The sequence below is a fragment of the Umezawaea sp. NPDC059074 genome, assembly GCF_042738955.1.
Taxonomy (GTDB): Bacteria; Actinomycetota; Actinomycetes; order Mycobacteriales; family Pseudonocardiaceae; genus Umezawaea.
The window spans coordinates 1-82,752 of sequence record NZ_JBHYHC010000030.1 but is presented as its reverse complement, the minus strand read 5'-3'; the positions used below and the strand labels follow the sequence as shown (position 1 = coordinate 82,752).

The following is an 82,752-nucleotide window of genomic DNA, read 5'->3' as shown; positions in this document are numbered from 1 at the left end:
GCGAAAAAGGGTGGGGGCGCAAAAACAATCGGGGGTCGGCCGGGGTGGGGGTTAAAAGAAGCCTCCGGATCGGCTGGAGAGAGGTGCGGTGCGAGTGCCGGCCGGGGGCCGGAGGATTAGGAGTGCGGTTGAGATTTGTGCAGCTCAGTGGTGGTCTTGTGGGGGAGTAGGAGGGCTGCGCTTGCGATGGTGAGTAGTGAGAGGGTGATTGCGTTTAGTGCTTGGTCTGTGGGTTGGTACATGGTGAGGTGCTGTAGGTGGTAGATGAGGTGGAGGGTGTTGAAGATTGTCCATGCTGTGCCGGTGATGCGTGTGGCGAAGGTGTCTTGTGGCCTTGTTGCTGTTGCGAGGCTTAGTGCTGTTAGGGCTAGGTACATCGCGCCCACGTCTTTGGTGAGGTGCTGGTTGTAGGGCCCTAGTGCTGGTAGCCAGTGGTGGCCTGGGCCGGGGAAGGTCGTGTACCAGGACTCTGGGGCGAAGTAGGCCCAGGTGCCTACGTAGGCGGCGGTAACGCCGAGCAGGAGTAGTACGACACGGCGGTAGGCGGGGGTCATGTCTCTGGGACGAGGTGGGGTCCCTCGGTGTGACGGGTGGGGTGGTCCACACCATTTGTGCTGGTCGGCGGGGATGTCTTGTGGTGGTAACAGGGTGGACACCGGTTCTTGACACTGGTGTGTGGCGCTGCGCACACTCCCAGGCCTGGGAGCGCTCCCAGTTCCCGTGGGTCCAGGTAGAGGAGTCGTGTTGTGTCGTATCGCCTGCGCGCCAGAGCGTTGGGTTGTGTTGTTCTGCTCGTCGTCGCGGGTGGGGCCTGTGGGGCGGGGGAGGAGAGCAAGGGGGCTGTCGCGGATGTGGAGTTGTCCATCGCGACGTTCAACGAGTTCGGGTACGAGGATCTGTTGAAGCAGTACCAGGACACGCATCCGCACGTGCGGATCACGCACCGGAAGACCGGCAAGGCCGACGACCACCACCAGACGATGTTCACGCAGATGGCGTCCGGGACCGGGTTGGCCGATGTCGAGGCGGTCGAGGAGGGGTGGATCGCGCAGGTCATGGCGAAGTCCGACCAGTTCAACGACCTGAACAAGATCGGGCCCTCCGACGTGACGGCCGAGCGGTGGTTGCAGTGGAAGTCGGATGCCGCGAGCAACCGCGACGGTGAGTTGATCGGGTACGGGACGGACATCGGGCCGATGGCGATGTGCTACCGGCGGGACCTGTTCGAGGCGGCTGGGTTGCCGTCGGATCCGGAGGCCGTCGGGGCGTTGTTCGGGACGTGGGAGAGCTACTTCGCGACCGGTGACCGGTTCGTGGCGAACTCGGACAAAGCCTGGTTCGACAGTGCGTCGCAGGTGTTCAACGCGATGGTCAACCAGAACAAGGTCGGGTACTACGACCTGGACGACAAACTGGTGCTGGAGTCCAACACCGCCGTGAAGGCGGATTGGGACCAGGTGACGGCCGCTGTGGAGAACGGGCAGTCGGCGAACCTCGTGGCGTTCAGCAACGAGTGGAACACCGCGTTCAAGAACGCCGCCTTCGCGACCAAGACCTGCCCCTCGTGGATGCTCGGCGTGATCGAGGCGCAGTCCGGGCCGGAGAACGAGGACAAGTGGGCCGTCACGGCCGCGTTCCCCGGTGGTGCGGGCAACTGGGGCGGGTCGTTCCTGACCGTGCCGAAGCAGAGCAGGCACCCGAAGGAAGCCGCCGAACTGGCCGCGTGGCTGACCGCGCCGGAGCAGCAGATCAAGGCGTTCACCGCGAAGGGCACGTTCCCGAGCCAGAACGAGGCGCTGCTGTCGCCCGCGCTGCTCAACCAGACGAACCCGTACTTCGGCAACGCCAAGGTCGGCGCGCTGTTCGCGGAGCAGGCCAACAAGGTCCCGGCCGCGCAGCACAAGGGGCCCGCTGCCGGGCAGATCCAGGACAAGGTGTTCGGCGACGCGCTCCAGGCCGTGGAGCACGGCACGAAGGTCGAGTCGGCGTGGAAGCAGGCTCTTGCGGAGGCGGAGAAGCTCGCGAAGTAGAGCGGGTCAGGTGAAGACCTTCGCCAGTTCGACGCGGGAGCGGATGCCGAGCTTCGTGAAGATGTTGCGCAGGTGGTGCTCGACGGTGCGCTGGCTGAGGAACAGGCGCGCGGCGGCTTCGCGGTTGGTCGCGCCCTCGGCGACGAGCCGGGCGATCTGCGACTGCTGCGGTGTCAGTTCGGCGGCCCGTCCGGCTTTGGGGGCGGTGGTGGGTTCGCCCGCGAGGCGCAGTTCGGCGCGGGCGCGGTCGGCCCAGTAGTCGGCCTCGTGGTGCTCGAAGTGGCGGACGGCGTCGCGCAACAGTTCCCTGGCCCGCTTGGGTTTGCGGGTGCGGCGCAAGCGGGTGGCGTGGAACAGCTCCGTCTTCGCCAGCTCCATCGTGGTGCCGCTGGCCTGGTGCAGGCGGATCGCCTCGTCGAAGTGCTCCTCGCCCTCCTGGCCGCCGGAGACCAGCGCGTGGCAGCGGTGGGCGAGCGCCAAGCGTCCTGGGCTGCCGGTGCTGCGCGCCCAGCTGTCGTAGCGGCGCAGGGCCCGGTCGGCGCTGCCCGGCCGTCCGCACGCCACCGCGGCCTCCACGAGGTGCGGCGCGGCCATGGCCTTGACGCCCGCGTGCACGCCGCCCGCCGCGATCGGCGGGATGCGGCGCAGCGCGTCGGTCGGCCGGTCGCGGGCGAGGTCGACGCAGACGAACGCCCACGCGCCGATCGTGCCGCACCGGCCGAGGCCGCGGTGGTCGATCTGCTCCCCGGCCGTGCCGATCCGGTGCACGGCGGTGTCGGCGTCGCCGCGCAGCGCGGCGAGCAGCGCCAGGACGACCAGGTGGTCGACGACGGCGTTGTGCTGCCCGGCGGCGGTCGCGGCGTGGACGCCCTCGAACGCCGAGGTGTGGGCCGCCGCGTGCTGGTCCGCCATCAACGCCGTCAGCGCGCGGCACGCCAGCGCCCACGGCACCAGCGTGGTCAGGCCGCTCTCGCGAGCCGCCGCGACGCCGCGTCCGGCCAGTTCGTGGGCCTTGGCGGCGTCGCCGAGGATGTAGGCCGCGTGCCCGCCCCAGATCTTGGACTGCGGGGTGGGGTCGAGATCGGCCAGTGCGACCACCGAGCGCAACGCGGGCAGCGCCTCCTCGTGCCTGCCCGCGTAGCTCGCGGCGGTGCCGACCAGGTGGTCGAGGGTCAACGCCGGTCCCGGTGGGTCGTCGGTGGAGCGGAGACCTGCGGCGATCTCGGCCACCTGGCCGTGCAAGTGGTGGTCGCCCGCGATGGCGGCGGCCTCACCGGCGAAGCCGAGTGCGGTGATCGCCAGGCCGCGGCGGGTGCTCAGGAGGTCTGCCGAGGCTCGCATGAGCCTGCGTGCGGCGGTGTCCGGCAAGCCCGCGCCGACGTCGAGGCCGCCCCGCACCACGTCGGCCAAGGCGCGCAACTCGGTGTGGTCGGACAGCGGTGTCGCCTCGCGCAGCAACGCCCGTGCGCGGACCGGGACCCCGCGTTTCCAGTGGTCGGCGGCTGATGCCACGAGCAGGCGTGCTCGTTCGTCCGAGCCGGTGGTCAACGTGGCCGCTCGTCCGTGGTCGCGTGCCGCGGCCGCGTAGTCGCCGCGACTTCGTGCCGCTCCGGCCGCTCGGGCCAGGGCATCGGCCTGCGCGTCTCGTGGTCCCGGTGTCAGTGCGGCCTCGTGCCAGGTGCGCCGTGGGCCGTCGGGCAGCACGTCCGCCAAGGCGGCGTGAGCGGCGTAGCGGAGTGACAGCGGCAGTTCGGTGCGGAGCGTCTCGCGCACCAGTGGCCGCGGGTCCATCAGGGCCACGGCCTCCTCGACGGCGTCGACGCCCACGTCCGGTAAGCGCACGAGCGTGTCGACGTCGACGTCGCCGTCCACCACGACCATCGCCAGCGCCCGTCGGGCGGCGGGGGAGAGGGCGTCCAACCGGGTTCGCAGCCGCCGTCGCAGCGAGCTGTCGGCGGGCAGGCTGGTCGGTGCGGGTGATGCCCCGCCGAGCTGCGAACTGCTCAACGAGCGGGACAACTCCACCAGCGCCAAGGGGTTGCCGCACGCCGTGTGCGCCAGGTCGTCGGCCAGTTCGGCGGACAGGCCCGGCCGCAGGTCCCGCAGCACCCGGACGCTCGTGGTGTGGTCCAGCGGCTCCAGTTCGACGCACGGGAGCCCGTGCGCGGAGCCCTCGGTCGCGATGAGCACCACGACCGGCTCGTCCTCGACCTCCCGCAGCAGGTCGAGCACCTGTGCCAGGTCCAGCAGGTGGGCGTCGTCCACGCACAGCAGGACCCGGCGGCTGTCACCGGTGAAGTCACCGGCCGCTTGCCGGGCCGCCCGCAGCAGCGACGTCTTGCCCGCCCCGGCCTCGCCGCGCAGCACCAACGCCCCGCCGCGCCCGGCCCGCGCGCGGTCCAGCACCGCGTCCACGGCGACGCGCTGCCTGTCCCGCCCGAGCAGCATTCCTCAGTTGTGCCACATCCCACCCACGACGGGAACCGCCACGAGTCGGGTGTTCCACCGATACCCGACACCGGGGAGGTTGCGGTCGGGCTTGCGGTGGACCGGCACATCCGCCGATGCGCGCACCGCGCCCGCTGCCGTTAGGTCAGCCGTGCTGACTCCCTGCGTCAGCTCCAAGGCACGAACGAGGAGCGATTCCCTGTGCGACTCCGTCACCTGATCCCCGCGCTGGCCGTCCTGCTGGCCGGTGTCACAGCGGTACCCGCCACGGCCGCCGCCAACCCCTACGAACGCGGCCCGGCCCCCACCACCGCCAGCGTCGAAGCCACCCGAGGCTCTTACGCCATCGCCACCACGACCGTCGCGCGCTCGGCGGTCTCGGGCTTCGGCGGCGGCACCATCTACTACCCGACGAGCACGGCGGACGGCACCTTCGGCGGCGTCGCCATCTCGCCGGGCTTCACCGCCTCCCAGTCCAGCGTCGCCTGGCTGGGCCCGCGCCTGGCCTCCCAGGGCTTCGTGGTGTTCACGATCGACACGACCTCGACCCTGGACCAGCCGGACAGCCGGGGCACGCAGCTGCTGGCGGCCCTGGACTACCTCACCGGCACCAGTTCGGTCCGCTCACGGGTGGACGCCACGCGGCTCGGCGTCATGGGCCACTCGATGGGCGGGGGCGGTTCCCTGGCCGCCGCGCGCACCAGGCCGGCGCTCCAGGCGGCCATCCCGATGACCCCGTGGCACACCACCAAGAGCTGGACGACGGTCCGCGTGCCCACCCTGATCATCGGGGCGGAGAACGACACCACGGCCCCGGTCTCGCAGCACGCGGAGCCGTTCTACACCAGCCTCACCACGGCGAGCGACAAGGCGTACCTGGAGCTGAACAACGCCAGTCACTCGGCCCCGACCAGCGCGAACACCACCGTGGCCAAGCACAGCATCTCCTGGCTCAAGCGGTTCGTGGACAACGACACCCGCTACGACCAGTTCCTCTGCCCCGGCCCGACGCCGGGGACCCTGGTGGAGGAGTACCGCAACACCTGCCCGCTCACCTGACCGCCGCTCCCTGCCTGACGCCGCGACGATCCCTCAGTCGTCGCGGCGTCGGCGTGCGACCACTACCTCAGTCGTCCTCGTCCGCCAGGTCGTCGACCTCGGTCACCTCGCGACCCTCGAACACCACCAGGACGCCCAGTTCGGACACACCGGGAGCCGCGCACTCCGCGAACCGGAGCACCCAGTCCCGTCCGGTGTGGAACGTGAACTCCGGATCGGACACCGCGGCGGCCACCTCGGCCCCGAGCGCCGAGGTCACCGCCTCGCGGGCGATCTCCAGCAGCGCCGCGCGATCGTCCAGCACGGACTCGATGAACCCGGTGTCCAGGTCGTCCACAGTGGAGGGCTCCTCCACGAGCACGGCCACCGCCGAACCACCGCTGGTGGTGGTCCAGCACCGGACCCCGTCCGGAGCACCCTCGATCGGCGCGAGTTCGCCCAGTCCGGGCAGCGACAACGTCATGCCCGCCAGCCTACGACCGCGCCGAACCACCTCTCCCGCCGGCCGCCGTCCAAACCTCGACGGGCCGAGAAAACCTTTGCACGTCAACAAAATCACCCCGGCACATTCCACTTCGGATGGACATCGCGCGCAGTCGGCCGAAGTTGCGCCGCCGAACGGCCCCAACCCCGTTTCGCCCCCACCCCCTCGGGTATCGCTGGGTCGGCCACCACCACCGCCGAACGGGGCCATCCGGCACACGACGAACCAGCCGGACCGTCGGCGGACAACCCATTCCCAGGAGGTTCCACCAGTGACGTCTGCACTGACCACCGCTCGTACGGCCCTGCTCGGCTCCCTGGCCGTCGGCGCTCTCGCGCTGGCCACGGCGGGTCCGGCTGCCGCGCAGCAGGACGACGCGGCGGGCACCCTCGCCGCGCCGTGCGTGCAGAAGGTCGCCGTCGTGAACAACGGCGGCTTCACGATGTCGTTCCAGCTCACCACCCGCGAGGGGTCGCTGACCCCGGCCACCGACGTCTACCCGATCAACCAGTGGCGCACGATCGACCTGGCCGCGACCGAGGTGCCCGAGGGCACCGACGTCCGGCCGCTGGTCCACGCGACGGCCGGTGACACCGTCGCGGGCAACACGTTCGTGTCCTACTGCCAGAACGGGCAGACGGCGACGTACTCGGCCAGCGGCACCACGCTGGACTACACCGTCACGCTGCTCAGCTGATTTACCGGGGAACCGGGGCGCCGCACGCCCCGGTTCCCCACCCCCTGGAAAGGGGCGGGAAAAAGGCGCGGAAATCCTGTTGATCCACCGTGGTTTGAAGTGAACGGCGGCCGGGCATTCCCCCACCAAGCAAGACGAGAGCGGCCACGGGAACACCGAGGCCGCGCGAAGAAGGAGAACTTCCGTGGGTGTGTTGGGTTGGATCGTCCTGGGTCTCATCGCCGGTGCCATCGCCAAGGCGATCATGCCGGGCAAAGACCCCGGCGGCATCATCGTCACGATGCTGATCGGCATCGTCGGAGCGGTCATCGGCGGCTTCGTCGGCAAGGCGCTGTTCGGCACCGACATCAGCACCTTCTTCAGCCTCAGCACGTGGCTCCTGGCCATCCTCGGCTCGCTCATCCTGCTCGGCATCTACCGGTTGGTGACGGGTAGGCGCGCGCACGCCTAGACCTCACAGGCGTGCACCCGGACCCCGGCGACTCCCCCCTGTCGCCGGGGTTCGTCATGTCCGGGGGAGCGGTTGGGCGGGAAGTCATGGTCAGGGCAAGAACTCCGTTGTCGCACGAGGTGGACGACGTCCAGAGCGCGGTGCCACGTCTGCTGCGCGTCACCGCCGCGCTGTCCTGGCGCTTCCTGGTGGTGGTGGCCGCGCTGTACGTCGTGGGCACCGTCACGGGCTACCTCGCGGGCATCGTCGTCCCCGTCGCGATCGCCCTCCTGCTGGCCGCGCTGCTGGTCCCCGGCGTGGACCACCTCTCCGGCCTGGGCGTTCCCCGTGGCATCGCCACGGCGCTCGTGCTCATCGGCGGCCTGGTCATCCTCGGCGGCGTGCTCACGTTCGTCGTGGTCACCTTCGTCAACGGCGTCCCCGGCCTGGTGTCCCAGCTCTCGCAGAGCGTGGACCAGGTCTCGAAGTGGCTAACGGACGGCCCGCTGCACCTCAGCGACACGCAGATCAACGACGCGGTCACGAAGTTCCTGGCCACGCTGACGGACAACCAGGCCGGCATCACCTCGGGCGCGCTGACGACGGCCGCCACCGTGGGCGAACTCCTGACCCAAGCGCTGCTGGTCCTGTTCGTCCTGATCTTCTTCCTCTACGACGGCTCCCGCATCTGGCACTTCCTCATCCGCGCCGCCCCGGACCGCGTCCGCACCAGGGTCGACGTGGCGGGCAGGCGCGGGCTCGCGGCCCTGGTCAGCTACGTCCGGGCGACCTCGGCGGTGGCGGTGGTCGACGCGGTCGGCATCGGCATCGGCCTGGCCGTGCTCGGCGTCCCGCTGGCGATCCCGTTGGCGGCCCTGGTGTTCCTCGGCGCGTTCATCCCGATCATCGGCGCGGTGGTCGCGGGCAGCGTCGCGATCTTCATCGCCCTCGTGGCGAACGGCGTGGTCGCGGGCCTGGTGGTGGCCGGGATCGTCATCGCCGTCATGCAGTTGGAGAGCCACGTGCTCCAGCCGCTGCTCCTGGGCCGCGCGGTGAAGCTCCACCCGCTCTCGGTGGTCCTGGCGATCGCGGGTGGTCTCCTGGTGGCGGGCATCGCGGGTGCGCTGCTGTCGGTCCCGTTGCTGGCGGTCCTGAACTCCGGCATCCGCTCCCTGCTCAGCGAAGCGGACGAGCACGTGGACCCGGCGGACGTCCACGCGAGCTCGCCGGAGGAATCGGCTCCGGAAGGCGAGGACGTCGACACCGAGACCCCGCCCAAAATCGGCTGATCGGCGTTCGTCGAATCAGGTCAGCCGATAGCCGTGCGCGGGCCGGTTGGACACGCCGTACCGGGGTTGCACTTCCGCTTTCCCTATCGCCACCAAATGCTCCAGGTACCGCCGCGCGGAAACTCGGGAAACGCCTGCGGTGTCCCCGACCTCTTGGGCCGACATATCCCCGTCGGTGGCCCGCAACGTTTCCGTGACCAACCGCAGGGTCACGGCCGACAACCCCTTGGGCAATCCGGCGGACCGGGGCTTCCGTTGGCCAGCGGCCAGCAACTGGTCCACGGCGTCCTGGTCCAGCACGGAATCCCGGCCCACCCGCAACACCTCGGCCCGTTGCGCGAGATAGGCGTTCATCCGTTCGAGAAAAGCCGATCGGGTGAACGGCTTGACCAGGTAGTGATCAACCCCGCGGGACATCGCCTGTCGAACGGTCTCGACCTCACGGGCGGCCGTAATGGCTATCACGTCCACCGGGGCCCCGGCCCGAGCCCGCAACCGGGCCAGCACCTCCAGCCCGGAGATGTCCGGCAGGTGGATGTCCAGCAGCACCAGGTCCGGGTGCAGTTCCTCGACGGCCCGCAACGCGTCCATCCCGCGATGGGCCTCGCCCACGACGGTGAACTCCGGCAGCGTGTCCAGGAACGCCCGGTGCACGGCGGCGACGGCGAAGTCGTCGTCCACTACCAACGTCCGAACGGGATTCACGACGTCACCCCCGCCAACGCGGGCAGCCACACGTCGAACGACGCCCCGCCCAGCTCCGAACCCCCGACGTCGACCCGTCCGTCGCGCCGGGTCACCACCCGCGACACCAACGCCAGCCCGATACCCCGCCCGTGGGTCCGGCGCGGTTCCTTTGTCGTGACGCCCAACGTGAAGATCCTCCCGCGTTCCGCTTCCTCGATCCCCGGCCCGTCGTCCTCGACCAGGATGCGCACCCCGTCGCGGTCGGACCGGACGAGCACGTGCACCGTGCCCCCCGCTCCCGCCGCGTCGACCGCGTTGTCGATCAGATTGCCCAACACCGTCAGCGCGTCGTCACCCGCCTCCCGCGTGACCACCGACTCGGGCGAGAACCGGAACGAGACGCCGTGCTCGTGGGCTGTTCCCGCCTTCGCCAGCAGTAGCGCTGCCAGCGCCGGGTCGCCCATCGCCCGGTCGACGGTCGCCGAGGTCAGCGACCCCGCCCCGCCGACGCGTTCGATGTAGCGCACCGCGTCCGCGGGCCGGTCCAGCTCCAGCAGCCCGCCGATGACGTGCAGGTGGTTGGAGAACTCGTGCGCCTGGGTGCGCAGCACCTCGGTGACGGTCCGCTGCCCGTCGAGTTCCCGCAGGGCCTCGTGCAGCTCGGTCCGGTCGCGCAGCGTCAGCACGACGCCGACCGACCTCCCCTGCGTCTTGGCCGTCATGCGGTTCGCGACCAGCACCCGCTCGCCCGCGAGCACCAGCCGGTCCGCCATGTCCTCGGCCCCGCGGGCGAGGTCCAGCAGCCCTCCGCGTTCCAGCACCTGCGCCGCGGGCAGCCCGGTGGGGTCCTCGCGCAGGTCCAGCAGCCGCATCGCCTCGTCGTTCACCAGCACCAGGTTCTCGTTGTCGTCCACCGCGACGACCCCCTCGCGGATGCCGTGCAGCATCGCGTCGCGGGTCTCCAGCAGTTGGGCGATCTCGGCGGGTTCCAGGCGGAACGTCCGCCGCCGGATCCACTTGGTCACCATCGCCGCCCCCAGCGCCCCGATCAGCGCCGCCGCCGCGAGCCAGCCGATCAGCTCGGGCAGGTCGTCGGCGAAGTCGGCCGACAGCTGGGTCTCCAGGATGCCGACCGACGCGATGCCGATGATCGTCCCGTCCGCCGCCCTGATCGGCACCTTCGCCCGCAGCGACGTGCCGAGGGTCCCGGTCTCGGTCCCCACGAACACCTGCCCGGACAGCGGCGTCGACGGGTCGGTCGACACCCTCTGCCCGATCCGGGTGGGGTCGGGGTGGGCGTACCGGTACCCCTCGCGGTCGGTCACCACGACGTAGGTCACGCCGGACGCCTTGCGCAGCACCTCGGCGAGCGGCTGGATGATCTCGGCCGGGTGGGGCGTGCCGAACGCGTCGATCACGGACGGCAACCGCGCGACGCTCTCGGCCGTGGACAGCATCCGGTCCTTGTAGGCCTCGCGGATCCGGTCGTTCTGGAGCTTCGCGGCGAGCAGGCCCGCCGTGCAGGTCGTGACCAGAACGATTACCACCTGCAGGACCAGCAGGTAGACACCGAGTGAGAACGACCGTCGCATGGTGCGCATTCTGGCCTAGCCCTCCTGTGAGCTGCTTCACGACCGTAACGACCAATACGACCCTTACTACCAGTGGTGTATTCGTCACCCGCCGAATGCCTAGCCTCAGCCGCCATCGGGGCACTGGAGCTTCGGATACCGGAAGGCGTTGAACAATGTCGAGAATTCACACCCGTGGAGCGCGCACGGTGGCGGCCGCGACGATCGCGGTGGGTCTCGCGCTCGCGGGCTGTGGTGGCGGCGCGAGCTCGTCGAGCTCGCTCGCGAAGCTGGAGATCATGGCGCCCGCCGACCCCGGCGGCGGCTGGGACCAGACCGCGCGGGCCATGCAGGCCAGCATCACCAGCGCCGACCTGGTCAAGTCGGTGCAGGTCAGCAACGTCGGCGGCGCGGGCGGCACGGTGGGCCTGCAGAAGCTGGCCAACGAGAAGTCCGAGAGCTACCTGATGATCACCGGCCTGGTCATGGTCGGCGCGGTCGAGACCAACGGCGTGGACAAGCGCCTGGAGGACGCGACCCCGATCGCCCGGCTCACCGCCGAGGACGAGGTCGTCGTCGTGCCCGCCGACTCCCCGTACCAGAAGATCGACGACCTGCTCGCCGACATCGCGGCGAAGGGCCAGGGCGTCTCGATCGCGGGCGGTTCCGCGGGCGGCACCGACCACATCCTCGCGGCGATGATGCTCAAGGCGAAGAACATCACCCCCGACAAGCTCAACTACGTCCCGTTCTCCGGCGGTGGCGAGTCGCTCGCCGCGCTGCTGGGCGGCAAGGTCAACGCGGGCATCTCCGGCATCGGCGAGTACGCCGAGCAGATCAAGGGCGGCAAGCTGCGCGCGCTCGCGACCTCGGGCCCGAACCCGCACGAGGACCTCAAGGCCCCCACGCTCAAGGGCTCGAACATGGACGTGGAACTGATCAACTGGCGTGGCGTCGTCGCCCCCGGCGGCATCTCCGTCGGGGCGAAGGACAACCTGGTCAAGCTGGTCACCGAGATGCACGCCAGCGAGTCCTGGAAGGCCGAGCTGACCAAGAAGGGCTGGACGGACACGTTCCTGACCGGCCACGACTTCTCGAAGTTCCTCACCACGGAGATCGGTCGCATCCAGCCCGTGCTCAAGGAAATCGGTCTGGTGAAGTGACCGCTGTCGACTCTCCGACACCGGGCGCGGACCCGGTGCGCGGTCGCCAGATCGAGGAGTACGTCTTCGGTGGGCTGATCGTCGCGCTGGGGATCTTCACGCTGGTCGAGGCGGGCACCATCCGCGTGCCCTCCTCGGCCAGTTCGGTCGGGCCGCGCGCGTTCCCCTACGCCGTCGGCTTCCTGCTCGTCGTGACCGGCGTGGCGGCCATCGTGGCCACCGCGCGCGGCAAGCTCGGCGAGCTGGAGGACGCGGAGGACGTGGACGCGAACGCGCGCACCGACTGGATGACCGTGGCCAAGCTCATGGTCTTCCTGGTCGCGCACCTCGTGCTGATCGACCTCGTCGGGTGGCCGGTGGCCGCGGCGGTGCTGTTCGCGGGCGCCGCCTGGACGCTGGGCGCGCGGCCGTGGTGGAAGGTCCTGCTGATCGCGGTCGTGCTCTCCCTGGCGATCCAGATCGCCTTCGCGTCCGGACTGGGGCTCTCCCTGCCCGCCGGGATCTTTGAGGGAGTGCCACTCCTCGATGGATAACATCACGCTGCTGCTCGACGGTTTCGCGACCGCGATGCAGCCGGAGTACCTGCTCTACGCGCTGCTCGGCGTCACGCTGGGCACCGCCGTGGGCGTGCTGCCCGGCATCGGCCCGGCCATGACGGTCGCGCTGCTGCTGCCGCTGACGTACACGCTGGAGCCGACGGCCGCGATCATCATCTTCGCGGGCATCTACTACGGCGGCATGTACGGCGGGTCGACGACGTCGATCCTGCTGAACACGCCGGGCGAGTCGTCGTCGATCGTGACCGCGCTCGAGGGCAACAAGATGGCGAAAGCCGGGCGCGGCGCGGCCGCGCTGGCCACGGCCGCCATCGGCTCCTTCGTCGCGGGCACGATCGCCACGGTCCTGCTGACCGTCCTCGCGCCGACCATCGCGGACCTCGCGGTGACCCTCGGGCCACCCGACTACTTCGCGCTCATGGTCGTCGCGTTCATCACGGTCGCCGCGCTGCTGGGCTCGTCGATCAGCCGCGGCCTGGCGTCGTTGGCGCTGGGCCTGTTCCTCGGACTGGTCGGCACGGACACGCTCACCGGCCAGCCGCGGCTCACGCTCGGCCTGTCGACGCTGTCCGACGGGATCGACGTGGTCATCGTCGCGGTCGGCGTCTTCGCCGTCGGCGAGGCGCTGTACGTGGCGTCGCGCCTGCGGCACGGGCCGGTCGAGGTCGTGCCGGTCGGCGGCAAGTGGATGACGAAGGACTTCTGGGCCAGGTCGTGGAAGCCGTGGCTGCGCGGCACCGCCATCGGGTTCCCGATCGGCACCATCCCGGCCGGTGGGGCGGACGTCTCGACGTTCCTGTCCTACGCGGCCGAGAAGAAGCTCGCGAAGCGCCCCGAGGAGTTCGGCAAGGGCGCCATCGAGGGTGTCGCGGGACCGGAGGCGGCGAACAACGCGGCCGCCGCCGGTGTCCTGGTGCCGCTGCTGACGCTCGGCCTGCCGACCACGGCGACCGCGGCGGTCATCGTGGCGGCGTTCCAGAGCTACGGCATCCAGCCGGGCCCGCTGCTGTTCACGAACAACTCGGCACTGGTGTGGGCGCTGATCGCGAGCCTCTACATCGGCAACGTGATGCTGCTCGTGCTCAACCTCCCCCTGATCAAGATCTGGGTGAAGGTCCTCCAGATCCCGCGGCCTTACCTGTACGCGGGCATCCTGCTGTTCGCCGCGCTCGGCACCTACGCGGTGAACTTCATCGTGGAGGACCTGATCGTGCTGCTGGTCATCGGCGTGGTCGGCTTCTTCATGCGCCGCCACGGCTACCCGATCGCGCCCGCCGTGGTGGGCATGATCCTGGGGCCGATGGCGGAGGAGCAGCTGCGCCGGACGCTGACGATCAGCCAGGGCGACCCGGTCGCGCTGGTGAACAGCCCGTTCGCGATGGTCGCCTACGGGATCCTCGCCGTCATCCTGCTTTCGGCCGCTGTCCTGCGATTCCGGCGTAGCCGGGAGAAGGTCCCGGCATGATGGCGTGATGAGATCAAGTCGGTGGACTTGGCCGGTGGTCACCCTCGTGGTGGCCACCGGCCTTTTCCTGTTCCTGTTCCGCGACGGGTGGGAGCTGGCCGACCAGAAGTCCAGCGTGCTCGGCATGGCGTTCGGCGCGGCGGGCCTGCTGCTGGCCCTGTCGCAGTGGTGGCGCGGCCGGTCCGCACCACCCGTGCCGGACCTCGCGGAGGTCGTGCGCGCCCAGTGGCGGCAGGAGGAACGGCTCCGCGGCGTCCACGACCCGTACCCGCTGCCGGTGCGCTGGACCAACGCCCCGGCGGCCCTGGTGGACCACTGGCCGACGATCCACCGCGACCCGGACCGCGACGAACCCGTTGACCTGGAAGGAACTCTGGACCACGTCGCCGAGGTCTACGCGGCCGTCCCCTCCGGACGGTTGGTGGTGCTCGGGCGGCCCGGATCGGGCAAGTCGGTGTTCACCACGCGGTTCGTGCTCGGCGTCTCCTCGGACCGCGTGCCGGTGATCTTCTCGTTGGCGTCGTGGGATCCCGCTGTCGACCTGCGGGCGTGGATGGCCGACCGGCTGGAACGGGAGCACGGCCCGGAAGCGGGCGCGCTGGTCGACGAAGGACGGATCCTGCCCGTGTTGGACGGGTTCGACGAGATCGCGGCCCCGCTGCGTGACGCGGCCCTGCGGGGGATCAACGCGGCGCTGGGGGAGGGCGATCCGCTGGTGCTGACCAGCCGGGTGGACGAGTACGCCGCGGCGGCGGACGTGGTCACCGGGGCGGCGGCAATCGTGTTGATGGACCTGGACGCGGCCGACGTGGAGAAGTACCTGCGACTGTCGACGCGCGGCGACAAGTGGGCCCCGGTACTGCACCGCCTGCTGCCGGTGCTGGGCACGCCGCTGATGCTCACCCTGGCCCGCACGGTCTACGACACCGCCGACCCGGCCGAACTGCTGGACGTGCCGGACCCGGAGGCGCACCTGCTCGGCAAGTTCGTCCCCGCGCTGTACGGCGAGCGCGATCAGCGGTACTTCCGCTTCCTGGCGGGCACGCTGGCCCGCCGCGACACCTACGACCTGGCCTGGTGGGAGCTGCCCGCCGCGGTGCCCCGGTTCACGGCGCTGTTCGTCGCCGCGGCCTGCGTGCCGATCGTCGCTGCCGGATTGGTCCTGGGACAGTGGGCGACGCCCGTGGTGCTGGCACTCTTCGTGGGGATGCAGGCGGGGAACGCGGACGTCAACCGGGCCCCGGTGCGGCCGCGACCCACCCGGTGGAGAGGCGCGCCACTGGGCGTGGCGGTCGGCGCGTGCGCCGGTTTCCTCGTCGGCCTCGTGTTCGACCTCACCCCGATCCGCTTCGCGCTGGTGGTGGTCGCCTTCGGCGCGCTCGGCGCGGTCTTCACCCTGAACGACACCCCGGTCGGCCACCTGGTCAGCGATCCGGGGCGGGTGCTGCGCCTCGACCGGGCCGCGTCGGTGGCCACCGCGGTGAAGTGGACCGCGCCCGTCACCGTCCTGTACGGACTGCTGGACACCGCGTTGGTGGCGCAGGGGCTCGCCCTCGCCCTGGGCGTCTGCCTGACCCAGACGCTCGTCTACCAGGCGTGGGGCCGGTTCGGCTTGGCGCGGGTCCACCTCGCGGCCACCGGGAAGCTGCCGTGGCGGCTGATGGCGTTCCTCCGCGAAGCCCACCGCAAGGGGGTGCTCCGGCAGGCCGGGCCGGTCTACCAGTTCCGCCACGCCCGGCTCCGCGACCGGCTCGCGCAGGAGGCAGACTGAGCGGTCGTGACGACAACTCTTCTCGTGGGCGGGCGCATCTACTCCTCGCAGGCGGCGACCGCGATGGCCATCACCGACGGCACGATCGTGTTCGTCGGTCAGGACTCGGTCGGTCTGGCGCTGCACCCCGACGCCGAGGTCGTCCAGCTCGACGGGGCGTTCGTCGCCCCCGCGTTCGTCGACGCCCACGTGCACGCCACGTCCGCGGGCCTGCTGCTGACCGGGCTGGACCTGACCGCGTGCGCGTCGCTGGCCGAGTGCCTGGACGCGGTCCGGAACGCCGACGGTCCGCTCATCTGGGGTCACGGCTGGGACGAGACCAAGTGGCCGGAAGGCCGTCCGCCGACCCGCGCCGAGCTGGACGAGGCCGCCGGGGGAGCGCGGGTGTACCTGTCGCGGATCGACGTGCACTCGGCGCTGGCGTCGTCGGCGCTGGTGGACGCCGCGCCCGGCGCGCGGGACGCCGACGGATGGTCCGAGGACGGGCCGCTGTCGCGGGCCGCGCACCACCACATCCGGGCGGTGGCGAAGGACGCCATCCCGGTCGAGCAGCGCCGGGCGGCGCAGCGGGCGTTCCTCGCGCACGCCGCGAGCAAGGGCGTGGCCGCGGTGCACGAGTGCGCCGGGCCGGACATCTCCAGCGTCGAGGACCTCGCCGACCTGCTGATGATGATCGAGGGCCCCCAGGTCGTCGGGTACTGGGGCGCGTTCGAGCCGATCGAGGGCCTGCCCGTCCAGGGCCTCGCGGGCGACCTGTTCGTCGACGGCGCGATCGGCTCGCGGACCGCCGCGCTGCACCAGCCCTACGCCGACGCGCCGGACACCTCCGGGGCGCTGTACCACTCCGCCGAAGCCATCGCGGCACACCTCGTGACCTGCACGGAAGCCGGGATCCAGGCCGGGTTCCACGTCATCGGCGACGCGGCCATGAGCGCGATCGTCGAGGGCTTCGACCTGGCCGCCGAACGGGTCGGGGCACCCGCGCTGTCGGCGCGGCGGCACCGCCTCGAACACGTCGAGATGATCACCGCGGACCAGGCGAAGGCGCTCGGCGCGTACGGGGTCGTGGCGTCCGTGCAGCCGCTGTTCGACGCCGAGTGGGGCGGGCCGCACGGCATGTACGCGCAGCGCCTCGGCGTGGAGCGCGGCACGGCCCTCAACCCGTTCGCCCAGCTCGCCTCGGCCGGGATGCTGCTCGCCCTCGGCTCGGACACCCCCGTGACGCCGGTCGACCCGTGGGCGGCCGTCCAGGCGGCCGTGCACCACCGCACGCCGGGGGCGGGGCTCTCGCCGCGGGCGGCGTTCACCGCGCACACCAAGGGCGGCTGGCGGGCCGCGGGCGTGGACGACGGCATCACCGGCACCCTCCAGCCCGGCGCGCCCGCGACCTACGCCGTGTGGGACGCCGCCGAACTCGTCGTCGCCGGGTCGGACTCGCGGGTCCAGCGGTGGTCGCTCGACCCGCGTTCCGGCGTGCCCGGCCTGCCGCCGTTGGAGCCGGGAACGGTTCTGCCGACGTGTTTGCGGACTGTCCTGAACGGACGAGTCATTTACGAAGCCCCCGCGAAACCCCAGGCGTGAAACACGTCCGAACGGCCCTAAACACTGGGCCGTTCGGACCAATATCACCTGTGGAACGGCTGAGCGTTGAACGCCACTGGCCATTCCTGCGAATCCCTCCCTGAAGCCCGCGTACGCGGGCTAGTGGGAAAGGAGCGGGCATGGCAGAAGCACCACCACTGACGCGGCGGCGACGCACGAGGGGCGTGCTAGCGGCCGCCGGCGCCACCTTGTTGATCGCCGCGGTCGACGTCCTGGTGCCGGGTTCCTCGGTGGCCTCCAGCCACCGCGAGGCGCCGCTGATCTCCGCTGACCCGGCGGTGGACAACACCGACCTGTACGCGTTCGTCGCGGGCGACCAACCGGACTTCGTGACGATCATCGCGAACTACTACGGGTTCCAGGAACCCAACGGCGGCCCCAACTTCTACCCGTGGGCGACCGACGCGCACTACGACATCAACATCGACAACGACGGCGACGCGGTGCCGGACCTGACGTACCGCCTCACCTTCAAGACCGATGACAAGCGCGGCACGGACACGTTCCTGTACAACAACGGGGTCGTGTCCTCTTTGGACGACGAGAACCTGTTGTTCCGCCAGACGTACAACCTGGAGCAGCTGGACGACGGCGGCGGCAAGAAGATGCTGATCAAGGACGGGAAGGTCGCGCCGTCGATCGTCGGCCCGGCCTCGATGCCGTACTTCCAGCCGTTGCGCGACCAGGCGATCACCAAGCTCCAGGGTGGCGGCCAGGTCTACGCGGGACCGGCGGACGACCCGTTCTTCGCCGACCTGCGGGTGTTCGACCTGCTCTACGGCGCGAACCTGTCCGAGGTCGGCCAGGACACGCTCAAGGGCTACAACGTCAACACCATCGCGTTGCAGATCCCGAAGCACATGCTCGCGCTCAAGGGCGACGCGAAGCGCAACCCGGTGATCGGCATCTGGGCCGACACCGAGCGCCAGACCCTCCGGCTCTCGCCGGGCGCGGCGAAGGCCGAGGGCCCGTTCGTGCAGGTGTCCCGACTGGGCAACCCGCTCGTCAACGAGGTCGTCTCCTCCGCCGGGATCAAGGACGCGTTCAACGGCCTGGAGCCGGTCAACGACGGCAAGGTGCAGGCGCTGCTCGACCGGGTCAACCAGCCCGAGCTGCCGAAGCTGATCGAGGCGATCTACGGCATCAAGGCCCCCGCGGAGCCCCGCGCGGACCTGGCGGAGATCTTCCTGACCGGCGTCACCACCAAGGCGAACGGCCCCATCAAGGCCGATCTCAACTCGCAGCTCAACAACGCCGACGTGGACCCGAAGAAGTTCGCGCCGTCGGAGCAGCTGCGGCTCAACATGTCCATCGCGCCGAACCCGCAGCCCAACCGGCTCGGCGTGCTGGCCGGTGACAACCAGGGCTTCCCGAACGGGCGCCGCCTGTTCGACGACGTCGTGGACATCGAGATCCAGGCGCTGGAAGGCGCGGCGGCCAGTGGCCACCTGGTCAAGGCACTCGCGGCGGGCGACAAGGTCCACCACAACGACGTGACCTTCGCGCCGAACTTCCCGTACGTCGGACTACCGCGCAACAAGGCCGTCAACACCCCCTGACCGTTTCGGATCGGACGCGGCCGCCCGCGTCCGGTCCGGAGTGACCGAGGAAAGAGCCATGAAGCGCCAGTACCTGATGTGGTCCGCCGCGGTCGTCGCGGTCGCGGTGTTCGCCGTGTCCTACGCCGCCCGCTCGGACGGCACCCCCGACGCCGCCGCCCCCGAGGTCACCCGCGCGAACGCGCTCCAGACCAGGACGGTCGCGCTCCAGGACAAGCTGCACGCCCGGCCGGACGACGCGGGCACGTGGGCCGAGCTCGGCGCGACCTACACCGAACTCGCCCGCGCCGGTGCGGACCCCTCGTACTACGTGAAAGCCCAAGGCGCACTGGAGGAATCGCTGAAGATCAAGCCCGCCGACAACGGCGAGGCGATGCTCGGCCAGGGCGCGCTCGCCAACGCCCGCCACGACTTCGCCGCCGCCCGCGACTGGGGCCTGAAGGCGCGCGACGCCCGTCCCGACTCGGCCGAGGTGCAGGGCGTCCTGGTCGACGCCTACACCCAGCTCGGCGACGACGCGGGCGCCACGGAGTCGTTGCAGCGCATGCTGGACCTGCGTCCCGGCGTCGCCTCCTTCACCCGCGCCTCCTACCACTTCGAGACGCACGGCCGCGTGGACGAGGCGAAGGACGCGCTCGACCGAGCGCTGACCGCCGCGTCCTCTTCGGACGAACGCGTCTTCTGCCACTACTACCTCGGCGAGCTGGCCTTCAACCGCGGCGACCTGGACGAGGCCGCCCGCCAGTACGACCAGGGCCTCGCGCTCAGCCCGCACGACGTGACCTCGGTGCAGGGCAAGGCGAAGGTCGCCGCCGCGCGGGGGAAGTACGACGAGGCGATCGACGGCTACCGGCAGGTCGTGAACCGCGTGCCCGTGCCGCAGTACCTGCTGGAGTACGCCGAGGTGCTCGACCTCGCGGGCCGCAAGCCCGACGCCGCCGCCCAGTACACGATCCTCGCCGAGCAGAAGAAGCTGCTCGCCGCGCAGGGCGCGAACGACGACCTGACGCTCACCACCGTCGCCGCCGACCACGGCGACCCCGCCGAGTCGCTCGCGCTGGCGCAGGCCGAGTGGGGCCGCAGGCAGAGCGTGCTGGCCGCCGACGCGATGGCGTGGGCGCTGCACGTGAACGGCCGCGACGCCGAGGCGCTGGAGTTCTCCGACAAGGCGGGCGTGCTGGGCTGGCGCAACGCCACCTTCTCGTTCCACCGCGGCATGATCCTCGCGGCGCTCGGCCGCGGCCCGGAGGCGCACGCGGCCCTCACCGAGGCGCTGTCGATCAACCCGTACTTCTCGCCGCTGCACGCGCCCGCCGCGCGCGCCAAGATGGCGGAGCTGGAGAGCGCCCGATGAGGCGCGCGGCGATCGTCCTGGCGCTGTGCGGCCTCGCCCTGTTCGTCGGCAGCGGCGTGTCCGCGGCCCACCCGCTGGGCAACTTCAGCGTCAACCACTCCGACGTGCTCCAACTGCACCCGGACCGGCTCGACGTGCGGTCCGTCGTGGACAGCGCGGAGATCCCGACCCTCCAGGAGCCCAAGCCGGTCGACGCGGCGGCCAAGTGCGCCGACGTGCTGGCCGCGCTGGACGCCAGCGCCGACGGCGACCGGCTGGCCCTCACGACGAAGTCGTCCACCGTCACCCACCCGCCGGGGCAGGCCGACCTGCCGACCACGCGACTGGTGTGCGAGTTCACCGCCCCGCTTCGGGTCGGTGGCGACGTCGAGGTGACGTTCGGCGACACCTACCTCGGCGACCGGATGGGCTGGCGGGAGATCATCGCCACCGGGACCGGCGTCGCGGTGAGCGGTGACGCCCCGAGCGCGAGCGTCACCGACGAGCTGCGCAAGTACCCCGAGGACCTGCTGGCCACGCCGATGGACGTCCGCTCGGTGAGCCTGACCGCCCGGCCCGGCGAGGGCACCGCGGCGGCGGGCGGCACAACGCCCGTGCAGACCGGCATCGGGTTCATCGACGCCACCACCGCCGCGTTCAACAGCATGATCGGCTCGCGCGACCTGACCCCGATGGTCGGGTTCCTCGCGGTGCTGCTCGCGCTGGTGCTCGGCGCGTCCCACGCGGCCCTGCCCGGCCACGGCAAGACGCTGATGGCGGCCTACCTGGCGGGTCGTCGCGGCACCAGCCGCGACGCCGTGCTGGTCGGCGCGACCGTGACGTTCACCCACACCGCGGGTGTGCTGGTGCTGGGGCTGCTGCTCAGCGTGTCCAGCGCGCTGGCGGGTGATGTCGTGCTGCGCTGGCTGGGGCTGGCGAGCGGCCTGCTGGTCGTCGTCATCGGCGGGACCCTGCTGTTCTCCGCGCTGCGCCGTCGTCGGGAACCCGCCCTCGCCGAGACGGGCCACGGACATGGGCACGGCCACGGACACGGTCATGGGCACGGCCACGGGCATTCGCACGGCCCGCGCTACGGCCGGGCCAGCCTGATCGGGATGGGCGTGGCGGGCGGTCTCGTGCCCAGCCCGTCCGCGCTGATCGTGCTGCTCGGCGCGGTCGCGCTGGGCCGCACCTGGTTCGGCGTCGTCCTCGTCTTCGCCTACGGCGCGGGCATGGCCGCCATGCTCACGGCCGCGGGCCTGCTGCTCATCAAGGTCCGCGACCGCCTGGAGAACCTCGCGGTCACCACGAGGCTCCGAAAACTGGCCGACTTCACGCCGTTCAGCACCGCAGCACTGGTGCTGGTCGTCGGACTCGGTCTCACCACCCGCGCACTGATCGGTTAAATCGGTTAAGGAGACAACCACCGTGAAGCTGTTCTTGATCGCCACGGCCCTCTTCGTGCTCGCAGGCTGCACCTCGGGCGCGACCGCCGCGGGCGTCAAGTTCGACGACGAGGGCCTGGCCGACGTGGCGTGCATGAAGCACCAGCCCGCCCCTCCGAGTGAGAACTACACCAACGAGGACGGCGGCCCGACCGACGAGGTCCTCCCCGTGCTGCGCTACTACACCGCGCACGGCAAGAAGAACTACTGCGACGGCGCGGGCCCGAGCGACGCGGACAAGAAGTGGGCCGCCGTCTACGTGGACCTCGGCGCGGACAAGGCCAACGTGGCGAAGCTGCTGGGGTAGCGTCACCGGGTGATCAGCATCGACCCGGACTCGCCGATCCCGCCCTTCGAGCAGGTGAGGGCGGGATTCGCGCTGCGCATCGCGAACCGCGAACTGGCCGTGGGCGCCCGCCTGCCCACGGTTCGCGCCCTGGCCGCGGACCTGGGCCTGGCGGTGAACACGGTCGCCCGCGCCTACCGCGAGCTGGAGGAAGCGGGCCTGATCGAGACCCGAGGCCGCGCGGGCACGGTCGTGTCCGCGGCGGGGGAGAGGTCCCGTGAACGGGCCCTGCGCGCGGCCCGGTCGTACGCCCTGACCGCCCGCGAGGTCGGGTTGTCGGTGGAGGAGGCCGGGGAGATCGTCCGAGCAGCCCTGGCCGACGAGTACCACGGGGGCACGCCGTGACCGTTCGCGCCGCACGTCCGGACGACCTCGACGCGGTCGTCACCTCGGCCACCCGCCTGTTCGCCGAGGACGCCGGAACCCGCGACCCGTTGATGGACGTCTCGTGGCCCGCGCGGGAGGGCCACGAGTACTACGGGGCGGCCATCACCGACCCCGACGTGCTGTGCCTGGTGGCCGTGTCGGGGGAACAGGTGATCGGCCACCTGATCGGCAGGCTCAAGGGCCCGAACCCCACCCGCCCCACGGTCGTGGGGGCCGAACTGGAGAGCGTCCGCGTCGACCCGGCCCACCGGGGTTCGGGCGTCGGCGCGGAGCTGAACGAGGCCTTCGTCGAGTGGGCCAGAGGCCGAGGCGTGACCGAGGTGTCCGTGCACGCGTTCGCGTCCAACACGGCCGCGATCCGCTTCTACGAGACCCACGGGTACGCGCCGTCGTCGTTGCAGTTGAGCAGGGACATCACCTGAGCGGGTGTGGTCGGTCCGGCGGAACCGACCACACCGGTGTCACACGGCTCGGGCGATCGCGATCGCGCCTTCCAGGCGGGCCCCGGCCTCGTAGAACATGTACTCCACCCCGTTCTCCGTGCCGAACGACGGCGCGGCCGAGCGGCCCCGGTCCGGCGCGCCCGACAGCGGCGTGTGGAACACCCCGAGGTGGACCTTCTTGGTGAAGTCGTTGCCCACCTCGGTCAGGTGCATGGTCCCGAGGTTCGTGTGGAACACGACGTACGTGGTCCCGTTGCGGTAGGCCAACGACGGGGCCGCGGCGTCCGTCGCGCCGACCTCCGACGCGCGGATCAGCGGGGTCTGGGAGAACGTCCACGTCCTGCCGTCGGCGGACCAGCCCCAGCCGATGTTGCGCTTGTTCGCCGTCGTGTTCGTCATGAACACCATCACGTAGTTCGCGCCGCGGGACGCGATCTTGTGCTCGAACACCCTGGCGTACGAGGTCTCCGTGGTCCCGGCGGGCAGCATCGAGGTCGAGAGCACGACCTTGTCGTAGGTGAAGTGGATGCCGTCCTTGGACCGCGCCAGGCGCGTGGTGGTGTTCTCGCCGTGGAAGTACAGCCACATCTCCTTGGCCGCGGTGTTCCACAGGACGTGGGCCGACGACACGTGCGACACCGAGTAGTGCGGGGCCCAGTCGCGCGAGACGATCGGGTTCGCCGGGTACTCGGTGAACGGGCCCTCCAGGGAGTCGCCGTAGGCCAGGCAGATGCCGCCGGGCGCGTCGTGGGGCGCGTAGTACAGGTAGAACCGGCCCAGCGCGCCGCTCACCCGGCCGACCGTGCCGCGGATCGTGGGGAAGATCAGCTCGTTCGTCGGGTTGTAGCGCAGGGCGCCCTTGTCGAACGCCGTGCGCAGGTACCGGTAGGTCGGGAAGCCCGCCAGGCCCGCGGCGGCGATGCCGGGGGCGAGCGCCGTCACCGCCGCGCCGAGGCCAAGGCCCGCTCCCGCGCGGAACAACGTCCTTCGGTCGATGGTCATCGTGGTTCTCCCTCTCGCCGTTGGGGGGTGGCCGAGTGTGATAGCCCCCGAGCGAGCCGGTCAAGGTGCTAATACGTATTAGTGCTGCGGAAACCGGAAATCGGACAAACTCTTGACTTGTCCCCCGAACATGGCCACTCTCCCTGCTAATCCGCATTAGCACCGGGAGGGTCCATGACGCGCCGCGCACCACGACAGGCGGACATCGCCGCGTTGGCGGGGGTCTCGCAGGCGACGGTGTCCGTCGTGCTGGGCGGCAACCAGGGCGGGGTGCGGATGGCCGAGGACACCCGGCTGCGGGTGCTGGCCGCCGCCGAGCAGCTCGGGTACGTGCCCGACCCGGTGGCGACCCGGCTGGCGTCCAAGCGCAACCACATGCTGGGGCTCTACACGTTCAAGGCGACCTTCCCGACCGACGTCGCCGACTCCTACTACCCGATCCTGGTCGGCGTCGAGGAGCAGGCCGCGGCGCTGGGGCAGGACCTGATCCTGTTCACCGGCGCCGACGGGCGGGGCGAGCGGACGCACGACGAGGTCGCCATCCGGCGCACCCGCATCGCCGACGGCTGCCTGTTCTTCGGGCGGCACGTGCCGGTGGCGTCGATCGAGAAGCTGGTCGAGAGCGACTTCCCGTTGGTCTACATAGGACGAAGGGACGAGCTGGAAGGCCGGATTCCCTTCGTGGGCGCGGACTACGTCTCCGCCTCGGCCGCCGTGGTCGATCACCTCGTGGCCAAAGGTCACCGCACCGTCCGGTACGTGCGCGAGAACGACGACGCGCCCTCGTCCACGGACCGCGAGCGCGGGGTGCTCGAGGCGGCCGCGAAAGCGGGCATCGAGTGCCGGGTCGTCCGAGACGACGTCCCGGTGGACGAGTGGCTGCGGGACGGGGTCACGGCGGTGGTGGTCGAGGAGACCGACACCGGGGCCGCGTACGCCGCCGTGCGGGCCGCCATCGCGGGCACCGACCTGTCCTACGCGGTGCTCGGCCGTCCGCCGGAGGGCGGCGACGAGGTGACCGGCTTCGAGGTGCCGCGCCGCGAGATGGGGCGTCGCGCGGTGGAACTGCTGGTCGAGCTGATCACCGGCGACCCGCGGAACCTGCACCAGCTCCTGCCCTGCACCCCCGTGCCCGGCACCACCGTGAAGGACGTGCGATGACCGAACTGGACACCGAGATCCTCGTCGTCGGGGGCGGCCTCGGGGGAGTGGCGGCGGCGTTGGCGGCCGCGCGCGCCGGGCACCGGGTGGTGCTCACCGAGGAGACGGACTGGATCGGCGGCCAGCTCACGGCGCAGGGCGTGCCGCCGGACGAGAACCCGTGGATCGAGAGGTTCGGCGCGACCGCGTCCTACCGGCGGGTCCGCGAGGGGATCCGCGACTACTACCGCAGGCACTACCCGTTGCGCGCCGAGGCGTTGCGGCTGGCGGAGCTCAACCCCGGCGCGGGCCGGGTGTCGAAGCTCTGCCACGAACCCCGCGTGGCGCTCGCCGTGCTGGAGGCGGAACTGGCTCCGCACCGCAGCGCGGGCCGCATCACCGTGCTGCTCCGGCACCGCCCGACCGGCGTCCACACCACCGGCGACTCGGTGACCGCCGTGGACCTGGTCGACGACGACGGAACGCCTGTCACGGTCCGGGCGGACTACGTGCTGGACGCCACGGAGAACGGCGACCTCCTCCCGATGGCCGGGGTCGAGCACGTCGTGGGCGCGGAGGCGCGGAGCGAGCACGACGAGCCGCACGCGCCCGACGTCGCGGACCCGGCGAACCTCCAGGGCATCACCTACTGCTTCGCCCTCTCCCACCACGCGGGCGAGGACCACACGATCGACCGCCCCCGGATGTACGACTTCTGGCGCGCCTACACCCCGGAGTTCTGGCCCGGCCCGCTGCTCGGCTTCACCGCCCCCGACCCGCGCACGCTGGAGCCGGTGGCGCGGACGTTCGAGCCGAACCCGGACGCCGACCCGCTGGCCGTCACCGCCGACCAGAGCGCGGACGCGGGGGACAAGGAGCTGTGGGCGTTCCGCCGGATCCTGGCGCGGGGCGTGCACCAGCCGGGCGCGTTCGACTCGGACATCACCCTGGTCAACTGGCCCCTCAACGACTACTGGCTGTCCCCGGCGCTGGAGATCCCCGGCCACACCGACGCGGCGGCCGTGGCGAGGGCCCACGACGAGGCCAAGCAGCTGTCCCTGTCGGTCCTGCACTGGTTGCAGACCGAGGCCCCACGGGTCGACGGCGGCACGGGCTTCCCCGGCCTGAGGCTGCGCCACGACGTGATGGGCACCGCCGACGGCTTGGCGAAGTCCGCGTACGTCCGGGAATCCCGCCGGATCAAGGCCGTCACCACGATCACCGAGCACGCCGTGTCCCTCGACCTGCTCGGCCCCGGCGAGCGCACCCGCTACCCGGACTCCGTCGGCGTCGGCAGCTACCGGATCGACCTGCACCCCTCCACCGCCGGCGACGGCTACGTCGACATCGCCAGCGTCCCCTTCGAGATCCCGCTCGGCGCGCTCCTGCCCGTCCGGGTCGACAACCTGCTGCCCGCGGGCAAGAACATCGGCACCACCCACATCACCAACGGGTGCTACCGCCTGCACCCGGTCGAGTGGAACGTCGGCGAGGTCGCGGGCCACCTCGCGGGCTTCGCCCTGCGCCGGGGCAAGTCCCCCCGGCAGATCCGCACCGACGCGAAGCTGCACGACGAGTTCGCCCAGCTGCTGGACCAGGCGGGCGTCGAACGCCACTGGCCCGACGTGCGCGGCTACTGAGAATCCCCAGAACCCGGAGGTGTTCGCGATGAGGCCACACCCCGTCCGGATCGGCGTCGACGTCGGTGGCACGTTCACCGACGCCGTGGCCGTGGACGCGACGACGTTCGCCCTTCTCGGCCAGGTCAAGGTCCCCACCAGCCACGACCACCCCGACGGGGTCGCGCACGGCATCCTGGCCGCCCTGCGCGAACTCCAGGAGCGGACCGGGATCGACGCCTCCGCGGTGTCGTTCCTCGCGCACGGCACCACCCAGGCCACGAACGCGCTGCTGGAGGGCGATGTCGCGACCGTCGGTGTGGTCGGTATCGGGCGCGGGTTCGAGTCGTGGGTGACGGGCAGGCTGCGGAGCCTGGCGAAGCTCCAGCTCACGCCGGGCAAGGGCCTGCCGATCCGGTACGCGGGGGTGCGCGACGCGGAGGACCTGGTCGAGGTCAAGGCCGCGGTGGCGAAGGTCGTGGACGAGGGCGCGGACGTGGTCGTGGCGGTGCAGCCGTTCAGCGTCGACGACCCGCTCGGGGAGCGGGCGGTCGTGGCGCAGGCGCGGTCGCAGGGGCTGCTCGCGACGGCGACGCACGAGATCACCGGGCTGTACGGGCTGGCGAAGCGGGCGCGCACGGCGGTGCTGAACGCCGGGATCATGCCGCGCATGGTCGAGACCGCCGACCTCGTGGAGCGCAGCGTGGCCGCGGCGGGCATCACCGCGCCGCTGATGGTCATGCGCGGCGACGGCGGCGTGATGTCGTTGCCGGAGATGCGGAAACGGCCGCTGCTCACGGCGTTGTCAGGTCCGGCGGCGGGCGTGGCGGGCGCGTTGATGGGGGAGCGGCTCAGCGAGGGCGTGTTCCTGGAGACCGGCGGCACGTCCACGGACATCAGCGTCGTGCGGCGCGGCCGGGTGCAGGTGCGGCACGCGCGCCTCGGCGGCCGGGAAACGTACCTGCCCGCGCTGGACGTCCGCACGGTCGGCGTCGGCGGCGGGTCGCTCATCCGGCTGGAGGGCACGTCCGTGACGGCGGTCGGCCCTCGCAGCGCGCACATCGCCGGGCTCGCCTACGCCTGCTTCGCGTCCCCGGAAGCCTTGCGGGGCGCGGAACTCGTGACCATCGCCCCGCGTGAAGGCGACCCGGCGGACTACGTGGCGCTGGAAACGCCGGACGGCAAGCGGTACGCGGTCACCCTGACCTGCGCGGCCAACGCGCTCGGCGTGGTGCCGGAGGACGGCTACGCGCACTGCGACCCCGAAACCGCACGCCTGGCACTGGAACCGTTGGCACGGCGGCTTGGACAGTCCACAGAGGACGCGGCGCGGGCCGTGCTGCGACAGGCGGTCAAACCCGTGCGGGCCGTCGTGGACGAGCTGGTGTCGGGGTACGGACTGGACCCGAAGACCCTGAGCCTGGTCGGCGGAGGTGGTGGAGCCGCCGCCGTGACGCCGTTCCTCGGCGCGGAGGCCGGGCTGGACTGGCGGATCGCCGCGCACAGCGAGGTCATCAGCCCGCTCGGGGCCGCGCTGGCGCTGGTCCGCGAGTCGGTGGAGAAGATCGTGCCCAACCCGTCGCACACCGACGTGCTCGCCGTGCGGGCGCGCGCCGAGCAGGCGGTGATCGCCCAGGGCGCGGACCCGGCCGGGGTGGAGGTCGACGTGACGGTCGACCCGCAGCGCAACCTGATCCTCGCCGTGGCCACGGGCGCGACCGAGCTGCGCGCCAAGGACCGCGCCGCGGTGGCCGACGACGACCAGGTGCTCGCGGACGTGGCCCGCACGCTCGGCGTCCCCGGCGGCGAGGTCAGCGAGCTGGCCCGCACCGGCCACCACCGGGCGCTCGGGGCGCGGACCAGGCCCAAGGGGTTCCTCGGCCGGTTCCGGCCGGTCACGCAGCACGTGCGGGTGGTCGACGGCGACGGCGTGGTCCGGCTGCACAGCGCGAACGCCCACGTGGAGCGCACGAGCGTCGGCGAGGCGTCCGGCACGCTCGCCCGGCTCGTCGACGAGCACACCCGCGTCGGCGACGGCGGCAGCCGCGCGCCCGCCGTGTGGCTGCTGGTCGGGCCGAAGATCGCCGACCTGTCCGGGGTGCTGGACCGGGACCAGCTCGTGGCCCTGATCGGCGCGGAGCTGACGTCCCGCACACCGGACGAGCCGCTGGTCGCGATCCTGGAGGACCGGAGATGACCGACGAGGACCTCGCCGTGGCCCTGCTGCGCGCCACGCCCACGCACGAGAACCGCACCGAGGAGCAGCTCCGGTCGTGGGCCGTCACCGCGCTCGCCTTCGGCGACGAACTGCCGCTGGAGGACCCGGACGTGCGGGTGGTCGAGGAGGCGAACGGCGTCACCTCGGGCCTGGTGACGCTCGCCGAGTACGACACCCGCAGGCACACCGTGACCGTCCACACCGACAGCCTCGCGCTGCTCGCCGACGTGGCCGCCCGCAAGGGCTGGACCGACGTCACCCCGGCCGCGCTCCGGAAGGCCGCCGTCGCGCACGAGGTCGTGCACCACCGGCTGCACGGCGGACTGGGCCGGGAGTTGCGCCGCCGCCTGGACCACGTCGTGTGCCGCGTCGGCGCGTTCACGGTCCGCGGTCACGTCGTGGGCGCGGACGAGGTCGTCGCCCACCGCTACGCCCACCGCGCCAGCGGCCTGCGGCGCAGCCCGCTGCGGCTGTCCGCCGCCCTAGCCGAACTCGGAGGTTGACCCGTGGGATACGCGATCCTGGCCGTGATGGCCGTCGGTGTCGTCCTGATGCTCACCCGCGTCCTGCCCACGGCGTTCGCGCTGGGGCTCATGGCGGTCGTCATCGCCCTGCTGGCGGGCGCGTCCGTGCTGGGGGACAAGAACAGCGTCGGCACGACCGTCCTGCAAACCGGTTCGACCCTGCTGGCCGCGACGATGATCGCGGTGCTGCTCGGCTCGTGGCTGGGCACGCTCATGGAGGACACCGGTATCGCCTCCACGCTGGTGCGCAAGATCGTGGAGTTCGGCGGCGAGCGGCCCGCCGTGGTCGCGCTCGGCGTGTACTTCGTGGCGGTGCTGTGCGGCAGCATCACCGGGTCCGCGCCCGCCGCGATGCTCGCGGGTGTCGTCGGCATCCCGGCGATGATCGCCGTGGGCGTCCGGCCGGTGGTGGCGGGCGGCACGGTGCTGATGGGCATCGCCACCGGCCTCCCGCTGGACCTGATCGGCTGGCAGTTCCTGTCCGACGCGATCAAGATCCCGCTCGACCAGGTCCGGTCGTTCCAGCTCACGCTGTTCCCGATCGTTCTGGTCGGCAGCCTGCTCTACATCCTGGTCGAGACCCGCCGCCGCGGCGCGCGGCACGCGTGGGCGGTCAAGCTGGACTCCGCGCCGTCCACCAGAGTGCGTCGCGGGGACGCCCCTTGGTACGCGCTGGTCGCCCCGGCGGTGCCGATCGTGCTGGCGCTGGGCTTCCACGTGCCGATCGTGCCGTCGCTGCTCGCGGGCGTCGTCTACGCGCTGCTGACCACGACCAGGCCCGGCAAGCTCGGCGAACGGGCGCTGCGGTCGCTCTACCGGGCGTTCGACGTGGCCGCGCCGCCGATCGTGCTGTTCGTGGCGATCGGGATGCTGCTCTCGGCCGTGCGGCTGCCGGGCGCGGTGAGCGCGCTGACGCCGATCGTGTCCGCGTTGAGCCCGTCCGGGACGCTGCTGTTCGTGCTGGTGTTCGCCGCGCTGGTGCCGCTGTGCCTGTACCGGGGGCCGTTCAACGTCTACGGCCTCGGGGCGGGTGTGGCGGGCGTGCTGGTGTCCGGCGGGATCTACCCGGCCACGGCGGTGCTCGGCCTGATGGCGTCCTACGGGCAGGTGCTCGGCGTCTCCGACCCGACGAGCACCCAGACCGTGTGGAGCGCGCAGTACGCGGGGGTGCGGCCGGAGAAGGTGATGGCCTCGACCCTGCCGTACACGTGGCTCATCGCGATCGGCGGCCTGGTGCTGACCGCCGCCCTGCACCTCACGTAGACCAGCGGTCCAGCAAGGTCCGCACGTGCTCGCGCAACTGGTCGTCCGGGAACCCGGTGCCGGTGGTGAGCGCCTGGTAGACCACCGGGCCGACGAACTGCGCGGTGCCGAGGTCCGCGGACGGCATGGCGGGCGCGACCGGCCGGACCCGGTCCAGCACGGCCCGTGCGCTCGTGCCCAGCAGGTCGGCGGTGTGCACGAGGTCGCGGACCGCCGGGTCGTGCTGGGCCTCGCCGACCAGGGCGCGGTAGGCGTGCCCGGCCGGTGAGGTGAGCAGGAAGTCGCGCAGTTCCCGCAGGTAGGCGGCCAGGTCGTCGGCGGCGTCGGGGAGGGCGGGCGTGGTCAGCTCCTCCTCGACGTCGTCGACGATGGCCTCGAGGAGGATCTCGGCCTTCGTCGTCCACCACCGGTAGAGGGTCTGGCGGCCGACGCCCGCCCGTTCGGCGATGCCCTTCATCGTGAGGGCGGCGTAGCCGACGTCCACGAGCAGGTCGTCCACCGCGTGCAGCACCGCGCGCCGGGACCGCTCGCTGCGGGGGCGGCCCATCCTGGTGGTCTCGTCGGCGGTCACGGCCGGAACTGTACCGAGACACGGTGTCCCGCATGTGTTAGCGTCAGTTACGAGTCACGCTGACTCGTAACTAGTGCCGCTGGTGTCTCGAGTCGAGCGCCCTCCACCTCGCGGCACGCGCTCCCCGGAAGGCCTTCCCATGCGCTCGGAGAACGAGCTGATCCTCGACGTGCTGCGGCGGCGCGCCCGCCCGGCCCTGGCCGGTTGCTCGGCCTCGATCGTCCACCAGACCTGCGAGGCGCTGGTGCCGCTGGCCATCGGCCTCGCCGTCGACCACGCGATCGACGGCGCTCCGCCGATCGCGATCCTCGTCGCCGTCGGCGCCGTGCTCGCCCTGTTCACGGTCCTCGCGACCGGCGGCGGCGTCGCCTCGTGGGTGCTGAGCGCCACCAGCCTGCGCGAGGCCCACGACCTGCGGGTCCGCGCCATGGGCCAGGTGCTGGCCGACCCGCTCGTGGGCCGCGACCGGCGGCCCGGCGAGCTGATGAGCATCCTCACGTCCGACACCAAGGCCACCGCCGACATCGTCCGCGTCCTCGCCTACCTCGCCTCCGGCGTCGTCGGGCTGGCGGTCGCGGTCGTCGTGCTGCTGCGCGTGGACCTGTGGCTGGGCCTGGGCATCGTCGTGGTACTGCCCTTGCTGGTGCTGGGCATCGACCGGCTGGGCCCGTGGGTCGAGCGGAAGGTCCGCGCCCGCCAGCAGGCCGGTGGCCTCGCCGCCGCGCTGGCCGCCGAACTCGTCCACGCCCTGCGCCCGCTGCGCAGCTTCGGCGGCGTGCCCGAGGCGGTCCGGCGCTACCGCCTCACGAGCAGGCGGTCGCTCGACACCGTCCTGGACACGGCGTCGGCGTCGGCCGTCGTGGCGGTCACCGGCCTGCTGGCGACCGGCGCGGTGCTGGTCGGCACGGCGGCCGCCGCGGGCGCGATGGCGCTGTCCGGCCGCGTCTCGGTCGGCGAGTTCGTGACCGTGGTCGTGATGGCGTCGTTCGTCGCCGAGCCGGTGCGGCGGATCTCGGCCAGCGTGGAGCAGATCGCCGGCTCCCGCGCCGGTGCCGCCCGCGTCGCAGCCCTGCTCACCGCGTCCCCGCGCATCTTTACCGAGGTGGCGGCGGAGACGCTCGGACCGTTGCGCGTGCGGGACGTGGCGGTCGGGCCGATCACCGGCCTCGACTTCACCCTCGCGCCGGGCGAGGTGCTCGGCATCGCCACCACCGACCCGGCCGCCGCCGACGCCGTGGCGGACCTGCTCGCCCGGCGGGTGCGCCCGTCGTCGGGAACGTTGTCGTTCGGCGACGTCGACGCGGCGGATGTGGACGCGCGGCGGCACGTGCTGGTCGAGCCGCACGCCGCCTATTTGCTCGGCGGCACGCTCGACGCGGCGCTGGACACCGGTCGGGCCGCGGGCTCGGACGCGGTGGACCGCGCGGTGACCGCCGCCGGGGCCGCCGAGGTCGTGGAATCCCTGGCACGGCAGCGGTCCGTGCTGCTGGAAGGCGGCGCGAACCTGTCCGGCGGACAGCGGCAGCGCGTCGCGCTCGCCCGCGCGCTGGCCGCGGAACCGCCGGTGCTCGTGCTGCGCGACCCGCTCACGGCGGTCGACGCCGTGACCGAGGACGCGGTCGCCGCGGGCCTGCACGCCCTGCGCCGCGACGGCTCGGCGGGCACGGTCGTGATCACCACCTCGCCGCCGCTGCTGTCCCGCTGCGACCGGGTCGTCTTCCTCGACGGAGGACCGCCGGTCGTGTCCACCCACGCCGAACTCGCCACCGTGCGGGCCTACGCCGAGGCGGTGCTGCGGTGAGCGCCACCCTGACCGACCGTCCACTTCGGACCGATCGGGAACCGGCCGTGCTGCCGATCGCGACCAGCCGCCAGAGCCTCGCGGGGCTGTGGCGGGCGCTGAAGAGCCATCCCGCCGAGTGCGTGGCGACGCTGGCGCTGACCGTGGTCGCGGGCCTCGGCGTCGTGGCCGTGCCGCTGTTCCTCGGCGAGCTTGTCGACGCCGTGCGCGCGGGGGCGCGGGCCGACCTCGTGCCGCTGCTCGCGCTCACCGCCGCGGGCGTGGTGTTCGGAGCCGTGTTCACCGCGCTGGCGCAGCGCGCCACGGAACGGCTGGGCGCGCGGGTCGCGGCCGACCTGCGCGAGGAGGTGCTGGTCCGGGCGTTGGGCATCGAGTCCCGCGTCCTGGAGCGGGTCGGCAGCGGCGACATCGCGTCCCGCGTCACGGAGGACGTGGAGAACTTCGTCGCGGCGGTCCCGCTGGCCGCCACGGTGTTCAGCGCCGGGACGACGATCGTGGTGTCGGCGGCGGGCTTCGCGTCGGTGGACTGGCGGTTGGCGCTCGCGTTCACCGTCGTGTTCCCGGTGTACTGGCTGAGCCTGCGCGCCTACCTGCCCAAGGCCGGTCCGCTCTACGCCGCCGAGCGCCGGGCGGCCGCCGAACGCGGCCAGGTGATGCTGGAATCGTTGCACGGCCTGACCACCGTGCACGCCTACGACATGGCCGGGACGCAGTCGCGGCGGGTGGCGGACGCCTCCGAGCGGACGCTGACCGCGGCCGTGCGGGCGTTGCGGCTGTTCATCTTCTTCATGAAGTCGATGAACGCCGCCGAGGCGCTGGGCCTGTCGGCGATCCTGCTGACCGGGTACTGGCTGGTCGACGGCGGAGCGGTGACGGTCGGCGAGGTGACCGCGGCGGCCCTGCTGTTCCACCGGCTGTTCGAGCCGCTCGGGACCGTGCTGCTGTCGTTCGACGACGTGCAGCGGGCGGGTGCGGCGCTGGCGCGGATCGTCGGCGTGACACTCGTCCCGCCGCCCCCGAGCAGGCCCGACCGGCCGCACGTCGGCGCGGTCGCGGTGGTGGCGAAGGGGATCCGGCACTCCTACGAGGAGGGGCACGAGGTCGTGCGCGGCATCGACGTCGAGGTGCCCGCCGGGACCTCGCTCGCCGTGGTCGGGGCCAGCGGCGCGGGCAAGACGACGCTCGCGGGCGTGCTCGCCGGGGTGTTCCCGCCGTCGGCCGGCCGGACGGAGCTGCGGGACGAGCGGGGGAGCGTCGACGTCGGCGACCTCGACCCGAGCCAGGTCCGCGACTGGATCGGCATGGTGTCGCAGGAGACGCACGTGTTCGCCGGGACGCTGCGCGAGGACGTGGTGTTCGCCGCGCCCGGCAGCACCGACGAGCAAGTCCGCGCCGCGGTGGCCGCCGTCGGGGCGGGCGCGTGGGTCGCCGCGCTGCCCGACGGCCTGGACACCGTCGTCGGACCGCACACCCTGACGGCGGCCCGCGTTCAGCAGCTCGCGCTGGCCAGGCTGCTGCTGCGCGACCCGCCCGTGGTCGTGCTGGACGAGGCCACCGCCGAGGCGGGCAGCTCCGGCGCGCGCGACCTCGAGGAGGCCGCGGCGGCGGTGGTGTCCGGTCGGACCGCGATCGTGGTCGCGCACCGGCTCACCCAGGCGCGGGCGTGCGACCGGATCGCGGTCGTGGCGGACGGTCTCGTCGTGGAGCTCGGCACGCACGACGAGCTCGTCGCGCTGGGTGGCCGGTACGCCGAGCTGTGGCGGGCGTGGTCGAGGCGGTGAGTCAGAGGGTGGTCGCCCGCGGGTCCCAGTTCTCCGGGAGCGCGGGCGGCGCCTCCACCGTGCTGGCGACGTCGACGGTCCGGCCCTTGGCGGCCGACTCGTCGATCGCCAGCATGGCGTCGAGCACGTGGTGCGCCAGCGCGCCGGACGCCCGTTCCGCGGCGCCGGAGCGGATCGCGCGGGCCAGCTCCAGCACGCCGGTGCCGCGTTCGGCGTCATGTCCTTGCGCGGTCAGGGTTTCCGGCTCCGACCGGTTCGGCAGGTGCAGCGTGGTCGACCCGTCGAACCGGTTCGGGTCCGGCAGCACGGCCGTGCCGCGCGTGCCGGTGACCTCCACGAAACCGGTGCGCTGCAAGGCCGAGTCGAAGCTCAGCACCAGCTGGGCCGACCCGCCGCGGTCGAACTCGACCAGCGCCGTGACCGACGTCGGCACGGTGACCGGGAACTCCGTGCCCGCGCGTGGACCGGAGCCGATGACCCTGGTGTCGCGCGCCCGGTTCGCGGTGGCCGTGACCCGGCGGATCGCCCCGAACACCTGCACCAGCACGGTCAGGTAGTACGGGCCCATGTCCAGCAGCGGCCCGCCGCCCTGCTGGAACAGGAACTCCGGCGCCGGGTGCCACCGTTCCGGCCCCGGCGTCTGGAAGATCGCCAACGCCGTGCGCGGCTCGCCGATCCGGCCCGCCTCGATCGCCCGCCGCGCCGTCTGGAGCCCCGCGCCGAGCACGGTGTCCGGCGCGCTCGCCACCCGCAACCCCTTCTCCTGGGCCCGGTCCAGCAGCTTGCGGGCCGCTTCCCGGTCCAGCGCCAGCGGTTTCTCGGTCCACACGTGCTTGCCCGCGTCCAGCGCGGCCAGCCCGACCTCGACGTGCGCCGCCGGGATCGTCAGGTTGACCACGATCTCGATCTCCGGGTCGTCGAGCACCGCGTCGACCCCGCCCGACCGCGCGACGCCGTGCCGCACCGCCTGCGCCGCCGCCCGCTCCACGTCCAGGTCGGCCACGGCCAGCACCCGCACGTCCGGGAACGACGTCAGGTTGGTCAGGTAGGCGTCGCTGATGACCCCGGCGCCGATGACCCCCACACCGACGGGCCCGCTCACCGTTCGGCCCCCGCGAGGTAGGCGAGGCTCGTCGCGATCCCGGCGAACACGTCCCCGTCGAAGTAGTCGAACTCCACCACGCGCAGCGCGTTCGGCGCCGCCGCCAGCACGTCAGCCACCGGAACCTGCCCCTGACCAGCGGGAACCTGCCCGGTCCCGTCGGTGGCCAGCCCGCCGTCCTTGACGTGGATCGCGACCACCCGGTCCCCGAGTCGCTTCAGCAGCGCCGCGGCGTCCTCACCGCCGGCCGTGGCCCAGTACGTGTCGACCTCCAGCACCACCCGCGGGTCCAGTTGGTCCGCCAGCACCTCGAACGCGCTGCGCCCGTCGATCCGCGACTCCAGCTCCCACCAGTGGTTGTGGTAGCCGACCCGCACGCCGTGCTCCGCCGCCACGGCCGCGGCATCGTTCAACGCCTTGGCCGTGGCCGCGATGTCGTCGGCCGCCTGCCACTTCTCGGCGCCGATGTAGGGATCGATCACGACCCCGATCCCGACCTCCGCGGCCACCTCGAACACCGGCCGCTGCTCCACCCCCACGAGCCGCGCGTGGGCCGTGGGCGCACTGAGCCCGTTCTCCGCCAAAGCGGTCCGCAGGACCTCGGCGTTCTCCAGCACGCCGTACGGCTCGACCTGGGTGAACCCGATGGCGGCGACCCGCCGCAGGGTGTCGATCGGATCGGCCGCGAACGCGTCGCGGACCGAGTAAAGCTGCACGGACGGATCCGTCATTTCCAACTCCTGACTTCGCCGGTGGAGACAGTTGTGGAAGCGCTCCCACAATATCTACCACGTGGTAGATATTGTGGCTAGGGGGTCCACCAGAAACCGGTTTTCCACTGCTGCGACAAGGAAAACCGGTCGAACCGGTCATCGAGTCCGGTCTGGACGGTCCTTCGCCGCCACGACGGCCACAGCGGAGGCGTGCTCCTCACGAACACTCGCGAGGTAGCCTTCGAACCGGGGGCGCGCGGCCGCGAGGTCCTCGGCCATGACGACGCTCCTCGAACTCAGGTCCAGCGCCGCGGCGAGATCCCGACCCGCCGAGACCCTCGCGTACGCCGCCGAGCGCAGAGCGGTGGAGACCAACCCCGGCAGATCCGATCCGCTCGCCTCGGCGAGGGCCAAGGCCTTGTCGGCGAGCGCGATCCCCTTGTCGTGCTCGCCCAGCTCCGCCAGCGTGCGGGCCTGGTAGGTGAGCAGCATCAGGTGGTTCCCCAGGTCGTTCTCGGGTGGGATGAGCGCCAGCCACTCCTCGGCTCGACCGGCTGCCTGGTCGGCGCGGCCGTAGAGCAGGTAGGCGTTCCACAGCGCCCGGATGACCAGTGCGAGGCCGGGAAGGTCACCCAGCGGCCGGAGGAGCGCCAACGCCTGTTCCAGCGGCTGGAGTGCCGATTCGGAGTTCCCGAACCGGATGTGGCAGATCGCCAGGAGCCGCAGCGCCAAGGCCGTCGCTCGGTCCGCGCCGGGGTTTCCCGTGGGCAGGTCGCCGCGAATGGCCACGGATTCTGTCGCGAGCGGCAGGGCGTCGGCGACGTTGTCGACCTTGACCAGGACCCCGGCGCACGCGTCCAGCGCGTCGGCCAACCGGGACTCGTCCGCCGCGCCGTTCTTGAGGAGGTGCCTGGACACCTCCACGTTCCGGAGCGCCACCACCACCGATTCGGGGATCCGTTCGGCCTCGTCGAGCCACCTCGCCAGACCGGCCAAGAGATCGACGACGTCCTCGCCGAACCCCCGCAGCACCGCTCCCCGGAACTGCCCCAACGAGGTCGAGGCCTCGTCGAGGAGAGGCCACACCCGGTCCCACTGCCTCGCTTGGCTGAGGACTCGGGCGAGGCACGCGAGCGAGTTCGTGAGCACAGGGATGGTGGGCTGGGACTCGGACACCTGGTTTCGGACGAAGTCCAGGCACTCCTCGGCCAAGGCCGTCGCCTCGGTGGAACGACCGGTGTTCGCCAGGTCGATAGCGCGGTTGGTCAGGGTGAACGCGAGAAGTTCCCTGCTTCCGGTCGGGTTGATCCGCGCGGCCGTCCGGGCGAGGTCGAGCGCCTCGTCGGTGAGGGCGTCCGCCTCGGCCGTCCGTCCGAGTTCCAGGTAGCAGCTCGACAGCATTCCGATGGCCGCCGCCTGTTCGCTGCCGACGTAGTCGGTGAGGTCCCGGTACAGGGCAACGGACCGTTCGAGCGGCGGCAGGGCCTCGGACGGCCTGTTCTCCAGGTACAGCTGGAAACCCAGGCCGCGCAGGCCGTCCGCGAGCATCATCAGGTGCCCCGGATCGCCGTGGTCGTCGGAGATGGCGTCCACCTCGCGGTAGAGCGCGGCCGCTCGGCCGCGGTCGCCGGACAGCATCGCGAGGCTCGCCATGATCAGCAAGGGCATGCCGGCGAGCGGGCCGTACTCCTTCCGATCCAGGCGGACGAGATCGGCCACGATCGCTTGCGCCTCCACGATGAGGTGGGTGTCGTCCGCGGTTCCCTCCAGCACGCGCATGGTGGTCAGACCGAGCAGGGCGAACACCAGGGCGGCGCGGTCGGCGGGTTCGGTGGCGGACATCCGGAACACCGGGATCGCCTCCGAGTACGCCTGGATCGCCTGCGGCACCAGTCCCGCCACCATCGCGCGGTCGCCGACGTCGGCCCGTGCGCGCGCTAGGGCCAGGGGGTCGACGTCCGTGAGGGATCGCGCCAGGGTGTCGGCGATCGCGTGGGCGCCGATCTCCACACCCGAGTTGCGGGAGTCCGGCAGCAGGACCGCGATCGACGTCAAGACCTCGGTGTCCAGGTGGACGAGCGCCACCATGGTCGGGCTGCCCGCGTCGATCGCCAGTTGGGGATCCCTCCGCAGGAGGTCTTCCAGGTGCTTCGCGACGTGCGGGTGGCGGTCGGACGCCGCCGCGAGGTACGTCAGCGCGTGAGCGGTGTGCCGTGGGGCGGATTTGCGGCGTTTCAGCAGCCTGCGCAGGGTCGGGACGGCCCAGCGCGCCTCGTCGTCGCCTCCGGGGAGCAGGCGGGCCAGGTAGTCCTCGGCCAAGCGGTCCGGCAGCAACGGCTGGAGGTTCTGCTCGGGGGTCGCGGTCGGGTAGCAGACCGCGTGGTCGTCCACCACCTGGTCCGGGTCCGGGGTGAACTTGGCGAGGGCGGTCCTCGCCACGTCGTACGGCACCGCGCCGGTCAGGCACGCCACGAACGTGGCCCGGCGCATCAACCGTGGCGTGGTGAAGCTCGACGACGTCTCGTGCAGCTTGTGCCACAGGCTTTCCTCGCGGTCGAGGAGGTAGCCGGACAGGTCCGTCGACGGGGTGACGTCGCGGGCGTGCGCGTCGACCGCCACCAGCGCCGCCATGTGCAGCGACAGGACCGATCCGCTGTCGAGCGGTCCGGGCGGCCGGATGGCGGACGGGTCGTCCACGCCGAAGAGCGGGGCGAAGCTGGTCTTCGCGTGGTCGAACGCGCGTTCGCGGTCGTCGGGGGCCTCGGCCAGCGGGGGGAGTTCCAGGGCCGTGGCGTGGACGTCGAGGGCGGGGCGGGCGCGCAGGTCGCCGCGCACCCCGCTCCACAGCCCCGTCGACCTGGCCACCAGCAGCACGCGCACGGGGCCGGAGGCGCTCAGCGCGATCTCCTCGACCACGGACCCCAGCGCGCTCAGCCGCCAGCGGTCGGCGTAGTCCACCACCAGCAGGACGCCCGCCGCGCCGGACAGGGCGTGGTCCGTGCCGGTGGGCGCGGCGGTCAGGACGTGCCACCCGCCGGTGAGGGTGTCGGCGGCGAACCGGAACGCCAACCTGGTCTTGCCCTGGCCGCCCGGCCCGTGCAGCCACAGCACCGAGAGGCCGTGCGGGGAGTCGCGCCACGCGGTCAGCTCGGCCCGTTCCGCCTCCCGGCCGGTGAACTCGACCACCTGGTGCGCGGCGTTCAGGAGCGCGGACGGCTGGTCGACCAGCGCTGCCAGGTCGGAGCGCCGGGCGGGCGGCGACCAGGACGACACCGAGTGGTCGCTCGTCCGCACGACGATGTCGCCACCCGCCTGGAAGAGCGTCGAACCCACCGCCGCCACGCCGAACTGGTTCACCGGGCCACCTCTCCGAAGCGTCGAAACCCGTTGTACGCCAAGCCGAAGACGCTCCGACTGGTCAGAAGACGGACAGTTGCAGGACGGTTTGCTCCCCGCCCCCGTCGAGGGCTAACCCGGTGGGCCGGTCTTCGGATCTGATGGCTGTCCGCACGACAGGAGGTTGGGGTTTGTCCGAGATCAGCGGTCGGATCGAGGCGGTGCTGGAGCGCAGGCGGTTGCGGTTGCCCGTCGTGGACGTGGAGATCGCGCGGTGGCGGCGGTTGGGGGAGACGATCGCGCGGTTGGGCGCGGCGGTCGCCGAGGCGAAGGTCGAGGACGGGGACGCGGTGCCGCAGTTGGCGGGCGTCGACGTGTCCGACATGGCGGTGCGGGCCGCGGCGTCGTTGGCGGCCTTGCAGGTCGTGCGGTCGCGGGTGAGCCGGAGCACGGTGAACATCGGCGTCAGCGGGCAGGCGCGCAACGGGAAGAGCACGCTGCTCCAGTCGTTGTCGGGGTTGAGCGACCAGCAGATCCCGTCCGGGCGCGGGCGGCCGGTGACGGCGGTGCGCAGCCGGATCTTCCACTCGGCGGACACGCGGGCCGCGCGGCTCACGATGCACACCGAGCACTCGTTCCACGAGGAGGTGCTGCGCCCCTACTACGAGGAGTTCCAGCCGCTCCCGGCTCCGGCCACGTTCGCGGAGTTCGCCGCCCAGTCCGACGCCCTGCCCGCCGGCACGCCCACGGGTGACCTGGAGCGCGACCCCCGCCTCGGGCCGCTGCTGGCGCGGCTGCGGGAGATGCACGCGGCCACGGCGACCTACCGGCAGCACCTGACCGGCGGGGTCGAGACGGTCGACCTGGAGAAGCTGCGCGATTGGGTCGCCTACCCGGCCGACGACGACCCGCGCCAGGACCGGCGGTACCTCGCCGTGCGAGAGGCCGTGATCCACTGCGACTTCCTCGACGACGACGTGGTCGCGCTCGGCCTGATCGACCTGCCCGGCCTGGGCGAGCTGACGCCGAAGGCCGAGGAACGGCACCTCGCAGGCCTGCACAACGACGTCGACTTCGTTCTCGTGGTGAAGTGGCCGACCGACACCAACTCGCTCTGGACGTCGAGCGACGCCGCCGGACTGGAGCTGATCAACCGGGCGCGGTCCGCCGCGGCCATGCGCGACTTCGCCGCGATCCTGGTCAACACCGGCGAGTGCCTGCCGTCCAACGTCGAGGCCCTCCACGCCGACCTCACCGAACGGGTGAACAACAAGATCCCCAACGGCCACTACCGGGTGCTCGAAGCCGACGTCGCCGACCGCGGGCAGGTGCGCGAACGGGTGCTCGGCGACGTGCTCGCTCACCTGGCGGAAGCGTTGCCGCGCATGGACAGCGCGGTGGTCGACGGGGCGATGGCGACCTGCGCGGCCAACCTGGAGGCCTTGCGCGGCAGCGTGTCCGCCGCGTTGACCGCGCTGCGCTCGGTGCTCACGCCGACGCCGTACGAGGAGCTGTTCGCGCGGGCCGAGGCGTTGCGCGCGGAACTGGCGCTGTCGTTGCAGTCGTGGGTGTCCGAGCTGTACGCGCAGGCCTCCGACGGCACGGCGGACCAGGACTTCCACCAGCGCACCGAGGAGGTGCAGACGCAGATCCGGGCGTGGGTGGTCGACGGCTTCGGCCAGGGCGTCGAGCGGTGGCAGCGCGAGGCGGTGGACCGGTTCCGCACGGAGCGGGCCTCGCGGCCCCACGCGTCGCTGGTGCTGAACGCGGCGCGGGTCGAGATCGCCCGCCGGTTCGGCGCGGTCGACGACGTGCTGCTCGCCCGGCGCGACGCGTTCTGGGCCGGGCTCGTGCGGGCGCTCGGACCGCGGTTCGGGGCGCTGCTGGGCGACGACCCGACGGCCGATCCGCGGCGGGCGCTGCTGACGCTGCTCGACCGGCTGCGGGACGCGCCGGAACCGTGCCCGAACCTGGTGGAGGTGTTCGAGTTCGTGCTGGACGTGCGCCTGGACTTCCGCACGCTCGTGCTGCCGCGGCTGCGGGAGACGTTGATGCTGCTCTACCCCGAGCCGCCGGGCGACCGGGGCGTGCGGATGGCGTCGCTGACCGGCGTGTCCCACGACGAGGCGGGCGCGGCGCTGCTGTTCGACCGGCTCAGCCAGCTCGCGCGGCAGGGCGTGCACGACGCGGGCAGCGTGCTCGGCGGCATCCCCGGCATCGCCGCGCGGGTGCTGCTGGCGTTCGCCGAGCAGTTCGAGGACGTGGTGGTGCGCGGGGCCCAGTCCAGGGCGGAACTGGCCAGGGTCGCCGACGCGTTCCGCGACCAGATGTGGCCGGAGGCCGACACCGGGCCCGCGCGGGTCACGGCGCAGGTGCAGCGGGTCCGCAGCGTGCTGGCCGAACTGCACCACGAGCTGGCCGACGCGCGGCGGGAGGCGGCGTGACCGGGGCGTTCAAGGCCGCGATGGTCGGCCCGACGGGCGTGGGCAAGACGACGCTGCTCACCGCGGTGCTCACCGAGACGGAGAGCATCCTCGACGGCCTGCCGATGAAGGTGGCGACCGACGAGGAGACCGAGTTCCGGGTCAACGACCACCTGAAGCAGCTCAGGAAGGCGTTGGCCGCCAAGGAGTTCCACCCCGGCGCGCTGACCAACACCCAGGTCATGTCGGTGTACGACGTCTCGTTGCGGGTCCTCGACGCGGAGTCGCTGGACATCCCGTTCAGCCTGCTGGACTTCCCCGGCGGCTGGATGGACCCCGCCGTGCGCAAGGGCGCGATGGGCGCGGCGGACGGCTGGCCCCGGTGCGTCGCGCACATCCAGGAGAGCGTGATGCTGCTGGTGCCGATCGACGCCGCCGTCCTGATGGAGGCCCGCACGCCCGCGTACCGGGCCGCCCGCACCGAGCGGCTGGGCTTGGTGGACGTGGAGCGGACGGCCCGCGAGTGGGCCCGCGTGCGCAACGAGCGGCCGGACGAGCCCGCCGTCCTCGTGCTCGCCCCGCTCAAGTGCGAGAAGTACTTCGACGACAACGGCGGCGACAACGGGTTCGACGGCGGCCAGCTCCGCCGCGAGGTGAGGTCGTTGTACGACAAGGTGATCACCGAGGTCCGCAAGCAGGCGACCAACTCGCCGATCCGGGTCCTCTACGCGCCGATCGACACGTACGGCTGCGTCGAGCTGGCGGAGGCCTTCTGGCGGCCGGACGCGAAGGGGGAGTTGGAGCTGGACGCCTTCTACCGGTTCCGGGGCAACCCGCCGGAGGTGCGGGTGAAGGCGGCGGCGACGATCATGCAGGAGCTGTGCCGGATGATCGTCCACGCCCAGGACGCCGCCGAACGGGAGCGGGCCGTGCCGCTGCACGAGCGCGCGGACCTGTTGCAGCAGCGGAAGAACGAGCACAAGGGGATCCTCGGCACCCTCGTCTACCACCTCAGCGGCGAGGGCCGTGCGGTCGACCGGAAGCTCGACGAGGCCCGGTTGGGGATCGAGGGCGTTGCCAGGCGCCGCGCGCAGTTGCAGGACGCCGTCGCCCGGTTGGCGGGCAAGCCGAACGACCCCCGCGTGGAGGAGTGGTGAACACCGTGGCGATCACCGTCATCACCCGAGGTCGGACTCGGGACTACGGCTACCTCGGCGCGGCCGTCGAGGAGTGGTGGGCGGGGCCGACGGCCCGGCTGAACCTCAACGAGTCCGAGGTGCTGGTGGTGCGCGACGGCGACGCCGTGCGCGCGCTGCTGAGCGGCATCCCGGCGAACCGGCGCGACAGCAAGACCCGCGACATCCGCGTGACGCTGGCCATCGACGGTCTGGAGGGGGAACCGGAGTTGGCCCGCAGGCTGGTCTCCGCGTGCCTGGCCGAGGAGTCGCGGGCCGAACTCGGCGCGGTCGTGGACCGGGTGGTCACCGAGGAGGTCGTGGACGAGCTGCTGGGCGCGGAGGACGGGGACGTCGGGGCGTCGCTGCTCGCGGAACTCCTCGAGTGGCGGCACGATCCCGTGGCTCCGGCCGGGGCGCGGGACGACTCGTGGGTCGGGCCGGTGGCCGAGGGCGCGGGGCCGTTCATGGCGCGGCTCGACGAGGTGCTCGACGGGCGGCCGGGGGTCCTGGTCGCCACGCACGCCTTCGCCAGCCTGGAGCGGTCCCGGACGGTCGCGGAGGAGTTGGCCGCGGACACCGCGCTGCTCCTGCACCGGACCGCCCTGCGGGAGGTGGTGCCGCTGGGAAAAGCCGAGGCGCCGGAACGCACCCCGACGTCGCCCAAGCTCCTGGTGGCGTTGGCGGCGGCGATCGTTCTGGCGCTGGTCTGGCTCGTCGTGCAGTGGCTGGGCCGGTTCGGGTCGACCTGACGGCGGAGGGACGGTCCACCGCCCCTCGTCGGGGCTGGTCGGCCGGGCTGGTCGGCCGGGCAGACGCCCGGAGCGCCGAGGTCGAACTCCGGCTGCCCGCGCTGTTCGACGCGCTCCGGCTGGCCCTCCGGCTCGCTGTCACCGCTCCGGAGACCTCCGAGGTGCACCGCCTGGCCCGGACCGTGGTCGAGCTGCTGGGCCCGGCGGGGGAGTGGACCGAACCGGACTGGCGACTGCGGCTGGTGAGCGCGGACGTCACCGCCTTCTGCCGGGCCACGGGCGAACCGGTCGCCCGCGCGGTCCGCGAGCTGCTGGCGGCCCTGCCGCGGGAGGAGGGGCGCCGCTGACCAGGCGCACCACGGGGACGATCCAGAGCCGGAACACTTAGCCCTTGCGCTAAGTGTTCCGGCGGTTGATACTTAGCCACATGGCACAGTATTTGGCGGAGCTGGACGGTGTGTTCGCCGCCCTCGCCGACCCGACCCGGCGCGGCGTCATCCGACGCCTCGGGCGCAGCCCGACCACCGTGGGCGACCTCGCCCGCGAGTTCCCGATGACGCTGCCGTCCTTCATGAAGCACGTCCGCACGCTGGAGGCCAGCGGCCTGATCCGCACGGTCAAGCACGGCCGCGTGCGGACCTGCGTGCTCAACCGCGACCGCCTCGCCGTCGTCGACGGCTGGCTCGCGGAGGAGCGGCGGATCTGGGAAGAGCGCACCGACCGCCTCGAACGCCTCGTCACCGAACCGGAGGAGAACCGACCGTGAACCCCGACCTCGACCTCGTCGTGCACCGGGTCATCCGCGCCCCGCGCGCCACCGTGTGGGCCGCGTGGACCGACCCGGACCGCTTCGCCCGGTGGTGGTTGCCCGCGCCGACCGTCTGCCGCGTCGACCGCCTGGACGTGCGGCCGGGCGGCGCGCTCGTGACGCGGATGAGCGACGACGGTGTGGACTTCGTGCCGCACATGGACGTGACGTTCCTCGTCGTCGAGGACCTGGAGCGGATCGTGTTCACCAACACGGTCGACAGCTCCTGGCGTCCCGTGCCTCCCGCGCCGGTGCACCTGACCGCCGAGGTCGTGCTGGCCGACCACGCGGACGGCACGGACTACCGGGTCGTCGTCCGCCACGGCGACCCGGCGTCCCGCACCCGCCACGAGGAACTGGGCTTCTTCGACGGCTGGGGCTCGGTCACCAAGCAGCTCGCCGCGGTGGCGGAGAACCCGTGAAGCTCGTGCTGACGGCGTTCGTCTCCCTCGACGGGGTCAGCCAGGGCCCCGGCTCGCCGACCGAGGACACGAGCGACGGCTTCACCCGTGGCGGCTGGCTGGTGCCGTACCTGGACGAGCTGTTCGTCCGGCGCACCTCCGAGTGGCTGGACCTCGCCGACGGGCTGCTGTTCGGGCGGCGGACCTACGAGGCGTTCGCCCGCGACTGGCCGCGGATCACCGACCCGGACGACCCGTTCACCGAGCGGATGAACGCGCTGCCCAAGTACGTGGTGACCGGCACCCTCGCCGAAGGCGGGTGGGCCCCGACGACCGTGCTGCGCGGCGACCCGCTCCGGACCGTCGCCGGGCTCAAGGCGCGGCCGGGACGGGAACTCCAGGTCCACGGCAGCGCGCGGCTCGGCAACGCCCTGCTGGCGGCGGGTCTCGTCGACACCGTCCGGCTCGTCGTCGCCCCGGTCGTGCTCGGGTCCGGCAGGCGGCTGTTCGACCACCCGACCGGCCCCGTCGGCCTCCGCCTCGACCACCAGGAGGTCACGGCGAACGGCCTGCTGCTGCTCGAGTACTCCGGCGCGGGCGACGCCCCCGTCGCGGAGTACGAGGGCGTCGCGGCCTTCGTCGGCTAGCCGAACACCGACAGCGTGATCCTCGACGGGTGCTCGGGGTCGTGGAAGACCTCGAAGCGGCACGGGACCGCGGTCACCGCGTCGGCCGTCGGGTCGCCGGTGCCGTGGTTGCGGGCGAACCGCGGGAACGCGCCGCCGGACACCTGGACCCGCACCCGGTGGCCGCGGCGGAACCGGTAGGCCGTCGGGTCCAGCTCGACCTCGACGGTGGTGATGCCGTCGTGCGCCGGGACCCGCAGGACGCCGTCGGTGACGTTGAGCGAGACGCCCTTCGCGTCCACGTCGCACAGCCGCACGAACACGTCGGCGTGCGGCGTGGACGTGCGGACGTGGACGGTCGCCGACACCTCGCCGATGACGTCCAGGTCGTGGGCCAGCGGCGGACCGGTGTAGACGAGCACGTCGGCGCGCGCCTCGACGGAGCGGTTGTCGTGCTGCTTCGCCTCGCCGCTGAGCATCGGGCCGCCGACCGTCGGCGTCGGGTCGTTCGGGTCGTAGGTGAACCGGTCCGGCGCGGACTCGGCCGGCTCATCGTCGGACAGGCCCCCGACGGACTGGAAGCGCAGGTCACGCGGCTTCGACTCGGCGGGCGGCCACTGCTCGAAGTCGAGCCAGCGGTTCGCGCCCTGGAGGAAGATCCGCACGGGCGGCCGGTGCAACTGGGCGCGGTCGTCCAGCAGGTGCGCGGCCAGCCAGGACGCCTGGTCGCTGATCATCGGTCCCATGCTGGCGGGCTCGCCGTGCTTCCACGGCCCCACGGTCAGCCGGGAGCGGACACCGGCGGACTGGAGCTCCTTGAAGTCGCGCAGCTGCCGGGCGAGGAACAGGTCGTACCAGCCGGTGACCATGCTCGTCGGCGTGGTCAGCTCGGCCAGCCGCCCGCTGTGGTCGGTCTCCGCCCAGTCCTGCGGCGACTCGGCGTGCGAGGTCACGTCCTGGAGGAAAGGCACGGTCTTGCCGATGGCGGCGACGTCCGCGCCGCGCAGCGGCAGGTGCGCCATGGCGGTGCGGGTGCGCTTGGTCTGGAGCGGGTTGGGGAGGGCGGCGAACCGCTCCTCCTGCCTGCCGATCGTGGCCGACCACGACAGCATGTTGTCCAGCGCCAGCACCCCGCCGGGGTAGAAGGCCGAGGTGAACTCCGACGCGGTGATGCCGAGGCACATGGCCTCCAGCGGCGGGTCCAGGTACGGCGCGACCGCCCACTGCGTGTGCCCGAGGTAGCTCCCGCCCGCCATCGCCAGCCGCCCGTCGCACCACGGCTGCTCCCGCAGCCAGGCCGCGGTCGCCAGCCCGTCCTCCTTCTCCTGCCGGAACGCCCGGAACTCCCCGCCGGACCCGAAGGTGCCGCGCACGCTCTGCACCACCACCTGGAACCCGCGCCGCGCGAACGTGCCGCCGAACAACGCCCCCAACGGCCCGCGCCGCCCGTACGGCGTCCGCACCAGCACCACCGGCAACGGCTGGGTGCCCGGCGGCCGGTACCGATCGGCCAACAACCGCACCCCGTCCGGCATGGGGATCACCACGTCCCTCGTCACGACGGGCTTGGGCACCTCAGCCACGGGCAGACCGAGAACCTTGTCGACGAGGCGATCCAGCACGGGCGTCCACCTTTGCAGTTAACGTCGGATAACCCGAGGCTACCCGCGCGTCCCGCCCACGCGCCGGGCCGGAAGTCCCCGGTTCACGCGATCGGGGCGTCGAGCCGGGCGGGGAAATGCGGTGGCCGCCAGCAGCCGAGTGCGCGATAGTTCCACCAGTCGAGTCGAGCGGGGAGGCCGGGATGATGCGGAGTTGGCGTGGTTTCGCGATGGCCGTCCGTTCGAACGGGCTGGACGGCTAGGGGTTCCCTCCGGGAAACCGGACTGGCCGGCGTTCGTCGAACCGCCCGGCCCTCCTGCCGATGAGCTTCGGAAGCGGCGCGGTCTCCAACACCGCGGCCTGGCGGGTTCGACTCCTCCCATCGGTGCTCCAGCGCGCACGGCCCGGCGGCCGTCCGGGGCCCATACCCTCGGACTTCCTGGATCGACACCAGGGTGCGCGACCACGACCGGTGTGAGGGGGCGGGTTTCCGCCCCCTCACACAGGGTCAGCAGGCCGCGTAGAGGGCTTCCTGGTTCTTCCGGTACTCCTCCAGGTTCTGCTCGAGCACGTTCTGGAGGATCTTCCGCCCGGCCTCGTAGCAGGCGGCGAGGGGAGCGCTGTCCGCCTCGACCTTCTGCCGCGCGTCCACGTCGCTCTTGATGTCGGCCTGCGTCTTGGTCAGGTTCTTCGCGTTGGCGTCGATCTTCGTGCGGGTGTCGTCGAGGCCCCGCTGCTTCTCCGCGACCTTCTCGGCGAGCGAGGCGTTGCGGGAACTCTGGTTCGAGTAGAGGACGCCGAAGAGGAGCGCGGCGCCGAGCAGCAGCACGGACAGCAGTGACAGCAGGACCACGGGTGTGGCCGACCTCCGGGGCCGCGCCTGCGTGGTCACGTCGTCGTCTAGCACGCGGACATCACCTTGAGCACCGCCGCTTCGAAGACCTGCTGTGGCCCGCCACCCAGGTCGGCCTGCTTCATGGCCCTGGCCGCGTCCTGGCAGTCGGCCATCTTCTTCCCCGTCGCCTCGGCCTTCAGCCTGGCGTTCGACGCGGTGCTCGCGTCGGTCCTCGCCTTCGACAGCAGGCCGTTGCCGTCGAGCAGCATCCCGGTGGCGTCGAGTTGCCGCTGGTCGAGGTCCGCCGCCTCGGCGGTGAGCGCGGCGCCCCGTGCCTTGGCGTCGAAGTACAGGAATCCGAGCGTCCCGGCGGCTCCCACCAGGACGGTGGCCACGACCGCCAAGGCGATCAGACCGGTTCTCCTCCTCCTGGCCGGTGCCGGTGGAGCCGGTTCGGCGGGTTCCTCGGTGATCGGGTACGTCATGGTGGTTCCCCCTGTGTCGTGAACCCCTGATCTTTTCAGGAGGCACGACTCGGCCGGTAGCGGCGTTCGGTCGCTAACGATCTCCGCGCAGGTACCTGGTCACCATGGCGACCAGTTCCTCCTCGAACGCCTCCACCGTGGTCGTTCCGGGGTCCGCCATGAACTTGTGCGTGTTCATCTCCACCGTGAACAGGATGAGGTCCGCGGCGATGTCGGGGTTGGCCACGTGGATGTCGGGGTGGGTGACGATGACCTCGCGGACCTGGGCCGTGCGGAGTTTGCCGTGGCGGTCGATCGTGTCGATCAGCTCCTGCGACACCGGGGCCTCCTCGATCATCACGCGCAGCAGCCGGGGGTCGTCGCGGTGGTTGTCGATCGCGTCGCGGATCAGGGCCCGGACCGCCGCCTCCAGGGTTCCCGGTGCGAGGTCGAGGTCGGCCGCGCCGGTCCACGTGCCGCGGTCGATGTGCTGGACCAGGATCTCGGCCAGGATCGCGTCCTTGTTCGGGAAGTACTGGTACAGCGAGCCGATGGAGACGCGGGCGCGTTCGGCGATGCGGTTCGTGGTGCCAGCGGCGTAGCCGTGCTCGGCGAAAACGTGAGCAGCCGCGGTGAGGATGCGGTCGCGGGTGAGTTCGGCGCGCACCTGGCGGGGCTTCCGACGTGGCTCTAAGCGGCGGTCCGACGAGGGCATCGCGGTCCTTCCCGTGGCTGGCGAAAGCGAGTTTCGAAGACCTGAGCTAATGCTCACAATAGTGCTATGAACAGCGCAAACGTCAAACCTCGTCGCATGACGACGGTCGAGGAGGTCGAGGCCGTCCTGGGCAGGCCGCCGTCGATGATCATGCTGAAGCAGATCGGCGCGCTCGACGACGGCTGTCGGGCGGTCCTCGCGCTCTGCCCGCTCGCGGGCTTCGGCTACCGCGACGCCGACGGCGTGAGCCGCACGACGTTCCTCGGCGGCGCGCCCGGTTTCGCGCGCGTCCACTCGCCCACGCGGATCTCGTTCACCCTGCCCGACGGCGAGGCGCACGGGGCGGTGTCGTTCGTCTTCCTGCTGCCGGGTGTCGGGGAGACGTTGCGCGTCAACGGTTCCGTGGCCAAGAGGAAGGGCGCGGAGACGTTCGTCGACATTCGGGAGGCGTACGTGCACTGCGCGCAGGCCGTCATCCGGTCCCGCCTGTGGCAGCCGCCCGTCGCCGCCGGGCCGACGCCGGAGGTCGACGGTGAGGGACCGCTGCGCGGACCGGGTGTGGCCGCCTTCCTCGCCGCGGCCCCGTTCCTGGCTCTGTCCACTTGGGACACAGAAGGTGGCAGTGACACCAGTCCGCGCGGGGACAGGACGGTCGCCCGGATCCTCGACGGCCGGACGCTCGCCATCCCGGACCGCAAGGGCAACAAGCGCGCGGACAGCCTGCACAACCTCGTCCAGGACGACCGGCTCTCGTTCGCCGCCCTCGTCCCCGGTCGAACCGGCGTGCTGCACGTCCGCGGCCGGGGTTCGATCACCGACGACCCCGCGCTGCTCGCGACGATGGCGCTGCGCGGGACGGCCCCGCACGCGGCGCTGCTGATCGACGTGGAGCACGCCGAGGTGACCTCCAGCGAGGCCGTGGCGCGGTCGCGGGTCTGGACCTCGCACCTGGCGAAGGGCACCGCGCCGGACCTGATGGTGATGGCGGGCGACCACCTCGCCGCGAACATGGCCGCCGCCGAGAAGGGCCTGCTCGCACGGGTGCTCGCGGTCGTCGCCCGGACACCGGGGATCGGTCGGGCGCTGCGCGCGGCGATGAACGTCGCCTACCGGTCCGGGCTGAGGAAGGAGGGGTACGACGACGTCGAGGTCGAGGCGCGGCAGGCCGTCGGGCCGGTGGTGGACACCGGGCTGCGGCAGGTGCGGATCGCCGAGGTGCGCCGCGAGACGCCCAGCGCGGTCACCCTCGTGCTGGAGGACGACGGTCGGCCCTTCGACTTCCGGCCGGGGCAGTTCTTCACGCTCGTCGCCGACATCGACGGCCGACCGGTGCGCCGCGCCTACTCCGCGTCGTCCGCGCCGGGGTCGCCACGGCTGGAGATCACGGTCAAGTACGTCGAGGGCGGCCGGTTCTCGACCCACGTCCACCGCACCCTGCGCGTGGGGGACCGGCTGGCGGTGCGCGGCCCGTCCGGGGCGTTCCACGTCGACCCGGCGGTGGCGCACGAGGTGGTCATGATCGCCGCGGGCAGCGGTGTCACGCCGATGATGAGCATGATCCGGTCACGGCCCGCGGGCCGGATGGCGCTGCTGTGCAGTGACCGGACGCGGGAAGAGGTCATCTTCGCCGACGAACTCCGCGGGCTGGCGTCGGACCGGCTGTCGGTCACGCACGTCCTGACGCGGGAGCGCGGACGCCTCGACGCGGCGGGCGTGCGCGGCTGGCTGGCCGGGGTGCGGCCGTCGGACGACGCCCGGTACTACCTGTGCGGGCCGGAGGCGTTGGTGGACGTCGTCCGGGGCGTGCTGGCCGAGGCGGGCGTGCCGGACGACCGCGTGCACCACGAGCGCTACACCAGCGGGGCCGACAGCGCGGACACGACGACCGCGCCGCAGGAGATGGCCGTCGTGGACGGGGACCACGAGGTCGGCACGGTGGTCGTCGAACCGGGGCAGACGCTGCTCGACGCCGGGCTCGCGGCCGGGCTGCCCATGCCGTACTCGTGCACGGTCGGCAACTGCGGCGACTGCCTGGTGAAGCTCCGGGGTGGCGAGGTCGCGATGTCCGGCCCGAACTGCCTGACGCCGGAGCAGCGGGCCGACGGCTACGTCCTGACCTGCGTGGGCCGTCCGCTCTCCGAAGTCGCCCTGGACATCGCCGAGCCCTCCCCGGACGGGCGTGAGTAGGGTCGAACGGGAAGATCACGAGCGGAGGACGAGATGAAGCGGAACATCAGCTGCCCCTGCGGTGAGCGGATCACCGGCGAGGACGAGGACGACCTGGTCGCCAAGACCCAGCAGCACCTCAAGGAGAACCACCCCGGCCACGACTACTCCCGCGACGAGATCCTCTTCATGGCGTACTGAGCCGACGGGAAAGGGGGCCGCCGCGGCTGCGACGACCCCCCTCCCGAGCCCTGCTACAGGGTGATCTTGTCCACGTTCGGACCGCCGTTCGCCGTGGTGGCGACGGTCTTGATCTTGTTCGTGCCCGCGACCAGGTTCAGCCGCACGGTGGCCGTCGTCCACGTCGTCCACACGCCCGTGCTCGGGAACGCGACGGACGTCGGGCCGGTGACGCCGTTGACGCTGAACGTCATCGGCCGGTTCGCCGTGGTGCCGTTGGCGTAGCGGACGACGACGTCGACCGGGCCCGCCGCGGCGGCGGTCACGGTCCACTCGACCGAGCTGCCCACCACGTTGTCGTAGTTGACGAACCCGGTGCCCGTGTAGCCCGCGTGGTTCGACTCGACCACGCCCTGGACGATCACGGCGTTCTCCGCCTGGTAGTCCACCGGCGTGGTGGTCCCCCCGGTGGTAGTGGCCGAGACCTGGTTGCTCAGCGCCGACGTGTTGCCCGCGGCGTCGCGCGCCTTCACGGTGAACGCGTACGCCCGGTTCGCGGCGAGGCCGGAGACCGTGGCGCTGGTGCCGGTGACCGACGTCGTCGAGACGCCGTCCACGAGCACGTCGTAGCCGGAGACGCCGACGTTGTCGGTCGACGCGTCCCACGCGAGCGACACGCTGCTCGACGTCACGCCCGTGCTCCGCAGGCCGCCGGGCGCGGTCGGCGCCTGGGTGTCGCCGCCACCCCCGCCGCCCGCGGGCACGGTCTGGGTGCCGGTGTTCCAGCCGGAGACCCGGACCGACGGGGCCGAGCCCTTGAGGTCCGACGTCCGGTAGGTCGCCTTGAGCGTGGTCGTCTCACCGGGCCACAGGCTGACCGCGTTGTCGGTCCACTGCACCGGCAGCACCGGCTTGCCCGCCGAGTCGACGACGTGCATGTCGACGTAGAACGCCGGGACCTGGCCGGTCGAGGTGTTCTTCAGCGTGACGGTCGTCGTGGTGGTGCCGTCCGACCCCGTGGTGGAGCTGGCGGTGGTCGAGACGGGCGCCGAGCCCAGACCGGCCAGGCCGGTCAGGTCCGCGGAGGCCGTCGTGGGCGTGTAGTACCAGTCGGTGGCGTCCCAGTTCAGCGTGTCGGGCTTGGTGGACAGCCAGTACACGTTGCGGCTGACCTCCTTGCCCGCCGAGTCCGTGAGGACCAGCTTCGCCAGGTACGTGGTCGACAGCCCGGACACGGCCGGGATGGTCACCACGCTGGTCTTCGCGCCGTCCGCGCCCACCGAGACACCGGTCGACGTCTGCGTGTACTTCTCGGTGCCGTCGAGGTTGAACAGCTTCACGCTGGCCGTGAGACCGCTGACCGCTGCGCGGTTGCGGTTGATCACGACGACGGACTTCGTGTCGTAGGAGTACTGGATGTGCACCGGCTCGTTGGCCTTCTTGGCGCCGTAGTAAGCGCCGTTCTGGTCGAGGTAGGTGTCGAACAGCTGCCAGTGCAGCGACGTCCACCCGCTGTTGAGCATCCAGTAGATGAGGCCCGTCGACGGGTTCGACGAGTCGGTGTAGTTGCGGGCGTGCGACTCGAACTCCGCGCGCACGTTCTCGTACTGCGCCAGCTGCGCCTTGCGGGTGAAGTCCGCCAGGCTCGGCGTCGCGCCGTAGCGCTTGGCCAGCGCGTCGCCGAACAGCTTCAGGTTGCCGAACGTCGAGGACGACGACCGGTGGTACTGCGCCGTGGACGGGCTGGTCCACAGGGTGTTCAGCTCGCTCGCCGACATCATCCGGTTGAGCGTGTCCGTGGTGGGGATGCTCGGCCCGGCGCTGGTCTCGGAGTTGAAGTTCCACGCGCCGCCGCTGTCGGTGTGCGCCTTGTCGTACCAGTAGTTCGGCGGCACGTAGTCGTACGGGCCGTTCATCTTCATGCCCGACGCGCCGAGCTGCGGCGAGGACTTCGCCGACGCCGCCGCGATCACCGGTGCGGGCCAGTCGGCCGCCGCGAGGGCGTCGAGGTAGCCCTTCTCGATGGTCGCGTCCGGCGCGAAGTCGCTGCCGATGTGGAACGAGATGACGCTCGGGTGGTCGCGCAGACGCTCGGCCTCACCGGTCATCGACGCCTTGGCGATCGGGTAGTCCGCGGCGGTCCAGGAGTCGCCCGCCTCGCCGCCGTTCACCTGGCCTTCCCACTTGTCGCAGCACTCCCAGCCCGGCATGGTCAGCACGCCCAGCTCGTCGGCCAGGTCGAAGAACTCGTCCGGCTCGATGTGGCCTTCCAGGCGCACGGTGTTGAGGCCGAGGTCCTTGACGTACTTCAGCTTGTCCGAGGCGTACGTCTTGTTCCACCGCAGGAGCAGGTCGGGGGAGTAGCCGCCGCCGCGGATCAGCAGGTTCTTGCCGTTGATCGAGTACTGCCTGCCGCCGCTGGAGTTCAGCGTCGCCTTCACGTCCCGGACGCCGAAGCGCTTGCTCGTGACGTCGGAGGTCGTGCCGCTGACCGCGGCCGTGAGGCTCAGGTCGTAGAGCGGCTGCGCGCCCATGTCCGCGGGCCACCACACGCTCGGGTTGTCGACGCCGACCACCCCGAAGGTGACGGTCTTCTTCTCCTTGGCCGCCAGCGAGACGGTCTGGGAGATGGCCCGTCCGGCGACCGTGCCGGACACCGTGGTCGACACCGCCGACGCGGAGTCGTTGCGGACGTCGGCCTTGACGGTGAGGTCCACGTGGTTGAGGGAGGGCACGGTCAGCTTGGTGACCACGTGGGCGCCGCGCAGCGCCACCGGGCCGCTGCGGCGGACCAGAACGTCGCGGACGATGCCCATGTTCTGGTCCGGCGGGGTCTGCGCCCAGTCGATCCAGCCCATGGAGAGGTCCTTGAGCGGGTCGTTCGGGTAGACCTTGAACGCGACGCTGTTGACGCCCTCGTGCACCTGGGCCGTCACGTCCAGGTCGTGGCGGGTGTACGCGCCGTTGACCTGGTCCTTCGTCGCGATCCGGGTCCCGTTGACCCAGACGTCGGCCTTGGAGAGGACGCCGCTGAAGTCGAGGTACGTGCGCTGGCCGGACCCGTCGAGGGTGAGGTCGGTGCGGTACCACCACGGGACGGTGAAGTTGGCCTTCGGGACGTCCCGCATCCGGGTGGAGTAGAAGGGGTCCGGGTAGACGTTGTTCTGGACCAGCGCGGCGTAGACGGTCGACCTGGCGGCCGCCGGGTACCAGCCGGAGGTGTTGAAGCCCGGCTTGGAGACCGCGGAGTCGTCGGAGATCCCGGTGGACGTCTGGATGAGGTAGTTCGGGATCGCCGTCGCGGGACCTTCGGCAGCGGCCGCGGCGGTGAGCTGTTGGCCTTCGGCACTGGGGATGACGAGGGCTCCGCACGCCAGCGAGGCCAAGGCCGTCACCAGCAGTATTCGCAGGGGTATACGGGGTCTAACCAGGCGGGTGCTCACTAGCGCGCCTCCTCGGGCACACGGCGGCGGCCGGACCAGGGATTGTTAGGGAACTTTCCTAACAGTTCGTGGATAGTAGCTGTCCGCGAGGGGTTGGGACAGGGGGTAGTGGGTCTTGATCGGGGAATGGCGAAACCCGGCCCCGCCGATCACGGGGCCGGGCGCTGTCGAAGGACTGCGGCGATGTGCTCGGCCTCGTGGAGCGCGGGTGCCTCCCGAGTGAGCGCGGGAGGCACCCGCGACGTGCTCCTCGCCCCGTCCTCGACCGCGCTGAGCGAGCGGACGAGCCGGGGTGCTGCGTCCTCGGTCGGGCGGTGACCAGCGTCGCGGCGGCGGCCGGTGCGTCGGCACGCTCATGGTCCGCCGTGAGGTCGGGGCGGCTCGTGGCGCGCTCTCCGGTGAAGTCCTCAATGGACGGACGGCGCGGAATTAAATGGGATGCGGCAAGGCGGTCCGGTGAGGAGACTGGTGGGCGTTCGACCCGTGTTTCTTCTGGGGAAGGAGGGTTGATGTCCGATCCCGTGACCATGCACTGGGTCCTGACGCACAAGAGCGATTCGCAGATCCGTGCCGAGGACGAGTCGGCGGGCCGGTTGGCGGCGACGTTGTCGCGCCCGGTCAGACGCCTCCGCGCCAGGGTGGGCAAGGCGCTTCGGCGGCCTTGAGCCCGGTGGGTGTGCGTCCTGGGGGAGTGGGGGCGGGGAGATCAACTCCCCGCCCCCACTGTCACGCCGCGAAGGGCGCGCGGTCGATCGAGCAGGTCGCGCCCACCGCGGGCAGGGTGCCCGAGATGAGGTACTCGCGCTTCGCGCGTTCGGCGCACGTGCTGTGGACGAACATCGTGCTGTGGCCCGAGCCCTCGACCGTGAGGACGCGGGTGCGGGCCAGTTCGGCGGCTCCGTCGAGCGCGCCGTGCAGCGGGGTGGACGGGTCGTTGCGGCTGTTGATCACGAGGATCGGGGCCGCGGTCCAGCGGTTCCACGGGCCGGTGTAGCGGTCGGCGTCCTGGTGCCGCCAGGTGGCGCAGGCCATCATGTCGAAGACCGCGATGCGGCCCCAGTACGGGACGCGCTGGTCCTCCGAGGCGCCGTACCGCGTGTAGGTCGACGTGGTGCGCGGGAACGCGCTGTCGACGCACTGGATCGCGTTGAACGACTCGGTGCGGTTGGTGACGTAGGGCTCCGACGCCGTCGTGCGCAGGGCCGCCACGGGTGCGGTGACCAGCGCTTGCAGGGTGCGGGCGGTGTCCTTCCACAGCTCCGGCTGGGCGAGGTCGCCGTTCACCCTGGCGATGAGCGCGGTGTGGTCGAAGGTCTCGCCGTCGACGGTGATCGGGCTCGCCTTGACCCGCGCGACCAGTGCCGCCCACTTGGCCTTGAGGTCGCCGCCCGCGAAGGCGCAGTCGGCTCCGGGGGCCGCGCACTGGCGGAGGAACGAGTCGAACGTCTCCGCCGCGCCCCTGGGGACGTCCTGGCGGGTGTCCAGCGGGACCGCGGTCCCCTGCGAGCCGTGGCCGGTGGCGTTGCCCTCGAAGTCCATCGAGCCGTCGAACGCCATGGCGCGGACCTTGCTCGGGAACAGGTTGGCGTAGACCGCGCCGAGGTGCGTGCCGTAGGAGATGCCGTGGTAGGTCAGCTTCGCGTCGCCCACGGCCTGGCGGAGCAGGTCCAGGTCACGGGCGGTGTTGGCGGTGGAGACGTGCTCCAGCAGGCTCCCCGCGTGCTCGGAGCACCGCCGGGCCAGCTCGTCGTAGCCCGCGTAGAAGGCGGGCTCGTCGGCCGCCGTGGCGGGGAAGTCGCGGAGGCCGCCCAGGAACGACTCCTGCTCGGCCACGGTGTCGAAGCACCGGACCGTGGCGCTGCGGCCGATGCCCCTGGGGTCCCAGGACACCACGTCGAAGCGGGCGCGCAGCTCCGGCGAGAACAGCCACGGCCACTGGCCGCGGGCCCGGAGGCGTTCCACGCCGGAGGCGCCGGGGCCGCCGAAGTTCACGAACAGGGTGCCGATCCGGTGGCTCGGGTCGGTGGCGGGGAGCTTGATCAGGGAGAGGTCGACCTTCGCCGCTGACGGCTGGTCGTAGTCGAGCGGCACGGCGGCCGTGGAGCACTGGAAACCGTCGGCGCAGTCGGTCCACGCCAGCGTCGGCGCGGCGACCCGCCCGGTGTCGGCGAGCGCCTGCGGGACCGCGGTGAGCAGCCCGCAGGCGACGCCCGCGACAGCGGCCAGGGCTATCCATCGAGTTTTCGTCACGGCGCCAACACGCCCGACCGGCACGATCGGTTGCCCATGATCGAAAGATTCGTGCGGATTTCCGAAAGGCGTTGCGCCGCAACGGTTCCGCTACTCGCCGCGCATCGCCCGGCGGATCTCCTCCAGCTTGTCGCGGCCCGCGCGGTCGCGTTCGGCGAGCTGCTCGTCCACCGACTTCGCCTCCGACACGCCGCCGGACAGCTCGGTCGACGCGGTGGACGTGGCGAAGCGGTTCTCGATCTTGTCGCGGACGTAGTCGAAGTTCGGCACGCCCTCGTTCGTGTAGTCGAACTGGGGCGTGACCGGGGCCGCCGGGGCGGGTTCGTCGACCAGTTCCCCCTCGATCGCCAAGGGCTCGTCCTGGGGGTGCTCGGTCATCGCCTGCTCCGTTCGTCGGTTCCTGTTGCGTCCCGCGTCCGCCATTGTTCACCGGTCGAGCGCGTAGCCGTCGTCTGAGGCGGGTATGTCGGACTCATGCACCCGTTGTCCGACATTCCGAGCCTCCTCGCCACGTTCACCGTCGACCACTCCGACCACGACGATCCCGTGCTCCTGAGGCACGACGGGACGATCGTCGACACGTGGCGGCAGAACTACCCGTACGACGAGCGGATGTCGCGGGTGGAGTACGACCACGACAAGCGGATGCTCCAGATCGAGCTGCTGAAGCTCCAGTACTGGATCAAGGAGACCGGGCAGCGGTTGGTGCTCGTGTTCGAGGGGCGCGACGCCGCGGGCAAGGGCGGGACGATCAAGCGGTTCACCGAGCACCTGAACCCCCGCGGCGCGCGGGTGATCGCGTTGGAGAAGCCGTCCGAGCGGGAGCGGACGCAGTGGTACTTCCAGCGGTACGTGGAGCACCTGCCCGCGGCGGGGGAGATGGTGCTGTTCGACCGGTCCTGGTACAACCGCGCCGGGGTCGAGCGGGTGATGGGGTTCTGCTCGGAGACCGAGTACCGCACGTTCCTGCGCCAGGCGCCGGTGTTCGAGGACATGCTGGTCGACGACGGCGTGCACCTGGTGAAGTTCTGGTTCTCCGTGTCGCAGGACGAGCAGCGGACCCGGTTCGCCATCCGGCAGGTGGACCCGGTGCGGCAGTGGAAGCTCAGCGCGATGGACCTGGAGTCGCTGGACAAGTGGGACGACTACACGTCGGCCAAGGTCGCGATGTTCCGCGAGACCGACACGGCGAAGGCGCCGTGGACGGTGGTGAAGAGCAACGATAAGAAGCGGGCCCGGCTGGAGGCGATGCGCAGCCTGCTGGTCCGCTTCGACTACCCGGACCGCGACGACGAGATCGTCGGCAAGCCGGACTCGCGGATCGTCGGCGCGGCGGCCACGCTGCTGGAGTCCGGTGAGGACGACACGGACCTGACGCCGACTCCGCTGCACCCGACCACGCGGGGGCCGGGCCTGCACCCGTAGGGGTTGTGGTGGTTCGGTGAAGGCCCGGCCGCGGCCGCCGGTTGATCGATAGCCTGCGGCCGTGGAGAAGCTGGTGCTGGCCGCGGTGATCGTCCTGGCCACGGCGTACGGCGTGGTGGCGACCGGAGGGGGTGCGCCGGAGCGACCCGGCCGCGGCCCGCTCCGGCACCCTGGGACGTGGCTGCTGGTCGTGGTGGGCCTGGTGCTGGTCAACCAGGTGTTGTTCACCGTCTACGTGCGACGGGTGTGGGGCGGTGACGTCTCGCGGATGGCGAGGCTGGTGCCGGACGGCTGGTTCGCGCTGGCCGACCTCGGCTGGCTCGCAGACCGGTTCCCCGCGCCGGAACTGCTGCCGTGGACGGTGATGCGGGCGCAGTCGGCGCTGGAACTGGCGTTCGGCGTGCTGATGTACCTGCTGGTGTGCCGCTGGTTCGGGGCGGAGGTGTACCGGGCGGCCGTGCGGGCGCGGTGGGCCGTCTCGGCGTCGTACACGGTCACGTTCTGCCTGATCGAGATCGACCTGCCGACCCCGTACACGGTCGACGACCTGGTGATCCGGGTGGTGACCGGCGTGCTCGTGCCGCTGCTGGTCGTCCGGTTGGCCGAAGGTCCGGCCGGACCGCCCCGGCTGGTGCCGTTCGTGGTGTCCGTCGGCGCGCTGGGGGCGTTGGTGCTGGCCGTCTACGACACGGCGTTCCTCTACAACCTGGGCCACCTCGTCGGCTGGCTGCCGGTGGCGGGGACCGCGGCCGCGGTGCTCGTCGTGGCGCGCTGGTGGGCGGCCCGACCCGCCGCCGCTCCCGGACCCACGACCCTGGCCGTCACGTCGTCACTGGGGTGGTTCCTCCTGCTGTTCCTCGTGCCCGCGCTGCCGCTGCGGTACGGGATGATCTTCGGCACGGCCTGGGTGTCGCTGGCCGCGGGCGTGGTGCTGACGGCCGTGGCGCTGTGGCACGGCTGGCCGAGGGAACTGGTCGGGCGGCTGGCGGTCGCCGCCGCAGCGGGGGTCGTGGGCGCGGCGCTCGGGTTCCTGGTGGCAAGCGGTCACACCGAGGCGAGGCTGCTGGCGGCCGCGGCCGGGTTCCTGCTGGCCGGGGGAGTGGTGTGCGCGGTGGCCGACCGCCGGTCGGCCGAATTGGCCAATGGTCCCTATTACTTCAGTGTTGACCGAAACCAGTCCGGGTGACGGGTGCCGAAGGCGGCCTTCGGGAAGGACCGGCCAGGACGGCCGTCACCCCAGCTGGGTGCTGTGCCGGGCCGCGAGAGCCCTGGACGCGCGTTCGACCACGATCTCCAGCGACGCGCCGATGTGCTCGTGCAGCAGGATCAGGGCCTTCTCCAACTGGCCCTCGTGGACGCGTTCCATGATCTCGATGTGCTCGGCGATGGACGTCTCGATCCGGCCCTCGACGATGAAGTCGTACATCCGGACGTTCCGTATGCGGCGGTTCACCGCGATCAGCGCGTCCACCAGCTCCGGGTTGCCGCCCGCGCCGAGCAGGGCCGCGTGGAACCGCTCGTCCTCCAGCACGAACTCCGGCCGCGGCGCGGGCGGGTCGGCGCGCAGGCCGTACCAGTGCTCCAGCTCCGTCTCCAGCGCCTCGGCCGAGTGGCGGACCGACGGGTTCTCGATCGAGCGCGCGATGCCCCGCAGCTCCACGGCGATCCGCACCTCGTAGAGGTCCCTGATCTTGGGCATGTCGGGCACCACGATCGAGTACCCGTAGTCCTCCCGCCGCACCAGCCCGTCGGCCATGAGCCTGGTCAGCGCCTCGCGGACGGGGGTCCGCGAGACGCCGAGCTGCTTGGCCAGCCGTGGTTCGGTGAAGCGCTCCGTGACCGCCAGGTGTCCACTGAGGATCTCGTCGTGCAGGCGCAGGTACACCTGGTCTCGGAGGGATTCGGTCATGGTTCGGGGTCCTTCAGATGGCCATCGCGGCACGGACGCCGTCCAGCGCTCCGGAGCCTCCGGCGCCGGTGGCGGTGATCCGTCCCGCCTCCAGCACGTAGTAGTGGTCGGCGGCGTTCAAGGCGAAGCCTATGTGCTGTTCGACCAGGAGGACGGACAAGCCGCCCGTGGCGGACAGGGTCCTGATCGTGTCCTCGATCTCCGCGACCACGGACGGCTGGATGCCCTCGGTCGGCTCGTCGAGGATGAGCAGCTTCGGCTCGGTGATCAACGCCCGCGCGATGGCGAGCTGCTGGCGTTGGCCGCCGGAGAGCAGACCCGCGCGCCTGCCGAGCATCGGGACCAAGGCGGGGAACAGGTCCAGCGCCTCGGCGATCAGGCGCTTGCCGTCCTTGCGGGTGTCGGCCACGAGCCGCAGGTTGTCCTCCGCCGTGAGCTGCGGGAACGACTGCTGCCCCTGCGGCACGTACGCCAGTCCGCGCTTCACCCGCTCGTTCGGGCGGAGCCTCGTCACGTCCTCGCCGTCCATCAGGACCTGACCGGTCCTGGGCCGCAGCAGGCCTGCCGCGGCGCGCAGCAGGGTGGTCTTGCCCGCGCCGTTGTGGCCCATGATCGCGACCACCGAGTCGTCCGGGACCTCGACCGTCGCGCCGTGCACGACGGTCGAGCGCCCGTAGCCGACGTTGACGTCCACCAGGTCGAGCTTCACGCCTTCACCTCCGTGCGGCCCAGGTAGACCTCCTGGACCTTGGGGTCGGCCTGCACCTGGGCGACGGTGCCCTCGCTGAGCACCTTGCCCGCGTGCAGCACGGTCACCGAGGTGGCGAACGAGCGCATGAAGTCCATGTCGTGCTCGACCACGACGACCGTGCAGTTCTCGCCGATCCGCTGGAGCAGCTCGCCGGTCTGCTGGCGTTCCTCGGCGCTCATGCCCGCGACCGGCTCGTCGAGCAGCAGCACCTTGGAGTCCTGCACGAGGAGCATGCCGATCTCCAGCCACTGCTTCTGCCCGTGCGCGAGCACGCCCGCCTGCTGGTCGCGCAGGTCGGTGAGCCCGATGACCTCCAGCGCCGACTCGACCTCCGGAGGGGTGGACGACCGCTTCCGCAGCATCGTCAACGGTCCGCGTCCCGCGCCCGCGGCGATGTCGAGGTTCTGGAGGACGGTCAGCTCCTCGAACACGCTGGCGGTCTGGAACGTCCGCCCGACGCCGAGCCGGGCGATCTTGTGCACCTTGCGGTTGAGCAGTTCGGTGCGGCCGAACGTGGCGGACCCGGTCGCCGGGACGAGGCCGGTGATGGCGTCGACCAGCGTGGTCTTGCCCGCGCCGTTCGGGCCGATGAGGAACCGCAGGTCCCCCTGGAGGACGGTCATGGTCACGCCGTCGACGGCGACGAAGCCGTCGAAGGTGACCCGGACGTCGGTGAGTTCTAGGTAGTCGCTCTTCACGCCGTCTCCCTGCGCCGGTTGAGGATCGAGCCCGCGGTGGACAGCCCGCGCGGCAGGAACGCCACGACGAGCACGAACAGGGCGCCCTGGAAGTAGATCCAGAACGACGGGAAGCTCTCCGACAGCGACGTCTGCGCCCACGCCACCGCGATGGCGCCGAGCGCCGGGCCGAACAGCGTGGAGCGGCCGCCGATGGCGACGCCGATGAGGAACGCGATCGAGGGCACCACGCCCACGCTGGCGGGGGAGATGATGCCGACGATCGGGACGAACAGCGCGCCCGCGACGCCCGCCATCGCCGCGGCGACGACGTAGGCGACGATCTTGACGTTGGCGGGGTCGTAGCCGAGGAACCGGACGCGGTTCTCCTGGTCGCGGACGGCGATCAGCAGTTCGCCGTAGCGGGAGCGGTAGAGCTGCCACACGACCAGCAGCATGGCCAGCAGGGTGCCCGCGGCGATGTAGAAGAGCATCCGCTTGTTGACCGGGTCGAAGAGGTTGAAGCCGAAGAACGAGCGGAACCCGTTGAGCCCGTTCGTGCCGCCGATGGTGGCCTGCTGGCCGACCAGCAGGATCGCGAACGCGGCCGCGAGCGCCTGCGAGAGAATCGCGAAGTACGCGCCGCGCACCCGCCGTCGGAAGATCGCCATGCCGAGCCCGAACGCCACGAGCGCCGGGACCAGCACGATCGCCAGTACCGTGACGACGGGGTTGCGGAACGGCTCCCACCAGCCCGGCACGACACCGGACCCGTAGAGCTTCATGAAGTCCGGCACACCGGTGGGCCCGGCGTCGGCCAGCTTGAGGTGCATGGCCATCACGTACGCGCCGAGGCCGAAGAACACACCCTGGCCCAGCGTCAGCATCCCGCCGCGACCCCAGGCCAGGCCGATGCCGACGGCCACGATGGCGTAGCAGACGAACCGGCCCAGCAGCGCGAGCCGGAAGTCCGAGAGCAGGGCGGGCGCGAGCACCAGCAGTGCCACGGCGATGACCGCGAAGGTGGCGATCTTGGGGTATTCGCCCTTCATGCGAGGCTCCTCGTCCGGATGCTGAAGATGCCCTGCGGGCGGATCTGGAGGAACACGACGATCACCACGAACACGGCCACCTTCGCGAGGCTCGCGGTGGTGGAGTACTCGAACGTCGCCTGCATCAGGCCGAGGCCGAACGCGGCGATGACCGTGCCCTTGATCTGGCCGATGCCACCCGCCACGACGACCAGGAACGCGTCGACGATGTAGTTCGTGCCGAGCGTCGGGCCGGTGGAGCCGAGCAGCGTGAGCGCCACCCCGGCGATCCCGGCGAGGCCGGAGCCGATGAAGAACGTGAGCCGGTCGGTGTTGCGGGTGGAGATGCCCGCCGTCTCGGCCAGGTCGCGGTTCTGCACGACGCCGCGGATCCGCCTGCCCAGCGAGGTCTTGGTGAGGACGACGGCGAGCGTGCCGACGGCGGCGACGGACAGGGCCAGGATGAACAGCCGGGCGCCGGGCACCTGGGTGAAGCCGAGGTCGACGCTGCCGGAGAGCCACGTGGGCGCCTTCACGTCCACGTTGGGAGCGCCGAACACGTCCCGCGCCACCTGTTGCAGGATCAGGGCCACGCCCCAGGTGACGAGCAGCGTGTCCAGCGGGCGCTGGTACATGCGGTGGATGAGCAGCACTTCCAGGACCAGGCCGAGCAGCCCGCCGATGAGGAACCCGAGCGGGATGGACACGATCAGCGCCAGACCGGCGTCGGCGATGAAGCCCTGCACGACGAACACCGTGTAGGCGCCCGCCATCATGAACTCGCCGTGCGCCATGTTGATGACGCCCATCTGGCCGAAGGTCAGGGACAGGCCGAGCGCGGCGAGCAGCAGCACCGACCCCAGGGACAGGCCCGCGAACAGCTGGCCGAACAACGCTTCCACGCGGATCTCCTCTCGCGACGGGGGAGGCGGGGGCGGCGCGTGGGACGCCGCCCCCGCGGGGCTCAGCTCGACAGGCCGGTGGCCCAGGAGTAGCTCTTGAGGAACGGGTCGGGCTCGATCGGCTTGCCGCTGCTCCACTCGGTGTGGATCAGCCCGTCGGTGCCGACCTTGCCGATCAGCGCGGTCTTGGCGATGTGGTGGTTCTCGCCGTTGACGGTCACGGACCCCTCGGGCGCCTCGTAGGTCACGCCGCCGGAGGCCTTCTTCACGTCGTCCGGCGTGAACGACTTCGCCTTCTCCACCATGGCCTTCCACAGGAACAGCGAGGTGTAGGCGGCCTCCATCGGGTCGGAGGTCACGCGGGTCGCGCCGTACTTCGCCTTGAACGCCTCGACGAACGTCTTGTTCGTCGGCGAGTCGACGGTCTGGTAGTAGTTCCACGCGGTGAGCTGGCCGACCAGGTTGTCGACGCCGACGCCGCCGACCTCCTCCTCGGCGATCGACACCGACACGACCGGCATGGCCGCCGCGGTGAGGCCTGCGTTCTTGTACTCCTTGAAGAACGCCACGTTCGAGTCGCCGTTGAGCGTGTTGAACACCGCGGCCGAGCCGGAGCCCTTGAGCTTGTTGACGATCGTGGCGAAGTCGGTGTGGCCGAGCGGCGCGTACTCCTCGCCCTTGACCTCGATGCCGTTGGCCTTGGCGTAGGCCTGGATGATCTTGTTCGCGGTGCGCGGGAACACGTAGTCCGAGCCCACCAGGAAGAGCGTCTTGACGCCCTTCTCCTTCAGGTAGTCCAACGCGGGCACGATCTGCTGGTTGGTGGTCGCGCCGGTGTAGAAGATGTTCGGCGACGCCTCCAGGCCCTCGTACTGCACCGGGTAGAACAGCAGGCCGTTCGCGCCCTCGAACACCGGCAGCATCGCCTTGCGGGAGGACGAGGTCCAGCCGCCGAACACCGCGGCCACGCAGTCGGAGCTGATCAGCTTCGTCGCCTTCTCGGCGAACACGGTCGGCTCGGACGCGCCGTCCTCGGTCACGACCGAGAGCTTCTTGCCCAGCACGCCGCCCTTGGCGTTGATCTGCTCCACGGCCAGGTTGAGCGAGTCGTTGACCGTCTTCTCGCTGATCGCCATCGTGCCGGACAGGGAGTTGAGCAGGCCGATCTTGACGGAGTCGCCGGAGGTTTCCACGCAGGACGCGGCTCCGGACGTGCCGCCGGAGCCGGTGTCGGAGGTGCGGCTGCCGCAGGCACCGAGCAGCAGGACGGCGGACAGCAGAGCGGTGACACGTCGTGTTCCAGTGTTCACGGTTGCGCCTTTCGAGGGGGACCGGGGGATGTCAGCGCGCGAGGTAGGGGAGCCAGCCGCCGAAGCGCGTGATGTCCTCGGCGGACATCGCGGTGGCGTGGTCGCAGTGGAACCCGAGGGCGGCGCTGCCGTCGGCGAGGGTGATCGGGCCGAGGCTCATCGGCGCGGGCAGCGCGGCGAGGAACCGACCCAGTGCGGCGGGGGAGAGGGCCCAGCGTTCGCCGGGCAGTGCGGCACCGCCTTCCGGTCCGGTGTGGACGATGCCGGGTTTGTCCGGAGGGCCGGTGATCACGACCATCCGGTACTCGGGCGCGGTCGTGACCTCGCCGGAGTACCGCGCGCCGAGCGCGGTGAGCTGGGGGTTGAGCGGCTGGCCGCGCAGGTGCGCGCCGAACACGACGAGGTCGACCCCGGTGTCCGGGTACGGCGTGGCGGCCTGTTCGCCGGTGAGCAGCGCGGCGACGTCGAACCCGACCTGGTCGTCGAACGCGCGGGTCACGACGCTGACCCCGAACGGTCCGCCGTCGGCGACGCCGCCGGGGACCGCGACGGCCGCGAGGTCCAGGAGGTTGACCAGGTTCGTGTAGGTGCCGAGCCGTCGGTTGACCCCGAGCGGGTTCGCGGCGACCTCGGCCAGCGTCGGGTGCTCGGGCGCGGTCGGCAGCAGCAGCGCGACCGTGCCCGCCAGGGTGTGCGCGGCGCGGGACCGGTGCTGGTCGAGTCGTTCGAGGTCCACGACGTGGTCGCGGGCGGTCGGCTTCGCCGCCGCGCCGATGATGGTCCGGACGCTGGGGTCGACGTCGTCGGGATGCGCGTCCACGAACGCGCCCACGGCGGCGTGCCGCTCGGCGACCAGCGTGCCCTCGTAGAGCAGGGTGGCGGCGTCGAGCATGTCGCTGACGTCGACCGTCCTCGTGGACGCGCCCGCGGCGTGCAGCCGGTCGACGACCTCGGCGAACGCCCGGCGGGCGTCCGGCGACAGCGGGGCGAGGTCCTCGTCGCGCGGCACCGCGACCACCGGGTTCGGCCCGGCGGACAGCCGCACGTCGGCGGGCCACGTGCGGCTGCGCGGGTCGTCGGGGTCGGGGCCGGTCATCAGCGCCACGGCGGTCTGCGCGAGCGTCAGCGTGGTGGCGAAGACCGTGACGCAGTCGTAGGACCGGCACGCCGGGACGACACCGGTGTTGGGCACCAGGCCGAGGGTCGCCTTGACGCCGACGATCCCGTTGAACGCCGCGGGCACTCGCCCCGAGCCGGCGGTGTCGGTGCCGACGCCCAGGTCGGCGATGCCGAGCGCGACCGCGACGGCGGACCCGGAGCTGGAGCCGCCGGAGATCCTGGTCGGGTCGAGGGCGTTGCGGACCGCGCCGTGGTGCGGGCTGCGGGTGCCCACGAGGCCGGTGGCGAACTGGTCGAGGTTGGTCTTGCCGAGCACCAGTGCGCCCGCGTCGACCAGCCGTGCCACGGCGGGCGCGGTCGTGTCGGGGTGGTAGGCGAACGAGGGGCAGCCCGCGGTGGTGGGCAGCCCGGCGACGTCCACGTTGTCCTTCACCGCCACCAGCAGCCCCGCGAGCGGCAGCGACTCGCCCGCGGCCAGCCGTTCCTCCAGGGCCTTGGCCTCGGTGAGCACGTCCTCCTCGCCGCGCAGCAGGATCCACACCTCCGGCCGGTCGACCTCGGCGATCCGCGCGTACGCGGCACGGACTCGGGACGTGGCCTTCACGCGGCCCTCCGATCGGCGATGACGACGAGGGGTTGGCCCGCGGTGAGGTGCTGGCCGGGGGTGACCAGGACGTCGGCGACCACGCCGTCGACCGGCGCGCGCACCACGACCTCCAGCTTCATGGCCTCCAGGAGCATCAGCGCCTGGCCCGCGACGACCGCGTCGCCGGGACGGGCGTCGATCTGCCACACGCTGGCGCTCAGCGGCGCGGCCACGAGGCTGCCGCCCGGCGGGACGCTGACCTCCGGCCGAGCCAGGGGTTCCGGCTCCGGGCGCGGGGCGAACTCGCCCGAGGCCAACCACGCCCGCCGCTCGGCCTCGAACGCGGCGGCCTGCCGGGCGCGGAACGCGGCGATCTGGTCGGCGTGCGTCCTGAGGAACCACTCGTGGTCGGCGAGCACGAACTCGCCGTCGGTGATCGCCAGGTCGGTCCGGCCAGCCTGGAGGTCCGCGCGCACGTCCAGCAACTCCTGGGCCCCGACCGGGTAGAACTCGATCCGGTCGAAGAACCGCAGCAGCCACGGCACCCCCGGCTCGAACGGGCCGTGCTGCCGCAGCCCGGACCAGATGGGCACGGTCCGGCCGATGAGCTGGTAGCCGCCGGGGCTCTCCATGCCGTAGACGCACAGGTACGCGCCGCCGAGCCCGACGCCGCCCTCCGGCGTCCACGTGCGGGCCGGGTTGTACTTGGTCGTCACGAGCCGGTGGCGCGGGTCGAGCGCGGTGGCGGCGGGCGCGCCGAGGTACACGTCGCCGAGCCCCAGCACCAGGTAGGAGGCCGCGAACACGATGTCGCGCACCTCGTCCGGGCTCGCCAGGCCGTTGATCCGGCGGACGAACTCGACGTTGTCCGGGTTCCAGGGCGCGTCGTCGCGGACACCGGTCGTGTAGCGGCTGATCGCCTCGTGGATCGACGGGTCGTCGAAGGACAGCGGCAGGCGCACGACCCGGCTCGGCACGACCAGCCCGGACACGTCGGGGAGCGCGGCCTCGGCCTCGCGCAGCAGCCCGAGGAGGGTCCGCGGCGGCAGCACGTCCGGATCGGTGTGCAGGTGCAGCGACCGCACACCCGGTGTCATGTCGACGATGCCGGGCGGCGCGAGCGCGGTCAGCGCCTCCATCAGGGCGTGCACCCGCAGCCGCAGACCGAGGTCCAGCACCATGTCCCCGTACTCGACGAGCACGTTGTCGTGGCCGCCGCGCCGGTAGGTCACCGGCGGCTCGCCGTCGTGGCGGGCGAGCACGCCGTCGTCACCGTCGCCGCCCACCGCGAGCGGTCGGGCCGGGGCGTCCAGCCGGTGCAGCGCGGTGGCCGTGGCCTCGGGGACCGGGCGGAACCGGACCGTGTCGCCGGGCCGGAGCTGGCCGATCTTCCAGCGGGCCCCCGAGACGACCGTGACGGGGCAGATGAACCCGCCGAGGCTCGGACCGTCCGGACCGAGCAGGACCGGCGTCTCACCGGAGACGTTGACGGCCCCGATCGAGTACGCGGTGTCGTGCACGTTCGACGGGTGCAGCCCGGCCTCGCCGCCGTCCTGCCGCGCCCAGAGCTGCTTGGGCCCGCTGAGCCGGACGCCGTTGCGCGCGGACTGGGCGTGCACGGTCCACGCGGTGCCGTAGAACCGGGCCAGGCCTTCGCGGGTGAGGAACTCCGGGGCCGCGTGCGGGCCCTCGGACACCTCGACGTCCCAGTCGGTGTGGAACTCCGGTCTGGCCGTGACCGGCGTCGGTTCGGTGGTCGTGGCGCTGCTGGGGCACAGGACGTCGCCCGCGCGCAGGGCGCGACCGGCGTGGCCGCCGAACGAGCCCGCGGTGAACGTGGCCGCGCTGCCGAGGTACTCCGGCACGTCGAGGCCGCCGCGCACCAGCACGTACGTCCGCATCCCCGGTCCGGGCGGTGCGGCGACGTCCACAGTGGACCCGGCGTGGACGGTGAGTGGTTCCCATTGCGGGACAGGGGTTTCGTCGATCGTGATGACGGCGGGCGCGCCCGTGACGCAGATCGTGGTGGTGACGCCGAACCGCAGCGCCGGACCCTCCAGGGTGCACTCCAGGCCCGGCGCGCCCTCGGGGTTGCCCAGCGCCAGGTTGCCCAGCCGGAACGACCGGTCGTCCATCGGCCCGCTCGGCGGGACGCCCACCTGCCAGTACCCGGTGCGGCCCGGCCAGTCCTGCACGGTCGTGGACGTGCCGCCGCGCAGCACGTCGATCCGCGGCTCGGTGTCGGCGAAGGCGTCGGACGTGGTGTGCGAGGCGGTGCGGAAGCGGTCGTCGGCGCAGATCCCGCGCAACTGCCCCAGGTTCGTCCGCACGCCGTCGATCCGGGTGGCGGCGAGCGCCTCGCCCAGCCGTGCCACGGCGTCCGCCCGGTCGACGCCGTGGACGATCACCTTGGCCAGCAAGGGATCGTAGTGCGGCGACACGGTCAACCCGGTCTCGATCCACCCGTCCACCCGCGCGTCGTCGGGGAACTCGGCCCTGGTCACCAGCCCGGAGCTGGGCTGGAAGTCGCGCACCGGGTCCTCGGCGTACACGCGGGCCTCGATCGCGTGCCCGGTCGGCTCGGGAACGGCGTCGGCCAGGACGTCCTCGCCCAGCGCGAGCCGCAGCATCCACGCGACCAGGTCCAGGCCCGTGACCTCCTCGGTCACCGGGTGCTCGACCTGCAACCGCGTGTTGACCTCCAGGAACGACACCTCGCCGCGCTCCACGTCGAGGACGAACTCGACCGTGCCCGCGCTGCGGTAGGCCACCGACGCGCAGAGGTCCCGCGCCGTCCGGTGCAGCAGCGCGCGGACGTCGGCGGCGAGCCCGAACGCGGGCGCCTCCTCCACCACCTTCTGGTTGCGGCGCTGCACCGAGCAGTCCCGGTCGCCCAGCACGACCACCGCGCCGGTCCCGTCGCCGAAGACCTGCACCTCCACGTGCCGCGCCCGCGCCACGAACCGCTCGACGAACACCCCGCCGGACCCGAAGTGCGCCTCCGCCAGCCTGCGCACCCCGTCGAACGCCGCCCGCAGCTCGCCGTCGTCGGCACACGGCCGCAACCCGATGCCACCACCACCGGAGGTGGCCTTCAGGATCACCGGGTACCCGATCGCCGCCGCCGCGTCGAGGGCCGCCTCCACGCCGTCGAGCAGCCCGCTGCCCGCGAGCAACGGCACGCCAGCCTTCGCGGCCGCCTCACGCGCGGTGTGCTTGTCCCCGAACAACTCCAGCTGCTCCGGCGTCGGCCCGACGAACACCAGCCCGGCCCCCGTAACGGCCCGCGCGAACTCCGCGTTCTCCGACAGGAACCCGTAACCGGGGTGCACCGCGCCCGCGCCGGACGCCTTGGCCGCCGCCAGGATCGCGGCCCCGTCCAGGTAGCTCTCGACGCACACCGCCTCGTCGGCCATGGCCGTGTGCGGAGCGCCCGCGTCGACCTCGGAGTAGACCGCCACCGCACGCAGCCCGAGGGCCTTGACCGACCTGATCACCCGACAGGCGATCTCACCCCGGTTGGCGACGAGCACGGTGTCGAACAAGGTCGGCCTCCCGCGGTCGAAAGCTGTATACAGCCCTGTCGACACGGCTGTATTCACTTGCGGGAACCTAAGAACAGCGTGTTTCGGAGACAGCGTCTCCTGATGTCCGGCACGTTTCCCCGCGTAACCAGGTGGCGGGCGCGCGCGTAACAATGATCAGCGGATGATCAGGAGGTGGGACGGCTGCGCAGCCCCGCCAGAGCCAGGGCGATCGGCAGCGAGCAGAGGAACGGGACCAGGTCGGTCCGGTTGGTGTGCAGCTCGGTGGCCAGGTCCCACAGGGAGAACCCGAGGAACAGGGTGCCCACCGCCCACCCGAGCACCACCGCGAACGCGAACCGGCGCGGTGCGAGGAAGAGCGCGCCGATCTGCGCCACGAGCGCGATCGCCGCGGGAACCACGGTGATCGCGAAGCCGAACCCTTCCTGGACGTGACCGACCCAGGTGGACAGCAGGGTGACACCCAGCACCGCGACCAGGACGGTCACCACCGCCAAGCCGTCGGCGCGACGTCGGGTGAGGCCCACCAGACCCGCGCGCCCGACCGAGCCCACGGCGAGGCCGCTCGCCCCCATCAGCAGCACGAGGCCCGCCGACACCACCCACATGCCGGGGTAGCCGGGACTGCTGTCGCCCTTGGCCAGCGAGGCGCCGATCAGCGCCACACCCCAGGTCGCCGTGATCGCGAGCCCGGCGAGGAACCCCGTGGCGGGCAGGGGTTTCCGCGAGGTGCCCAGGAGCAGCGCCCCACCGCCGAACGCCGACACGATCATCGCGGTGAAGTACCAGAGGCCGAACGGCAGGTCCTGCTGGATCGTCTCCTGGTAGGAACTGCCGAGGAACGCCCCCATGGTCATGACCAGCGCGGAGACGATCGCCAGCGCGCCCGCGACGGGAGTGGCGGACTTGGGCTCCGGGGTTCTCGGTTCGCCGACGATCGGAGCCTCCACCACGGCCTGGTCGGCGTTCGCCAGTCGCGCGAGCAGGTCGTAGGCCTCGCGGAGGTCCCCGCTCGCCAACCGGTCCCGCACCTCGTCGAGCCCCGCCACGTCGGTGGCCCGCTTGCGGTCGCTGCGCGCCAGGTACAGCTCGCCCTGCATCTCCACGTCGCGGCTGGGCGTCTGGTGGGGGTTGCGGTCGCGGACCTTCTCGAACACGTAGTCGTACAGCTCGCCGAGCCCGATCAGGCCGTCCGCGTCGCGGTCGGCCGCGCCCGTGGCGAGGCCCTCGACCACGGCGGCGGTGAACACCGACGGCCGCGGCGGCTGGTCGTCGGTGAGGTGGTCGCCCTCGAACGCGTACTCCATCGCGCTCGACGCCGTGATCACCGCCCGGCCCCGGCCGCCCGCGAAGCTGTCGAACACGTGCGCGTCGCCCGCCGCGCGCACGGCGACGCCCTGCCGGTACGCGCCGCCGTAGCAGCAGTCCAGCAGCAGCACGATGCTCCGCGACCGGCTCGTCGCCATGCAGCGCTGCACGTAGTCGGCCGACACGGCGGTCGACCGGAGGCGGTCCGGGCGGGTGTCGCGCATCGCGAAGTGCAGTTCGCCGGACTCGCTCTTGAGGCCGTGGCAGGAGAAGTGCAGCAGCAGCACGTCGTCCGGCCGGGCGTCGGAGAACAGGTCCTCGATGCGGCCGAGTACGGCGTGCGCGGTCTCGTCGCGCACCACGTGCACGTCGAAGTCGCTGATCCGCCGGTCGGACAGGACCTCCGCGAGCGCCGCCGCGTCCGCGGACGGCGAGCGGAGCGCGCGCAGACCGGCGTGCTCGTAGACGTCGTTGGCGATGATCAGTGCCGTGCGGCGGCCACCCATCGGACTCCCTCCGCCCACCGGGTAGTCGTCAGGAGGCCCGATCTTGTTTCACACCGAGGTCGGCAGCCCCGCGGCCACGAAGTGCTCGGTGCCGATGAACGACGTGACGTCGCCGATCCGGCCGTCGCGCAGGGTCAGGACGTTGATCGACCACGCCCGGTGCGCGCCCGCCTCCTCGTTCCACAGGTAGCAGCCCACGGCGGGCTGGCCGTTGGCCGTGGTGGGGAGGTGCTTCCACGAGCCGCAGGAGGTGAGCGGGATGGTGGTGGCGAAGTCCATGACGGCGTCGATGCCGGAATACCAGTGCGGCAGGGGCGGCATCGACCAGGTGACGTCCTCGGTCAGCAGCGCCACGAGGGCGTCGGCGTCACCGCGTTCCAGCGCGGACGAGAAGGACGCGACGATCCCGCGCACCTGGGCGTCCTCCATCATCCGCAGCGTCCGCTGCTGGGTGCGGGCCGGGATCTTGCCGGACACGGTGGCGCGCGCCCGTTGCAGCGCGCTGTTCACCGACGCGGTGGTGGTGTCCATGGTCGTGGCGATCTCGGCGGGGGAGTAGCCGAGCACCTCGAACAGCAGCAGCGCGGCCCGCTGGTTGCCCGGCAGGTGTTGCAGCGCGGCGACGAACGCCAGCTCGACGGCCTCCCGCTGCTCGTAGCGGGCGTCCGGGGCGGCCGGACCGGCGGTGAGGCCGGTGTCGGGGTACGGGCTGAGCCACGCCACGTCCGTCACCGGGGTCGCACCGGTCACCGCGCGGTCGCTCGACGGGCCGAGGTCCACGGGCAGCGCGCGCCTGCCGCGGCTCGCGACGGCGTCCAGGCACGTGCGGGTGGCGACGGTGTAGAGCCACGAGCGCAGCGAGCTGCGGCCCTCGAACCTCGGCAGGCCCTTCCACGCGCGCAGCAGGGCGTCCTGGAGGGCGTCGTCGGCGTCGTAGGTGGAGCCGAGCATCCGGTAGCAGTGGGCGTGCAGCTCGCGGCGGAGCGGTTCGAGCAGCCTGCTGAAGGCGGCGTCGTCTCCCTCGCGCGCCCTGGCCAGGTCGGGATCCTCAGCGGTTTCCGCGATTCCCGAGTTCACTTCGCTCACGACCGATGATTCTGCCCCACCCCGTCGGTCACTTACCTCCGAACACGCAGACCAGGCCTTTTCCCAGGAGGAACGATGAACCACCCGTCGACCGTCGAGACCCTCCGCGTGCCGGACGCGCTGCTGCACTACGAGGTGCGCGGCGTCGGACCGCTCGTCGTGCTCGTCGGCGCCCCGATGGACGCCCGGTCGTTCGAGCCGCTGGCCGACCTGCTCGCCGCCGACCACACGGTGCTCACCACCGACCCGCGCGGCATCAACCGCAGCGAGGTCGACCACCTCGACCAGGACTCCACGCCCGAGATGCGCGCGGACGACCTCGCCAGGCTCATCGAGCACGTCGACGCGGGCCCGGCCGTGGTGCTCGGGTCCAGCGGCGGCGCGGTCAGCGCGCTGGCCCTCACCCAGGCCCGCCCGGACCTCGTGCACACCGTGATCGCGCACGAGCCGCCGCTGCTGGAGCTGCTGCCGGACCGCGACGAGCTGCGCGCGGGCACCGAGGAGATCATCGCCCTGCACAAGGCGGGCGACACCGTCGGCGCGTGGCGCAAGTTCCTGGACCAGGCCAACATCCGGATGCCCGAGGAGGTGTTCCAGATGATGTTCACCGGCGAGCGGGACGCCCAGCAGATCGCCGACGACACCTTCCAGCACGAGCACATGATGCGACCCACCATCGCGTTCGAGCCGGACGTCGACGGGCTGCGCTCGACCACGACCCGCGTCGTGATCGGCATCGGCGAGGAGTCGACGGACCAGATCTGCGACCGCACGTCCAGGGCGCTCGCCGCGGCGCTGGGGCTCGAGCCGACGATGTTCCCCGGCGACCACATCGGCTTCGCCCAGGACGCCGCCGCGTTCGAGACCCGGCTGCGCGAGGTGCTCAAGGGGAGCTGAGGGACGCCACGGGCCCGCTCACCTCCGGTCGCGGGTCCGTGGCGGCGTCGCCGACCGTCCAGCACAGGGCCACGCCCACGGCGGCGAACACCGCCGCCACCAGCACGGCTATCGCCGCTCGACTTCCGCCAGACACGGTCCCACTCCTCGAAGGCTGTGCCCGTGGGGTCAGCGGAAGCCGTCGAGTCGTTAGCGGAAGTCACCCGGTCGAGTGGCGCTCGCGGTCGAGCAGCCGCCGCAACGTCGTGGTGGTCGGCATCTCCACGTACCGGTGGAACAGCTCGACGCCCAACGCCGTCGCCAGCAGCGCGCCCAGCACCGCCAACGGCAGCCCGACCAGCGGTTTCAGCCACCCGAGCACGCCGAACATGATCGGCATGTGCAGGAGGTAGACGGAGTACGTCCGCTTGGCCAGGACGGCGATCCACCGGGACCGGGCGATCCGGCCGCTCGCGTCCATGCCGAGGATCACCACGAGGATGTCGATGAGCAGCGCGTTCTGGTAACCGTCGCCGCTGAGCATCGACACGGCCACCAGCTCGGCCCGGATGAACAGCAGGAAGTGCGCGGCCCCGAGCAGCAGCCCGACGCCGAGGCGGACGCGGCCCAGCCGCACCAGCGCGATGATCTGGCCGATGAAGACGATCGGCAGGAACGCCACGATCGTGCGGGTCGGGGCGGCCGCCGCCTCCGGCACCAGCGACATCGTGATCGAGATGGCCGCCGCCGCGACCGCGGGCGGCAGCCACGGCCACCGCCGCAGCGGCAGGATCATCAGCGCGGTGAAGGCGTAGAACACCAGCTGCACCATCAACGACCAGGTGATGGGCAGGATCGACGTGGCGCCGGGCACGATGTACGTGCCGAACCACGTGTCCAGCAGCAGGTTCGACACCGTCGCCGCCGACTGCGGAGCCATCGACGGCGTCAGGCCCGCCACCACGAACGCGAAGCTGATCGGCAGCGCCACCCACATCACCGGCAACACCCGCACCGCACGCCGGGTCAGGAACTCCACCGGCCGCTCGCGGAACGCCACCCTGGTGACCACGAGCCCGGAGATCAGCAGCATCATCGCGACGCCGACGAAGCTCAGCTCGCCCCGCAGGTGCAGCGTGCCGGTCGCCGCGTTCAGGGCGTCGCCGAACGGGAAGCTGTTGTCGCGGCCGCCGTGGATCCACGCCGCGAGGTGGTGGTAGGCGATCGACACCGACGCGACGACCCGCAGCACGTCGAGCCCGTGCAGGTAGCCCGCCCGCACCGGCGCGGCGACCGCGGTCTCCTCGGTGGCCGTCACGCCGACACCTCGCTGGTCCGCCGGAGGCGGGGGAGTTCGGCGACCACCAGCACCGCCGCGAGGGCGAGCGGGAAGCCGATCGGGAAGGGGAGTCCGAGGCCGAGGACGGTCCAGCCGAGCGTGCCCGTGAGCACGAGCAGCCAGCGGGAACGCCCGGCGAGCCACCGGACGGCGGGGCGTGTGCCGACCGTGTCGTCGGCGCGCAGCGCCACCAGGAACACCAGCACCGCGACCAGCGCGGTCAGCGGGTACCACCACTGCGCGACACCGGGCACGACGGCCTCGGTCCACGCCAGCAGCCCCCACACCGCGAGCCCGAACAGCACCGCCGCCCACCCCGGCAGGCGGTCGTCGCCGAGCACCAGGCCGAGCACGGCCAGCGGGAACAGCACCACCGGCATCGCGAACCCCGTCGACACGCCCACCAGCAAGAACACCCCCACCAGCAGCAACAGGGCCAGCGGAACCAGCCACGCGGGCGTCCTGGCCGCCAGCGCGCCGACCGGCCAGAGCACCAGCTCGATCGCGACGACCCACACCAGCGGCTCGACCAGGACCTCGCCGCCGAGCAGCGGGAGCACGCCCGCGAGCACCGCGCCGACCCCGGCGGGCACCGCGATCCGGACCAGCCGGGGCACGTCGAGACCCGGCTTCACGGCGTGGCCGCTCGCCAGCAGCAGGAGCATCAGGCCGAGCACGCCGAAGTCCTCGCCGATGCCGAGCGGCCGGTCGAGCCACTCGCGCACCACGTCGACCAGGCCGAAGCGCTGACCGTGCCGGTCGAGCCACAGCCCGCCGAGGAAGCTGTAGACCACCAGGCAGATCCCGAACGCGCGGGCGAGCACCGCGGAGCCCTCCCTCATGAGATGGGCGGGAGGGTGCGGAGCTGCGCGTCCAGCAACTCGAGGAACGCGAGGTCCGCCGTGGTCCCGTCGGGGCCGAACGCCTCGACCCGCACCACGCCCCGGCTGCTGGCGTAGTGGGCGCGGTAGGTGATCGGGCCGGACTCCCCGGCCCCCGGCGTGAACCGCAGCGCCACGACCTCCGGGTGCCGGGTGGGGATCGGCCGGTAGCCGACCCGCCCGTAGAGCAGTTCGATGGCGTTCATCAGCCCCTTGGACGCCTGCTCGGCCTTGGGCGTGAACAGCCAGACGCCGCGCGTCACCTCGGCGTCGTGCGTCACGACGACGGAGATCGACCTCACCCACGCCTTGAGCACCAGCAGGTCGGCGTCGCCCAGCACGTCCGCGTTGGCGATCTTCGCCACGGACCCGGACAGCCGCACCGACACCCGCCCCGTCGGTTCGGTCAACGAGGGCGGCTGCGCGGCCGACTTCGGCAGCCGCGGATCGCCGTACACCGTGCCGCCGCGCAGGGATCGCGGGTCGCCGCCGTCCCCGCGGTCGCCACCGAGCGCCCACGCCCCCGCCGACAGCCCGACGAGGACGACGAGCGTGGCCGCGACGCCTGCCGCGCGCGGTGGTGGCGCCATACGGGTGCTCCTGGCTACGGGACGAGCGGCGCTCACCGGCGCCTGCCAGGAATTCTCTCAGACGGATCGGTCTGCGGTGCGGGCATCGGCCCAACCGGTGATCACGTCCACTGTGGACGGTCAGGCCGCGGGCGGCACGAGGACGCCCACCAGCCCGGTCACGTTCGCGCGCAGGTTCGCCCCGGCGTCCGGCTGCCCGGCGAGGTGGCGCAGCAGCGCCTGCTGGAACAGGCCGTCGAACATCGCGTACACGGCGGGGGAGGAGCCCGCGATCTCCGAGCCCGCCAGCTCCGCGTAGCGGGACAGCACGCGCCAGATCATCCGCTCCAGCATGGCGTCGATCTCCAGGACGTCCTCGCGGAACGAGTCCTCGAAGAGGGCCTGCGAGCGGAGGTCGTACCAGAGCCGGTGCATCGTGGCGTCCTCGACGAGCGTGGTGATCAGCGCGTCGAGGAACCCGCTCGCCAGCTCGTCGGTCGAGTCGGCCGTGGCGACGATCTTGTCGTAGCGCTGCGAGCACACGGACTTGTACTGCCGGACGCAGTACGTGATCAGCTCGACCTTGTCGCGGAAGTAGTAGTGCAGCACGCCGTGCGAGAACGAGGAGTTCTGCGCGATCTCCCGCAGGCTCGTGCGCGCGTAGCCCAGTTCGGACAGCGTTTGGAGCGCCGCGTCCGCGAGCTCGCGGCGGCGCTCCTCGAACTTGTCGACCTGGCGGCGGGAGACGCGGTCGACCTTCTCTGCGGTGGACATCGCCGCTGACAGTAGCCGATCCGCCACGTCTTGACGATCGTCCAAGAAAACCTTGACAGTCGTCCAAACCGTTCCTAGCGTGTGGTCCACATCACTGGCGATGGCGAAGGGCGGCACGCGATGAGCCGAATGGATCTGTCCGGGAGGTGCGCGCTCGTCACCGGAGGAGCCCGCGGCCTCGGAGCGGGGATGGCGGCGGCGCTCGCCGCCGCGGGAGCCCGCGTGATGATCGCCGACGTGCTCAAGGACGCGGGGGAGCAGACCGCGGCCGGCCTGGAGGGCGGCGCGTTCGTCGAGCTCGACATCACCGACGACGCCGCGTGGGAGAGCGCCGTCGCCCACACCGTCGCCGAGTTCGGCGGGCTCGACATCGTGGTCAACAACGCGGGCATCGAGGTCACGTCGCTGCTCGTGGACATCGACGCCGCCGAGACCCTCAAGATGCTCGAGATCAACATCCTGGGCACCATGCTCGGCCTCAAGCACGGCCTGCGCGCCATGCGCCCCGGCGGCGCCGCGGGCAACGGCGGCACCATCATCAACATCGCCTCGGTCGCCGCCACCATCGCCTTCCCCGCCATCGCGGGCTACTCCGCCACCAAGTCCGCCGTCGACCGGCTCACCCGCGTCGCGGCCGCCGAGTCCGGCAAGCTCGGCTACGGCGTGCGCGTCAACTGCCTCTACCCCGGACTGGTCCCGACCGAGATGGGCATCAAGCTCGCCGTCGAGACCGCGGGCATCGGCCTGTTCGAGAGCCCGGACGCCGCCGTCGCCGCGGTCGTCGGGCTGACCCCGTCCGGACGCCTCGGCGAGGTGTCCGACATGGCCGACGCCGTCGTCTTCCTGGCGTCGGACGCTTCCAGGTTCGTCAACGGCGCGGGCCTGCCGGTCGACGGCGGAATGGGGATGTGACCATGACCAAGCCAGTCGTCGTCTACGGGGTGTCCGGCTACACCGGCCGGTTGATCTGCGAGTACCTCCGCGAGTACCACGTGCCGTTCGTCGCCGCGGGCCGCGACGGGAAGAAGGTGCAGGAGGTCGTCGACAAGATCCCCGGCATCGAGAACGCCGACTACGAGGTCGTCGAGGTGAGCCACGACGTCGAGGCGCTCACCTCCCTCTTCGACGGCGCGTCCGTCGTCTGCAACACCGTCGGCCCGTTCATCAAGCTCGGCCCGGAGGCCGTGGAGGCCAGCCTCGCGGCGGGCTGCCACTACCTGGACACCACCGGCGAGCAGGACTGGACGCTGGCCGCGAAGGAGAAGTGGGGCCAGGCGTTCAAGGACGCCGGGCTGCTGCTGTCGCCGGGCGTGGCGCAGATGTACACCACCGGCGAGATCGCCGCGAACATCGCGCTGGAGACCGTGCCCGGCCTGGACACCCTCGACATGCTGGTGCTGTGGAAGGGCTTCCCGACCTACGCCTCCACGCAGACGATCTTCACCATCCTCAAGGCCGACTGGTTCCACCTGCTGAACAACGAGTACGTGGCGTGGGACCACCGGGCGACCCGCGAGTGCGTGGTCCCCGGTCAGCACGGCACCGCGCTCACCGTCCCGTGGGGCGGCACCCTGCACCCGGTGTGGTTCAAGGACGACCCGCGCGTGTCGACCTGCCTGGTGACCGGCGGCGTCCTGGACCGCGCGGTGATGGACGGCGTCGTCGCCACCACCGGCATGTTCGAGGAGCAGATCCGCCCGCTCGACCCCGAGGCGCAGGAGGCGGCGCTGTCCGACATCGCCAACAGCCTCCAGGCGGACATGCCGCCGCGCGAGAACCCGCGGGTCAACACCTCCATCGACTCCGTGCACGCGTCCGGTCCGCTCGGGCGCGTGCACGTGGCCATCCACGGCAACTCCAACTACAAGCAGACCGGCCTGCTCCAGGCGTACGCGGCGTACTCGCTGCTCCAGCAGGCCCCGCGCCGGGCCGGGTTCGCGTCGGCCTGCCAGGCGTTCGGGCACCGGGAGCTGCTCGGCGTGCTGCGCAACTTCGGGCTGGTCCTCAACCCGATCGTGGAAGCGCACACCTGACATGTCCCTGACGGCCTACCTGGACAAGGGGGCGTCGCTCGGTCGCGGCGCCCCCTGCCTGACCATGGACGGCACGTCGCTCACCTACGGCGACGTCCAGGACCTGTCGCACTCGGTCGCCCGCGCGCTGGCCCGCGCGGGCGTCCGGGCGGGCGACAAGGTCGGGGTGCTGTCGGGCAACGACCCGACGGCGTTCGCGTGCGTGTTCGGCATCGCCCGGCGCGGTGCCGTGTGGTGCCCGATCAACCCGCGCAACGCGGCGGGGGAGAACCGCGAGCTGCTGGACCTGTTCGACTGCGTCGCGCTGATCCACGCGCCCGCGTACGCCGACCTGGTCGCGGAGATCGCCCCCGACCTGCCCAAGCTGACCACGATCGTGCCGCTGGCGTCGCTGGACGAGTGGCTCGACGGCGACGACGTGGAGTACGACCCCTCGGCTCCGGACGACACGGTGATGATCGTCGGCACCGGCGGCACGACCGGCAGACCCAAGGGCGTGCAGCTCACCGACCGCAACCTCGAGACCATGACGGCGCTGACGCTCATGGCGTACCCGTTCGAGCCCCGGCCGGTGTACCTGGCGATGGCCCCGCTCACCCACGCGGCGGGCGTGCTGTGCTTCCCGGTGATGGCGATGGGCGGCGAGATCGTCGTCATGCCCGCACCCGACCTGGGGCTGTTCCTGGACCTCATCGGACGGCACCGCGTCACGCACACGTTCCTGCCGCCGACGCTGATCTACATGCTGCTCGCCCACGAAAGCCTGTCCACTTCGGACCTGAGTTCGCTGCGGTGCTTCTGGTACGGCGCCGCGCCGATGTCCCCGGCCAGGCTGGAACAGGCGCTGACCGCGATCGGCCCGGTGATGGCGCAGCTGTTCGGCCAGTCCGAGGCCCCGATGATGGTGTCGATGCTGTCCCCGGCCGAGCACTTCCACGCCGACGGCACGGTCGCGCGCGAGCGCCTGGCGTCCGCCGGACGGCCAGGACCGCTGGTCACCGTCGGGATCATGGACGAGTCCGGCGGCCTGCTGCCGACCGGCGAGCGCGGCGAGATCGTCGTTCGCGGCTCGTTGGTCATGCGCGGCTACTACCGCGACCCGGCGGCCACGGCCGAGGCGTCCCGGTTCGGCTGGCACCACACCGGCGACATCGGCTACCTCGACGACGAGGGCTACCTCTTCATCGTCGACCGCGCCAAGGACATGATCATCACCGGCGGCTTCAACGTGTACTCGGCCGAGGTCGAGCAGGCGCTGATGGCGCACCCCGCCGTGCGCGACTGCGGCGTGGTCGGGCTGCCGGACGAGAAGTGGGGCGAACGGGTCGTGGCCGTCGTCCAGGCCCAACCGGACGTGACGGCCGACCCGGCCGAGCTGGTGGCGTTCGTGAAGGCGCGGATCGGCAGCGTGAAGGCTCCCAAGCAGGTCCACGTGTGGGCGGACCTGCCCCGGTCGACCGTGGGGAAGGTGCTCAAGACCGACATCAAGGCGCGTCTGCGGTCGGGCTGAACAGGGGACCGTCGAGGTACTTCAGGCCGGTGTCGCACGCGACCGTGACGACCGTGCGGCCCTCGCCGAGGTCGCGGGCCACCTTCAGCGCGCCCAGGACGTTGAGCGCGCTGGACGTGCCCGCGAAGATCCCCTCCTCCCTGGCCAGGCGCAGGGCGAGGCGGCGGGCCTCCGGCTCGTCGAGCGCCAGGGCCTCGTCGTAGACACCTGGCGTGAGCAGCGGCGGGACGACACCGGTGGCCGTGCCCTCGACGGTGTGCGGACCGCCGGTGCCCGCTGTCAGCGCGGGCGACGACGCCGGTTCGAGCGCCACGATCCGCGTGCCGCCCTCGCGCAGGGGCGTGGCCACGCCGTGCAGCATGCCGCCGGTGCCGACGGCCGCGCAGAACGCGTCCACGGTCCCAGCCTGCTCCAGGATCTCCCGGCCCATGGTCGCGTAGCCGGTCAGCGCGTCGGTGTTGCGGAACTGGTCCGTCCACAGCGCGTGCCCGCGAGCCAGGATCCGGTCCACCTCCTCGCGCATCCGCACGAACAGGTCCGGCGTGACCCTCCCTCCGTCGCTCGGCACCACCGTGAGGTCCGCGCCGAACGCCCGCATCGTGCGCAGCTTCTCCGGCGAGAACGCGTCCGACGACACCAGCGACAGCGGGTAGCCCTTCACCGCGCACACGAACGCCAGCGACGACCCGGTGCTGCCACCGGTGAACTCCACGACCCGGATCCCCTCGCGCAGCGCGCCACGGCGTTCCGCGCCCTCGATGATCGCCAACGCCATCCGGTCCTTGTAGCTGCCGGTCGGGTTCCCGCCCTCGACCTTCACCAGCACCCGCGCCGACCCCGCGGGCACGACGTGCCGCAACTCGACCAGCGGCGTGCCACCGATCGCGTCCAACGGCGAGGAGAGGACTCCGGGAAACGGCATCAGGTGCTCCAGGGAGG

At 71.8% G+C, this 82,752-nt stretch carries 71 protein-coding genes; 39 read left to right on the top strand and 32 right to left on the bottom strand.

The window, feature by feature from the left end:
- Positions 1-746: 746 nt before the first annotated feature.
- A complete protein-coding gene (locus tag ACFWW9_RS16385) occupies positions 747-2,030 on the top strand; it encodes an extracellular solute-binding protein (protein ID WP_390377517.1) in 1,284 nt (427 codons plus the stop codon).
- 6 nt (positions 2,031-2,036) lie between these two features.
- On the opposite strand, the gene ACFWW9_RS16380 is transcribed toward ACFWW9_RS16385, so the two are convergent.
- Positions 2,037-4,478, bottom strand: a complete 2,442-nt coding sequence (locus ACFWW9_RS16380; protein WP_390377514.1) for a LuxR C-terminal-related transcriptional regulator — start codon at positions 4,476-4,478, stop codon at positions 2,037-2,039.
- 201 nt (positions 4,479-4,679) lie between these two features.
- On the opposite strand from ACFWW9_RS16380, the gene ACFWW9_RS16375 reads away from it, so the two are divergent.
- A complete protein-coding gene (locus ACFWW9_RS16375) occupies positions 4,680-5,537 on the top strand; it encodes a dienelactone hydrolase family protein (RefSeq protein ID WP_390377511.1) in 858 nt (285 codons plus the stop codon).
- Between the two features lie 67 nt (positions 5,538-5,604).
- Here ACFWW9_RS16375 and ACFWW9_RS16370 read toward each other — a convergent pair whose 3' ends face one another.
- Entirely contained in the window at positions 5,605-6,000 is a 396-nt protein-coding gene (locus ACFWW9_RS16370) for a hypothetical protein (RefSeq protein ID WP_390377508.1), read from the bottom strand.
- A 292-nt stretch (positions 6,001-6,292) separates the two neighbouring features.
- On the opposite strand from ACFWW9_RS16370, the gene ACFWW9_RS16365 reads away from it, so the two are divergent.
- The 3 genes from ACFWW9_RS16365 (at position 6,293) to ACFWW9_RS16355 (ending at position 8,437) form a co-directional block, all read left to right on the top strand.
- Positions 6,293-6,718, top strand: coding sequence for a hypothetical protein (locus tag ACFWW9_RS16365; protein WP_390377505.1), 426 nt, complete (start codon positions 6,293-6,295; stop codon positions 6,716-6,718).
- A 184-nt stretch (positions 6,719-6,902) separates the two neighbouring features.
- Entirely contained in the window at positions 6,903-7,169 is a 267-nt protein-coding gene (locus ACFWW9_RS16360; RefSeq protein ID WP_390377503.1) for a GlsB/YeaQ/YmgE family stress response membrane protein, read from the top strand.
- 86 nt (positions 7,170-7,255) lie between these two features.
- Positions 7,256-8,437, top strand: a complete 1,182-nt coding sequence (locus ACFWW9_RS16355) for an AI-2E family transporter (RefSeq protein ID WP_390377529.1) — start codon at positions 7,256-7,258, stop codon at positions 8,435-8,437.
- Between the two features lie 15 nt (positions 8,438-8,452).
- On the opposite strand, the gene ACFWW9_RS16350 is transcribed toward ACFWW9_RS16355, so the two are convergent.
- A complete protein-coding gene (locus ACFWW9_RS16350; protein WP_390377500.1) occupies positions 8,453-9,142 on the bottom strand; it encodes a response regulator in 690 nt (229 codons plus the stop codon).
- Positions 9,139-10,716 carry an ATP-binding protein gene (locus tag ACFWW9_RS16345; RefSeq protein WP_390377497.1) on the bottom strand — a complete coding sequence of 526 codons (1,578 nt, stop codon included), beginning with the start codon at positions 10,714-10,716 and terminating at the stop codon, positions 9,139-9,141. The genes ACFWW9_RS16350 and ACFWW9_RS16345 overlap by 4 nt, the downstream gene beginning before the upstream one ends.
- Positions 10,717-10,904: 188 nt before the next feature.
- Here ACFWW9_RS16345 and ACFWW9_RS16340 point away from each other — a divergent pair, with 188 nt between their 5' ends.
- From ACFWW9_RS16340 to ACFWW9_RS16290, 11 genes are all read left to right on the top strand, one after another.
- Positions 10,905-11,858, top strand: coding sequence for a Bug family tripartite tricarboxylate transporter substrate binding protein (locus tag ACFWW9_RS16340; RefSeq protein WP_390377494.1), 954 nt, complete (start codon positions 10,905-10,907; stop codon positions 11,856-11,858).
- The gene (locus ACFWW9_RS16335; protein ID WP_390377491.1) at positions 11,855-12,391 is read left to right on the top strand and encodes a tripartite tricarboxylate transporter TctB family protein; all 537 of its coding nucleotides are present in this window, start codon (positions 11,855-11,857) and stop codon (positions 12,389-12,391) included. The genes ACFWW9_RS16340 and ACFWW9_RS16335 overlap by 4 nt, the downstream gene beginning before the upstream one ends.
- Positions 12,384-13,880 carry a tripartite tricarboxylate transporter permease gene (locus ACFWW9_RS16330; RefSeq protein WP_390377488.1) on the top strand — a complete coding sequence of 499 codons (1,497 nt, stop codon included), beginning with the start codon at positions 12,384-12,386 and terminating at the stop codon, positions 13,878-13,880. The genes ACFWW9_RS16335 and ACFWW9_RS16330 overlap by 8 nt, the downstream gene beginning before the upstream one ends.
- 34 nt (positions 13,881-13,914) lie before the next feature.
- A complete protein-coding gene (locus tag ACFWW9_RS16325) occupies positions 13,915-15,651 on the top strand; it encodes an NACHT domain-containing protein (RefSeq protein WP_390377485.1) in 1,737 nt (578 codons plus the stop codon).
- 63 nt (positions 15,652-15,714) lie between these two features.
- Positions 15,715-17,232, top strand: coding sequence for an amidohydrolase (locus ACFWW9_RS16320; RefSeq protein WP_390377526.1), 1,518 nt, complete (start codon positions 15,715-15,717; stop codon positions 17,230-17,232).
- Between the two features lie 140 nt (positions 17,233-17,372).
- On the top strand, positions 17,373-18,812 hold the full coding sequence (locus tag ACFWW9_RS16315) for a DUF4331 domain-containing protein (protein ID WP_390377482.1): 1,440 nt from the start codon (positions 17,373-17,375) through the stop codon (positions 18,810-18,812).
- Positions 18,813-18,870: 58 nt separating this feature from the next.
- Positions 18,871-20,166, top strand: coding sequence for a tetratricopeptide repeat protein (locus tag ACFWW9_RS16310; RefSeq protein ID WP_390377479.1), 1,296 nt, complete (start codon positions 18,871-18,873; stop codon positions 20,164-20,166).
- Positions 20,163-21,551 (top strand): nickel/cobalt transporter, encoded by a 1,389-nt coding sequence (locus tag ACFWW9_RS16305; RefSeq protein ID WP_390377476.1) that lies wholly within the window; start codon positions 20,163-20,165, stop codon positions 21,549-21,551. The genes ACFWW9_RS16310 and ACFWW9_RS16305 overlap by 4 nt, the downstream gene beginning before the upstream one ends.
- 22 nt (positions 21,552-21,573) lie before the next feature.
- A complete protein-coding gene (locus ACFWW9_RS16300; RefSeq protein ID WP_390377473.1) occupies positions 21,574-21,897 on the top strand; it encodes a hypothetical protein in 324 nt (107 codons plus the stop codon).
- Positions 21,898-21,906: 9 nt separating this feature from the next.
- Positions 21,907-22,281 carry a GntR family transcriptional regulator gene (locus tag ACFWW9_RS16295; RefSeq protein ID WP_390377470.1) on the top strand — a complete coding sequence of 125 codons (375 nt, stop codon included), beginning with the start codon at positions 21,907-21,909 and terminating at the stop codon, positions 22,279-22,281.
- Positions 22,278-22,745 carry a GNAT family N-acetyltransferase gene (locus ACFWW9_RS16290; RefSeq protein ID WP_390377467.1) on the top strand — a complete coding sequence of 156 codons (468 nt, stop codon included), beginning with the start codon at positions 22,278-22,280 and terminating at the stop codon, positions 22,743-22,745. Before ACFWW9_RS16295 ends, ACFWW9_RS16290 begins: the two co-directional genes overlap by 4 nt.
- 39 nt (positions 22,746-22,784) lie before the next feature.
- Here the strand turns inward: ACFWW9_RS16290 and ACFWW9_RS16285 are convergent, their stop codons facing one another.
- A complete protein-coding gene (locus ACFWW9_RS16285) occupies positions 22,785-23,768 on the bottom strand; it encodes a hypothetical protein (RefSeq protein ID WP_390377464.1) in 984 nt (327 codons plus the stop codon).
- A gap of 174 nt (positions 23,769-23,942) precedes the next feature.
- On the opposite strand from ACFWW9_RS16285, the gene ACFWW9_RS16280 reads away from it, so the two are divergent.
- Genes ACFWW9_RS16280 through ACFWW9_RS16260 form a run of 5 tightly spaced genes read left to right on the top strand, consistent with a single transcriptional unit; the run spans position 23,943 to position 30,532 of the window.
- A complete protein-coding gene (locus tag ACFWW9_RS16280; RefSeq protein WP_390377462.1) occupies positions 23,943-24,929 on the top strand; it encodes a LacI family DNA-binding transcriptional regulator in 987 nt (328 codons plus the stop codon).
- On the top strand, positions 24,926-26,548 hold the full coding sequence (locus ACFWW9_RS16275; RefSeq protein WP_390377459.1) for an FAD-dependent oxidoreductase: 1,623 nt from the start codon (positions 24,926-24,928) through the stop codon (positions 26,546-26,548). Before ACFWW9_RS16280 ends, ACFWW9_RS16275 begins: the two co-directional genes overlap by 4 nt.
- Positions 26,549-26,576: 28 nt before the next feature.
- Positions 26,577-28,724 carry a hydantoinase/oxoprolinase family protein gene (locus ACFWW9_RS16270; RefSeq protein WP_390377456.1) on the top strand — a complete coding sequence of 716 codons (2,148 nt, stop codon included), beginning with the start codon at positions 26,577-26,579 and terminating at the stop codon, positions 28,722-28,724.
- Positions 28,721-29,248 (top strand): hypothetical protein, encoded by a 528-nt coding sequence (locus ACFWW9_RS16265; protein WP_390377453.1) that lies wholly within the window; start codon positions 28,721-28,723, stop codon positions 29,246-29,248. The genes ACFWW9_RS16270 and ACFWW9_RS16265 overlap by 4 nt, the downstream gene beginning before the upstream one ends.
- Positions 29,249-29,251: 3 nt before the next feature.
- Complete coding sequence (locus ACFWW9_RS16260; RefSeq protein ID WP_390377450.1) at positions 29,252-30,532, top strand: transporter; 1,281 nt, start codon at positions 29,252-29,254, stop codon at positions 30,530-30,532.
- Here ACFWW9_RS16260 and ACFWW9_RS16255 read toward each other — a convergent pair.
- Positions 30,525-31,103, bottom strand: coding sequence for a TetR/AcrR family transcriptional regulator (locus tag ACFWW9_RS16255; protein WP_390377447.1), 579 nt, complete (start codon positions 31,101-31,103; stop codon positions 30,525-30,527). The two genes, ACFWW9_RS16260 and ACFWW9_RS16255, sit on opposite strands and share 8 nt — an antisense overlap.
- Before the next feature lie 139 nt (positions 31,104-31,242).
- On the opposite strand from ACFWW9_RS16255, the gene ACFWW9_RS16250 reads away from it, so the two are divergent.
- Positions 31,243-32,904, top strand: a complete 1,662-nt coding sequence (locus tag ACFWW9_RS16250; RefSeq protein WP_390377444.1) for an ABC transporter transmembrane domain-containing protein — start codon at positions 31,243-31,245, stop codon at positions 32,902-32,904.
- Positions 32,901-34,685: an ABC transporter ATP-binding protein gene (locus ACFWW9_RS16245; protein ID WP_390377441.1), complete on the top strand. Its 1,785-nt coding sequence runs from the start codon at positions 32,901-32,903 to the stop codon at positions 34,683-34,685. The genes ACFWW9_RS16250 and ACFWW9_RS16245 overlap by 4 nt, the downstream gene beginning before the upstream one ends.
- Position 34,686: 1 nt before the next feature.
- On the opposite strand, the gene ACFWW9_RS16240 is transcribed toward ACFWW9_RS16245, so the two are convergent.
- The 3 genes from ACFWW9_RS16240 to ACFWW9_RS16230 all read right to left on the bottom strand — a co-directional run bounded on the left by ACFWW9_RS16240 (position 34,687) and on the right by ACFWW9_RS16230 (position 39,857).
- Entirely contained in the window at positions 34,687-35,787 is a 1,101-nt protein-coding gene (locus tag ACFWW9_RS16240; protein WP_390377438.1) for a Gfo/Idh/MocA family protein, read from the bottom strand.
- Entirely contained in the window at positions 35,784-36,518 is a 735-nt protein-coding gene (locus ACFWW9_RS16235; RefSeq protein ID WP_390377435.1) for a sugar phosphate isomerase/epimerase family protein, read from the bottom strand. The genes ACFWW9_RS16240 and ACFWW9_RS16235 overlap by 4 nt, the downstream gene beginning before the upstream one ends.
- Positions 36,519-36,656: 138 nt before the next feature.
- Positions 36,657-39,857 (bottom strand): hypothetical protein, encoded by a 3,201-nt coding sequence (locus ACFWW9_RS16230; RefSeq protein WP_390377432.1) that lies wholly within the window; start codon positions 39,855-39,857, stop codon positions 36,657-36,659.
- Positions 39,858-40,027: 170 nt separating this feature from the next.
- Between ACFWW9_RS16230 and ACFWW9_RS16225 the strand changes: the two genes are divergently transcribed.
- The 7 genes from ACFWW9_RS16225 (at position 40,028) to ACFWW9_RS16195 (ending at position 46,042) form a co-directional block, all read left to right on the top strand.
- Positions 40,028-42,280 (top strand): hypothetical protein, encoded by a 2,253-nt coding sequence (locus ACFWW9_RS16225; protein WP_390377429.1) that lies wholly within the window; start codon positions 40,028-40,030, stop codon positions 42,278-42,280.
- On the top strand, positions 42,277-43,416 hold the full coding sequence (locus tag ACFWW9_RS16220; RefSeq protein WP_390377428.1) for a hypothetical protein: 1,140 nt from the start codon (positions 42,277-42,279) through the stop codon (positions 43,414-43,416). The genes ACFWW9_RS16225 and ACFWW9_RS16220 overlap by 4 nt, the downstream gene beginning before the upstream one ends.
- Entirely contained in the window at positions 43,413-44,186 is a 774-nt protein-coding gene (locus ACFWW9_RS16215; RefSeq protein ID WP_390377426.1) for a hypothetical protein, read from the top strand. The genes ACFWW9_RS16220 and ACFWW9_RS16215 overlap by 4 nt, the downstream gene beginning before the upstream one ends.
- A complete protein-coding gene (locus ACFWW9_RS16210; protein WP_390377424.1) occupies positions 44,159-44,533 on the top strand; it encodes a hypothetical protein in 375 nt (124 codons plus the stop codon). The genes ACFWW9_RS16215 and ACFWW9_RS16210 overlap by 28 nt, the downstream gene beginning before the upstream one ends.
- An 80-nt stretch (positions 44,534-44,613) precedes the next feature.
- Positions 44,614-44,952: an ArsR/SmtB family transcription factor gene (locus tag ACFWW9_RS16205; protein ID WP_390377421.1), complete on the top strand. Its 339-nt coding sequence runs from the start codon at positions 44,614-44,616 to the stop codon at positions 44,950-44,952.
- On the top strand, positions 44,949-45,416 hold the full coding sequence (locus ACFWW9_RS16200; protein ID WP_390377418.1) for an SRPBCC domain-containing protein: 468 nt from the start codon (positions 44,949-44,951) through the stop codon (positions 45,414-45,416). Before ACFWW9_RS16205 ends, ACFWW9_RS16200 begins: the two co-directional genes overlap by 4 nt.
- Positions 45,413-46,042 carry a dihydrofolate reductase family protein gene (locus ACFWW9_RS16195; protein ID WP_390377415.1) on the top strand — a complete coding sequence of 210 codons (630 nt, stop codon included), beginning with the start codon at positions 45,413-45,415 and terminating at the stop codon, positions 46,040-46,042. The genes ACFWW9_RS16200 and ACFWW9_RS16195 overlap by 4 nt, the downstream gene beginning before the upstream one ends.
- Here ACFWW9_RS16195 and ACFWW9_RS16190 read toward each other — a convergent pair.
- From ACFWW9_RS16190 to ACFWW9_RS16175, 4 genes are all read right to left on the bottom strand, one after another.
- Entirely contained in the window at positions 46,039-47,643 is a 1,605-nt protein-coding gene (locus ACFWW9_RS16190) for a CocE/NonD family hydrolase (RefSeq protein ID WP_390377411.1), read from the bottom strand. The two genes, ACFWW9_RS16195 and ACFWW9_RS16190, sit on opposite strands and share 4 nt — an antisense overlap.
- Positions 47,644-48,131: 488 nt before the next feature.
- Positions 48,132-48,530 carry a hypothetical protein gene (locus ACFWW9_RS16185; RefSeq protein WP_390377408.1) on the bottom strand — a complete coding sequence of 133 codons (399 nt, stop codon included), beginning with the start codon at positions 48,528-48,530 and terminating at the stop codon, positions 48,132-48,134.
- Positions 48,524-48,943, bottom strand: a complete 420-nt coding sequence (locus ACFWW9_RS16180) for a hypothetical protein (protein WP_390377405.1) — start codon at positions 48,941-48,943, stop codon at positions 48,524-48,526. Before ACFWW9_RS16180 ends, ACFWW9_RS16185 begins: the two co-directional genes overlap by 7 nt.
- Positions 48,944-49,016: 73 nt before the next feature.
- Positions 49,017-49,589, bottom strand: a complete 573-nt coding sequence (locus ACFWW9_RS16175) for a TetR/AcrR family transcriptional regulator (RefSeq protein ID WP_390377403.1) — start codon at positions 49,587-49,589, stop codon at positions 49,017-49,019.
- Between the two features lie 144 nt (positions 49,590-49,733).
- Between ACFWW9_RS16175 and ACFWW9_RS16170 the strand changes: the two genes are divergently transcribed.
- Together ACFWW9_RS16170 and ACFWW9_RS16165 are read left to right on the top strand one after the other, a co-directional pair.
- A complete protein-coding gene (locus ACFWW9_RS16170; protein ID WP_390377400.1) occupies positions 49,734-51,824 on the top strand; it encodes a 2Fe-2S iron-sulfur cluster-binding protein in 2,091 nt (696 codons plus the stop codon).
- Between the two features lie 33 nt (positions 51,825-51,857).
- Positions 51,858-52,004, top strand: coding sequence for a DUF1059 domain-containing protein (locus ACFWW9_RS16165; RefSeq protein WP_390377397.1), 147 nt, complete (start codon positions 51,858-51,860; stop codon positions 52,002-52,004).
- A 53-nt stretch (positions 52,005-52,057) separates the two neighbouring features.
- Here ACFWW9_RS16165 and ACFWW9_RS16160 read toward each other — a convergent pair whose 3' ends face one another.
- Entirely contained in the window at positions 52,058-55,369 is a 3,312-nt protein-coding gene (locus ACFWW9_RS16160; RefSeq protein ID WP_390377523.1) for a fibronectin type III domain-containing protein, read from the bottom strand.
- Between the two features lie 566 nt (positions 55,370-55,935).
- Between ACFWW9_RS16160 and ACFWW9_RS16155 the strand changes: the two genes are divergently transcribed.
- The gene (locus tag ACFWW9_RS16155) at positions 55,936-56,091 is read left to right on the top strand and encodes a hypothetical protein (RefSeq protein WP_390377394.1); all 156 of its coding nucleotides are present in this window, start codon (positions 55,936-55,938) and stop codon (positions 56,089-56,091) included.
- A 61-nt stretch (positions 56,092-56,152) separates the two neighbouring features.
- Here ACFWW9_RS16155 and ACFWW9_RS16150 read toward each other — a convergent pair whose 3' ends face one another.
- Positions 56,153-57,676, bottom strand: coding sequence for an alpha/beta hydrolase (locus ACFWW9_RS16150; RefSeq protein ID WP_390377391.1), 1,524 nt, complete (start codon positions 57,674-57,676; stop codon positions 56,153-56,155).
- 90 nt (positions 57,677-57,766) lie between these two features.
- Positions 57,767-58,054: a hypothetical protein gene (locus tag ACFWW9_RS16145; protein WP_390377388.1), complete on the bottom strand. Its 288-nt coding sequence runs from the start codon at positions 58,052-58,054 to the stop codon at positions 57,767-57,769.
- Positions 58,055-58,150: 96 nt separating this feature from the next.
- On the opposite strand from ACFWW9_RS16145, the gene ppk2 reads away from it, so the two are divergent.
- On the top strand, positions 58,151-59,101 hold the full coding sequence (gene ppk2, locus ACFWW9_RS16140) for a polyphosphate kinase 2 (protein WP_390377385.1): 951 nt from the start codon (positions 58,151-58,153) through the stop codon (positions 59,099-59,101).
- A gap of 61 nt (positions 59,102-59,162) precedes the next feature.
- Positions 59,163-60,287, top strand: a complete 1,125-nt coding sequence (locus ACFWW9_RS16135) for a hypothetical protein (RefSeq protein ID WP_390377382.1) — start codon at positions 59,163-59,165, stop codon at positions 60,285-60,287.
- A 45-nt stretch (positions 60,288-60,332) separates the two neighbouring features.
- Here ACFWW9_RS16135 and ACFWW9_RS16130 read toward each other — a convergent pair whose 3' ends face one another.
- From ACFWW9_RS16130 to ACFWW9_RS16085, 10 genes are all read right to left on the bottom strand, one after another.
- Positions 60,333-61,010 (bottom strand): GntR family transcriptional regulator, encoded by a 678-nt coding sequence (locus tag ACFWW9_RS16130; protein ID WP_390377380.1) that lies wholly within the window; start codon positions 61,008-61,010, stop codon positions 60,333-60,335.
- A gap of 13 nt (positions 61,011-61,023) precedes the next feature.
- Positions 61,024-61,719, bottom strand: a complete 696-nt coding sequence (urtE, locus tag ACFWW9_RS16125; protein WP_390377377.1) for an urea ABC transporter ATP-binding subunit UrtE — start codon at positions 61,717-61,719, stop codon at positions 61,024-61,026.
- Positions 61,716-62,459, bottom strand: a complete 744-nt coding sequence (gene urtD / locus ACFWW9_RS16120) for an urea ABC transporter ATP-binding protein UrtD (protein ID WP_390377374.1) — start codon at positions 62,457-62,459, stop codon at positions 61,716-61,718. Before urtD ends, urtE begins: the two co-directional genes overlap by 4 nt.
- Positions 62,456-63,490: an urea ABC transporter permease subunit UrtC gene (gene urtC, locus ACFWW9_RS16115; RefSeq protein WP_390377371.1), complete on the bottom strand. Its 1,035-nt coding sequence runs from the start codon at positions 63,488-63,490 to the stop codon at positions 62,456-62,458. Before urtC ends, urtD begins: the two co-directional genes overlap by 4 nt.
- The gene (urtB, locus tag ACFWW9_RS16110) at positions 63,487-64,371 is read right to left on the bottom strand and encodes an urea ABC transporter permease subunit UrtB (protein WP_390377369.1); all 885 of its coding nucleotides are present in this window, start codon (positions 64,369-64,371) and stop codon (positions 63,487-63,489) included. Before urtB ends, urtC begins: the two co-directional genes overlap by 4 nt.
- A gap of 62 nt (positions 64,372-64,433) precedes the next feature.
- Positions 64,434-65,681 (bottom strand): urea ABC transporter substrate-binding protein, encoded by a 1,248-nt coding sequence (gene urtA / locus ACFWW9_RS16105; protein WP_390377366.1) that lies wholly within the window; start codon positions 65,679-65,681, stop codon positions 64,434-64,436.
- 31 nt (positions 65,682-65,712) lie between these two features.
- On the bottom strand, positions 65,713-67,404 hold the full coding sequence (atzF, locus tag ACFWW9_RS16100) for an allophanate hydrolase (RefSeq protein WP_390377364.1): 1,692 nt from the start codon (positions 67,402-67,404) through the stop codon (positions 65,713-65,715).
- Positions 67,401-70,931: an urea carboxylase gene (gene uca, locus ACFWW9_RS16095; protein WP_390377361.1), complete on the bottom strand. Its 3,531-nt coding sequence runs from the start codon at positions 70,929-70,931 to the stop codon at positions 67,401-67,403. Before uca ends, atzF begins: the two co-directional genes overlap by 4 nt.
- Positions 70,932-71,098: 167 nt before the next feature.
- Positions 71,099-72,745: a caspase domain-containing protein gene (locus ACFWW9_RS16090; protein ID WP_390377359.1), complete on the bottom strand. Its 1,647-nt coding sequence runs from the start codon at positions 72,743-72,745 to the stop codon at positions 71,099-71,101.
- 48 nt (positions 72,746-72,793) lie between these two features.
- Positions 72,794-73,822, bottom strand: coding sequence for a sigma-70 family RNA polymerase sigma factor (locus ACFWW9_RS16085; protein ID WP_390377520.1), 1,029 nt, complete (start codon positions 73,820-73,822; stop codon positions 72,794-72,796).
- A gap of 84 nt (positions 73,823-73,906) precedes the next feature.
- Here ACFWW9_RS16085 and ACFWW9_RS16080 point away from each other — a divergent pair, with 84 nt between their 5' ends.
- The gene (locus tag ACFWW9_RS16080) at positions 73,907-74,728 is read left to right on the top strand and encodes an alpha/beta fold hydrolase (RefSeq protein ID WP_390377356.1); all 822 of its coding nucleotides are present in this window, start codon (positions 73,907-73,909) and stop codon (positions 74,726-74,728) included.
- Here ACFWW9_RS16080 and ACFWW9_RS16075 read toward each other — a convergent pair.
- The 5 genes from ACFWW9_RS16075 to ACFWW9_RS16055 form a co-directional block, all read right to left on the bottom strand.
- Positions 74,715-74,864, bottom strand: coding sequence for a hypothetical protein (locus ACFWW9_RS16075; RefSeq protein WP_390377354.1), 150 nt, complete (start codon positions 74,862-74,864; stop codon positions 74,715-74,717). The two genes, ACFWW9_RS16080 and ACFWW9_RS16075, sit on opposite strands and share 14 nt — an antisense overlap.
- Before the next feature lie 63 nt (positions 74,865-74,927).
- Complete coding sequence (locus tag ACFWW9_RS16070) at positions 74,928-76,025, bottom strand: acyltransferase family protein (RefSeq protein ID WP_390377351.1); 1,098 nt, start codon at positions 76,023-76,025, stop codon at positions 74,928-74,930.
- On the bottom strand, positions 76,022-76,888 hold the full coding sequence (locus ACFWW9_RS16065) for a hypothetical protein (protein WP_390377348.1): 867 nt from the start codon (positions 76,886-76,888) through the stop codon (positions 76,022-76,024). The genes ACFWW9_RS16070 and ACFWW9_RS16065 overlap by 4 nt, the downstream gene beginning before the upstream one ends.
- Positions 76,885-77,517, bottom strand: coding sequence for a hypothetical protein (locus ACFWW9_RS16060; RefSeq protein ID WP_390377345.1), 633 nt, complete (start codon positions 77,515-77,517; stop codon positions 76,885-76,887). Before ACFWW9_RS16060 ends, ACFWW9_RS16065 begins: the two co-directional genes overlap by 4 nt.
- Before the next feature lie 120 nt (positions 77,518-77,637).
- On the bottom strand, positions 77,638-78,270 hold the full coding sequence (locus ACFWW9_RS16055) for a TetR/AcrR family transcriptional regulator (protein WP_390377342.1): 633 nt from the start codon (positions 78,268-78,270) through the stop codon (positions 77,638-77,640).
- 120 nt (positions 78,271-78,390) lie between these two features.
- Here ACFWW9_RS16055 and ACFWW9_RS16050 point away from each other — a divergent pair, with 120 nt between their 5' ends.
- The 3 genes from ACFWW9_RS16050 to ACFWW9_RS16040 are packed head-to-tail and all read left to right on the top strand — an operon-like array spanning position 78,391 to position 81,813.
- Positions 78,391-79,182: an SDR family NAD(P)-dependent oxidoreductase gene (locus ACFWW9_RS16050; RefSeq protein ID WP_390377339.1), complete on the top strand. Its 792-nt coding sequence runs from the start codon at positions 78,391-78,393 to the stop codon at positions 79,180-79,182.
- A gap of 2 nt (positions 79,183-79,184) precedes the next feature.
- On the top strand, positions 79,185-80,303 hold the full coding sequence (locus ACFWW9_RS16045) for a DUF5938 domain-containing protein (RefSeq protein ID WP_390377337.1): 1,119 nt from the start codon (positions 79,185-79,187) through the stop codon (positions 80,301-80,303).
- 1 nt (position 80,304) lies between these two features.
- Positions 80,305-81,813 carry an AMP-binding protein gene (locus ACFWW9_RS16040; RefSeq protein ID WP_390377334.1) on the top strand — a complete coding sequence of 503 codons (1,509 nt, stop codon included), beginning with the start codon at positions 80,305-80,307 and terminating at the stop codon, positions 81,811-81,813.
- On the opposite strand, the gene ACFWW9_RS16035 is transcribed toward ACFWW9_RS16040, so the two are convergent.
- Positions 81,788-82,752, bottom strand: a 965-nt coding sequence (locus ACFWW9_RS16035; protein WP_390377332.1) for a PLP-dependent cysteine synthase family protein, incomplete at its 5' end; no start/stop codon positions are given. The genes ACFWW9_RS16040 and ACFWW9_RS16035 overlap by 26 nt on opposite strands.

What these genes read in the sequence shown, in the direction of transcription:
- ACFWW9_RS16380 (WP_390377514.1), bottom strand. Translation starts at nt 4,478, where the DNA reads ATGCTGCTCGGGCGGGACAGGCAGCGCGTCGCCGTGGACGCGGTGCTG.
- ACFWW9_RS16370 (WP_390377508.1), bottom strand. Translation starts at nt 6,000, where the DNA reads ATGACGTTGTCGCTGCCCGGACTGGGCGAACTCGCGCCGATCGAGGGT.
- ACFWW9_RS16355 (WP_390377529.1), top strand. Translation starts at nt 7,256, where the DNA reads ATGGTCAGGGCAAGAACTCCGTTGTCGCACGAGGTGGACGACGTCCAG.
- ACFWW9_RS16345 (WP_390377497.1), bottom strand. Translation starts at nt 10,716, where the DNA reads ATGCGACGGTCGTTCTCACTCGGTGTCTACCTGCTGGTCCTGCAGGTG.
- ACFWW9_RS16330 (WP_390377488.1), top strand. Translation starts at nt 12,384, where the DNA reads ATGGATAACATCACGCTGCTGCTCGACGGTTTCGCGACCGCGATGCAG.
- ACFWW9_RS16320 (WP_390377526.1), top strand. Translation starts at nt 15,715, where the DNA reads ATGGCCATCACCGACGGCACGATCGTGTTCGTCGGTCAGGACTCGGTC.
- ACFWW9_RS16315 (WP_390377482.1), top strand. Translation starts at nt 17,373, where the DNA reads ATGGCAGAAGCACCACCACTGACGCGGCGGCGACGCACGAGGGGCGTG.
- ACFWW9_RS16310 (WP_390377479.1), top strand. Translation starts at nt 18,871, where the DNA reads ATGAAGCGCCAGTACCTGATGTGGTCCGCCGCGGTCGTCGCGGTCGCG.
- ACFWW9_RS16305 (WP_390377476.1), top strand. Translation starts at nt 20,163, where the DNA reads ATGAGGCGCGCGGCGATCGTCCTGGCGCTGTGCGGCCTCGCCCTGTTC.
- ACFWW9_RS16285 (WP_390377464.1), bottom strand. Translation starts at nt 23,768, where the DNA reads ATGACCATCGACCGAAGGACGTTGTTCCGCGCGGGAGCGGGCCTTGGC.
- ACFWW9_RS16280 (WP_390377462.1), top strand. Translation starts at nt 23,943, where the DNA reads ATGACGCGCCGCGCACCACGACAGGCGGACATCGCCGCGTTGGCGGGG.
- ACFWW9_RS16275 (WP_390377459.1), top strand. Translation starts at nt 24,926, where the DNA reads ATGACCGAACTGGACACCGAGATCCTCGTCGTCGGGGGCGGCCTCGGG.
- ACFWW9_RS16270 (WP_390377456.1), top strand. Translation starts at nt 26,577, where the DNA reads ATGAGGCCACACCCCGTCCGGATCGGCGTCGACGTCGGTGGCACGTTC.
- ACFWW9_RS16265 (WP_390377453.1), top strand. Translation starts at nt 28,721, where the DNA reads ATGACCGACGAGGACCTCGCCGTGGCCCTGCTGCGCGCCACGCCCACG.
- ACFWW9_RS16250 (WP_390377444.1), top strand. Translation starts at nt 31,243, where the DNA reads ATGCGCTCGGAGAACGAGCTGATCCTCGACGTGCTGCGGCGGCGCGCC.
- ACFWW9_RS16235 (WP_390377435.1), bottom strand. Translation starts at nt 36,518, where the DNA reads ATGACGGATCCGTCCGTGCAGCTTTACTCGGTCCGCGACGCGTTCGCG.
- ACFWW9_RS16205 (WP_390377421.1), top strand. Translation starts at nt 44,614, where the DNA reads ATGGCACAGTATTTGGCGGAGCTGGACGGTGTGTTCGCCGCCCTCGCC.
- ACFWW9_RS16180 (WP_390377405.1), bottom strand. Translation starts at nt 48,943, where the DNA reads ATGACGTACCCGATCACCGAGGAACCCGCCGAACCGGCTCCACCGGCA.
- ACFWW9_RS16170 (WP_390377400.1), top strand. Translation starts at nt 49,734, where the DNA reads ATGACGACGGTCGAGGAGGTCGAGGCCGTCCTGGGCAGGCCGCCGTCG.
- ACFWW9_RS16165 (WP_390377397.1), top strand. Translation starts at nt 51,858, where the DNA reads ATGAAGCGGAACATCAGCTGCCCCTGCGGTGAGCGGATCACCGGCGAG.
- ACFWW9_RS16155 (WP_390377394.1), top strand. Translation starts at nt 55,936, where the DNA reads ATGTCCGATCCCGTGACCATGCACTGGGTCCTGACGCACAAGAGCGAT.
- ACFWW9_RS16145 (WP_390377388.1), bottom strand. Translation starts at nt 58,054, where the DNA reads ATGACCGAGCACCCCCAGGACGAGCCCTTGGCGATCGAGGGGGAACTG.
- ppk2 (WP_390377385.1), top strand. Translation starts at nt 58,151, where the DNA reads ATGCACCCGTTGTCCGACATTCCGAGCCTCCTCGCCACGTTCACCGTC.
- ACFWW9_RS16130 (WP_390377380.1), bottom strand. Translation starts at nt 61,010, where the DNA reads ATGACCGAATCCCTCCGAGACCAGGTGTACCTGCGCCTGCACGACGAG.
- urtC (WP_390377371.1), bottom strand. Translation starts at nt 63,490, where the DNA reads ATGAAGGGCGAATACCCCAAGATCGCCACCTTCGCGGTCATCGCCGTG.
- ACFWW9_RS16090 (WP_390377359.1), bottom strand. Translation starts at nt 72,745, where the DNA reads ATGGGTGGCCGCCGCACGGCACTGATCATCGCCAACGACGTCTACGAG.
- ACFWW9_RS16080 (WP_390377356.1), top strand. Translation starts at nt 73,907, where the DNA reads ATGAACCACCCGTCGACCGTCGAGACCCTCCGCGTGCCGGACGCGCTG.
- ACFWW9_RS16065 (WP_390377348.1), bottom strand. Translation starts at nt 76,888, where the DNA reads ATGAGGGAGGGCTCCGCGGTGCTCGCCCGCGCGTTCGGGATCTGCCTG.
- ACFWW9_RS16060 (WP_390377345.1), bottom strand. Translation starts at nt 77,517, where the DNA reads ATGGCGCCACCACCGCGCGCGGCAGGCGTCGCGGCCACGCTCGTCGTC.
- ACFWW9_RS16055 (WP_390377342.1), bottom strand. Translation starts at nt 78,270, where the DNA reads ATGTCCACCGCAGAGAAGGTCGACCGCGTCTCCCGCCGCCAGGTCGAC.
- ACFWW9_RS16050 (WP_390377339.1), top strand. Translation starts at nt 78,391, where the DNA reads ATGAGCCGAATGGATCTGTCCGGGAGGTGCGCGCTCGTCACCGGAGGA.
- ACFWW9_RS16045 (WP_390377337.1), top strand. Translation starts at nt 79,185, where the DNA reads ATGACCAAGCCAGTCGTCGTCTACGGGGTGTCCGGCTACACCGGCCGG.
- ACFWW9_RS16040 (WP_390377334.1), top strand. Translation starts at nt 80,305, where the DNA reads ATGTCCCTGACGGCCTACCTGGACAAGGGGGCGTCGCTCGGTCGCGGC.